Here is a 111,983-nt window from a genome sequence, read left to right as displayed (position 1 = left end):
GCAGCATGGCATTCGGCAAGGCTGTCCCAGGCATTGGCCGAGGTGGGATACAGGGCCGTATTGAGGGCGAAGACCTTGAGCGCGGGCCGGTTGCCCAGATTGTTGCGGATCGCGTAGCCGGTTGCATTGATGGCCCGCTCCAGTTCGTTGGATGCAATGCCACTGTTCTCGCTCAGCCACGCACGCAGGCTGCTTTCACTGCCGCTGTCACCGGTCAAGGCATAGCCGATCAAACGTTCGGAGAGTGCTGCATGCGGAAAATCTCCTGGCGCAGCCACTGCCATCGTGCTTTCCACCAGCGTGCTCGACCAGGCATTGCGGGCGCTGCCATTGGTCAGGTACACGAACACCCAGTAGCCGCTGGCCAGCGTGCCCTTGTAGGCCAGCCGCGCACGCACGCGGGTGCCACCGTCGTGGCCGACCTGTGTGTAGCCATCGCTGCGGGTCGTATCCCAGCCGGTGGAGAAGAAGTTGCTGCCGCCGCCGGTCAGTGTCTGTGGCTGCCACAGCGCTTCCAGCGTGGCCGTGCGCACCAGCTTGCCGGTCGCCAGCGCCTGCAGGAAACGGTTCATGTCGCCCACGGTGGTCTGCAGATCGGCATGGCCCCAACCGTAGTGCGGCCATGGATCTTCATTGGCCGGCTGCAGCTGGCCGTCCTTGCCGATGTACGGCACTGCCGCGCGCTGTGCCGGCACGCTGGCTGCTCCCCACGAGGTGCTGGTCATCCTCAGCGGCTGCAGGATGCGTTCGCGTGCAATGGCCGGATAGGGCTTGCCGTAATGGGTTTCCAGCAATGCGGTGAGCACCAGGTAGTTCGCCTGCGTGTACTGCACGCGGCTACCGGTGGCGAACTGCATCGGTGCCGAACCAGCGACCTTCAGTGCGGCGGCAAGGTCCGGTGCTACGCCGGTGTAGCCCTTGCTCACCCAGCGGTTGTCCACGCGGTCGTAGTATTCGCCGATGCCAGAGCTGTGGTTGAGGAAGTCACGCACGTGGATGGCGTGCCACGTGGACGGCAGCGCCGGCACATAACGACTGGCGGGGGCATCCAGATCCACCTTGCCTTGGTCCACCAGCTGCATCACCAGCGTGCTGGTCAGCAGCTTGGCCATCGACTGCGCGGCGAAGATGGTATCGACGGTGGCGGGCGCGTGGGTGGCCGGGTCGCGTTCACCACTGGCGCCCTCGTACAGCACGTTGCCGTTGTGTGCGACCAATACCACCTGGCCGGCGATGCCGTAGCGTTCGCGGTTGCTCTGCAATTGGGTGTCGAGCCGGGAAGAAAGGCCGGCAGGGACGTCACGCGCCGAGGCGAACGGGGTGGCAAACAGGGCGCAGAGCAATGCAGCAGCGAGCGTGCGGTACATCGCGGTGATCCGTCAGCGGCGATGGCGCATCTTGGTCACGGCGGGGGATAGGGTCAAGCCAGGAGGGTTGTGCCGACCAAGGTCGGCATCTACCAGAGCCAAAGCGCATCGGGCGGTGCCGGCCAGCGGCCGGCACTACCCGGGTGCTGGGTCAGCCGAGGATTCCCGGCAGATCCAGACCCTTCTCCTTCGCGCACTCAATCGCGATCTCATACCCCGCATCGGCATGGCGCATCACGCCGGTGGCCGGGTCGTTCCACAGCACGCGTGCAATGCGCTTGGCCGCCGCTTCAGTGCCATCGCAGACGATCACCATGCCTGCGTGCTGCGAGAAGCCCATACCCACGCCGCCGCCATGGTGCAGCGACACCCACGTCGCGCCACTGGCGGTGTTGAGCAGGGCATTCAGCAGCGGCCAGTCGGACACAGCATCGGAGCCGTCGGCCATCGCTTCGGTTTCGCGGTTCGGCGAGGCCACGCTGCCGCTGTCCAGATGGTCGCGGCCGATCACCACCGGCGCCTTCAGTTCACCGTTGGCGACCATCTCGTTGAAGGCCAGGCCCAGTCGATCACGATCGCCCAGGCCGACCCAGCAGATGCGTGCCGGCAAGCCCTGGAACTTGATCTTCTCGGCGGCCATGTCCAGCCAGCGGTGCAGGTGCGGGTTGTCCGGAATCAGCTCCTTCACCTTGGCATCGGTCTTGGCGATGTCTTCCGGGTCGCCGCTCAGCGCCGCCCAACGGAACGGGCCGATGCCACGGCAGAACAGCGGCCGGATGTAGGCCGGCACGAACCCCGGGAAATCGAACGCATCCTCGACACCCTCTTCCAGCGCCATCTGCCGCAGGTTGTTGCCGTAATCCACGGTAGGCACGCCCAGCGAGTGGAAACCGAGCATGGCGCGGATGTGGTTGGCCATCGACGCACGCGCGGCCTTTTCCACTTCCTTCGGGGCGGTCACGCGCTTGGCATCCCATTCTTCCACCGTCCAGCCCTGCGGCAGGTAGCCGTTCACCGGGTCGTGGGCGGAGGTCTGGTCGGTCAGCAGGTCCGGCTTCACGCCGCGGATCAGCAGTTCGTCCAGCACGTCGGCAACGTTACCGAGCAGGCCCACCGACAGCGGCTTTTTGGCGGTGCACGATGCTTCGATCAGGCGCAGGGCCTCGTCCAGATCGTCGGTCCAGGTATCCAGGTAGCCGGTGCGCAGGCGCATCTCGATGCAGCTCTTGCGGCATTCCACCGCCAGGCAGGAGGCGCCGGCCATCACCGCGGCCAGCGGCTGCGCGCCACCCATGCCGCCCAGCCCGCCGGTGAACAGCCACTTGCCGGCCAGGCTGCCGTTGTAATGCTGGCGGCCCATTTCCACGAAGGTTTCGTAGGTGCCCTGGACGATGCCCTGTGCGCCGATGTAGATCCAGCTGCCGGCGGTCATCTGGCCATACATCGCCAGGCCTTTCTTATCCAGCTCGTTGAAGTGATCCCAGTTGGCCCAGCGCGGCACCAGGTTGGAGTTGGCGATCAGCACGCGCGGTGCATCGGCATGGGTGCGGAACACGCCCACCGGCTTGCCCGACTGCACCAGCAGGGTCTGGTCGTCGTCCAGGCGCTTGAGGGTTTCGACGATGGCGTCGAAGCTCTCCCAATCGCGTGCGGCACGGCCGATGCCGCCGTAGACCACCAGCTCCTGCGGCCGCTCGGCCACGTCCGGGTGCAGGTTGTTCATCAGCATGCGCAGCGGCGCTTCGGTGAGCCAACTCTTGGCGGTGAGCGTGGTGCCGGTCGGTGCGGCAATGGTGCGGGACGGGTCGTTGCGGGTCATGCGGCGCTCCGGTTCGTAGCGAATTCAAGGCAGGCATTGAGCACCTGCGCCAGGGTGTGGCGCAGCGGTGCGGCGTGTTCGGGGTCGAGCGGGGTGGGCCAGCTGTGCTCGTCCACCTGGTCGGGTAGTGGTTCGTGCATGTAGCCGCGGCAGGCCAGTTCCATCTGCAGGCTGTGCACACCACCGGCAATGCTGCTGTAGTGGCGGGTGATCCAGCCGCCCTTGAAGCGGCCGTTGCGCACCTGGCTCATGCCGCTGAGCGCCAGCAGGTTCTCCACCACATCGCTCAGTGCGTTGTCGCAGGAGGTGTCCGGTGCACCGGACGGCCCGGCGGTGCCGAGATTGAACTGCGGCAACTCGCCCTCGAACAGGTGCGGGATGTGCGAACGGATCGAATGCGCGTCGTACACCACCACGGTGCCGTGACGTGCACGCAGGCGTGCGATCTGCGTGGCCAGTGCGTTGTGGTACGGCGCGAAATACGTGTCGCGGCGCCGGGCAATCTCGGCGTCATCCGGCTCGCGGCCGGCGTGGTACAGCGGCTGGTTGTCGAAGGTGGTCAGCGGGCACAGGCCGGTGGTGTTTTGCCCCGGGTACAGCGACACGCCGCTGGGATCACGGTTGAGGTCGATCACCGAACGCGAGATTGCCGAGCGCACGGTGGTCGCGCCCATGCCGCGTGCGAAGTCGTACAGCTCATGCACCCACCAGTCGGCATCGCGGCGCGCCAGCCACGGCGAGTGGAAATCGCCGATCAGGTCATGCGGCAGCTCGCTGCCGGTGTGCGGGAAGCTGACGATCAGCGGCGCGTCGCCTTCGTGCACGGTCAGCCATTCGGGATGGCCGTTCATGCCTGCGGTTCCACCGTGGGCAACAGCTCGGCCAGGCCCTTGGTCAATGCGCCGCTGCGGACCAGATCGGTTGCGATCACCATGTCCGGGTGGAAATAGCGATCGTCCTGCAGCATCGGCACCTGTGCACGCAGCGTGGCGCGCACGTTTTCCAGTGCCTTGCTGGAGCGCAGCGGCGCATGGAAGTCGCAGCCCTGCGCAGCGGCCAGCAGCTCGACGCCGATCACGTTGGCCGCGTTCTCGGCCATCTGCATCAGGCGGCGTGCACCGTGCGCGGCCATCGACACGTGGTCTTCCTGGTTGGCCGAGGTGGGAATCGAATCGACGCTGGCGGGGTAGGCGCGCTGCTTGTTTTCCGAGACCAGTGCAGCGGCGGTCACCTGTGGAATCATGAAGCCGGAGTTCAAACCCGGACGCGGCGTCAGGAAGGCTGGCAGACCGGACAGCGCAGGGTCGACCAGCATCGCCAGGCGGCGCTCGCTGATCGAACCGATTTCGCACACGGCCATCGCCAGCATGTCGGCGGCGAAGGCCACCGGCTCGGCGTGGAAGTTGCCGCCGGACAGCGCCTCACCGGTATCGGTGAACACCAGCGGGTTGTCGGACACGCCGTTGGCTTCGATTTCCAGCGTGGTCGCAGCCTGGCGCAGGATGTCCAGCGCCGCGCCCATCACCTGTGGCTGGCAGCGCAGGCAGTACGGGTCCTGCACCCGCACGTCGTTGTCACGATGCGATTCGCGGATGCCCGAATCCTGCATCAGCGTGCGCAGGGTGGCGGCGGTGGCGATCTGCCCACGCTGGCCACGCAGCGCATGGATACGCGGATCGAACGGCGTATCCGAGCCCTTGGCCGCTTCCACAGACAGCGCGCCGGTGACCAGTGCGGCCTGGAACACGGTTTCGATCTCAAACAGGCCGGCCAGTGCGTACGCGGTGGAGAACTGGGTGCCGTTGAGCAGGGCCAGGCCTTCCTTCGCGCCCAGTTCCACCGGCTGCAGGCCGGCGCGTGCCAGTGCGTCCACGGCGGGCAGGCGTTCATCGCCGACGAAGGCCTCGCCGACGCCGATCATCACGCTGGCCAGATGCGAGAGCGGTGCCAGGTCGCCCGAGGCACCGACCGAGCCCTGCGCCGGCACCACCGGCAGTACGCCCTTCACCAGCATTGCTTCCAGCAGCAGCAGCGTTTCCTCGCGCACGCCGGAAGCACCCTGGGCCAGGCTGACCAGCTTCAACGCCATCATCAGCCGCACCACATTCGCCGGCATCGGCTCGCCCACGCCCGCGGCATGCGAGAGCACGATGTTCCGCTGCAGGGTGGCCAGGTCCTCGCGCTCGATGCGCACGCTGGCCAGCTTGCCGAAACCGGTGTTGATGCCATACACCGGTGCGCCCTTGGCGACGATGGCAGCCACCGTTGCGGCACTGGCACGCACCGCCGGCAACGCGGCCGGGTCAAGCGACAGCGGCGCACCGCGATACGCCTGCCGCCACTGGGCGAGGGTGACATGGCCGGGGCGAAGAACCAGGGTGTTGCTCATGTGTTGCTCCAGGAGGCAGGCAGGTCGGGCTGTCCGCGCACCACGCGCGCGTGCAGCGGGTTGAATCCAATGCGATAGACCAGGTCGGCGGGGGCGTCGATGTCCCAGATCGCCAGGTCGCAGTCCATGCCGACGGCCAGGCGGCCGATGCGCTCGCCATGGCCCAGCGCACGCGCCGCTTCACGGGTGAAGCCGGCGATGCACTCGTCCACGGTCAGGCGGAACAGGGTGGCGCCCATGTTCATTGCCAGCAGCGGGCTGGTCAGCGGCGAGGTGCCGGGGTTGCTGTCGGTGGCCAGTGCCAGCGGCACGCCGGCCGCACGCAGCGCGGCGATTGGCGGCAGGGTGGTATCGCGGGTGAAGTAGAACGCGCCCGGCAGCAGCACGGCGACGGTACCGGCGGCGGCCATCGCGGCGATGCCGGCGTCGTCCAGGTGTTCGATATGGTCCGCCGACAGCGCGCCGAAACCGGCCGCCAGTTCGGCGCCATGCTGGTTGCTCAGTTGTTCGGCGTGGATCTTGATCGCCAGACCATGCGCACGCGCAGCGTCGAATACCTGGCGGGCCTGCGCCGGCGAGAACGCGATGTTCTCGCAGAAGATGTCCACGGCCTCGGCCAGGCCTTCTGCAGCGATGGCCGGAATCATCACCTCGCACACCTCATCGGTGTATTCCTGCGCCTCGCGACCGGGCGGCACCGCGTGCGCACCGAGGAAGGTCGGCACCACGTTCACCCGGCATTCCTCGCCCAGCGCTCGTGCCACCTGCAACTGCTTGCGCTCGTCCTGCAGGGTCAGGCCGTAGCCGGACTTGATCTCGATGGTGGTTACGCCTTCGGCGCGCATCGCCAGCAGGCGCGGGCGGCTCTCGCGTGCCAACTGCTCTGGCGAGGCAGCACGGGTGGCGCGCACCGTAGAGACGATACCGCCACCGGCACGGGCGATCTCGGCATAGCTCACGCCCTGCAGGCGCTGCTCGAATTCGTTGGCGCGGTTGCCGGCGTAGACCAGGTGGGTGTGGCAATCGATCAGACCAGGCGAGATCCATCGGCCTTCGCCGTCGATGCGGGTGGTCGGCTGCAGGTCGGCATCGCTGCCGGCGGGGCCGACGTGCACGATGCGGCCATCGGTGGCGGCCAGTACTCCATCGCGCAGGACACCCAGGCCCTCGCCATCGAGGGTCATCAGGTGGACGTTGGACCAGAGGGTATCGACGTGCATGGCATCCAGAACGCGGCTGTGCTTATATGTCTATACAATATAGGCGTCCAATTCGGGTTGTCCAGCCATGTCCGATTCGCGTTCCGCGCACTCCTTCCATGCCACCCATGCCCTGCTGTCCGACGGCTGGGCCGCCGACGTCCGCCTGCAGGTGCAGGACGGGCGCATCGCCGAGGTCACGCGTGGGCAGGCTGCGCAGCAGGGCGATACCCGCGTGGGCATCCTGGTACCGGGCCTGCCGAACCTGCACAGCCACGCCTTCCAGCGCGGCATGGCCGGCCTGACCGAGATCGGTGGCGGCGACGGCGACAGTTTCTGGAGCTGGCGCGAACTGATGTACCGCTTCCTGGCCCGTCTGCGCCCGGACGCAGTGCAGGCCATCGCCGCCCAGGCCTACATGGAAATGCTGGAAAGCGGCTTCACCCGTGTCGGCGAATTCCACTACCTGCACCACGATGCCGATGGCCGCCCCTACGCCGATCGCGCCGAGATGAGCGCGCAGATTGCAGCTGCAGCCGCGCAGACCGGCATCGGCCTGACCCTGCTGCCGGTGTTCTACGCCCACGCCGATTTCGGTGGGGCGCCGCCGAACCCGGCACAGCGCCGCCTCATCCATGATGTAGACGGGTTCGCGCAGCTGCTTGATGGCGCCCGCACCGCGCTGGCCACGCTGCCCGATGCGGTGCTCGGCATCGCCCCGCACAGCCTGCGCGCGGTGACGGGCGAGGAGCTGAGCGCACTGCTGCCGCTTACCGATGGCCCGATACACATCCATATCGCCGAGCAGGTGCGCGAGGTCGAGGCCTGCCTGGCGTGGAGTGGCCGGCGACCGGTGCAGTGGCTGTACGAGCATGCCCCGGTCGATGCGCGCTGGTGCCTGGTGCACGCCACCCACATCACCGACGACGAGCGCGCGCAGATGGTCGCCAGCAACGCCGTGGCCGGGCTGTGCCCGATCACCGAGGCCAACCTGGGCGACGGCCTGTTCCCGATGCAGGCCTTCGCGCGCGAGGGCGGGCGCTTCGGCGTGGGCTCCGATTCCAACGTGCTGATCGATGCCGCAGAAGAGTTGCGCCTGCTGGAATACGGCCAGCGCCTGACCCTGCGGGGTCGCAATGTGTTGGCTCCGGATGCCGGCCGCAGCACTGGGCGTTTCCTGTTCGAGGGTGCGCTGCAGGGCGGTGCCCAGGCGCTGGGTGTGGCCGCCGGCCTGCAGGTGGGTGCCAGCGCAGACATGGTTGAACTGGATGTCGCGCACCCGGCGTTGCAGGCGCGACACGGTGACGCATGGCTTGACAGCTGGGTGTTCGCCGCACGTAATGGCGCGCTGCGATCGGTCTGGCGCCATGGCCGCCAGTGCGTGGCCGAGGGCCGCCACCTGCAGCGCGAGGCCATCACCAGCGCCTTCGCCGCTGCCCTGCGTGGCGTGCTGGGCTGATCGCCTCCCACCATCGAGACTCCACCCCGTGAAGGCCAGCAAGTCCGCCACGCTCAACCAGCGCATCCGCAGCGACCTGGAAAGCCGCATCCTCAGCGGAGAGTGGGCGCCGGGCTTCCGTATTCCGTACGAGCACGAACTGATGGAGCAGTACGGTTGCTCGCGGATGACGGTGAACAAGGTGCTGACGGCGCTGGCCGAGAGCGGCATGATCGAGCGCCGCCGCCGAGCGGGCTCCTTCGTGGCTCGACAGCCACCGCATCTGGAGCAGGTGGCGCTGGAGATCCCTGACATCGCAATGGAGGTCGGATCGCGCGGACATCAGTACGGCTACCGGCTGCTGCAGCGTGAACTGCGCCTGGCCGAGGCAGCCAATGCCGGCGAAGTGGAACTGGCCGGCAGTGAGCAGTTGCTGGCGATGCGCTGCCTGCATCTGGCCGATGGCCGGCCGCTGGCGCTGGAGCATCGCCTGATCAGCCCGGTCGGCGTGCCCGAGGTGCTGGAGGTGGATTTCAGCACCACCGCACCGGGCAGCTGGCTGCTGCAGAACGTGTCGTGGACGCGCGCCCAGCACCGCATCAGCGCCTGGGGCGCCGATGCGTCCACCGCCAGGCTGCTGGACGTGAAGCCCGGTACCGCCTGCCTGGTGATCGAGCGCCTGACCTGGCGCGGCGAACAGCCGATCACCCGCGTGCGCCAGATGTTCCTGGGCGATGCTTGGGATCTGGTCGCCCGTTTCGCACCCGGTGCGCGATAGCGGCGGACATTCCCTTCGCCGTGGCGTTGCCGGCTCTGTCGTCTTGCGCTCTGTCGGTGCGTGTGTACGATGTGTATGGTTCCTGCATGAAAAGCAGGGACCTCATCCGGGAGCTGGAAGCGGCGGGCTGGTACTGCAACCGGATCCGCGGATCCCATCATGTATTCGTGCATCCGTACCGGCCTCACATCATCACCGTTCCTCATCCCAAAAAGGATCTGGGAAAAGGGTTGGTGCAGGCACTGCGGAAGCTTGCGGGACTGACGTAGGAGGCCCTCATGCGATATCCAGTCTTGATCGAGGCCGGTGATGAACGCACCGCGTGGAGCGTGATCGCGCCGGACCTGCCTGGCTGCTTCTCGGCTGCCGACACACTCGACGATGCATTGACGTCTGCCGAAGAGGCGGCACTGGCATGGATCGACGCCGCGCTGGATGCCGGCCGCTCGATTCCACGCCCTTCATCGCCACAGAAGGTGGTAGCCGAGGCCGGAGCTGCAGCAGGATGGATCCTCGCTTACATCTGCATCGACCCTTCGTTGCTGGATGACACCATTGAGCGCGTCAACATCAGCTTGCCGCGCCGTGTCCTTGCGCGCCTGGATGCGCAGGCCAAGGCGGCCGGCGAGTCGCGCTCCAGTTACATCGCGCACCTGGCGTCACGGGGCTGACGATACGGCGACCGGGCACGCGCCTGGCGCTACACCCGGCAGCCCATCAATACGTCGCGCACTGCCGCCAGCGCACCGGCTCATCCACGCCGGGGCGGGCGTTGAGCTGCACGCGCACGTTGCGCAGGGCGGGGTAGCGCAGCACTTCCTGGCACACGCGTGGCCACACCGTTTCCAGTTCACCGGTGCGGTTGATGGCCAGCGTCTGCCGGGTCAGCCAGACGCCGCTGGCGATACCGGATTGCCCCGCCAGCGCGCGGGCCAGTTCGGCCTGGTAGCGGTCCAGCGTGGCAGCGTCCGGGTTGGGATTGCTGCGCGTGTCGTCGCCATTCTGCGCCGCGGCTGCGGCGACCATGGGAGCGGGCGCATTCGCGGCGCTTTCCGGCGCGGCGGGCGTCGGCACAGGACGTGCAGTCGGCGGCGCTACAGGTGCAACGGCCGGTGCTGGGACCGAGTCCGCCTGTTCCGGGCGCAGGCCCTGCAGGCCAAGCCCGACCAGCAGGCCCAGCGTCACTGAGGCCAGTGCGGCAATGGCGATGCGGCGCAGCGCCTCATGGCGGGCGATCGCGCGCACGCGGGTCTCAACATCGGCCGGCAGGTAGGGCTGCAGCAGTGGCCACAGGCGCGGACCATCGATTACTTCCACTGCCTGCTTTTCCGCCGCGCCCAGGCCATCGCGTTCAACCCGGCCTTCGGTGATCAGCATGCCGCCCTTGGCGCCTGCCAGTCGCGCGGCAGCACCCAGTTCGTTCACCGCAGCGGTGCCGATGCGATAGGCCAGGCCGTGCTTGCACGACACCCGCCAGGTGTTCGGTCCATCGCTGAGCAGGAAATCGCTGCTCGGCTCGCGGCTTTCCTCGCTCGGATCCTGCAGTTCACGCAGGCCGCGCTGCTCGCGCAGCATGCGCTTGATCAGCGTGGAGAACTCACGCCAGTGCATGCCCGCCAGGGCCTGCAGGCCCAGTTGCATTTCGGTACGTCGACGCTTGAACCACCACAGGTACACGGTGGCCAGGGTGCAGGTAAGCAGGGCCGACAGCAGGGCCAGAATCCAGGGAAGCATGCAGGGCGACGACGGAAGGGGCGAAAACGGAAGCCCACAGTGTAAAGGGCCGACCGGTTGATTGCGTCAGGGTGTTCCCGACAACAACCGTGATGCAGCCCGCAGATCCGCACGCGCCAGACACGAAAAAACCCGCCAATCCTGAAGCCGTGAGGGGAGGGAACAAACGGCAGCCGAAGCGATTGGCGGGTTCTACGCGATTGTCAACGAAAATTTATTGCGTTGCAACAAGGGCGGTTCAGGGCGTGCTGCCCGGCGACTGATGGCTGCCCGGCGAGGGGGCGTCCACGTCGGTGGAGGCACGGTGTTCGAGCTTGGCCAGGCGCGCGGTCAGGGCATCGATGCGGGCTTCCAGCGCGGTCACCTGATCGGCGGTCGGCACGTGCAGTCGCTTGAGTACGCCCTGCACCTGGTCATCGAAGGCCTTGTTGACCTTGTCCCAGGTTCCGGACGCCTTCTCGCGGGCTTCGTCCAGCGAGTGCTCGACGTTGTCGCGCCAGCCCGGTTCCTGCTCGCCGCTGCGTTCACGGCGGCGGGCTTCCCAGGCTTCGCCTTCCTTCACCAGGCCATCGAAGAAACGGCCTCCCTCTGCCTGCGCGCGCCCCAGGGCGCCCAGACCGGCCAGCCAGACCTGCTGTGCCGAATCGCTCAGCTTGCGCGAAAAGCGCTCTGCCTGGTCGCCGAAGCCGGCATCGTCGTCGCGGCGATCGTCATTCTCGTAACGGTTCATTGCATTCCCCGTGGGAGTTGGGCCTATCCCCGAGAGTAGCGCGGCGCGCCGTTGCTGGGCCGTGATGGCCGCAGCGCAGGTTCAGCCCAGCTTTTCCTTCAACACGCGCTGGATCTCGCTTTCGACCATGCCCTTCATTGCCGACAGCAGGAAGCCCAGCTTGGCCGTGACCCGCACCGCGCCCGGCTGCAGTTCGATCGCACCGTCCACGCCACTGCCGGAGAAATTCAGCACGTCGGCGGCCCACGACGACTTCAGGCCGAAGCGTTCGCCCAGCTTGGCGGCAACCTGCTCGATCGCTTCACGTGCCTGGGTGTCGGGCAGGGTGTGGGCGTGGCGGACATCGATGGTGGACATGCAGGCTCCTGGCGCAGGGCGGGGATCAATTGAGAGGGCGAGCATTGTGCGCATCGACGGCGCCCACGCCAAGCGCTCATCGCAGGTTCTTCTTCGTGGGCGGCCAACCTGCTAGTCTGCGCCGCGTGCAGAACCTGCTAGTTCACTTCAGTCAACAACAACAGCCCGACCAGCCGCTGCGGCCCGGGGTGCAGCGCATCGTGCGCCAGGCAAACGGCAGCGTGCGCCTCGGTGATGCCGGCAACGGCGCGCTGCTGCTTGCGCAGTTCTGCATGGACGACCGCGGCCTCTGGCTGCAGGTCGGCAACGGTATCCGTGGCATCCATGTGAATGGTCGCCCGGTGCGGCGCATGGCCCTGCTGAGGGCGGGCGACGCGGTCTACGTCGATGGCGTGGAAATGGTCCTGCAGGGCGAGGTCGACACCCTGCTGCAGGCACCGGCGCCGGCAGCCAGCGTCGAAGGCAGCGGTGACGAGCAGCGCCTGCTGCGCGGTGTGGGCGGCCTGCACCACGGCCGCAGCTACCCCCTGTCGCGCGCGCGGGTGATCGGCCGTGGCAGCGATGTCGACATCGAGATCGATGAGCCCGCCTTTGCCGAACAGCACGCGCGGGTGGAAGTCCATGGCGAGCGGGTACTGCTGCGCGACCTGGGCAGTGCCGATGGCACCCGGGTCAACGGCCTTGCCGTACGCCACTGCTGGCTGCAGGCCGGCGACCAGGTGGTGTTCGACGGCCAGCACCGGTTCGTGCTGGAAGTGCCGCACGACCCGCGCCGGCGGCCGCCACTGGCCGATGACGAAGGCAGCGACGAAGCCGAACAGGCACCGGTGGTACCGGTCGCTCCGCGTCGGGTGCGGCGCTGGCCGTGGCTGCTGGGCAGTGCGTTGCTGCTGGCAGCCGTGCTCAGCCTGCTGCTCTGGTTCGGCGCGCGCTGAATTCGTTCCGCCGGGCATGGCCCGGCGCTACCGCCCGGACCAACCCGCTTTGGGTAGTGCCGCCGCGGCAATGGATACGGATGCAACCAAATTTCCCTTGCGCCACAAGGCCGCAAGGCTGGTGCAGTGCGGCATACTAGGGGTCTTGCCCCACAGGTGTGCCATGACGCGCGCGTTCAACTTCAGTGCCGGCCCTGCAACGTTGCCGGAATCGGTCCTGCGCCAGGCGCAGGCGGAAATGCTGGACTGGCACGGTAGCGGTGCCTCCATCGTGGAAATGAGCCATCGCGGTCCGGAGTTCATGTCCGTGGCCGCCGAGGCCGAGGCCGACCTGCGTCGCCTGCTCGACATTCCCGAGGACTATGCGGTGCTGTTCCTGCCTGGTGGCGCCACTACCCAGCAGGCGTTGATCCCGCTCAACTTCGCCAGCCCCGGCCAGCGTGCCGACTACGTGGTCACCGGCCACTGGGGCAAGACCGCAGTCAAGCAGGCCAGCCCCTACGTGGACGTCAACATCGCCGCCAGCAGCGAGGCCGAAGGGTATCGCCAGCTACCCGAGCGCGCCGGTTGGCAGCTCTCTCCCGATGCCGCGTACGTGCACATCACTGCCAACGAGACCATCCACGGCGTCGAGTTCCGTGATGTGCCCGAGACCGGCAACGTGCCGCTGGTGGCCGACTTCAGTTCGTCCATCGCCAGCGAGCCGCTGGATGTGCGCCGCTACGGTGTCATCTATGCCGGTGCGCAGAAGAACCTGGGCCCGGTCGGCATCGCGGTGATGATCATCCGTCGCGACCTGCTGGAGCGTAGTGGCCAGCCACGCGCGGACATCTTCGATTACCGCTCGCACGTCGCCCGCGATTCCATGCTCAACACCCCGCCCACCTGGAACTGGTACCTGGCCGGTCTGGTGTTCAAGTGGATGCTGGCCGAAGGTGGCGTGGTCGAGTTCGCCAAACGCAACGCCGCCAAGGCCGCGCTGGTGTACGGCGCCATCGATGCCTCCGGCGGCTTCTATCGCAACGAGGTCGCCCATTCGGCGCGCTCGCGGATGAACATCCCGTTCTTCCTGCCGAACACCGACCTCGATGCCCGTTTCGTCGCCGATGCCAAGGCCGCCGGCCTGCTGGCGCTGAAGGGTCACAAGGTGGTCGGTGGCATCCGCGCCTCGCTTTACAACGCCATGCCGCTGGCCGGGGCGGAGGCGCTGGTCGCCTTCATGGCCGATTTCCAGCAGCGTCACGGCTGAGCAATGAACGGCGCGCATCGTCGGGTGCGCGCCCCGCAACAAGGAATTCCGATGGCAAGCAAACCCAGCAAGAAGGCGTCGAAGAAGGCCGAGCCGGCCAAGGACAGCGCCACTTCCAAGCCCAAGGGCAAGTCGAAGGCAACCGCGGTGCCGACCCTGGCGCCACTGGCATTGGCCGATGTGCGTTCGAAGATCGACCAGATCGACCGTGACATCCAGAGCCTGATCGCCGAACGCGCACAGTTCGCCCACCAGGTCGGCAAGGCCAAGGGCAAGCTCGCCGCTGCCGTCGACTACTACCGCCCCGAGCGCGAGGCGCAGGTGCTGCGCATGGTGGTGGATCGCAACGAAGGCCCGCTCAGCGATGAGCTGCTGGTGCACGTCTACCGCGAAATCATGTCGGCCTGCCTGGCCCAGCAGGAGCCGTTGAAGATCGGCTACCTCGGCCCGGAAGGTACCTTCAGCCAGCAGGCCGTGCTCAAGCACTTCGGCCGCTCGGCGCTGGGCCTGCCGATGGCCAGCATCGAAGAAGTGTTCCAGGAAGTGGAAGCGGGCAACGCCGATTTCGGCGTGGTGCCGGTGGAAAACTCGGGGCAGGGCACCATCCAGATCACCCTGGACATGTTCCTTACCTCCAACCTGAAGATCTGCGGCGAAGTGGAACTGCGCGTGCAGCAGTACCTGATGTCGCGCAGTGGCCGCATCGAGGACATCGAGCGCGTCTACGGCCATCCGCAGTCGTTCATGCAGACCTCGGCATGGATGCGCGCCAACCTGCCCAAGGCCGAGAAGATCCCGGTGGCCAGCAACGCCGAAGGTGCGCGCCGTGCGCGCAACGCCGACGATGCCGCGGCCATTGGCGGCGAGAGCGCCGGCCATGTGTACGGCCTGAAGAAGGTCGTCACCAAGCCGATCCAGAACGATGCCGACAACACCACCCGTTTCCTGGTGGTGGGGCGCAACATCTTCCCGACCTCCGGCCATGACCGCACCTCGGTGCTGGTGTTCATCCATGACAAGCCCGGCGCGCTGTTCGATGTGCTCAGCCCGTTCGCGCGGCATGGCATCAGCATGAACCGCATCGAATCGCGTCCCTCGCACCATGGCAAGTGGGAATACGGCTTCTTCATCGACCTGGCCGGTCACATCGACGATGCGCCGATGCAGGCCGCACTGGCCGAACTGGAAGCGCACTCGGCGCAGATCAAGGTGCTTGGCTCCTATCCGGTAGCCGTGCCCTGATCCCTGCTGCGGCGGCTGCGGCCGCCGCTCCTGATGCACCGCCGGCGAGCCGGCGTTTACGGAACCATTCAACGATGAGCAACGCGCAGCACTGGATCGCCCGCAAGGGCCAGCCCCTGCAGGGCAGCCTGACCATTCCCGGCGACAAGTCGGTCTCGCACCGCTCGGTGATGTTCGCCGCACTGGCCGATGGCACCTCGCATATCGAAGGCTTCCTGGAAGGCGAAGACACCCGCGCCACCGCGCGCATCTTCAGCCAGCTGGGCGTGCGCATCGAAACCCCCAGTGCGTCGCAGCGCGTCGTGCACGGCGTCGGCATCGATGGCCTGCAGGCACCCAGCGCACCGCTCGACTGTGGCAATGCCGGCACCGGCATGCGCCTGCTGGCCGGCCTGCTGGCCGGTCAGGCATTCGACTGCACGCTGGTCGGGGACGAATCGCTGTCCGGCCGTCCGATGCGCCGCGTCACCGGTCCGCTGTCGCAGATGGGCGCGAAGATCGACACCGAGGAAGACGGCACGCCGCCGCTGCACGTGCATGGCGGGCAGACGCTGCACGGCATCGACTTTGCCTCGCCGGTGGCCAGTGCGCAGATCAAGTCCGCGGTGCTGCTGGCCGGCCTGTACGCGCACGGCGAAACCAGCGTGACCGAACCGCACCCGACCCGCGACTACACCGAGCGCATGCTGTCCGCGTTCGGCGTGGACATCGCGTTCTCGCCAGGCAAGGCCCGCCTGCGTGGTGGCCAGCGCCTGCGCGCGACCGATATCGTGGTGCCGGCCGACTTCTCCTCGGCCGCGTTTTTCCTGGTCGCGGCCAGCATCATTCCCGGCTCCGAACTGCGCCTGAAGCAGGTCGGCCTCAATCCGCGCCGTACCGGCCTGCTGCACGCGCTGCGCCTGATGGGCGCGGACATCACCGAACAGAACCCGGCAGAGCAGGGCGGCGAACCGGTGGCCGATCTGCTGGTGCGCTACGCGCCGCTGAAGGGTGCGCGCATTCCCGAGGAGCTGGTGCCGGACATGATCGACGAGTTCCCGGCATTGTTCGTGGCCGCTGCTGCCGCCGAAGGCCAGACCGTGGTGACCGGCGCCGCCGAGCTGCGGGTGAAGGAATCCGATCGCCTGGCCGCGATGGCGACCGGCCTGCGCGCGCTGGGCATGCAGGTGGACGAAACCGAAGATGGCGCCACCCTGCACGGCGGCGTATCGCTGGGCAGTGGCACCATTGAAAGCCACGGTGATCATCGCATCGCGATGGCCTTCGCCATTGCCGGCCAGATCAGCCACGGCGAAGTGCGCATCAACGACATCGCCAACGTCGCAACGTCCTTCCCGGACTTCGACGGACTGGCTCGCAGCGCCGGCTTCAACCTGGCCTGAGGTAGTCCCGGCGCCGCTGCGCTGGCCGGGCATGGCCCGGCGCTACCCTTCGGCGCCTGTTCCGGTAGCGCCGGGCCATGCCCGGCGGAATCCCAACGCGCGCGCAAAAAAAACGGAGGCCGAGGCCTCCGTTTTCATTTCAGGCGTCAGCCGGTGATCAACGCTGTTCGGTACGGAAATCCACCGGCACGCGAACCACGCTGGCCACCGCACGGCCCTGATGCATGGCCGGCTCGAACTTCCAGCCCTGCACCGTGTTCAGCACGGCACGGTCCAGATCGCGGCTGCGCTCACCACTGCGCGACACGATCGCAGCGTCGGTCACGTTGCCACGCGTATCCACGTTCAAGCTGGCAACCACGCTGCCCTGCACGCCACTGCGCAGCGCAGCAGCCGGATAACTGGGCTTGCTGTTGCTGGCCAGCGGACGCGCCTCACGGTTGCGTACGGCCGGGGCTGCCTTGCGCTCGCTCTGCGCGGGCACGGCCTGTCGCGCAGCCGGGGCGGGCGTGGCGGCAACCGGCGTTTCCGTGGCCGGCAGCATGCGCTCGCTTACCGGCGCAGGCGCAACATCGTCATGGCTGGAGAAACGCAGCCAGACCAGTGCCGCGGCGAACATCGCCACGATCAGGGCCAACCACAGCCAAGGGGAGGTCGAGCGCGGCTCGAGCGCGCCGTCCTGCTGCAGTTGCGGCGAATGAAGGTTCTCGTGGGTGGTGGCAGTCATCGCAAACTCCTCACGTCAGTAACGACGCCCAGAGTGTTGCCCGAGGCGGCGTCGCAGCGTGTCAGCATTGCGTCAACGCAACCTGCAAGGTTCAGCTTTTCTGCGGGGAAGCGTTCAGTTACTGCGGCTTGAAGTCGAACGGCACTTCAATGCTGCCCGGCACCGGCTGCCCATTGCTGACTGCCGGGCTGAAGCGCCAGCGACGCACCGCGTCCGTTGCCGCACGGTCCAACTCGCGCGAACCGCTGCGCTGGATCACCGTCACGTTGTTCGGGTAGCCGGTGGCGTCCACCTCCACCCGCACCACAACGCTGCCCGCTTCACCGCGTCGCAGGGCGGCGGCCGGGTAGGCCGGCGGCGGCGACTGGCCGGCAATCGGCATCGGCTGCGCATTGGCGGTTGCCGGTGCCGCAGTGCCCGGCGCGGCCGGAGCGGGTTCAACCGTGGCCGGTGGCGGGGGCGGGGCGGTTTCCACCAGCTTCGGGGCATCTTCCTCGTCCGGCACCGGGGCCGGCTTGGCGTCTGGCATGTCGCTGGAACCTGCGGCCGCGGCCAGCGGCTCGGGCAGCGGTTCCACCTGGGCGGTTTCCTGCGGCGTCTGCGCGGCCGGGTCGGCACGGAAGAATTCCTTGTCGCGTCCGGTCAGCCAGACCAGCACGAACAGCAGGATGCCCACGCCGAAGGCGATGCCGGCGATCTTCAGGGCGTTGCGCGGGATATGCACGGTGAACGACTTGGCAGGCGACGGACGGGGAGCAGACATGGACCAGACCAGTACGGAATGCCTCGATTCTGCCACGGCCGGAATGAACCGGGCGGCAGAATTCCGTATAACAGGCGATAATCCCGTTCCTGTTACCCACCACGACGCCTGCCATGCTTGATCCAGCCCTGCTCCGCCACCAGCCCGCCGACCTCGCCGAACGCCTGCGCACCAGCCGCGGCTTCGAGCTCGACGTGTCTGCCCTGGAGTCACTGGAGGCCGATCGCAAGCGCATCCAGGTGCGTACCCAGGAGCTGCAGAGCCTGCGCAACAGCCGTTCCAAGGCCATCGGCCAGGCCAAGGCCAAGGGCGAGGACGTTTCGGCCATCATGGCCGAGGTCGCCGCGTTCGCCGACGAGCTGAAGGCCTCGGAAGTGGCTCTGGACGAGCTGCGCGAGAAGATCGACACGATCTCCATGGGCATCCCGAACATTCCCGCCGATGACGTGCCGGCCGGCGCCGACGAGAGCGAGAACGTCGAGCAGTCGCGCTGGGGTACCCCGCGCCAGTTCGATTTCAAGGTGCTCGACCACGTCGAACTGGGCGCCCGCAACAAGTGGCTGGACGGCGAGACCGCCGCCAAGCTGTCCGGTTCGCGCTTCACCGTGCTGCGTGGCCCGATCGCCCGCCTGCATCGCGCCCTGGCCCAGTTCATGCTCGACCTGCACAGCGGCGAGCATGAGTATCAGGAAACCAACGTGCCGGTGATCGTCAACGCCGACAGCCTGTACGGCACCGGCCAGCTGCCCAAGTTCGAAGAGGACATGTTCATCACCCAGCTGGGTGAGCAGAAGCGTTACCTCATCTCGACCTCGGAAATCTCGCTGACCAACATCGCCCGCGACGAGATCCTCGACGCCGAGCGCCTGCCGCTGCGCATGACCGCCCATTCGCTGTGCTTCCGTTCCGAAGCCGGCAGCGGTGGCCGCGATGTGCGCGGCATGATCCGCCAGCATCAGTTCGAGAAGGTCGAGCTGGTTTCGATCTGCCGCCCGGAAGACAGCGACGCCGAACACCAGCGCATGACCCGCTGCGCCGAAGTGGTGCTGGAGAAGCTGGGCCTGCCGTACCGCAAGGTGCTGCTGTGCACCGGCGACATGGGCTTCTCGGCCATCAAGACCTACGACCTGGAAGTCTGGCTGCCGTCGCAGGAGACCTACCGCGAGATTTCCTCGTGCTCGAACTGTGGTGACTTCCAGGCCCGCCGCATGCAGGCCCGCTGGCGCAACCCGGCCACCGGCAAGCCGGAGCTGGCGCACACCCTGAACGGCTCGGGCGTGGCCGTAGGCCGCGCGATGATCGCAGTGATGGAGAACTACCAGAACGCCGACGGCAGCATCACCGTGCCCGAAGCCTTGCGGCCGTACATGGGCGGCATCGAAACCATCGGCTGATCAGCCGGTAGCGCCGGGCCATGCCCGGCGGCCTTTTGATGAGTGCCGGCCATGTCGGCACCGCATCCACGCATGGCGTGGATCTACTGATGCGGTGTGGCATCCACGCATGGCGTGGATCTACTGACGCGATGCTGCATCCACGCATGGCGTGGATCTACTGACGCGATGCTGCATCCACGCATGGCGTGGATCTACTGACGCGGTGTGGCATCCACGCGCTGGAGGTTTGGGCTTTGCAGTAGATCCACGCCATGCGTGGATGACGCAATCCATCAACCTGCTACGCGCAACTTCTCCAGCGGTACCCAACCGGCCTCGCCAGCCGCCGGCACACACCACGCCCACCCATTGAGCGTGCGCACGCCGCGCAGGTGCTGCCCCGGGTCCACATCAAGCTCCCGCGCGCAGTAATCCTCCGTGGCAAACGCGCCACCCTGCGAATCGCGACCGATCACCGGCGCCGGTACGAACCCCGGCTGCTGTCCCTCGGCCTCGCACAGAAACCAGTCCTCCCAACCCTCGGGCCCCTCATAACGTTCGCCCACCACCAATGCCTGGCCACGGTGCAGGGTGATCGGGTGCGGAAATTCGCTGCGGTGCGCAGCCATCACGATGTAGTCCATCGCCCCATGGTGGCAAAAAAAAGCGGCCCCGCAAAAGCAGGACCGCCAGGGTGGGCCGGGATGGGGGAGGGAATCCCGGCCCGCGTTCAGCGCCCAGACGAGGGAGAGAGGCGCCGAACGCTGGAACGCGTTACGCCGCTGCCACTTCCGCCGCCTCATGCGACGGCAGCGCTGCCAGCGCACCGGCAATCGCGTCTTCGCGGTGCTGCGGCGAATAGGCAATGCCCTCGGCACGCACGAACTCGATGTCGTTGATGCCCCAGAAGGCGAACGTCTGGCGCAGGAAGGGTTCCTGGAAGTCCGCCGGCGAATCGGTATAGATGCCGCCACGGCTGCTGACCACGATCACCCGCTTGCCACCGGCCAGGCCCACCGGGCCGTTCTCGGTGTACTTGAACGTGCGCCCGGCAACCGCCACGCGGTCGATCCAGGCCTTCAGGGTGGAGGGCACGCTGAAGTTGTACATCGGCGCACCGATCACCACGATGTCTGCGGCCAGGAACTGCTCGAGCACCTGTTCAGCATCAGCGGCCTCGGCCGGGTCGGTCTTGGCCAGCGAGCCGCTGCGCAGATGCGGTACCGGATTGGCGTCAAGATCGCGATAATCAACCTGCAGGCCGTCGATCTGCTGCTTGAACTGGGCCACCACGGCGGCGGTCAGGTGGCGGGAGACGGAGTTGTCGCCAAGCACGCTGGCGTCGATGTGCAGAAGCTTCATGGCAGTACCTATGTTCGGGAGAGGTGGCGGGCTTGCCGCCGACGGAGAGAACGATAGGTTGTTGCATCGACGGGATAAAGGTGGTTGAATGCCACGTATTGTTCTATCAATGGAACTCGGGTATGCATGACCTGAATGATCTGTACTACTTCGCGATGGTGGTCGACCACGGCGGTTTCGCCGCCGCCGAGCGCGCACTGGGCATCCCCAAGTCGCGCCTGAGCCGCCGTATCAGCCAGCTGGAAACCGACCTGGGCGTGCGCCTGCTGCAGCGCTCCACGCGCCGCTTCGCCGTCACCGACGTCGGTACCAGCGTGCACCGCCACGCCCAGACCATGCTGGCCGAGGCGCAGGCCGCGCGCGAGGTGGTGGATCGCCTCAGCGCCGAGCCTCGCGGCCTGGTACGCGCCAGCGTGCCGGTGTCGCTGGCGCAGATGCAGCTGCCCAAGCTGCTGCCCAAGTTCCTCGAGCAGTATCCGAAGGTGCGGCTGCAGCTGAACATCAGCAACCGCCGCGTGGACATCATCAACGAAGGCTACGACGTGGCCCTGCGCGTGCGTTCGCGGCTGGATGACGATGGCAGTCTGGTGATGCGCAGCTTCGGCCAGGTGCAGGAACTGCTGGTGGCCAGCCCGAAATACCTGGACCGTGCGGGTCGCCCGAAGGACCCGGAAGAGCTGGCGAACCATGTCACCTTGAGCATCAGCGAGGACGAAGCGCGCCAGCGCTGGGAACTGCATGGGCCGGAAGGCGCGGTGCGCCGGGTGGACCTGCAGCCGCGCGTGGCCGGTTTCGACTTCCCGCTGCTGCAGAGCATGGTGAAGGACGGCTTCGGCATTACCATGCTGCCGGAAACCGTCTGCGCCGACGCCGTGCGCAACGGCGAGCTGGAAGTGGTGCTGCCGGACTGGTCGCTGCCCCAGGGCGTGTGCCATGCCGTGTTCGCCTCGCGTCGCGGCCTGCTGCCGGCGGTGCGGGTATTCATCGACTTCCTGGCCGAGCACCTGCCACCGCAGCTGGAGGCCTCGCGCTTGGATTGCGGTGGCGCCTGCGAGAAGGCCAAGGAGCGGATCAAGGCCAGTGCACTGGGTGCGTTGGCGGTGGACGCGGGCTGAGGCCAGCCTCCGATGGAACAACGGTCTTGGGCAAATCGCCCGGCCGTGCGAGAATACGTGCCCGGCCAGCAGGCTGGGCCGATACGGAGAGATGGCCGAGCGGTTTAAGGCACCGGTCTTGAAAACCGGCGAAGGGTTAAACCTTCCGTGGGTTCGAATCCCACTCTCTCCGCCAAAAGACCCTAACTCGTTGATTTTTAATTGAAATCATCGATTAGGTCGGATTGGAAAGCAGGAAGCATGCAGAGGAAACACTCGCATGCGCATCCCCCATCATTTGAGCCGGTCATCCACCGGCCGCTGGTCGTTCGTCCAGCGCGTTCCTACTGATTTGCAAGCCGTGCTCGATTGCCGGCTCATCAAGCGCACCCTCAAGACCCACGATCTCGCCCAGGCGCACGTGCGTGCAGTCGTGCTTGGAGCGGGCTATGCTCGGCTCTTCGCACAGTTGAAGGATCAACGCGTGGACAAGCTCAGCAAGCAGGAAGCCGATCTGCTCATCGCTCGCCTGACGAGCGCCGAGAACCTCCGTGAACTGACGTTGGACCGCACGCGTCAACCGGATGGGACGGTGACGGAGCGGTGGCAAATCGACAGCCCCAAGGACCTCAAGCTGTATCGGCAATTGATGGAGCTTGAAGCAACTGCGGGAGGGTTTTCCCAATCCCTCGCTAGAGCCGTGCCGTCTTTGTTCGGCTCTGCAGACGCCGGCAGCCACAAAAGTCAGGCCTCCACGCCTGCCATTGAGACGATGACGCTGGGCAAGGCTCGGGATGCATTCTTGGCGACGCTCAAGGGTTCGACCCTGCCCAAGACCTACACGATCAAGAAGACGGCTATTGAGGCATTGGTGGCCTACCTGGGGCCGAAGGCAAAGGTTCACGCCATCACCAGGTCCGATCTGGCGCGGTGGTATCAGGACATGCGCGAGAAGGGCGCTTCCACGCCAACGCTCACTAACAAGCAGAGCTACATCGGCGGGCGGGGAGGCTTTTTCGAGTGGGCCATGGCGTCTGGCCACTACCCGAAGGGCGACAATCCTGCCTCTGGCCATGTCAGCTACTCCCAGCGCGAGAAGCGGGCGCGGAAGAAGCTGGGGTTCAAGGCCTACGACAGAGCCCAGATCCAAGCCCTGTTTGCCCCCGAGGCGCTCGCCAAGCTGTCCGAGGCGGCCCGCTGGGCCTCCCTCCTTGGGCTCTATACGGGGGCGAGGGCGTCAGAGGTCGGCCAGTTGCTGGTCCGAGACGTGTTCGAGGAGGACGGCATTCCGTGCCTCCGTATCTCCGACGAAGGCGAGCACCAGAAAGTGAAAACCGAGGTCAGCCTTCGGACGGTCCCGCTCCATCCTGAGCTCCTCAAGATGGGCTTCCTGGATTGGGTCGATGTCAAGCGTAAAGCCGGTGAAACCAGGCTGTTCCCGGCGGCCAAAGCCACCGCCGTGAACGGACAGGGCAACTGGATCACCAAAGCGTTTAGTCGACACTTGGCTGAGGTCGGGAAGAATTGGGAGCCAGCCAAGCGCGGGTTCCATTCGCTCAGGAAGACGTTTATCCAGGAGCTGCAGGGGGCTGGAGTGGTCTCTGAGCTCAGGGCGCAGATCGTGGGGCATGAGCTCGATGACGAGCATCACGCGACTTACAGCCGGTTATTCAGTGTCTGCGAAAAACTGTCGGGGGTAGGGCAGCACAGCCCCGGACTGAGTGTTGTAGATTATCGACTTTAAACCGCTTGGTGAAGTTCGCTGCCACTTCGAAGGCGTCTTTGAGGATTTCTTGCGGGTTTATAGCGCCCCCCGAAGAGGTTGGCTGAATACTCCAGAAAGGAAAAGGTAAATGCCAAAACTAATTTTCAAGTTTGCAAATGCCGGTGCGAAGAGAGCATACGAAGACCTGCCCCAAGCAATTAAGGTCCAATTTGGTGCGGACCTGACGGCAGTGCAGAATGGCCAAAAGCCGTTTTCGGCAATAAAAGATGTGAGTGCCAGTGTAGGGGTAGGTGCCATCGAACTTATCGAGAATGGTAGTCCCGCCTATAGGGTCATCTACTGCGCCAAGTATCTCAATACCGTTTATATCCTTCACGCCTTTACAAAAACTACAAACCAATCAGACAAAGCAAACATGGAAACGGCCGAGCTACGTCATAAGGGGATGATGGCCGAAGTTCGTGAGGCGCAGAAAGAGGAAAAGAAAAAGCGTCGTGGGGGCTAAGCCCCCACGTGGTAGTCACTTATTTTAAGCGATCTCTAACTCGTCCAACTCAACATCGATCTTGATTGTGCCGCTCTTGGATCCCGATGGCTTCTTATACGACGCATGCAAAGCAAATCCAAGTTTTGAAGCGTAAGATATCAATCTGTCAGTTGAAACCAGATGGAGCTTTCCCGTCATCATCTCGCTGACACGCGATTGGGGAACGGCCAGCAGACCCGCGATATCCTTTCTCGTCCAGCCACGACCATCACAATACGCCCGCAAAGCCAGTATGAGTTCAGCCCTGAACTTCAAGTCGGCCGACTCCGCTTCGTCATCGACTGCTACGTCAAAGATGTTGTCGTAAACGAGCTGTGTCATCTTGAAGGCTCCAAGGTTTTTACAAGTTTGTGTATATTGGAGCTGCTCGATTGGGATGTCAAGCGCTCTCTCCGATGATCAAGAGGTAAGCTGGGACCACAATACGAGTAGCACCATCGGCAGCCAATTCAGCAGCCCAAAGACCCATAACGCGCCCATCAGGCTGAGCACCGTCAGGGCCCTCCACTGCTACCACGCAAATCCCTTGTCCCACGCCTGAGCCACACGGGCCTCGGCCGGATGCCGCGGTGCCGCCTTCCGGCTTGCGCGTCGGACCATAAATGGCCCGACGACGCATCCGAAAGGTCCGATGGGAAGCCGGAGCAGCCCGAAACCAGGCTACGGCGACGACGTCGATCGGACCAGGGTGTAGACCACTCCACCCAAGGCCGGCACCACCACGTGTGCCGGCGCCAACGCCAGGACGAGCAGGCTGAAGATCGCCCGGGCTTGCTCAGGATGTGGCAGCAGGTCAGCGAAGCCCATGCCCAGAAAAGAGGCCAGATGGGCAGCCGCCACGATGACCCAGGTCACGAAGAACCCTTTCCAGAACCCGCCGCGCTGGGGTGCGGAGGGGGCGTACGATTGGCCTTGGGCCTCCTCTTGGCGCCGGTAAGCCCGGGCGTTGATCCAGTAGAGAAGGCCTAGGATGGCCCAGATGGCCAAGCCGCCCGCGATGGCGAGCCAGCCCAGCGGGGCCCCCTGCTGCTCCAGGGCCTCAAGCCCACCGGCTACGAGCAACAGGCCGGCGCCTCCCAGCAGGACCGTCGCGCAACCGACATGAGCGTAAGAATGCGTGGTCATAGTGGCCTCAGAGCTTGTGGGCGGTCCACTCGCCGGAGGCCTTTGAAAAGCGCACCGGCTGAACGAACGGCCTGGCTTGGGCGACGCCGCCGAAGTCGAGGACGACCGAGCCTCCCACGTCGCAAATCACTCCCTCGGCCGTTTCTGATTTCTTGCAGCCCCTGAGGCTGAAATCTCGGTATTCCTTCACCCAGACCTGGCTTCCCAGCACCCGTTCAAACTCGGCAGTGATGGCCTTCTTCGCCTGCTCGTCGGAGGGTTTGCTGCCGCAGGCCGTCAGCGCCAAAGCAGCGGTCAAGCTGAAAGCGATGTTCCTGATCGTGTTCATGAGGGTCTCTTCCTTGTTGAGGATTGGCGTCTTACTTGTCGCGATTGCCGGCCGGATCAAACCCGGCGATCCACATGCGGGTGTCGCGGAATGGCGTGAGCATTCCCGAGGGGCCGGGATACAGGTCATCAGCTCGCAAGAAGCCGGACACCCAAGCGGCGCTCAGGGCCACTTTTCGGGCTTGCCACGCCACACCGTCGCGGGTCGTGCGCACGTTGAAGGGCTCGCGGGGTGGGGTGGGGCCAGTGGTCCGGTCGTCGCCCGTGTTCGGCTTTCCTGCCCTCACCCTCAGGCCGACCATCACGTCGGTGGTGGCCTTGCCTCGAGCATTGCTGTTGAGCTCCGCTTCTTCGCCCAGGTCGTCCCGGATGGTCAACGGGGCGTCCGCGCATGCCCGGAAGTTCTCGGTGGTGGAGGCGGTGGCGCTGGTCCAGATCCGGGCTTCGACGGTCCAGCAAGGCAGAGAGGCGCCCCATTCGCGGAAGGTCAGCGCGACCCGCGGCCAATCGAGACGGCCCTGCTGGGCGGCCTGGTGGTTCTCGTTCTTGAACAGCCCGGTGATGCGGCCAGCACCACTGATCGGGGTGTAAAGCGGACCGGAGGTGGACGCGCTGCTGGCTGCTGGCCTGGCTCCAAGCGCTTGCTGACCGGCGTCTTTCAGACTCTTTCCCAACTGCCGGAAGAAGCCGGGCTTCGTCTCAGCGGGTGCTTGGGCCAAGGCGGGGAAGCTGGCGATGGCCAGTGCGAGGAGCGCGACGGCTCCTTGTCGTGCGTGCTGCATGGGTAAGCCCCCTGTAGACCACCGGCGTGGTGGCATTTACGATAATCGCAGATGTGCAATCCGGTTCCAACCGTCAGACTTGGAGGGAGTTCAGCTGTGGTGCAAGATCCCGGATGCCGCAACCCAAGACGCCCGCGACGGTCTATGGCAAGCGCCTGCGCAGTGCGCGGGTCGCGAAGGGCTGGACGCAAGCGCAGCTCGCCGAGCGAATTGGGATGGTCGACTCCGTCTCGGGAGCGACGAGGGTGAGCCGCTACGAAACAGGACAGCACGATCCTGACCCGGCCACTTCAGAGGCTCTGGCGAAAGCGCTCGGTCTTCCTGTGGCCTACTTTCACGCCACATCTGACCTCATTGCAGAGGTGATCCTGTTGGTATCAAAGCTACCCGTGTCCAAGCAGAAGGAAGCTCTTAAGCGCCTGCGTGAGATCGCCGATCCGAGCGATAGGTAGTCCAAGCTGGCTTCGTCTCAAGGCGTGATACACGTGGCTGACAAAGTCAGCCCCATTCGGTGGCTTGTAGACCCAGACCCGTCTCTAGACTCAATTCAAACAGGAGTAGGCGATGTCGGTAGATCTGCGACGGCGCTCAGTGGAGGTGGTGCAAAAGACCATTGCGCGGCTACAAACTGAGAAGTCGCGCGAAGTAGGCAAAGCGGCGGCTGAGCGAAAGAAGGCTCTGGATGCCTCGGCCGCGGCGGCACGGACGAAGTCGTTGCCTACGAAGATGGCCAAGCTTAAAGAGGCCCAGCGGTATGAGGCGAGCGCGGTAGCCCTTGAAAAGAAAGTCGCTGACCTGGAATCCAAACTGGCGCGGGAGCAAGTGAAGCTTAGTGATGCTAATAGGCAGCTCACGACCGTGCTGCAGCAGGACGAGAGAAAGCGGGCGGCTATGCAAAAGCGTGAACGTGCGTCCCAAGTCGCAGAGCTCTCGCGAGTTCAAGGTCGTCTAACTCAGCACGACCAGCTCCATCGAACCACGGCGGACACGTTAAGGCGTTTGCAGGAGCTTCCCGAGCGTCTTACGGTGCTTTTCCTTGCCTCCAATCCCATCGATCAACAGCCGCTCCGGCTAGACGAGGAGGCTAGGTCCATCCACGAGATGGTGCGGAAGTCTGAGCACCGCGACGTCGTGAGGCTGGAATCTAGGTGGGCGGTTCAACCGCTGGATGTGCTTCAGGCCATCAATGAATGCAAGCCGGGTGTTGTGCACTTCAGTGGTCACGGGTCTGAAGATGATGAAATTTTGTTCCAAGACAGCGCCGGCCGAACGAAGCTGATTAGTAAAGAAGCCATCGTGCAGACCATGATGGCTGCATCCGGCGACATTCAGCTCGTGTTCTTCAATACCTGTTTTTCCCACAGCCAAGCGGCCGCAATCGTAGAGCACGTGCCCTGCGCGATTGGAATGAACACAGCCATCGGCGATCAGGCGGCTCGCGTCTTTGCCGCGCAGTTCTATTCCGCAGTAGGATTTGGGCTTTCTGTAGCGATGGCCTTTAACCAAGCCAAGGCGGCCCTCATGCTGGAGGGAATCAATGAAGCGCGGACGCCTGAGCTGTTCGCTGCGCCAGGGGTTGATCTTTCAGGCGTATTTCTTGTCCGGCCAGAAGGATAGAGCGAGGTTACCCGCTATTTTGTCCGTGCCAGTTTTAGGAATTCTCCTTGGCCGCCTGGGGGATAGTCAGCGCTGTTCTTCAACTTTGGGCAGTGCCGCGTGGGCGCATGGCTTAAGAACCCAACTCCCAGGCCGATAGGGGCATGACCTGCTGCTACGTGAGGACAAGGACGTGAGGAAGACACTGATTTTTGGAAACGGGCTGGGAATGGCACTCGATCCCAATCTGTTCTCGCTTGATGGCGCGATTGGACGGGCATGGGAGGGTGAGGGCATCTTTGATCCGGAGACCCGGGCGCTGGTGCGCTGTTGTCTAGTAGACGATGGCGACACGGAGCGGCCCCATGGGGAGGACGACTTGGATGCGCTTCAGTTGGTCGTGTCGTCGTGTGATTTTCTGGATAGGATGAGCCAAGGCGGAGCGCATTGGCTTAGTTTGCACGGACAGCAGTTCCCTGCCGCTGTGCGTAAGTTTCTTTATCAGACGGCCCTCCAGTTCCATCAACGTGAAGTCGTTCTTCCGATGGAGTTCGCGCAGCCGCTGGCCGCTTTCCTTCACGATACGCATTCTCACGTCGCGACCCTCAACTACGACAATCTGCTATATCAGCGAATGATCGAAGCCTACGTCCTGAGAGGCTACGGTGGCGCATTGGTAGATGGGATGCTGACCGCTGGCTTCGCTTGCGAGAACTTGGAACGTAGACAGGGGAGAACTTTCGGATACTACCTTCATCTTCACGGCTCGCCGCTTTTCGTAGACCAGGGTGGCGTTACCCGAAAGCTGGCGCAGGCAGAGTTGAGAGAGGCTGGGGATGTTGTGGGCTCGCATATCGTGCTTACGCACGTCAAGCATAAACCCACCGTGATTGCGGCCTCTCCCTTATTGCAGAGCTATTGGAACCACTTGGAGCTGGCCCTGGCTGAATCTGAAGAGGTCATCTTGTTCGGCTATTCAGGGCTGGACACTCACCTCAACGAACTGCTTGAGCGGCGCTCCCCGGAAAGAATTCGCGTTGTTGAGTGGCAGGGTGCAGGGGAGCAGGCTGAGCGCGAGCTATTCTGGGGGAAGTCCTTAGGCAAAAATGCCACGGTTCTTCGCTTGGCTAACGTGTTGGATTTCACAGAGTGGGTCTGATGCCGGGGCGGGGGACAGGCTGTAGTTCTGGCCTTGCCAGAAGCGTTGATCGGTCGGCAGCATTGCATTAGGACACTTTTCGATGAAAGGGGCTTTCTTATGCAACAACTGGACAACTACCTGCGAGCGCCTCAGCCAGGCTACGCTGTGCTGATTTCCGGGGACTGGGGGGTTGGGAAGTCTTACCAATGGGAACGCTACGCCTTGCGACTGTCAGAGCGTTCGCCGATCACCATTTCCGCGGCGGGGCTCGAGACGCTGGAGGATCTCGAACGGACTTTGCTCCAGGCATCAATAACCCTGGCAGTCCCCGGTGTCGTTGCAGAAGTGGGATCTGTGCTCGGAAAAGCATTGCTTCGCGTGGCAAAAATTGAGCCAAAAGACATTACTTGGCGCGCGGAGCTGACCCGTGAAAAGACTGTGGTTTGCATCGACGATATCGAACGTTTTGCAGGTCCCTTCAGCATCATCTTCGGCTTTGTCGTCAATCTCATTGACCGCAGTGGTGTTCATTGTGTCCTCATCGCTGACGAAGTTCGCGCTGGAGAGAGTTTCGATGATTTTGGGAAGTATAAGGAGCGAATTGTTGGAGCTACCATCCATATGGAGCCTGATCTGCCGGAGTTTTGTAAACTGACCATTAATGGCTTTTCGGACGACAGGTCGCGTCAGGTTCTTGGAGGAGGAGTCGAGCACATCACTAGCCTCATCGAGAGTGCTCGTGTCACCAACTTGCGAACAGTCAGGACGGTGATCGGCGAGATGAAAAGATTGGCCGAAGCGCTTCCGCAGGACTCAATAGATCAATTTTTCAAGAGTTCCCTGCCCAGCGCAGTGTTCTTCTGGACAGTTGCCCTCGCCCGTGATGCCAATGGCCGCGAGTTGGTCAGGAAGGTCTTCTCGACCGATCAGGTGGGCATCATGCTTGCCCTTCACGACGTGATGAAGGAGAAGGGGCAGGCCACGGAAGATGAGACATCCTCCCTCTCATCCACGTTGGAGCAACTTGGACTAAGCGCGGCTGTCCACAGTTGGCCAGCGTCGCAAGAGTTCATCGATCACATGCGTGGATCGGCGGCCGTCGACTACCAAATTCTCGCAGCTCAGTTTGGGTTGCTCCCGGAGGTTCGGCCTTATGATCCCCTCGCGATCATCGGAGACTACGCCTCTGCTACGGACGAAGAAGTGCAGGCGGCCATCAGTTCCGCCCAGGCCGAACTGGTAACGGGCGGTCAGAATGGTCAAATGGTCAAGCTGTCTCGGATCTTCAGCATCTATCGAAGCCTCTATTTTCTCAGCTTCAAAGGGGTGTTCGTCGAGACGCAAGAAGAGTGGACCCAAGCGGTGCTGCGGCGCCTGGATTACTATCTGAACGCACCTGACCTCATCGATTGCGATGGTTATGAAGTTTGGCCGGCCGACTACAATGCCGAAGAAAAGGAAGTTATCGCTAAGTGTGACGAGATCGTAGAGGTCGCCCGACAACATGCAAAGGAAGTGGCGAGCACAGGTGCACTTTCCTGGATTCTCAGCGGGAAAGGCGTGGCGCCCGATACAGACACCACGCCTGTGTTCAGTTCCGCACCGCCACCGGAGGACTTCCTGGCAAAGCTTCGAGGAAGCGGCATAGCGGCTGTCATCCGCTTGACTAAAGCTCTCAGGAAGCGGCTCAGTGTCATCAATTCGCCTGATTACGTGGGTGGGGACAGGGACTACGCCCAGCAGCTCATGATCTGCATCGAGCGGGGTGTTCCCTCCAAGCGCCCAATGACGTTGCTTGATGCGGAACTCAGGCAAGCGATGACCTACCTTCGCTCCTTCGTTCAAAAAGTTGATAGGTATAAGCGCTAATGCGCATGGCCTCCCTGGGCTCCGGAGAATGCCTGAGCACTAGCTCGTCGCCTTCCCTGGCACTGGTGCTCAATCGGGTTCGCGCGGTCACGTAACTCTAGTCTATCGAGCAAGGGCTCATTCGATGAGAAAATCGCTGGGCGACTTGCCCTTCTGGATCAGCGCAGCAAGCCACCTCGGTTGGCGGCCACGGCCGGACCAGGTTTCGCTAGGGTTGGCCGGATTGCGGTATTTAGGAGCCACCTTACTGCCGGCCGTCTTCGCGGGCTTGCGGCCGGTCCGCTTCTTGGAGGTATCGGAAGAGGCCGTTGAAACCGCTCCATAGAGCTCCTCAATCGTGTAACCGTGGTCTTTGACGTATTGGTTGATCTTGGCTCGCATAGCCGCAGCCTTGGGTCGGGTTAGCACCTTGGTTTGCTGCTTTTCTGCCTGAGCGATCAGGGTCTTGAGTTCTTTGGCCGACAAGCCGCTGACATCGATGGTCATCTTTTTTGATCCGAGCGTTGAGGTCTTTAGCGTAATTCCAAATGGAATTCGATGCGAACGCTCCCTGACGAGCCCAGGCCGACCTTCACAACTTGGTTGGGGCCTGGGCAACACCTTCTGGCCTCATGGATAGAACTTGCTCGGATCACCCAATTGTTCCGCGAACTGCTCACGCTGGTAACGTGGCAATTCCACGTTGGGCCGATACAGCTCCAAGGCGCTGATCTGCTTACTCCGGGTCACCTGTGGTTTCTTGTGGAGGTAGTGCTTGCGCAGCACCTGGACCCGATCGCGGGGATCGGTGCTGTGGCCGGTGACCAGCGCAATCTCCCTCTCCGGAACATCGTTCACATCAAGCTCGGTCGCCAGGGTGTGGCGGAAGGCATGGAACCCGATCCCTTTGGCGAACCCAAGGCTCTTCAAGTAGCGGCCGAAATCCACCACGAATTGCTGGCTGTAGCGGGCGTTGGTCTCTCCGGTCTTCCGGTTCACGCCGGCAGAGAGGAGGGGGAACAGCCGCGGGTGGCCAGTGGCCTTCATGTCTTCGACGAACTCGAGGAAACCGGCGTCCAATAGGGGCTTGGCGATGGGGACGATGCGCATGCACCCGGCTCCCTTCATGCTTTGCCGGCTACGCCGTTGGCGCTTCGGATCCGCGGCGAGGTCTTCATCGATGGTCTTTTGGAAGGCGATGCACCAGATGCCGCGCTCCTGGAGGATGTCGGTCAGCTTCAGCTGGCACACTTCGTTGACGCGAGCGCCCGTGTAGAGGCCAATCATCGGTGCCCACCAGTGCTGCGGCTTTCTCGCCCAAGGGATGAAGGCTGCCGGGTCGAAGATGGCCTGCAGGTCTCCGTCCTCGAACAGGCGGATGGCCTTGTCGGGATCGATGGCGTGATCTTCTTTTGGTTTGCGGAAGGCCTTCATGGGCGAGGACGCGATGGCTTGCCCGTTGACCAGGTGGTTGAAGAAGGCGACCAAGAAGCGCCGATGGCGCTCTTCGGTGGCCGGAGCCAAGGGCGGCACGTCTTGCTCTTTGCCCAAGGTGATCGCGTCTTCGAAGCTGAGGCGTTTCAGCAAGGGATCCGACAACAGGTTTTTCGGAGCCCAGCGCAGCAGCTGCCACAACTCTTGGATGTGTTTGTAATCTACGCGGCAGGCCGAAATGTTGCCGCAGGTCAGCAGGAGAAGCTTCAGGGTGCGCTCGGTGGCGAGCACGGTCTTGGGATCCAGCTGCCGGCGGCGCATGTCCGCGAGGTGATCATCGATCTCTTTGGCCAAGGGACGAGCTGGTGTCCCCATCGGCAGTTGCTGGGGATAGCGGGTGCCGCTTTTTAGGGTGTTCCTGCGGCCGGTCTCGTCCAAGGCAGCCAAGATGCATTCCTGGAGATTGATAGCCGCCTCGCGGCCTTGGATGGTGGCTCGGTCGATGCGGAAGCGACCGATGTGGATGCCTTCCAAATGCAGGGTGCCGAAGGGCGATGCGATGTAGTCGGTGAGTGCTGCGGAGGGTAGAGCGGTCATTGGTTCACTTCCATCTGGGGGATGGAAGTACGGATAAAACAGGCCGCAAATTCGTCAACCGGGTTGATACAAAAATTTGCACGCCGCGTAACCACCCTAGGCGTTGCGTTGCTGACGAGGTTGGCTCAGGGAAATGATTGGATCCGTTATCCGTGCCAAACCCTTTAAAATAAGGGTTTCCCTCTAAATTCTCTTCGATTCATCGCAGTCAATTCCGTACTGTTTGCAGTTAATTGCCTAGCAATCGGTGCTTCAAAGCTGTTATGCCATGCTGAACGAATGGTAAATGGCATGCGGACATGTTAGTTTGAATGGGTGGCCTGTCAGCAGGTTTGTTCTTGAGGACAGCTTCTTGTTGCCAGTAGACCCTGGCCAAACCTAAGGGCTCGGTTAGGGATGCCTGACCTTTGGTCCCATCATTAGAATCAGTGTGGGCTTCGTCTGTGAGCGAGCTGCCAAGGGGGCACCTTGATTACCGGTCTGTCGATTCATCGATACAAGAGCTTCCATCCTACTGTTGCTCTACCCATCAGTTTTGAGCCTGGAACGCCTCCAAAGCCAGTGTTCCTGTATGGAACTAACGGGGCAGGAAAGAGTGCCATCGGCGAGGTCATTCAGGGGGTGAGCGGCGGCGATGAGAAGTTCTCTCACTGCCAGATGCACACCTCCAACGACGCTGCATATCGAGTGCTTGTCTACAACCAGCGGTTCGTAGACAAGGTGATCCGGACGGCAGAAGGGGTTCCTGGCATCTTTACCATAGGTGCCTTGGACGCTGAAGCCCAGGCTGAGATCGAAGGAAGGAAGGTCGAGGCTGAAGCCCTTGAGTCTCAGCTTGAAGCGGTCAAGAAGAAGATCGAGCAGTCGATTGAGGCCGGCAAGAAAGTCCAGGAAGCAGCCATAACAGGGGCGTGGAAGGCCCACAGTGACTACAATAAGCCCCCGTTTCGCGACCTGTTGAACGGGTGGCACAGCGACCGGAAGAAGTTCTTCGAAGAACTCGACAAGTACGCTGTGGCCGACGATGTCGAGCTCGATGGCTTGGATCGTCTACAAGAGCGCCTGGCCGACGCAACCAGCATCGAAACTGCTCAGGCAAGGGTTTCGGTTGACCTTTCAGGTCTGGCGGTAATCGAGTCGCATTCGATCTGGGCCGAGAGGATTGTGGTCTCTTCCGCTAGTAGGCTGGCCCCTTTGATCGAGAAGTGGGGGAACAGCGACTGGGTCGGGCAGGGGCGCGACATTCCACACGGAGAGGACTGCCCCTTCTGCCAGCAGAAGTTGCCGGAGAATTTCGCGGAGGATCTGGCCAAGCTTCTTGATGGGGACAGGCAAGCCCGCGTCGACCAGGTAAAGTTGCTTGCTGAACGCTATGAAGCGACTGTCGGACAGATAGAGGTGTCTGTGGCCCAGGCCTTTAAGCACCCTTTTGCCCAGAAAGATGCGGCCATGTCTCAGGCCTGGGAACTGTTGCTGGCACGGCTCAAGGCGAACAGTGCTTTGATGAAATCCAAGGTCGACAAGCCAGCAGAGCCTTATGACGTTGCGACAAGCGACATTGAGCCGATGACGGGCGCCATTGGCGCCATCAACAAGCGAATCACCGAATTCAACGCGAGAATCGCTGATCGCGCAGCTGAAAAAGGGCGTGTCCGAACGATGTTTTGGCAGGTGATGCGTCGCGAGCGAGCTCCTGTCTACGAAGCGTATAAAGCGAGCAAGGCCCCATTGGTGGAGGCCCTGACGGCAGAACGTGCCGAGAAGACCGCCATTGAAAAGAGCTTGGGCGACATCACCGAGCGCCTTAAGGAGCTGGGTCAGCTCCAAACAGGTGTGGGGGCAGCAGTCGAAAAGATCAATGCGCGTCTTGCGGGCATGGGTGTCACCTCCTACTCCATCTCAAGTAAAGGAGAGGGGCACCTATATTGCTTGAGCCGTCCTGGGCAGGCAGAGGGCGACATGACTTCGCTCAGTGAGGGCGAGAAGACACTCATCTCGTTCCTCTACTTCCTCGAGCGCCTGAAGGGCTCTGACGAGGCAGGTTCAGGTCCGGTGGACCTAGGTAGAACGATTGCCGTCATCGATGACCCGATTTCCAGTCTGTCGCACAACTTCGTGTTCGACATTGCTTCCATCATCCAAGAAGAACTCATCAAGCCGCCCGAGGGCGTGCCGCGATTGCGTCAGGTGATGGTGCTGACCCACAACCTCTTCTTCCTACATGAAATGCTCCGGCAGACAGTGGGTCCAGAGTTGGCGAACCAGGATAAGCGCTGCCAACTGCTCCGTGTGGTGAAGTCAGAACATACGAAGGTGGTCCCAATGAGGGCGTCGGAGATGATGAACGACTACCAGGCATTGTGGCAGGTTCTTCGAGATGCACGCGATTCCAATACGCCGGCGATCATGGTTCCCAATGCCATGCGATGCATCCTCGAGCACTTTTTCTGGTTCACCCACCAAGAAGGGAAGTTCAAAGAAGCTCTGAAGAAGGTTGCTGCCGCCGATGGGTCCTTTACGCCGTTGGCGCGCTTCCTGGACAGGGGTTCTCACAGGGATGGCATCAACATCACCGTGATGGATTTCAATCACTACGACTTGAACTACTACTTCGATAAGTTCAAGGCCGTCTTTGGTGCTGCGGGCTTCCCAGAACACTACGCTGCCAACATGGGAGCTGATGCGGTCCAAGGGCTTGCACAGGAGGCCTAAGCATATGGAAGACGAGGTCCTAGTGTTTCAAGGCCGTCTTGCACTTAGTGGCAGGACGTTTGATGTAACGTTCCAGGCGGTCCTCGGCCTGGACCTTCGGCTGAAAATTGAGCTTCTGTCGCCTCCACTCGAGTTGGCACTGGATCTTCATTCGGCTATGGGGGAGCCTGGATCGGCTGGCGAAAGCTTGACGCTTGAGGGAAATGGTCATTCGGGAGAGGTGTTCTTTTCAGATTCGGTAGACGTGAGTGGGATTCACACCGGTTCAGGTGGCTGCCAAGTATCAATCTCTGCCCGTTCCGCCAAGCTCTCTCGCAAAGCGAAAAGACCTTCAAATTTTCCCGCCACAAGACTATGGTTTCGCGGTTTCAAGTCAATGCCAGTTCGGCCCGTCGAAAGCAGTTTGGGTAAGATCGAGGTGCGTGGAGGTGTAAAAGGCGTAGGTCGGGATGACGCATCTGGATTCGCGGCGATATACGCGGACCAAGCAACCAACCTTGCCGATTGGTCTCAGCGAGCCGACGAAATGTTGACCTTCTTACACCAAGGGTTAGCTTTTGCTAGTGGAAAGCGGCTTCAAACGCCTCTGTTGGAGGTTTACCGTGGAGATCGCTGGGAGTGCACCTACTTTGAAGGGGAGGGCTTCGGTGGAAGTCTCTCGCCAATTCACTTCATGAATCGTGGCCCATTCGTGGAAGCCCTAGTGAAGAGGTTTGAACAGGGGGCGGCCTTCAAGGACGCATTGTGGACCGTGGTGGGCTGGCTTCACGTCGACACGCCTTTTCATGAGGCTCGATTCTTGATGTCGATGACCGCGGTAGAGACGCTCTGTGAGCGTGTAGTCCCTAAAGCAAAAACAACGCTGATGGAGAAGGAGAAATATCGCCCTGTTCGTAAAAGGCTTGTCTCGATCATTGATGAGGCTGGTTTCGATCCAGCAGAGAAAGCCGTTTTGACGCAGCGGATTGAATTGGCAAATGGACGGCCTCTTTCCTATAAGCTGTCTTCCCTGCGCGATCATTATCAGCTTCCACCAACCGTATTCACAGACGAAGCGTTCGTGGATCTATGCAGGCTCCGAAATGCTCTTGTCCACAGTGGGGGTGGCAAAGGACAAGATGCTTGGCCCAGAATATTGTTTGTCCGTGAGCTGTTGTCGCAGGTGGTCTTTAGGGAGATTGGTTACACCGGTCCCTACGAAAGATACCTCAACGGCTATGCCAGCATGCCGGGCGCCATAGAGAATTTTGATGATGAGAGCAGTGAGGCTCCCGTCAGTCAGGAAAGCATCTAAAGCAGGGTTGCCTTCGTCAGGCCCCAGCGTTCGAGCCCGTCACATTCATTTGGGTGGCTCTGGTCAATGCTTGGTTGCGCGTCCCTCCATCGCGGCCGAGAGCATCGCGAGTCGCGCGGTGCCGCGCGAACATGCTTGGTTGCATAGATCCTGGTTGCTGCGGTTTTCCACATAACTCAATAGGGCACCAAGAAGTTCCCTATCGTCCAGCGTTTCTGCGCCGGCCATGAACACGAGGTCTGCCAGTCGCAATCGTCGCTTGGCCTCTTCCCGTCGCTGAGTTGCTTTTGCCCTTGCAGCTTGTCGCTGACTCGACAGAAGCTCCCTGGCTTGCAGCTGCGCCAACCGCTCTGTGGCTCTTTGGATTCTAAGATGATAGTGCGTTGGCTCGGTCATTGCATTTCTCCTGGGCGTGTTTACGAGTCAAACAAAGAAATGGCTCGCGTCAAGTTCTTGAGCACTTGTAAATGATCTGCTTCTTCAAGATCGACACGGTCTGAAAATCAGAGCTTGAAAGAAAGGAGCAAGAGCGCACCTAGGCGTTCCTGCGGAACGCGTGCGCAAAGGGCTTCGCCCCTTGAACCCCAATCGCCTCCAGCGCTTGCGAAAATCCAAAGCCACGGCATAAACAAAGCCACATCCACTGCTTTGGAGCTGCATGGCCATCTACCACGCCAACGTCAAAACTTTCAGTCGAGCCAAAGGCCACTCATCCATTGCCGCTGCCGCTTACCGCGCTGGGCTTCTTCTCGAAGACACGCGCACCGGGCAACGTCACGACTACCGCCGGCGAGATGGCGTGGTCGAAACACGCTGCATCATCCCTGACCATGCGCCCGACTGGGCCCTGGTGCCTGCCGCACTCTGGACGGAAGCAGAGGCGGCGGAGCGTCGCAAGGACTCTACTATCGCGAGGGAGTTCGAGTTCGCGCTGCCCCACGAGCTTGACGATGACCAGCGATCGTCTCTTGCCCTCGCCGTGGCGCGGGCGTTGGTAGATCGTTACGGTTTTGCCGCACAAGCCAGCATCCACAGTCCCGGCAGCAAAGGCGGCATGAACTGGCATGTCCACATCCTCGCAACCACCCGTCGGCTTGGCCCTGACGGCTTCCTGGACAAAACCCGAGAGCTCGACGGAGGCCCTGCGGGCCGGGCCGAGGTCGAGTGGATCCGGGAACTGGTGGCCGCGACGACGAATGCGCATCTGGAAGCTGCGAACCTGGACGTTCGCGTGGATCACCGCAGTCTGAAGGCCCAGGCAGACGACGCGCTGGCACGCGGCGACCTCGTGGCCGCTGCGGTGCTATCGAGGGCTCCCACGCGACACTTGGGGAAGGACGCGTCGGCCATCGAACGCCGAGGGGAGCACTCAGAGCTAGGGGAGAGGAACAGGTCCATTCAAAAGGCCAACGGGGATGCCTCGGATGAACTGCTAGCAACGTTTGAACAGGAAGGCCGGGCCATGCAGGTTCCAGAGGGGCACGATGAAGCGCGGGCCCAACAGGAGGCGAAGCGATCGAGCATCAATCAGTCGCTTGCCTTCTCCGATGGCCAGATCGTCGTCTCAAAGGGATTGGGTAAAGCCATTGACCAGAGGCGCTTAGACGGCAGCGACGAGGATGTGACAAGCGAAGGCCCGTCTGTTGAGGCAATTCGGATTGAGCTGGTCCGCCAAGGTGAACTGCTCAGGGATCAATTGGTCGTCCATGCGCTCCATTCCACGCTGAGGTTGGTCAATGCACTGGCGAGCGGAGAAGTGGTTCCCGAAGAGTGCAAGGAGCATCGTTCTGCGCTCAACGGGCTGCTAATCGGCTTGAAGAGGTTCGCCGCAGCGTTGGTCCGTTTCCCGAAGCGCCTTAAGGCTGTGCGTCGTTCAATCCGGTTGCGCCACATGGCCGAGCAGGCGTGGGACGACTTCGTGGCGAACCACCCGGAGCCCGGTGTGTCTTGGACGGCTCGTGAGTGGGCCAGACGCCGCGGCCGCCGGTTGGCAGCTCTGGAGCAGCGGTCTGCTGAGTTGGCCGCAGCCCAAGCTGCCGCAACCCCGGAGCAAGAGGCGATCGTGGCCGAAGAGCTGCGGTTACGGGCTGAGTGCCTGGAAGCTGCGAGCCGGGCGGTCTTGGCGCGTTGCTCTGGTCCCGCCGAGCCAGCAACAGAAGCGTTGCAGACTATCCAGGAGGCGACGGTCGCGGTCCACGCGCCCCAGCTGGGCCTGCGCCTGCGGCGCCCCCGGTTGCACTAAACGCAATGAGCCCCGCTTAGCGGGGCTCCTCTCGTTTCAGGTGGCATCCTTCAGTGAACAGAAGGCCCCGAGTGCCGCGACACCGAAGGTGCGGTGCTCTTCTTGGCGCGATTGCGCCGCCACTCCTCTGTGGGGATGAACGTGCGGTCTACCACGGCTTCACGTGTGCGCGTTTGGGGGACCGGCGTTGGGGGTGTGAACTTGCCACGCCGTGGCTTGTCCTCCTCCCACTGTCGAATCAGTTCGGCGGACACGTCCAAGGCATGTCTCACGTCGTCGACGCGATCGCTCAATTGGCGAGAGGGGCTCTGGGACATGAGCCCGATAAGCAGTTGGCTGGCGATTTGGAACTGTGGGTGGGACAGCATAGTTGGTCCTCTTAGCGTTGATGGTGCAATCATCAAAGCGTGGATCGCCTCAAAAGCAAGGGTAGAGACCGAGGCCCTACTCACAGAAATGAATCTTAGTTTCTTCATGCAATCGGTAACTCCTGCGAAAGCTTAGGAATATGCGAAGAGGGGCGAGTCTGCACTCTGCTGTCAGCGACGGCCGTAGTCTGGATCTCCCCACGCTCCGAAAGCGCTGAGGACTGCCATTTCAGGGAGGAGCTGAGAGAGGGGGAAGGCCAGATTTGCCTACCATGATCGGTCTCCAGAAGGCTATCCGGCACCGCGTCTTCCGTTTGGCTGCCGCGTCCTGACCTGGATGTCGGAGTGTCTGGGCACATGGGCGAGATCTAGCGCGCTTCGGTCTCTTGTCCCCTGAGTGGAGGGGCTGTCGGAATTGTTAGGTTGATTTTCTGAGTAATCGCAAATATGTTAAGCGTGTGTGAGTGCAGGGGGCGCCCATGTCCACGGAAAGCGATTCAGGTCAATCGGGTTTACACTCAGCTGAGGCATCTGCGCTGGGCTTCTATTACCAATCGTTGTTTGCTCTAAAGACATTGCTCGAGTTGGACTCGGACAATGCCGCTGTAGCTATCGAGCGACTGGACGATGTAGAGGTAGTTGCGGATAAGCAGACGCTGCTTCTTCAGTTGAAGCACTCGTTGAGCGCCACACCTGCCCCAATCACTCTGGCTTCACGAGCGCTTTGGAAGACGCTCAAGGCGTGGATCGATACGCTGCCGAAGCTATCCATTGCGGAAACAGTTCTGCATCTTGTCGCAGTTGGGCATGTCCCAGCAGGAAGCCCTCTCCTAGCACTTTTACAGGAAGGATCTGACCGGGGGGAGCTCATCGACGCGCTGGTCGCCGAGGCCACTCGTGTTGTTGAAAAGCGTGCAGAAGCCAAGGCTGCGAAGAAGGATTTGCCATACGCTGACCGTGCTGACGGGTGTGAGGCCCTCTTAAATCTGCCCGCGCTTGGTCGCGAAGCGCTAGTGAGAAGGATAAGAATTCACCCTAATTCGCCCAATATCGCGCTGATTGAGAGTGAAATTGCTAAGAGTTTGAAGTTGTTGCCATCCGAGCAGCGGGCGCTCGTGGCGTCCAGGCTCGTCGCATGGTGGGACAGAGAAGTCATTTATTCGCTGTGCGGTCAGCGCGATAGAGCCATTGCCAAGTTGGAAGTCCAAGCTCAAATCTCGTCGATCATCGGGGAGATTGAGTCTGGTTTGCTTCATGCAGACTTCTCAGGAGCCAAGCCTCCGCCTTCGCACGAGCCTGATTCGATGCTTCTTCGACAGATCCGCCTTGTGTGCGGCAGTAAGACAGACGAGAACAAGGCGACCGTGGAAGAATGGCGTGCCCGCGCTCAACGCTCCAAGTGGGTTGAGGATAATCCCGCTATGGCTTCCACTATCAATCGACACGATGAACACCTTTGCGAAGAGTGGTCGAATCGACACGAACAAATGACTGAGGACTGTCAGTTTTCTGGTGAGTCTGAAAAATGCACAAAAGGCTTGGCCTTGCTGCGTTGGACGCATGAGGATGCCCCGGGAGCCGTTGAGGCAATTGCGGCAAAGTGGAGCGCTGTGTTCTACGTGAGGGGCAGCTACCAGGTGCTAGCGGTGGATAAGAGGGTAGGGTGGCATCCAGACTACATCCACCGTCTGGAGGATGACGTGTGAGAGGCACTTATGACGTGTTCGCTGAGTCGAATCCCGCATTCTGTGCCTATGCATTGAATCGGTTTATCGAAGCTTTTGAATCTTTCAATGCCGATGGGCCAGAACTTCCCCTTTGTTACCTCGCACTTCCCATCGCGTTATCAGGTGACTTGTCTCAGACATTTGAAGGGACAAACAAAAATACTGGCCTGCTCGAGTGGTTGACGAGGCGGCCCGAGGTGCAGATTGAATTGGTTGATCGACTAAACGGATCAATCGCAGTCGTTACGGAAGCGGTCCGTTTCAGTTGTTTCATGAAGGTTCTGACTTTGCAAGATGGGCGATTGAAGTTAGGTCCAAAGAAGCTAAAAAAAAGCGCTGTAAATGGACTGAGCGCAGGGCCTGCTTCGGTGATCAGGAGTTCAGAGCGACTTGGCTACTGGTTCGCAATGGCAGGTTCGGCACGGACGACATTTGATATGATGGGGCTTACTGTATGAAGCGCTGGAATGTGCTTGACATCTTCTTCCTGGGCGTCGAAGGTCAGCGCCGCATAGTGACTCTAAAGCCGGACCAAGTGAACATCATTACGGGTGCTTCTGGGACCGGAAAGTCGGCTCTTATCAAGGCCATCGATTACTGCCTAGGATCCAGCAAGTGCGAACTGCCGGCGCATGTGCGTCGCAGAGCGCTCGCGGTAGGCGTGCGATGGGCAAAGGGTGATGAGCAAATCATCGTCGGACGAATCATTCCGCCGGTTGGACAACAAACCAGCGGAAGGATGTTTGTTTCCAAAGGGCGAGATTTGGAAATTCCCTCGAGCGTAGATCGCTTTGAGGGCAGTAGCACGGTCTCCGCAGCTAAGGCTTTTTTAGAGCGAGCTTTTGGCATCGGCGACACAGATAGTCCGGCTACTGATTTTGTGTCGAAGGGGCGCGCGAGTGTTCGTCAAGTCACGCCCTATCTTTTCCTAACCAAAGAGGTCATCGACAGCGAGACGGTGTTGCTCCACGGCTTGGAAAAACTGGAGAAAGCTAAAGACATTGTTGCAACCTTGCCTTACTTTCTGCGAGCAACCGACGAGGAGAGCATTCTCGCGGAGCGTCGTTTGCGTCAGTTGCAAAGAGGTCTGGAGATTGCAGAGGCAAGGGAGCAGGCGAAGGCATCCTCCGATAGCTTAATGATGAATCGTGCGCTCGGACTACTAACAGAGGCTAGACAGATTGGACTCGTGCGCGCCGGTGCGTCCTTCTCCGAAGAGCAGGAGGTCTTGCAAGCCCTGCGGGAAATTCTGAGCGGGCGTATGATCGAAGGAGAGCAGCCTTCCGACGACGAGCTTTCCGTGCTGCATGCATCTCGTCGTCAAGTTCTTGCACAGCTAGAAGTTGTGAGAAGAAGATCCAGAGCGACCAAGTCGGCGATCAGAGAGTCTTCCGGCTACCAGGGGGCGGTGAAGCAGCAACATGAGAAGTTAATGCTTGTTGATCACTTAAAGTTGAGCGATGTTTCACATGTCTGCCCAGTGTGTGATAGCCCGTCGGATCGAGGTCGGGAAGTGGCAGCTGCATTGCAATCAGCTTTGTTCAAGGTGCGCAATGAGAGCATGGTTGCCGACCGTGTCAAGCCTCAGTTGCTTGAGGTCGATACTGAGTTGGATAGCGAAGCGCAGCGCTTAAACAATGAGCTTCGGCGCATAGATAGCCGCATTGAAGGTTGGCTAGGTCAAAGTGAAAGAGCGCGCGAGCTCACCAGCCTGGCGCAGCTTCACAGCCATCTAAAGGGGCGAATCTCTTACTTTGTCGAGAATATTGTTGATGAGTCGCCAAGGTTGGGGGTGGACTTAGAGGCTTTAAGAGCAGAGATTGATGAGCTTGAGGCACTTGCGAACAGGGACGCTAGGAACGTTCGACTGCAGATCGCGGAACGCAAGGTATCCGGGTTTGCATCAGAAGCGCTAAAACAGTTGCCTACCGTCGCCCCGTGTGTTGGAGCTGAACTAGAGTTTCTATCGCGAGGTCCAGATGTAGTGATGATCGAGGGTGGTAGCAACGCGGTCCTCCGTATGTCTGATGTGGGATCTGATCAGAATTACTTGGCTATTCACATCGCACTGTGCTTCGCTCTTCATCGCTACTTTGAACTGGTAAATTCACCCGTGCCGGGATTGTTAGTTCTGGATCAGGTTAGCCGCCCCTATTTCCCTGCCAAAGGTGATGATTATGACGTCAGTGAAATCGGGGCTGGCGTAGAAGATGAGGATACTCAGGCGATGAGGCAGCATATCGATTTCCTTTTTCGAGAGACGAAACTCCGCAGCGGTCTCCAAGTGCTCCTGATCGAGCATGCCTATTTTGCTGATGACGCGAGGTATAGGGAGGCTACTCGGGAGCGTTGGACCAGGAAGTCAAAGGAGGCGCTGATCCCTCTCGATTGGCCTGTGCGCAAGGATGCCTGACAGCCCTGGCAGAAGGTGTCCTGTTCAGGCACTGGATGTGGGGATACTTGACCAGCTATGATCAAGGAAACTTCGAAAGGAAACCTGCCCGGCAGGCTTTCTGCAACGGTTTGAAGGGGTTGGGTCGAAGGTGATCCGATCCCACTCTCTCCGCCAGCCCCCGCCGATTGCCCTCTACAGCGCAATATTGCCGCCGATCACCTCCGATGGCCGCAACGTCACCAAGTAGAATACGCACCGTCGATCACCGCCGTTTTTGTGCTACAGCCCGACACATCAGCGTCTACAGCGATGATGATCTCGATGGACTGTTCGTGATTCGAAGCGCTCGATGTTAGACCAGAGGTCGACGACCTTGAAGAATATGGAGTGGATCAGGCGACGGCCTGCGATCTGAAACTCCTCATCGACCCGAGGAACATCACATTGACGCCTCGGACGGATACCCCTGAAAAGCCGACACCGTCCTCCAGCACTAGGAATGAGAGGCGATAGCGGCCGTCTGAGGAACGGACACGCTCGGTGCCGACCAATATGGCGCCGAGCTGGCCTATTTTCAGCAGCGCTATTACGTCAACGGCGGCTTCACGCACCACTTTCCGCACCTCCATCTGCGCCCCGCAGACCAGCCCGGTATCGTCCAGTCGGTCCTCGATGGAAGCAACGCCGATCAGCGCGATCGGCTCCTCACGGTGATGATGATTGTCTGGCGATTCCGAAACAATCTTTTCCATGGCGAGAAGTGGGCGTACCAGCTTCAGGGTCAGCTCTCGAACTTTACGCATACCAATGCTGTCCTAATGCGGCTTCTTGAGCAACATGGGCAGTTGGCAAACTGACGGCACAAATTCCACGCGGCTTCCGCTAGAACGGATCGGTCGCATAGACCCGTCGCTTGTCTGCCTACCGATGACTACATCCTAAGTAATGCCGTCAAGCTAAGCTGAACGTGCTGCCCAGAAACCGCTTAGGGTTTTTGCTTGTTAGGGCTGGGACGGCTTCAGTACGATATGGTGCCGCACTTGCTTCTGACTTAGCCTAATCTGTGGATATGAATTTGAGGGACACTCGTTGACGGTTACGCTCGAAGAGGAGCTCCTCACCCATCTCGATTCCGCCATCCCGGAAGGCGAGACCAAGACCCGCAACATCGACGTCGTGGCCTTCTTCAACGGCTTCGGCTCGTCGACCTGGCCGACGCTCGAGGAGACCGGTCAGCATTTCGGCGGCATCACCCGCGAACGCACCCGTCAGATTATCGCTGCGAACTACCGCGATCGTGTCGGTGCCGAGGACCTGCCTGAGCTGCGCGCCTGCGCCGAACGGATCTCGGCCTTCGGCATCTGGTTCGCCTCCGATCTCGCGAAACTTCTGGTCGACGAAGGCTGGGCCGACGAGGACGCTAACATCCTGGGCGTGCTGAACATGATGCAGGGCCTTGGCCTGTGCACCGAGTACGGCCTCTACGACGGCCGCATCACTTCCCTGACCCGTTCCAAGCTCGACGAGGTCGAGGACTATCTGATCCTCGACGGCGAGAGCGTCAAGCTCCTCAAGGCCGCGGTCAAGGAGACGCGGCGCATCCCGGGCCTCGTCGGCTTGGCGGACGTCGCGCATCTCTCGCAAATCGATGTCGAGCTCAAGACGCTGCTTGCAGTCATCCGCCTCCATCCCGAGGCTTGGGTCGGCGAATCGGGCGGCATCACGCGCTACTGCTTCGAGGATCGCGAGAACGTCCTCGTCAACATGTCCGAGAAGGTCTTCTCCGTCTTCGACAAGGTCGAGATCTCCCGCCTCGCAGCGACACTCGCCAATGCGCTGCGCCGTCGTTCGACAAACCTGTCCTATCCGGACCAAGCAGCCATCGAGCAATACATCCGCGGCTCAAAATTCTTCCAGTGCGGCAAGCGCATGGCCAGATTCGAGGGCGAGACCACCGAGCTGACAGATATCGAGACCGACATCGTCGACTTCCTCGACGAGAACGGCCCGTCCGATTTCGTCACGGTACGCGCGCATCTTGTGTCGCTCGGATACGGCATCCCTCTGTTCACGAAGACGATCGGCGCGAACGCGTTGGTGAACGTCGACCGGTCCGCCGGACGCAAGCAGTTCGTCTACAGCCTCGTTGGCCGACCCCGGCCGTTGGAGCGCCAGCCCGTGGACGACGCGCTCACCGACGACGACCGCTATTCCCGCTTCGCGGCGCGCCTCCAGAGAATCGGCGCAATCGGCAGCACGGATGCCGACGTGCAGAGCACGCACCGCCGCGAACAATCGATCCTGTCCAAATACCTCTTCGAAGGCCGCAAGACGCACCTCTGCGCCATCTGCGGTGAGGAGCACGACGTCGCCTCCCTCGTCACGGCGCACAAGAAGAAGCGATCCCTCTGCAACGAGCGCGAACGTCTCGACCCGCATATCGTCATGCCGCTCTGCGTGTTCGGCTGCGACCATCTCTACGAACGCGGCTTGCTTCAAATCTTTGGCGGGCGAGTGACCGGCGATGCGTCGAAGGCAACAGGTGCGGCGACCAAGGCATTCATCGACAGGATTGCCGGGAAGTGTGTTTCGAAGGAATGGCTCCAAGGCGGCGACAGCTACTTCCAGCGGTAGGGCTCTATTCCAGACCGGGCACTTAGCCGTGCTGCCATAGCACTTCGGGCTCGCCGAATTCGCCCTCGTCCGGGTTGGCCGGCATCTTCCATGCGATGACGCCGGCATAGCCCCGCGACATCAGCTTTGCCCGGGCGACGGCATCATCCTTGCTCGGCATCTGCTGCGCTTCGAATGCTGGCCTCAGGTCGCCGTCCTCGCCCCGCTTGAACGCGGCGAGAACGATGAGCGTGGTGTTCTTGCTCCGTTGCTGCTGCTCCATCGGCTGTTGAACGCGGCGCATCGTGATCGCTCCAATCAGGACTCCTGTGTGATCCTGGGATCAGAACACAGAGGGAACGCTGAGCAATGTCTATGCCCCGCGTTGACCCAAAGACCATCACGCTAGGCTTATTTTGGAGGGTTATAGAGGGCTATGGAGTAGATATAGTTCTCATCGCTATCCCGCATGGCCCGCCAGAACCATGAAAGGCCCCTGTCTTTGAAGGGACTTTTCTTATGGCGGGGATGCCGCGGGCAGGGCCCAGGCAGAATCTCGATCTCGATGGCACTTTCGCACCTGCTCGTGTCATTCAACTCCGGCAGACTGGGTGCTCTTGAATGGACACCCATGGCCTGCAATACGCCTAACCTTGAGGGCGTGGATCAGGTACTTGGTCGCCTGCGAATCCCTTCTAAAGCAGGCCGTTTCCCCAGTACCGCGGCTGCAGTGGTGTCACCCGCAGACGCCTTCAGTTGCAGTACGTCGAGCGACTCTGAACGCAGGTGCTCGAGCTCAGCTTGTGAAGGATACTTGTGGCGGATCAGCCACTCAGCTTCTTCTTGTGATCCTGCTTGCAAGGGGGGCGGCTTCATTGCAGTCTCCGGTGCATATCCGCTGTGCAACTGCATTCGCCTTGAAGCCCGATGGACTGCCGGCAATTGAGCGTTGCGGCGTGTTCTCGGCCGGGGTTTGGCCCGATTGACTGGGCGACGACGCAGGTCCTTCTGCCGCCGATGATGCTGCGCTCCGGCTTGTGGAAGGTTGTCCCGAGCAGGCAGTGGCAGTGGCAGTGGCAGTGGCAGTCGCCGCCAGGATGGCCGTAAACAGGATCGATCTCATGTGCATCACTGTACTCCACACATATTGTTCTGGACCTGAGTCCGCCACGCAGAGCATGACGCATGCATGCAGCATCCCAGAGGGTGGACTCAATATCGGAAAGCGGCGTCATTTCTGGCCAAAACGGGTGCCAGGCCGAGGCCATCATCGGCGCACTGCTTCGGCGCCGAAAAGTAGGGGGCGCCGTGCTGATACGCATCTGCGTTAGATGTGACAAGAGGTGGCGAATATTCCACCGAATGGCGCAATCTACCTGTAAGAAGCTTCGTAAGTGGGCCCCGGGCCCGGCTGCGGTGACAGGCCAAGAGTGACAAGGCCAACTGCTTCAGGAAGTACTCTTGATGCCTCGGTAGGCTTCGCCCCGCGCGCTCAGCGATGGCGGTGCCGCAACCAAAAGTTCCCGCGAGTCTTCTTCTCTCGCAGATCCGCATTGAACCAGGGAGTACTCTGTGGGCTCTTCCTCGCTTCTGGTAAGCCAATGAAGATCGCTGCACTCATCTCGTGCCTTGTGCTCTGTGCTTCCTTCGCATCTCCAGCATCAGCCCGGCCGCTGGCAGAGAAACTTGAAGCAGACATGGAAATGGCCGAGCACTCCATTCTCGCCTCCTTGGCCGTACACAAGAGTTCTGGAAGCATGTCACTGTGCTCCCAGGTCCCCTATGCCTGTGCAGGGGCTGATGGTGCCGAGCTGGGTCTTGCCTTGATCGGCGGCAGTAGAAGTCCAGCCGCGCCCCGGCACCTTGCAGGATTGACACGTTTTCGCATGGACGGAGCATTTTCTGAGGACTACAAGTGCTACGTCGCCGCGCAGGGATATTCAATCGTTCAGGCTGCGGCGAAGCTGGATGCCAAGCGTCTGGCAGGGCAATGCCTGTCCGAATTTTCTGCCTTCAAGCGACGGGCTGGCGGTGTGAGCTTCGACGTGGCGCCTGAGAACATCTGCAGTTCAGTCGCGGACATCCAGAAATCGCTGCGTGAAGTCGCCGGACTGGCCAAGGCCGGTGCTGGCTGTGACGGCGTCTGATCCGCCCATGCGTTCCATGGAGAATTGAAGCAGGGCGTCCGCGCTTTTCCAAAGGCTGTTGCCATGAAGATTCTTAGTAGCGTCGCCCATCCTTCGGTTTGTTATGGCACAACGGATAACTAGAGCACGACCGGAACGCCCCGTGCGGCCCATTCCGCTCCACAAACACGCCCAACTTGCACACCGGGCAGCGCTCCTCATTGATGGCCGCGCCTGAAATCCCGGACACCTCCACAACCCCTTCCGCCACCAGCTCGTCCAGGAACGGTGAGTGCTTCCCCTGCAGAGTGAACATCGCAACCGACCGTCGCGCACGCGTCAGCGCGACATAGAACAACCGTCGTTCTTCGCTCAGTGGATAGGTATCACCATCCGGCATTGCCAGCGAAAGCACCGGGTCATCCGAGCGTAGGCTCGGGAAGCTGCGATTGATCATGCCCGGCAGGATCACGTAGTCCGCCTCGCGCCCCTTCGATCGATGTGCTGTGAGGAACTCGACATCCATCGTGCTGCCAAAGGTCGTCTTCCAATCCGAAGGCACTACACCGCGATCCGCGCGGTAGCGCCCCAGAACAAACACGCTAACGCGCCCGTCGCGTCCCTGCGGAACCGCACCTGACAACAGCTGCTGGTGCAGCTTGGCAAGGTACTGGCGAACACCATCCTGCACCTCCTCACGCCGGTTCATCTGGAACGCCTGCAGCACCGGACCCCTTGCCGGCGTAGCAGAACGAACCGTCTTGGCAATCTGCGCCGGATTGCGGCTGATGAAGCGGCTGGAAACATCACACAGTGCCTGTGGGCAGCGGAACGTCTGCTCCAGTTTCAGCACCTGGCCGTGCCCCATCCATTCGCGGAAACCGGTCATCACTGAAACATCGGCGCCGGCGAAGCGGTTGATCGACTGCCAGTCGTCGCCTACGGCAAACAGATAGCGGCCCGGGCGGTTGACCAGAGCGCGGCACAAGCGGGCGCGGGCGCGCGAGGCGTCTTGGAATTCGTCGGCCATCACCAGCTCGTAGGGCGATTCATAGTGGCCCTGTTCCAGCAGCCCGGCGGCCATGTTCAACATGTCTTCGAAGTCGATGCTGCGTTCGTCCGCCAGCGCGTCATCCCACGCCTGGAACACAGGCCCCGCGATTTCAAGGAAGCGCCGGTAACGTTCCTTGAACTGATCCTCGGGCATCTGCCGCAGACGCTCGGCCATGTCTTCCAGGCTCAGGCAGTTGCTCTTGGCGTGTGCAATGAAAGTGCGCATCAGCCCGATCAGATCGGCATCGGGCATGGGCTTGGCGCCGCGATCGGGCAGCTCGCGATCCGGGTTGGGGTCGAGCTCGACGCGCGATTCGCCCAGCCGTTCCGACAGGTGGTGCAGGGCCTCGCCACTGCGTAGCCCGAACGAGGTGGTCTCGACCAGCGCGGTACCGCGTGCGGTATGCTGCTCGCGTTTCCAGCGCACGCCATCGGCGTAGTTGTCGAAATGCTTCGGCGGCTGGCCGTCGGCATCCAGCGCGAAGTGCTCGTGATACAGCTCGGCGTCCGGGTAATAGAAGTCCGGGCGATACTGGCGATGGGTATCCGTGGCGGTATCGAATTCGTAGCGCCGCTCGTAGTTGTAGGCCACGCCGTTGTAGAACAGCCAATCGGCAATCACGCACTCTTCCAGGCTCTTCACCCGCTCACCTTGCAGGGTGCGGATGTAGGGGGTGCCATCGCGGTCGTAGCCATCGGCCAGCATCTGCGTGCCCAGCGGCGGCAGGTCGCGCCCGAATACCAGCCGGAACATGTCCCACTGGGTGCGGAAGTGGGTCGAGCGGTCCTTCAGGTCGTCTACCAGCTCGGCCAGCTTGTTGAAGCCCAGCGTTGCTTCGACGGCCCATTCGGGAATATCGGGCTTGCGCCCCGTCGCCTTGGCGATGATGGACAGGCCAAGTGCATGGAAAGTGCGCGCCTCCACCACGGTATCGCCCATGCCTAGCCGCTCGAAGGATCGCTGTGCCCGTTCTTCCAGCTCTTTGGCGGCATCCTTGTTGAAGGCCAGCATCACGATGCGCTCGGGGGCCACAAAGCCACGGTCGATAGCGTAAGCAGCCTTGGCCACCATAGTGGAGGTCTTGCCGGAGCCGGCTGAGGCGACCACCTGCACGCGGTTGTCGAAACAGATGACCGCGCGGGCTTGTTCTTCGGTAAGCGGCTTGCTCTCCACCCGTTGCAGGAAGTTCCTGGCCAGCACCAGCTCGCGCGTTGCCATGGACGCGTTGGCCTCGGCCCAGACGGATGGCCAATCCAGTTCCCAGTCGCGCAGGGCGTCCAGCGCGGCACGGTGGCTGTGCGCGTGCAGGTCTTCGTGTACGGCGTCGTCGAGGAACAGCTGCTGCAGCTCGGACGGCTGCAGGGGCAGGGCGGGGCGCTCGGCCAGCAGTGCTTGCTGCTGTTCGTGGGTGATCCATCGGCGGTCGGCGCTGGCGCGGTCGGTCAGGGCGTCTGCCTCGGCCAGCCAGCAGTAGATCTGCGCGAGGATGTCTGCAAAGAGCGCTTTGCGACTGCGGGTCGTGCAGGTAAACAGGACCTGCTGCACGGCGGCCGAAAGCTGGGATGCTTGGCGGTTGGGCAGGCCATCGACGGACACCGTGTGATGGTCTTCAGTCTGCAGCTCGACCCGGGCCCAGAACAGGCCTGGAATGATCCGCACGCGCGCATCATCGTCCACGTGCTGGCGGTAGTGCTTGCCACCCATGCGAATCTCGACGTATTCGCCTTCCAGCCGCAGCAACCAGTGTGCTGAACGGGTCAAACGCTGGCCCCAGCCCGAGGGGCGCCATTCCATAGACATCCAGAAACTGCCTTGCATACGTCAATGGGCGTAAAGTGCCCTTACGAGCCAATGATAAGCGGGCTTGGTGTCGCTTGCGGCTTGTACCGCCTCCGTCTGGGCGAACGCAGGCTTGCACCGGGTTACCATGGGGCCCGCAACCCGAGCTCGCCGTCGTTCAATGGTTGCAATCCAGGAAGGATTCCCATGTCGAAGCTGATGCAGCATTTCCCGCGCCGAATCCGTGTGTTGGCCGTCGCGCTGTTGGCCGCAGCACTGCCCGCCGCTGCGCAAGCAGCCGTCCAATCATTGGCGTGTGGTCTCTGGTCGGAAGAGGCTGACGGGACCTGGGACGCCCTGCGCTATGTGGATGGAGCCACCGGCGCTACGGAATCGCGCGACACCTATCAATGGACATCGAAGCAGGTCTCCTTAGGGACCGGTGCCACGTTCAGCTGGAACCTGACCTACCACTGGCCGCGTGATGCGACCCGTCAGAAGGCCGTTCCCGAGCGCGACGTGGTTGTGGGCATGGATTTCCGGTTCAACGCAAAGGAGATCGGCCAGCCACTGAAAGACCCGGGGCATACGTGGATTCATCTGTACCGTTCCGCCGATCCGGCCAGACGGTTCTCCGTTCACTCCACCAGCCTGACCAACACCATGGACTGGACGCGCCTGCAGGATGGAAGCCTGTATGGACGAGCGTTGTTGTCGCTGGACACGGTGCTGGCATTTGGCACGGACTTGGATGCACTTGTCTGGAACATCCGTCGTGGTCCCGATCCGCTGGGTGTGACCGAGTCCGAGTTTGCGGGCGCGCTGCCCGTGTCAGCGATGCGCGGCAAGATGGCGCGGGTTCCGCAACTGCGCGTAGCGCTGGACCGCAAGGCGGCGAACTTCCGCAGTGAATGCAAGGCGCCCATCATGATGGGGCAGTAGTGACCGTGGCCATGCCCCATGCGCGCCCGTAGCAGTCTGTGGCGGAACGCGTCGAACCTGTAGGCGGGTCGTGATCTGCATGATGGCGGCGCTTTGGGTAATCCGATCGTCGTAATCGGCCATGCCGTGGGCGACGGTCGACTGCTCCGGTGCGTGCGCTTCGTCACGGCTCCACTTCGCAGACGGCCCCGGCTGTCGCAGGCTGCACATAATGCTGTTTCTGCCTCTTTTCAGCGCCGGACGGCGCGCGAATCATGGCCTCGCCAAGGCACCTGCCTAGGCCGGGATTGGCGTCCCGAACTTACGTATCACTACGGATCGTGTTGCAGCCGCAACTGTAATCACGACAATGCACCGTCTGCCAGTCCATGGTGGGCGGTGCGTGGGGATCTCTCGATCCGCCGGCTTTAGTGGTACGTATCCGGCACGCCAACCCGCACCGTCCGCCACCTTGCATCTGCAGGTGGCCACACCGCGAGGTTGCCACCATGTCTGACCTGCTTCCCGACTATCCCTGTCTGCACACGCTGCTCGGCGATGCCGTGCGCGATCTTCCCAATGCTCTCGCCGAAAAGATGGAATACGCACTCAGCGATGCAGCCGAGTCCGCGCCTCCGTCGGCGTTCTTCACGTTCCTGCAAGGCCACGGCAAAGGCCATCGTGCGGACGGCACACCGTGGTCCGAAAATCGCCTCACGCCCGGTCGCGCTTTCGACTTGGCCTTGGCTACCCGCAGTGCCTCTGGCATCACCGCGCTCACTGCCATGTTGCACGCCGCACACGTAGCGCGGGAGAACGACGATCCGGGCTCCTATCCGTCTGCAGCGCTGGTCGATGGTCTGTTTGATGCCTGCGAAGCACTGTCGCTGCAGGTAGAGCGCTGTCTTGACCCTTGATTCACAGGTGCGCCGCAACGGGAAGGGTGGGGACTTCCAACGTGGTCCCCATGCCTGCGGTTCAAGCGCCGTGCTAGTCGCTGTCGCTTTCTGCTTGCTCTGCGCCGCTCGACCGCTTCGCGCGCTCTTTCAATTCAGTCGCCAATCGTCGCTGTTCTGCGTGCGGCATCCTGGCGGCGGCGAGAATGACATTGGCCAGCACATCGCTATCGGCCAATAGATAGGCGAGAGGAACGCCCAGTTCGGCAGCCATCTTGCCGGCAGTGGCAAAGTCCGGCTCCGACGTGCCCTGTTCGTAGCGTGTCACCCGGCTGGACACCACATCCTCAGACAAGCCAATGCGCCGGCCCAGCTCGCGCTGGGAAATGCCCATCGCCAAGCGCGCTTCTTTGAGGCGCTTGGTGAACTGGTCGCGGAGAGATGTGGGGGACATTACCCGCCTGGGCGCATCCTGTAACGGTCTACAGGATGGCAATCGCCCCACAATTCGTATGCTACATTATTTGTAGCTACGTAGGTCGGAGTAGCGTATGAAGCCGTCTTCGCGGCCAGCGCCGCGTGGCAGCACAACATCGGCAATCTGCCTTGCCTGCGGATACCGCGGCCCGATGGCCATCCGCAATGGCCGCGGGCATTGGTCTAGCTCCGGGTGGGCATTCACGCTTCTCGCGCTGCTTGGCGGTGCAGTTGGTTTCCTATTGATGGGCATCACCGGGATGCTGGCCATGTCGATACTGATCGGCATTGTGGGCGCACTCGTGGTCCGTCCGTCCTCTGCTTACCACTCCTGCCCTAGATGTCGCGTCGATCTGCAGTGGCGTTGAAGGTGCCAACTGGCACGGCGATGGAGGTGCGTAGGAAAATTCTGATCGTGGACGGGTAGTGATGACGTTCCTGTCCCGTTGATCGGCCTTTGCCTATAGTGGCTCCAAACCCCGCAATGGAATGGCCCGATGCACCCGATGTCCTCCGGCCGGTGCCTGGCACTCGCAATCGCCGTCGCTGTGAGCGCCAGTGCCTGCGCACGACCGACATCCACCGAACACGAAAGGAATCCCGCCATGCCTGGCGCAACGCAGACCGGCCGCACCCTCAACGGCCACACCTACACCGACGCGCCCGTGGACGTGAAGCTGGGGCCGAATACCTTCCGCATCCCTGCCAATTATCTGGACAGCCAGATTGCGCCTTGGCCGGGGGAGGGGGTGACGCTGGTTATCGAATGGCCTGACATGAAGCCGACCGCGCCGGGCGCACGGGCGAATCCGAGGACCAATGATTTCCGCAAGGAGATCGCGGTGGCGGTGAACTACATCGACAGGATTCCAATCGAAACGTCGCTTGCGCGACTGTCGTCCAACGAGGCCATCACCGAGGAGGGATCGGTGGAACGTGGTGATCCACGGGCACGCCTGGACCTGCGGATTGCCCGGCCAGCGACGCTGGGGCTGGTCCCTTATGCCATCGATGAAGAGAAGATGGCCCGCTATTCAAAGGACTACGAGGCCCGCTACGGCAAGCCTCCTGTTCGAAACCCGACCTATGAAGATGACTGGTATGTTGCGCGCAACGAAGATGGTCAGCTCACCACATTCATAAAGTGCGAGACCACCTCGTTCCGGGGTGATGGCGTGCGCCTGGAAGGCGATCAGGTCATCGACCTCGACGACCCGGTGGCGGCAGGATGTACGCACTATTTCGTGGATGTCGAGAACAAACTCTCGATCACCTTGAACTACAAGCGGGCATTCCTGAAGGACTGGAAGCGCATGGAAGACGCGGTACGGGATGTCTTGGCACGCACCAAGGCCAGGTGATCCGAAGACAATTCAAGGAGTAAGTCATGGGTGGACTGACCCAGAAGGACATCAGGATCCTCACTGCCTATGCGGATTCGGGCAACCGGGAGCTCTACTGGAACTATCTCTCGCAACTTCCCGGTGCAGACGGTTATGGAACGCTGGCGTTGGGTGTTGTGCGCAACGACAGCCTGCCCGGGCGGGTGGCAAACAGTTACGCTCAGGAACATGCGAGAACCCAGCACGACGATGGTTCACGCTTCCCCAATGCGGTGTTGAGTGAACGGCAATGGGAAGCCTTCGGACAGAGTCTGCTCAAGCAGGACCTCGTGTTGCGGCAGTACTGGTCGCAGCAGCAGCGCCCGGATCTTGCCTTGAACCTGCCCGGCAAGGATGTGATGACCGCGCACGACCGTGCGTTCGAGCAGCATCGCCTGGATCCCAATTGCTGGACACCCCGCGTGCTGCTTCAGGCCGCACTGGAAAAGAGTGGCCCGCAGAAGCTGGAGCAGATCTGGACCAACATGCTCGACAACGATGGGGCCGGACTCCCGCGGGTGGGAAGTACCAGCCGCGATGCGATCACCCAGATGGGATTGAGCAAGGGGAGCCAGTACCTCGGCACGCTGACGTTCCATGAAGTCACCCAGGCCCTGGGTGGCCGCTCCTCGGTAGACCCCAACGTCATCGGCGGCCTCAATTCCTACGCGTTGTACTTTGAAGAGGACAGCAAGTGGGTCAGTGTGACCTCCGGCGGTGGGCACAGTTCGCTGCGCGAGATCACCGATCCGGCCCGCATCGCCGAACTCAACGACGCGCGCGAAGTCCGCCTGGAGCGGCAGCAGAAGGCCACCCACTTCCACCCGGAAGATCCCTACCGCTCCATCACCCGCAGCCCGCTCACTGCATCGGTCGATGGCATGCCAGGCCCCCAGCGTTCGCCAACGCGTTTGGCGGACATTGGCCCGGGCCACGCCGAGTACAGTCTGCTGCAGCAGGTCAGCGGGCATGTCGCCGGCATCGACGCCAGAGCAGGACGCACGCCGGATGAAAGCAGTGAACGTCTGACCGCCAGCGTGATGGTCCTGGCCCGGCAGAACAACCTGGACCGTGCCGACCATGTGCTGCTCAGCGCGCAGACGGCGGACAGCCCAGCTGGCCGCAACGTGTTCGTGGTGCAGGGCGAGATGAACGACCCGGCACACCTGAGGGCTTCCATGCCCACCGATGTGGCCGTGCAGACGCCGGTAGAGCAGTCGTTGCAGCGTCTGGAGCTGGCCAGCGCGGAACGGCAACAGGCCCTGTCCCAGCGTCAGCAGCAGGAATTGGACAACCAAGTGCGCGAGCATCCGGCAATGCGGCAGGCATAGTGCGCAGCAAGGGGGCAGTGGGGTATTCCCATTGCCCCCGCACCCGTCACTTGCCCGGTGCGTCGGCTGTCTGGGCAGCCACCATCGCCTGCTGCATTTCCTTCAGCGACAGGTAGCCATCGCCGTCGGTATCCAGTCCCGTGAAGTACTTCGCAATCTCCGGCACCACGGCCGCTTCTTCCTTGCTGATCTTTCCGTCCTTGTTCTTGTCCATCGCAGCGAACGCGGCATCGATCGAGTCAGCCTGCTTGCTGAAGCGTGCCTGCTGATACGTAGCAAACTCGGCCTTGTCGACGCGACCGTCCTTGTTGCTGTCCATCGCGGTGAAGGTGGAATCGATATAGGCCTGTTTCGGGTCGGCTGGCGCGGCCTGTGCAAGCAGCGGGGCGGCGCACAGCGCAATCAGCAGGGCGGTCTTGTTCATATGCATTGCATGTAGTCCTTGAGTGAGGGAGTCAGCGGCAGGGGTAGGTGTAGCCATCGCGGTCGCGATAGCTGTCGGTACGACGGTCGTAGTTGCCGTAGCGGTTCATGCAGTAATCGGCGCGCTCACGTGTTTCCCGCTCGCGCTTCGCTGCTGCCGCAATCACGCCCGCCACCACAGCCGCGCCCACGACGCCCACCACCACGCCCGCAGTCTTGGCGTCATGCCGGCGCTCGCGTTCGCGGTCACGCTCCCGCTCGCGGCGCTGCCAGTCATCGCGCTCGCGGTCACGATAGTCCTGGTTCCACTGCGGGTTGTGGCGGTCGCCACGCTGCGCATGGGCATCGCCCGAGTAGGGCAGCAGCACCAGCAGTTGTGCGGCCGCTACAAGCAGCAGCACAGTCCTTCCTGTTTTCAGAAACATCGTCCAGCTCCTGTGCGGACATCGTCGGTAGCTGCAGTACACACCGCAGACATTGCGCGAACCTGCCGTCACCGCAGGCAATTGCAGCGCCTACCGGACCAGCGCCTCCACCGGGTCCAGCTGCGCCGCGCGACGTGCCGGCAGGAAGCCGAAGCCGATGCCGATCAGGCTGGAACACGCGAACGCCGCGATGATTGAATTCGCTGAAAACACCAGGCTGAAGCCCACGTCGGCCAGTGCCAGCACTGCGCCCAGCAGCAACGCCACACCAATGCCCAGCACACCACCAAGCAGGCACACCAGTACCGACTCGATCAGGAACTGCTGCAGGATGTCGCTGCGGCGCGCGCCCACGGCCATGCGTACGCCGATCTCACGGGTGCGCTCGGTCACTGATACCAGCATGATGTTCATCACTCCTATACCACCCACCACCAGCGCGATGGCGGCAATGGAGCTGATCATCATGGTGAGGATGCCGGTGGTCTGTTCAATCGAGTGGCGGATCTGCGCGTTGTTGCTCATGTAGAAGTCGGTACTGCCGTGGCGGCGGGTCAGCAATCGTGCAATGGCCTGCTCGGCCGCTTCCATGCTGGTCGCATCGGATACGCGCACGGTGATGCTGGATACATGGCTCTGGCCCAACACCCGCGCCATGGCCGTGGTGTAGGGCATCCACACCCGTAGCAGCGAGGCGTCGCCGGCGGCGCCGGCATCTTTCTTCACCACACCCACCACGCGCACCGGCACGGTGCCCAGCAGCAGGGTCTGCCCGATGGGGTTCTCGGCTGCGGCGAAGAAGCGCGCGCGGGTGTTGGCGTCGATGATCGCCACCTGCTGGTAGCCAGCCACACCCTGCGCGCCGAAGAAGGCGCCTTCGCCCAGCTTCAATCCATGCACGCGGAAGTACTGTTCGCTGACGCCCTGCACCTGCACGCTGGCGGAGCGGTTGCCGCGCATCGCGGTACCCGTGGTGGCTACGCCAGGGGTGGCACTGTCCACGAACGGTTGCCCGGCCAAGGCCACGCTGTCACCCGGGGTAAGGGTCTCCACCCGCGCCGCGTGCAGGTCGCCAAAGCCGGAGCCTGGATAGATCTCGATGGTGCTGGTACCCAGCGAAGAGATGTTGGACAGGATGGCCTGACGCGCACCCGTACCCAGCGCGACCACCGACACCACCGAGGCGATGCCGATGATGATGCCGAGCATGGTCAGGAAGGTACGCATGCGGTGTGCGTTCATGGCGCGCAGGGCCATGCGGAAGGCCTCGGAGAAGCGATCACGCACGGCCTGCCAGCCGATGCCATCGTTGCGTTGCGGCATCGCGGTCGGCGCCATGCCCGCTGCCGAGCCAGCACCCGTGGCACGATCATCGACAATCCGACCATCGCGGATCTCGATGATGCGCTGGGCGTGCTCGGCCACCGCCATGTCATGGGTCACCAGCACCACGGTGTGGCCTTCGGCATGCAGCTCGCCGAGGATCTTCATCACTTCCTTGCCCGACTGTGTATCCAGGGCGCCGGTCGGTTCGTCGGCGAAAATCACCGCACCGCCATTCATCAGTGCGCGGGCAATCGACACGCGTTGCTGCTGGCCCCCCGACAGCTCGCCGGGCAGATGTTGCATGCGTTCCCCCAGGCCCAGCCGCGCCAGCAGTTCGGCGGCCCGCGCGTGGCGCGCGGGGGAGGGCATGCCGGCATAGATCGCCGGCACTTCCACGTTGCCCAGCGCGGTCAGGTCGGCCAGCAGGTGGTAACGCTGGAAGATGAAGCCGAAGTGTTCGCGGCGTAGTTCGGCCAGTTCATCGGGCGACATCTGCGCGGTCTGGCGTCCTGCAATCTGGTATTCGCCGGCAGAGGGCCGATCGAGGCAGCCGAGGATGTTCATCAGCGTCGACTTGCCCGAGCCGGACTGGCCGACAATGGCCACCAGTTCACCGGCATGAATGTCCAGGTCCACACCGTCCAGTACCACCAGCGTCTGCTCGCCGGCGGCGAATTCACGGCGCAGCCCACGTACGCTCAGCAGAGGCTCGCTCATGGGGGCGCTCATCCGCGCTGCGCGGGTGCGGCGGCGTCTTCGTCGCCGGCTTGAGCAAGAACGACCTGCTCGCCTTGCTTCAAGCCGCTGCGTACTTCCACCTGGATCTGGTCATCCAGTCCGATGGCGATGCGCCGCGCCACGGCGCGCCCGTCTGCACCGAGAACCTGCACGCTGTAGCTGCCATCGCCGGCCCGCGCACCCAGCGCGGCGGAGGGGATGGTCAGGACGTTGTGGGCACGGCCGAGCACGATGCGTACCTGGGCGGTCATGTAGCTGCGCAGGCGCCCATCACTGTTGTCCACGTCGAACTGGCCGTTGTAGTACATGGCGGTGCGGCTGCCGGCGGACAACGCCGGTGACGTGAGGCTGGATGCATCTTCGTTGGTGATCGATTCGGGCGCTGGCGCAATGTCGCGCAGCGTGCTGCTGTACCGGCGGCCCGCATCGCCAAGGATGGTGAAGAAGGCTTCCTGGCCGACCGTGGTGTGCACAACGTCGGCCTCGGAGATTTCGGCATAGACAGTCATCACGTCCTGGTTGCCCAGCATGACGATGGTGGGTGCGCTCTGTACCGCGTTCACCGTCTGCCCCTGACGGGCGACCACCGCCAGCACCGTGCCATCGGTAGGCGCGGTGATGCGGGTGTAGTCCAGATTGGTCTGCGCGATGTCCACCTCGGTCTGCCGCTGCACGATCTCCCCATCCAGCGCTTTGATCTGTTCGCGGGTTGCCTCCACCTTGGCGTTGGCCGCGTCGAAGTCGGCGCGGGCAACCAGCTGCGATGCGACCAGTCGTTGCTGCCGCCGCAGGGTCAGTTCGAACTGGCGTAGATCGGTGGCCAGTGCATCACGGTTGGCGCGTGCGGTGCGCTGTGCTGCCTGCGCACTCAGCAGTGCATTGCGCTGGGTACGGGAGTCGATGTCGGCAATCGGGTCACCTGCCTTCACCTTGTCGCCCAGCTTCACGTACAGGGTTTCGATGCGTCCGGAAACCTGCGCGCCCACGCTCACTAGTCGCGATGGCTTCAGGGTGCCGGTGGCTTCCACCACCTGCTCGATGTTCCCACGCACCACGGGCGCGAGCTGCAGTGGTGGTGGCGGTGCCGGTCGGAGCCAGAACCAGGCGGCAATGGCAGTGCACAGTACGGCACCGGCGGTCATCAGCAGTCGGCGGTGTTTACGCGGTGCCGTGCTCATTCGCACAGCGTCCAGAACGGGCAGGTCATCGGTGGTCCTCGCGGCAGGAGAGATGCACGCGCCGGGTGCCGGGCGTGGATGGCCGTCGAGTCTCAAGGTGATGGATTGCGTGAACCTTGCGGCGCTGTCGTGGTTGTCAGGTCACTTCCATGGCGATGACCAGCGCCACGGCGACGAACTGCAAGGCACTGCCCAGCACCAGCAACGCGCTGCGCAGACGGTCGGATGTCATGCGCAGGCTGCAGAGCTGGCACAGCGTGCCGATCACCAGCCCTGCGGCAGCGAGTGTGCTGGACGGCTGCGCGTGCACGCGATGTATCACCAGCGGGACCCAAGCGCTGGCCAGCATCATCCACGCTGCATGCGTGTCCATGTTGCGCAGAGCAGCAGGGAGGGTTCGCGCTGTAGTTGATCGCCATGCGGACAGCGCGTGCAGCACGGCATGTGCGACGACGAAGAGCAGCACTGCGCTGGTCAGTGCTGCGTGTGCATGGCGGTGCGTTGAAACCACCAGTGCACTGCCGGGCAGCAACAGGAACAGCGCGGCAAAAAGGCGCATCAGCACGTTCGGACGCTTCGCAGCAGGTATCGCGCGCAGCCACTGTGGCCAATGCGGCAGTCCGCGCGCGCGATCGGCATGCGAGCGTCTATTCCACGCAGCCGCGGTCAAACCAGATGTGGCTGGTGTCGCGCGGGATCGGCTAGAGGAGGAGGGTGGAGGAACTCCTTCGGTCACGTGCAGGCTTCCTGTCAGGATGGAACGCGATGGCAGCGCAGATGCCATCGATTCGATGCTGCGCAGCGAACATTGCCGCAACCTTGCGTGTCATCGCTGTCTGCAGCGCACGGACAGGCGGCAGTCACCGATGTGCGGACGTCCTCACTGCTCTACCGATGGCGCAGAGACAACGCCCGGGTGCTGCGGAAATTCGACGCGGATCAGCGCGCCGCCACCGGGGGCATCCAGAATAGTGACACGGCCACCGTGACGGTCGATCACCTGCCGCACCAGGTTCAGTCCCAGGCCCGCACCGGTCTGCCGTGGGCGCAGTCGCTGGAACGGCTCGAACACACGTTCGCGCTGGTCCACCGGAATGCCGGGGCCATCGTCTTCCACTTCCAGGCAGCTGCCCTGCACCCGCACGATGATCTGGCGGCCACCGTGCTCGGCGGCATTCAACACCAGGTTGGAGATCACCCGTTCGACCGCGCCAGCCTCACCCAGCACCGGGAAGTGTGGTTCCACCGCCACCGCCACCGTCTTGTCCGACTGGATCAGCAGGGGCGCAAGATCGGCGGCCACCCGTTTGGCCGCCCGGGCCAGGTTGAGGGTTTCCTTTGGACCGTCCTCTTCCATGCGGTGAAGGTCCAGCAGCTGCTCGGCCAGGGTCGCCAGACGCGCGACTTCCACGGCAAGGCTGCGCGAAGTCGAATCATCAGCGGCATCGATCTTTACCCGCAGGATCGCGATCGGCGTGCGCAACTCATGCGCCGCTGCGGCGATGAAACGGCGTTGCCGCTCGTGTCCTTCATCCAACCGGTCCAATGCATCGTTGACGGCGGTTACCAGCGGCGCGATCTCCACCGGCACCGCAGTTTCGGTCAGGCGGATGCCACGACGGCTGGCCGAGATGTTGCGGGCTTCCTGCGCGATGCGCTCGACACCGGCCAGTGCCCGCCGCACGATGATCGGCGTCAGGATGATGGTGGCCAGCGCCAGCAGCAGGAAGATCGGCAGGGTGATGATGTGCGCGGCCAACGCCATCTGCATGGTCAGCGAATCGGTTTCGCCATGGGCCATGATGGTCAGCTTGCCGGCCGGTCCGCTGTGCTGGCGTACCACCACGGCCAGGCCATCGCTGCGATCACGCCCGCGCAGGTCGCCATAGGGGATGCCATCGAGGGCGCCGACCAGCGAGGCATAGGCCGGTGGCACATGACCGAAGGTGACGTGGTGCCCATGCTCGTCCTCGGCGATGAACCATGCGCCAGGGACGATCTTCAGCAGTTCGGACAGCTCCGGCGTGTGCTGCACGTACAGTTCGCCGTTGCGGTCGCGGTGCACCGCCTCGGCCGCCACCGGTGCGAAGGTCTGGATGGTGTAGTAGCCACCGCTGTCGGCACGCACCAGCACCATCAGCAGGGCGAAGAAGGCCACCAGCAGTGCGAGCAACTGGTAGATCAGCGTCTTGACGATCAGTGGGCGCTTCAACGACGGGCGACGCGCCATCACTTGCTTTCCCGCATCAGATAGCCAACCCCGCGAATGGCGTGGATCTCCACGCCCGCATCGGCGTCAGCGAGTTTTCGGCGCAGGCGCGAGACGTGCGAATCCAGGGTGTTGGAATGGATGCCGTCGTCGAAGCCATACACCGCCATCTCGATGGATTCGCGCAGCACGGTGCGGCCCAGGCGCCGTGCGAGGGCGGCCAGCACCCGGATCTCGCGCCGCGGCAGCTCCAGCCGCTGGCCGCCCACACTGGCCTCGCCCGAGGCGGGGTCGAACACCAATCGGCCGATGCTGATGGACTCCACCTGCAATCCGCTTGGGCGACGGCCCGCAGCACGGATCCGCGCGAACAGCTCCTCCAGCGCGAAGGGCTTGGTCAGGTAGTCATCGGCGCCTTCATCCAGGCCGGCAATCCGGTCCGGCAACTGGCCCAGCGCGCTCAGCACGATGATCGGCACCCCGGGGTTGCGCTCGCGCAGCAGGGAAATCAACGCCAGGCCATCGCCATCGGGCAGGGTGCGGTCCAGCAGCACCAGATCGTGCAGGCCGCACAGGGCCGCCTCCCGCGCCAGTGCCAGGGTATTGGCCACGTCCACCACATAGCGCTCGCGCTGCAGGGCGGACTTGAGGGTGGCGGCCAGTTCGGCTTCGTCTTCGATCAGCAGGATGTGCATCAGCAGGGCTTGGGCAGGGAGAGGCCGCAGAAGGGCGGTTCGGCACGCGCCGGCACCGTATTACAGGAACATTGCGTGAACATGGCGTGCCTGCACAGCCGCCGGGAGGTCATGCAGGGATGCGATGACGCCGCGGGGACGGCGCAAGGTTCACGCAATCCAGGCGCTGCAGCCTTGGCGCCCATTCGCAGTTCCCATCCCTGGAGTCACCATGAAGTTGTTCGTTCCGCTGCTGTTGCTCGCCACGCTGACCGGCTGCACCACCGCCAAGATGACCGTCACCCCGGATGGCCGCCGCGGCGTTTCCATCGACTGCAGCGGCTCCAGTTCCTGGAGCGGTTGCTACGAGAAGGCCGGGCAGATGTGCCCCGGTGGCTACGTGGTCTTCAGCAAGGATGGCGATGAGGGCAATGCCATCGCGGTCGGCAACAAGAACGGCTTCACCTCCACCCAGATGGCCACCCGCTCGATGCTGGTGTCCTGCTCGGGCTGACGCCGGTCGGGGAAGTGGCCATGCCACTTCCCCGTCGCGTTGCTCTGCAGCGCTGGCCTAGAAGCTGTAACCGGCCTGCACATACACCCGGCGCGGCTCGCCCGGGAAATGGCCGTTGCGCTCGATGAATCCGCTGGCGGCATACACCTTGTCGAACAGGTTCTTGACGTTGGCCTGGAACTGCCACTGCTTCCACGTGGTTTTCCAGCTCATGTCGAACACGGTGTACGGCTTCACGCGCTGGCCATCCAGGCTGATGCGCTCATCCACGTAGTCGGCACCGAAGCCAATGGCCGAGTTGATCGCCGGCAGGTCGCAGCGCGTCCACAGGCCCAGCTTGTTGCGCGGTGCATTGGCGAAGCGATCGCCGGAGGCATTGGTGATGCCATTGGAGCCCGCGTCCTTCACCCGCGCGTCGTTGTAGGCGTAGGTCAGGTTCAGCACCCAGCGCTCGGTCACGTCGGCCAGAAGATCCAGTTCCATGCCGGTGCTGCGCATCAGGCCCAGCGCCGCCAGCTGGTTCACTCCATTGATGACCTCGCCAGTGGCCTGCACGATGTTGCTGCGGTCGATACGGTAGGCCGCCAGGTTCAGGCTCAGGCGCTCGGCCAGCAGCGATTTCATGCCCACTTCCCACTGCCTGCTGCGCTCGGCATCGAACGGGCCGCCTGCGGCGGAATTCTGGTTGGCCGCCGACTGCGGCACGAAGCCGCTGGCCACGTTGGCATACAGGTTCAGTCCATCGCGAACGGTGAACGTACTGCCCAGGCGCCAGCTGATGTCGTTGCCATCCACGCTGCTGCCGGCAAGGCGGTCATCGTCCTTGAACCCATCCCAGCGCAGGCCGGCCAGCACGTGCCAGCGCGGGGTCAGGGCCAGCTCGTCCTGCAGATAACCGCCATAGCGCCTGCTGCGCGTGCTGGTGCTGCGCCAGGGCAGGCTGGACAGGTTGTAAGCGTGCCAGCTGCTGGCGCCATACACCGGATTGAACAGGTCGATGCCACGCACCGGGCCGGCGCCGCGCGCGAGGTCGGCGCTGTTGGCGGTCTGCGCGGTGAAGTCCGCATCCAGCTGGTACACGTCCGCACCGAACAGCACCTTGTGGTCCACCGGACCGGTGCTTACCCGCCACACCGCATTGGCGTTGGCGGTGAACGCCTCGTTGTCGCGGATCTGGTTGCGCAGCTGCCGGGTCATCCATTCGGCCACGCCATCGCGGTCGCGGTCGATCAGGCCCATCGGCTCGTGGTACATCTGGTGTTCGTTGTTGCTGAACCAGCGCGCGGCAATATCCACGTCCAGGTTGTCGCGCGGCGCGAAACGGTACTGTGCCAGCGCCACCTTGGCCCGCATGTCCAGGAAGTCGCTGGCCTCGTTGTGGTTCCAGCGGCGGTCGGTCAGGAAATTGCCCCTGTCATCGACCGGAACACCGCGCAGGCGATTGCCGCCCAGGTTCTGGGCAATGTCGGTGAACTGCAGCACCAGCTCGCCGGTGTCGCCCACGTCGAAGGCCAGCGAGGCATCGCCGATCACGCTTTCACTGTCGGTGTTCCAGCGCACGCCCTGCTCGTTGTCGCCATACAGGCCGGCGCGGTAGCGCACCGTGCCGGCTGCATTCAACGGCCCGGTACCTTCGATCGAGCCGGCGCGGAAATCCCTGTTTCCCATCTGCAGTTCAACGCGGCGTTCGGCAGTGGCTTTCGGCTTGCGGGTCACATAGTTGATCACGCCACCAGCGTCGCCGCCCCCGTACAGCGCGCCGGCCGGTCCCTTCAGCACCTCCACCCGCTCGATGTTGAACAACTGCGGTACCGAGAATCCCGCATAGGGGTCGCCCCGCAGGCCGTCATACAGCACGTTCTCCTGGCGGAAGCCACGCAGGGTCACCCCGGCATAGCTGAAGTAGCTGATGCCGCTGATGCTGCGATAGAGATCGGTCACCTGGCGTGCAGCCTGGTCGTCGATCAGCTCGCGCGGCAGTACCTGGATGGACTGCGGCACCAGTTCCAGCGGTGTATCGGTGCGGGTGCCGACAGCCGCGTCATCCACCCGGTACAACGTCTGTGCGCGGCCACGCACCTCCACCTTGTCCAGCTCCTGCACGCGGCTGGGCGGGGCGTCGGCGGCGTATCCGGGGGTGGCAAAAGGCAGCGTCGTCGCCAGGCACAGAATGCTGCGGCGGGGCAGGAAGTGGGGCATGGGCGTATCAGGCTTGTCTGCAAATGAGAAAGATTAGCATTTGCAATGAGCGGGTGCCCATCCCCCGATTGCGTCATGGACGCGCGGACGGATCCGTATACGGCGTACCGGCCAATGCCACCAGCGTCCCCGTCGCGCCGCGCACGATCAGCGGCACCATCGCCTGCCGCGGATCTCCGCCGAACGACAGGGCGCGCAGCCCCTGTTCGTAGGCGGCCACCATCGACGCCATCAGCATCGAGGCGCCCAGTCGTGCGTCGGCGTCGCCGACGGGTCGCCCCGCTGACTCAGCCATCAACTGCGCCAGGTCATCGGTCAGCAGCGCCTGCAGCTGCCGCGCATGGGCCACCAGTACGGCGCTTTGGGCCACGGTTTTCCAGAACGACGCCGCACCGGCGTTGATCCGCAGCAGCGGATGGCCGGTGTCCAGCAGTTCCCGCACCAGTCCTTGGAAGGCGGCCAGCGGCGTCATCGACGTGCGCGCGGCCATGCCCTCGCGCAGCAACTGACGCGCTTCCTCGTCACGGTCGAACACCAGCTGTTCCTTGCTGGCGAAGTAGTTGAACACCGTCTTGCGCGAAACCCCGGCGGCGTCGGCGATCTCGCTCATCGACACCGCTTCGAAGCCGCGCTCGATGATCAACCGGGTGGCGACGTCGGAAATCGCCTGTCGGGTCTCGGCTTTGCGCTGCTCACGGCGACCGGGTGGCGGGGGCATGGGCGGGTCACTTGTGGAAAAGTACACCGAGTGTAACATTGCGACCGCCAGAGCGCCGACCCGGTGCTCACGAGGATTTCCAATGCGGTACGACGTCGTCATTGCCGGGGCTGGCCCGGTGGGACTGCTGCTGGCCTGTGAACTGTGTCAGGCAGGAAGCGCGGTGCTGGTACTGGAGCAGGCGGCCTCGCCGGATTCGCCGCTCAAGCGCCTGCCGTTCGGGCTGCGCGGTTTGAATGCCCCGACGCTGGAGGCGCTCGACCGGCGCGGTCTGCTGGACGCGGTGGCAGCCGGCCAGGTGCTGAAGCCGGAGAAGGGCCCGCCGCCGCCGGGAACCGCGCACTGGCTCTCGCAGCCACGCAAGCTGGGTGGTCACTTTGCGGGTATTCCGTTTGCACTGGACAATGTCGACAGCGGTCGCTGGCCGTGGCGCCTGCGCAGCCCGGTCGGCACGCAGATGGCGGTGGAACTGCAGGCGCTGGAGGCCGTGCTGGCCGAGCGCGCGCAGGCGCTGGGCGCAGTGATCCTGCGTGGTGCGGGCGTGCAGAGCGTGCGGATGGGGGCCGACGAGGTCCAGGTCGAGGCGGGCGGACAGGCCTTCCGCGGGCGCTGGCTGGTCGGCTGCGATGGAGGCCGCAGCACCGTGCGCAAGCAGTGTGGTTTCAGCTTTGCTGGTACCGATCCAGAGTTCACCGGCCACTCGCTCAGTGTTGAACTGGAAGATCCGACGGTACTCAGCCCGGGGCGTCACACCACCGCGCAGGGCATGTGCAACTTCAATCCGCCGGGCACGATCGCCCTGGCCGACTTCGACGGCGGCGCGGGCCACCGCCAGCCACTTGATCGCGAATCGGCACAGGCGCTGCTGCGCCGCATCTCCGGCCGCGAAGCAACGATCACCGCACTGCATCTGGCCACCACCTGGACCGACGGCGCACGGCAGGCCACCGCCTATCGTCGTGGCCGCGTGCTGCTGGCCGGCGATGCCGCACATGTGCATTCGCCGCTGGGTGGGCAGGGTCTGAATCTGGGCCTGGGCGATGCGATGAACCTTGGCTGGAAGCTCGTCGCCGTCGTGCGCGGCGAGGCAGCTGATGCGCTGTTGGATACCTATCAGGCCGAACGCCATCCGATCGGCGCGCGCGTGCTGGAATGGTCGCGCGCGCAGGTCGCATTGATGCGCCCAAGCGCGGGCTCACGTGCACTGGCTGCCATCGTCGCCGATCTGGCAGAAACACGTGATGGCGCCACGTATCTCGCCGAGCGCGTGTGGGGTGTGGGCCAGCAGCTGGACCTCGGCCATACCCATCCGCTGGTGGGCCGCAGCACGCCGGATTTCCTGCTGGTCGATGGTCGCCGCATGGGTGAACTGCTGCGGGCAGGGCAGGCGGTGCTGCTGGTGTTCGATGCTGCTGCCTCGTTGTGCGAGGCGGTTGATGTTGAACGGGCCCGCATCCTGTCCATCGCGCAGCCCGCTGTCGATTCGCTGGGCCTGTCGGCGCTGCTGGTTCGTCCGGACGGCATTGTCGCCTGGGCCAGTGATGGCGCCGATGCGGCAGGACTGGCGCGGGCGGTACAGGAATGGACGGGCTCAGCTGGCAGGGAAGCGATTGCCTGAGTTCCGGCGCAGCCCGCGCAGGGCTGCGCCGCCATCTTTCAGAGATCCTTCTTCTTGCCGCTCAGGTCCAGCGGCTGGTCATTGCCTTTGCGCTCGCTCGACCAGACCTCAACGCTCTTGCTGCATCGGCTTTCGCGGGCGGCAACCTCAGGCGGCAGGTCCTTCACATGCGGCGACTCCTGGCAGGCTGCGTGCATGGCCGAATCGTCATAAGTGGCACAGGCGCTGATGGAAGCGAGAGCAAGGAAACAGAGAGCGGAGCGGAGCAGGGGCTGCGGCAGGCGCATGGGGGGGATCTCAAGAGGGCCGGTCTGGCCATCGAATTCAATCCGTGACCTGGCTCACGCGCAATCCGACTGGCAGCACTTGTTATTAAGTAACAATTGTGGGAGTGCTCAGAGGCGGGCGATTGCCAATCAGGCAATGCAGATCAGGAACACCGTCGACAGCGCGAGCATCAGCACGAACACGCGCCGGCTCAAGGCCAGGCAGGTCAGGCAGGCCGCCAACGCCCAGGCCGCCAGCAATGCACATCCCAGCAGCCACAGCCCGACCGTCATCATCGAGCCGGCCGCTGCGGCAGACAGCGCAAAGACCTTGAACAGCGCCACGCCCAGGACGCTGCCCAGCGCGCCGGCCCGCAGGGCAATCGCATCGTGGCAGGTGGGGGAAAGCTGGCGGTGCATGAGGGCTGTGTCGCGCTTTGGGAGCTGGCGTGCGCAACTCTGCAGCAAGGCGGATCTACACCGCGTGTTCGTCGCACCGCCAGCGCGCAAATGCCGTGATGAGCTCACCACGGCATGTGCATGCTGCATGCCAGTGCTGCCCGGTCAGCGTGCCGGTTGGGAGGCCAGCATGTCGCGCCCGTGTGGGGTCAGATCGATATCCGCATCTTCCGCCTGCACGGCCAGGCCTTCCTTCACGGCCCACGTCGCCGCATCGCTTCCTACAGGGCGCGCATCGGCAATGGCGCGCAGGATGGTGAACTGTTCTTCAGTCAACGGCATGGTACGTCCTCATACGCCCAGCAGGGGCGGCAGTTGCCAGTCCGAAAGGCGCGCATTGCTGATGGCCTGATGGCAGCCACAGGCATCACAACGGAACAGCGTACCGCCCGGCAGGTGCAACAGGTTTGCATCCTGGGCGCAGGTGATTTCCGCACAATGACGGCATGACACGGTGAGCGAAATGATGCGCTCCACGTCGCCGGAAATATTGAACGCGGCCTCGAAGGCATGGATGGCGAAGTGGCCGGTGTCCGGCATGGTGTTCTCGGTTGCAGACAGGTGTCTCCATCCTCGTTTTCCCACCGTGATGAGGCTGTCAGGCCAGCGCGGTGGCGAAGTCAACGAGGTCCGCTGCTACGCTTCAGGACTGCGCATGCGGCTGGGATAGCATGCAGGTTGAATTTCCACTCGCCGCTGGCAACGGAGTAGCTCGCAATGGACATCGAACTGGACGGCAACCGCATCCACAGCGAGCGGGCATTCCACGAGACGCTGGCGCTCGCACTGGGTGTCGAGCGCGGTTATGGGAACAATCTCGACGCCCTCTGGGATCTGCTGAGTGCCAGCGTCGAGCGCCCGCTGCAGCTGACCTGGAGCGGCCATCAGGTTTCCAGAGAGGCGCTGGGGCGTCGCTTCCAGCAGATCGTCGACGTGCTTGAGCGGGTGCAGCGCCAGGATGAGGCCATGGCACTGGACGAACGCTTCAGCTATTGCCTGCGGTAGGTGCGGTGTGCAGCCGCTACCAGCGTGGTGCTGCCTGTTGCCTCCTGGGCAACACCGTCGCCTGGGCGACGGCTGACGAACCGTGCGCAGTTCAGCGGCTGCCGGCGATGGCAACCCTGCGCTTCTCCAGCATCACCGACACGCACCACAGCAGCAGGCCGCCGACCGCCGTCGCCGCACCGACGTAACCGGTGGTGGCCGGGCTGAAGCCGGCGCTGATCGCCATGCCGCCCAGCCACGGGCCGAGTGCATTGGCGGTGTTGAACGCCGCATGGTTGGAGGCGGCGGCCAGGGTCTGCGCTTCGCCCGCCACGTCCATCAGGCGCGTCTGCAACACCGCAGCCAGGGCGCCCATCGTGCCCACGGTGATGATCATCGGGCCGATGGTCCACACCGATTCTGCAGCAAGCGGGTACAGCAGCAGCATCACGATCGACCACGCCAGCACCACGGCGGCGGCCTTGAAGTGGAATTTGTCGACCAGCCAGCCGCCGGCGATGTTGCCGATGATCGCGCCGATGCCGAATACGCCCACCGCCAGCGGCATCCACGACTCGGCCACGCCGGTCACCTGCACCAGGGTCGGTGCCAGGTAGGTGAACACGCAGAACATGCCGGCAAAGCCCACCGCGCCGATCGACAGCGCAAGCCATACCTGGGTGGTGTTGAATGCGCGCAGCTCGCGCATCGGCGAGGTCCGCACCTCATCCGGATCGGGCAGCAGGAAGCGCGCGATCATCGCCACCGTGGCGATGGCCAGCACGCTGACCAGGGCGAAGGCGGTGCGCCAGCTCAGCTGCTGGCCCAGCCAGGTTGTCAGCGGATTGCCGATCAGGATCGCCACCGACAGCCCCAACAGCACACGCGACATCGCTTGCCCGCGCTGGCCGGCCGGGCTGATCGCTGCGGCCACCAGCATCGCCACGCCGAAGTAGGCACCATGCGGCAGGCCAGCGACGAAGCGCGCCACCAGCATCGTGCCGTAGTTCGGGGCCAATGCGCTGGCCAGATTGCCGACGGCATAGAACCCCATCAACGCCAGCAGCAGCTTGCGGCGCGGGAAGCTGGCGCCGACGAAGGCCAGGATCGGTGCGCCCACCACCACGCCGATGGCGTATGCGCTGATCAGGTGGCCGACCTGCGTCTCGCTGATCGACAGGCCGCGGCTGATCTCCAGCATCAGGCCCATGCTGGCGAATTCACTGGTGCCGATGGCGAAGCCGCCCAACGACAGGGCGAGGATGATCAGGGTGCGCTGGCGCGGCGTCAGCCGAGCGGCCAGGGGGGAGTTGGGGCTCATTCGGGGGCGCAAAGGGGCGGGGGAAGCGCCCCATTGTACTGCTGCACCGCAACAGGCATCAGCCGGGCTGGGGGGTAAATCAGTGTTCGATGGGTGGTGCTGCCGGCGTGGCCGGCTGGCCAAGCGCCGCCAAGGCCCGTCGGTATTTGTCACGCAGGCGCTCAGCGGTGGCGGCATCCAGCGATGCCAGCCGCGCTTCATCGGCATTGTCGGCGATGTCGGCCAGCTTGACCTTCAGTGCCAGCGGATCCGCCGAAATTCGTGCGTAGTACGTGTTGGCATCCGCCGCAGACGTCCGGCTCAGCAGCCGGACCGCGTCCTGCAACGGGGCGGGAAAGGCCTGCACCTGCCCAGCGAAGGCCGGGCAGTCCTCGATCACATCATGCAGCCAGGCCACCGCCTCGGCTTCATCATCGCCGCGCACGGCAGCGGCCACCCGGCCAACGTGGCCGATGTAGGGGTGTCCCGCCTTGTCGACCTGGCCGGCATGGGCCTCCAGCGCCAGCGTGCGTGCACGTGCTACCCAGTCCATTGCGATCTCCCCGGTGCAAGCGTGTATTGTCGTACGGACTGTCTGCATGCCGCCACCACGGCCGTGCAGGCATCATCGGACGCTGCAGGAATGGCATCTGGATTCCATCAGGGAGATGAGACATGCAGGAATACACCCATCAGCTGGAACTACGCGGCCGCTTCCGTCTGGTAGCGGTGACCCACGAGCCGGTGTACGCTCCCGGCGATGTGGTCGGCCATGCGGTCATCGTCGACGGTGGGGAACGTCTGACCGACCTGATGTCGTTGGCCGATGCGCGCCGGTACCTTGAGGAACTGGTGCGGGAAGAGGGCGTGGAGCCCGGGCTGGAGAATGAAGTCAACCTGCGGAGGAAGGCGTCGCAGCGACGCCGCCGCTAAGCCGTCGCGCCCTCGGGCGCATCATGGAGGATTCGGGTGTTGTCCAGTAAGAAGTATCTGCTCATCGCCATCATCACGCTGGCGACCCTGCTGCTTGGGTTCGTGCTTTCCGGTTACCTGACGCTGCTGCTGCTTGGTCTGGATACCAAGCTGCTCACCTGGAATACCTATTACCAGTATTTCCACGCCATCGGCCAGCCGCAGGTTGCCCCGTTCGTGGGCAAGATCAAATGGGCCGGCTACCTCGGCTTCGGCCTGCCGCTGCTGGTGCTGGCCATCGTCGGCCTGGTCGTGCTGCTGAAGAAGGACAAGCGCTCGCTGCACGGTGACGCGCGCTTTGCCACCAGCGCGGATCTGGCCAAGCACGGCATGTTCAAGAAGAGCGGCCAGAGCATCGTGGTCGGCAGCCATGGCGGCAAGCTGGTGCGGCTGGACGGCCAGCAATTCGTGATCCTGGCGGCCCCGACCCGTTCGGGCAAGGGCGTCGGCGTGGTCATCCCGAACCTGCTGGAGTACGGCGAATCGCTGGTGGTGCTGGACATCAAGCAGGAAAACTTCGACCTGACCAGTGGTTGGCGCGCCAGCCAGGGGCAGGAGATCTACCTGTTCAACCCCTTCGCCGAAGATCGCCGCACCCATCGCTGGAACCCGCTCAGCTATGTCTCCGACGACCCGGCGTTCCGTGTCTCGGACCTGATGAGCATCGGCGCGATGCTGTATCCCGATGGCTCGGAAGACCAGAAGTTCTGGATCAGCCAGGCGCGCAATGCCTTCATCGCCTTCACCCTGTACCTGTTCGAGAACTGGGATGACGAGCGCAGCAGCGGCTTCCCGGGCGGGCAGGGCACACCGACCCTGGGTGCGGTCTACCGCCTGTCCTCCGGCGATGGCAGCGACCTGAAGAAGTTCCTCAAGGGCCTGTCCGAGCGTCCATTCCTCAGCAGCAACGCGCGCTCGGCGTTTGCCAACATGCTGTCCCAGGCCGACGAGACCTTCGCCTCGATCCTGGGTACCTTCAAGGAACCGCTGAACCCCTGGATCAACCCGGTCCTGGACAAGGCCACCAGCACCAACGACTTCCTGCTCACCGACGTGCGCAAGAAGAAGATGACCATCTACATCGGCATCCAGCCCAACAAGCTGGCCGAAAGCCGATTGATCATCAACCTGTTCTTCAGCCAGCTGATCAACCTCAACACCAAGGAACTGCCCAAGTCCAATCCGGACCTGAAGTACCAGTGCCTGCTGTTGATGGACGAATTCACCTCGATCGGCAAGGTCGAAATCATCGCCTCGGCGGTGTCCTACATGGCCGGTTACAACGTGCGCCTGCTGCCGATCATCCAGAGCATGTCGCAGCTGGATGCCACCTATGGCCGCGAAGTCTCGCGCACGATCATCACCAACCACGCGCTGCAGATCCTGTACGCACCACGCGAGCAGCAGGACGCCAACGACTATTCGGACATGCTGGGTTACACCACCATCCGCAAGAAGAACGTCACCCACGCACGTGAAAAGACCCATAGTTTCACCGAGGAGCGTCGCGCGCTGATGCTGCCGCAGGAGCTCAAGGCGATGGGGCCGGACAAGGAAGTCTTCCTGTACGAAGGCATCCCGCATCCGGTCAAGTGCGACAAGATTCGCTATTACAAGGACCGCTATTTCACGTCACGTCTACTGCCAAAGGTTGACGTGCCGATGCTTGATGTCTAAGTTGCAGACTTGAAAGTGTGATGGGTGCACGCATTCATTGATGTGAATTAGTGAGGCGCGTCAAAGAAACGCCATACGTTGGTCAAAATTCAGATTTGTCTGACATCGAATTGACGCGTAGTTGTGCGACTCTATGCGTGGCTTGCGAATCTGTGTGATTCGTCATGCTTTCAGAGTGGCCAGGAGTTTCAGCCATGGGAACAGGGATGGTTCCGACGTTGGTGAGGGTGCGTGAGAGGGGCCTCGGATGAGGTTGCTTCACGCGACTTGGTTGGCAGCTTTCGAGCTGCAGGGGAACCGTGCCCATGTGCTGTTAAGCAGTGCATTCGTTACGTTTTCGGCGTGCATCGCGCAGTGCCGGACGACCAAGGGACCAACATCGGGACTGCTTTTTCGTACGTCAAAGTGAAGCCCGTATGAATCAGGCGTTTATTGCAAAAATGTCCATCGCCGCAGTGGCGGCGTTGATGGTGGCCAGTTGTGCCACCAAGCCCGCCCCCGACTTCGGAGGACGCTGGAAGCCGGTCAACCGTTTCGCGACGGCTCCGACCGAGATTCCGCTGTACTCCAGCTACGTCTATCAGGCGTCGCCGATGGATCGCACGCTGAAGGCCATGCTCGAGCGCTGGGCCAAGGATTCCGGCCGCACGCTGGACTATCGCCTCAGTTCGGATTTCACCCTGTATGGCGCGGTGTCGGAGATCGACACCACCAACGCACAGCAGGCCGTGATCGATCTCACGGCGGCCTATGCGGCGCAGGGCGTTTCCGTCTCCATCGTCGGCAACCAGATCGTCGTGCAGAGCGCTGGATCGACGCCGACCGCGTCGGCCCAGGATCCCGAAGCCAGCAGCGGCAGCTGAGACCGCGTCGAAATCATCGAACGTGCCGCACCCCGCGCCTGGCGCAGGGGCGTCGCGCCCATTGATGTTTCAGCAGTACGGAAGAACCCATGTTCCGCAAGAAGGATGCAGGCAACAGCCCCAAGGTCGAGCAGTCGGTCGCCAAGGCAGTCAGCTACGAGATCACCGTGGCCGACATGGCCCGGCGCAGCGAGCGTCGTGCCTGGTGGGTCGCCACCGGTTCGTTGCTGATGTCGCTGGCGCTGGCCGGTGGCTACTACTACATGCTGCCGTTGAAGGAGAAGGTGCCGTTCCTGGTGATGGCTGATGCCTATACGGGCACGGCGACGGTTGCGCGCCTGCGCGGCACGTTCCAGGGTGAAACCATTACCACCAACGAAGCGGTCAATCGCAGCAACGTCGCCCAGTATGTGTTGGCGCGTGAGTCGTATGACTCGGCGGTGATGGGCCTGCGCGACTGGGAGCTGGTATTTGTGATGTCCAGCGATCCCGTCGGCGCGAGCATGAAGCAGCGCTATGCCGGTAATAATCCGCAGAACCCGTTCGTTATGTACGGTCGCGGCAAGGCGATCCGGGTCAAGATCCTGAGCATCACGCCGCTGGCCCCGCAGCCCAACGGTGGCTTCCGTGGCGCATCGGTACGCATCCAGCGCAGCCTGCTGGACAAGCGCACGGGCGCCTCTACCTATCTGGATAACCAGCTGGTAACGATGCGCTTCGAGTACAACCAGAACCTGGCTCTGTCCGAGCAGGATCGCGTGCTCAACCCGCTGGCCTTCCAGGTCACCGAGTATCGCGTCGACAACGATTACGCCCGTGGCGTGCCGGTGCCGGACGACAGTGCCATGCAGGACCAGGCACAGCAGGCCGCACAGCAGGCGCAGCTGGCCGCGCAGCAGGCACAAGGCATCTACGACCCGAACAATCCGGCCGCGGCGACGATGATCGATCCGGCTACCGGGCAGCCTGTGGCGGCACCGGTCAATGGTCAGATGCAACAGATGCAGGGGCAGCCGATCCAAGGGCAACCGATGCAGGGCCAGCCGGTCCAGGGACAACCCATGCAGGGGCAAACAGTGCCGGGGCAGGCAATGCCCGGTCAGCCGGCCATGAGGCCGGTACAGAACAATTCCACCGGAAATGCTGATGGAGCAAGCAACCGATGAGTAGTCGAAAAGTCAGGGGGAGCGCATTGGCGCTGCTGTCGTTGCTGTCGCTGGTGTTTTCCACCGCGGCGATGGCACAGGCAGTGGACCATTACGAGTACGAGAAGGATCGCATCTATCCGGTTCGCACCGGCCTGGGCCTGACCACCCAGATCGAACTGAGCCCGAACGAGAAAATCCTCGACTACAGCACTGGTTTCAGCAATGGCTGGGAGCTGACCCGTCGCGAAAACGTGTTCTACATCAAGCCGAAGAACGTCGACGTCGACACCAACATGATGGTGCGCACCGAGACTCATTCCTACATCTTCGAATTGAAGGTCGTGGCAACGGACTGGCGTCAGCTGGAACAGGCCCGTCGCGCCGGTGTGCAGTACAAGATCGCCTTCACCTATCCGAGCGACACCGAATTCGGATTGGCACAGGAGGCGGTCGAGGAGGAGGCCAAGCCGCTGCTGAGCACCGAGCTGGCCAAGGATCGTCAATACAACTTCAACTACTCCTATTCGACCAGCAAGGCGAAGAAGATGGGGTGGCTGATCCCGGTCAATGCCTACGACGACGGTAGCTTCACCTACCTGAAACTGCCGAATTCGCCCGAGTACAAGACGGGCATCTTCCCGGCCGTGTTCGGTCGCGAGAAGGAGTACGGTGAGGACTTCGTAGTCAACACCACCGTTGAAGGCAACACCTTGATCGTCCACGGGACCTACCCGTACCTGGTCATCCGCCACGGCGATTACGTCGTTGGTCTGCGAAGGAACGTGAAGAAATGAGCCAGCAGAACACTCCCGGAAACGATCCGAACAACGGGCAGGGCGAGAGCAATAGTCCGTATGGCAGCACTCCCGGCGCTGCACCTGAAGCACCTGCCAACCCCTATTTCGGCAACGCCCAGTCCGGCGCCGCGCCGGATCTGGACGCCAGTGCGCCGCAACTGCGCTCTGCTGAAGAGCAGCGTCTGAACCGCAAGGCGTTGCTGTTCCTGGGCGGCATCGTGGTGTTGCTGGTGGCAATGGGTATGCTGCTGTTCCGCAAGGGACAGAATGACGACGCTGCGCCCAAGGTGAAGGAAGTCGCTCGTGCGACGACGCCTCAGTTGCCGAACGTCGCTCCGGCACCGACGCCGGAAGTCGCAACCGCAGCGGAGCCGATTGAAATGCTGCCGGCGCTGCCGCCGCCGCCTGCGCCTCGCAACAACGCCAGCTTCATGCCGCAGCGGGAGGATCGCGACGAACGGCCCATCGAGCGTGGCCCGTCGCTGCTGGATCGTCGCATCGGATCATCCGGCGGTACCAGTGCAGGTGATGCCCAGGGACAGGGGGGCGCTGGCGGCGGCATGAGCGAGTACCAACGCGCCATGATCGCCAATCTACAAGGGCAGAATGGCGGAGGTGCGCCGGCGCGGGTACGTCGTGGTCCCGATGTCGACGATGTGTCCAGTGCAACCCACATCAACAGCCCTGACGCATTGCTGGTGCGTGGCACCTACCTGCGCTGCGTGCTCGAAACCCGCATCATCACCGATCTGGCCGGCTATACGTCCTGCCTGCTGACCGAGCCGGTCTATTCGATCAATGGCCGTAGCCTGCTGCTGCCGAAGGGCTCCAAGATCTATGGTGCGTATGGCGGTGGTCCTGCCGGCAAGCGCGTCGAGGTCATCTGGGACCGCATCACCACTCCGAATGGCATCGACGTGGCGATGTCCAGCCCTGGCGTTGACGGCCTGGGTGGCGCCGGTCATCCGGGTCAGTACAGCGCGCACTGGGGCAGCCGCATTGCTTCGGCGTTGATGATCAGCCTGATCGCGGACGCCTTCAAGTATGCCGCAGCCGAGCATGGGCCTGAGACAACGACGGTTGCCAATAACGGCATGACGATCCAGTCACCCTATGAAAGCTCGACCGCACGCACCATGGAGCGCCTGGCCAACGAAGCGCTCAGCAGCGGCCGTCGTCCGCCGACGGTCACCATCAACCAGGGCACCATCGTGAACGTTTACGTCGCCAAAGACGTGGACTTCACCAACGTGCTGAACGCCCGCCGGTAACCCAGAACGACCATGGACGCCGAAGTGTCACCCCTCGCCCTCGTCTCCAGCGATTTCCTGCGCTATCAGTACGAAGTACTGGGCATCGCCGAGTACATGACCTCGCCTGAAGTGACGGAAATCTGCATCAACCGTCCGGGCGAGCTGTATCTGGAGACGAGGGCAGGGTGGCAGCGCGTGGATGTGCCGGGCCTTACATTCGAACGCGCGCGGCAGTTCTGCACGGCAGTCGTCAACGAGAGCAACACGGGCCAGCGCATCACCGATGCCGATCCGGTGGTGTCGCTCACCTTCCCAACTGGACAGCGTGCGCAGTTCGTGATCCCGCCGGCATGCGACGCAGGCAAGGTGTCGATCACCATCCGTCTGCCATCCAAGCACACCAAGTCGCTCACCCAGTACCACGAGGATGGCTTCTTCAACCAGATCCTCGAACAGGACGGCAGTCTCGGCGAACACGACCGCGAATTGCTCGAGTTGCGGCAACAGCGTGAGTACGCGGAGTTCTTCCGGCGGGCGGTGATGTACCGCAAGAACATCGTCGTGTCGGGTGCTACCGGCAGCGGCAAGACCACCTTCATGAAAGCGTTGGTGAACCACATCCCGGACAGCGAGCGTCTGGTCACCATCGAGGACGCGCGCGAGCTGTTCCTGACCCAGCCCAACGTGGTGCACCTGCTGTATTCGAAAGGCGGGCAGAGCGCGAGCAACGTCACGGCCAAGAGTTGCATGGAAGCCTGTCTGCGCATGAAGCCCGAGCGGATCATCCTGGCTGAGTTGCGCGGCGATGAAGCGTTCTACTTCATCCGTAACTGTGCCTCGGGTCACCCCGGTTCAATCACCAGTTGCCACGCGGGCAGCCCGGAGCAGACCTGGGATCAGCTGGCGCTGATGGTGAAGGCCTCCAACGAAGGCTCGGGCCTTGAATTCAATGTCATCAAGCGTCTGTTGATGATGACCATCGATATAGTCGTGCACATCAAGGCGCATGCAGGCTCGCGCTATATCACCGGTATCGACTTCAATCCTGGGCGTGCCCAGGGGCAGGAGGCTTGAGCAATGTTGCCAGGATTGGAAATGATGGCGTGTCCGGAAATGGCCGTCTCGATGGACGTGATGCAGCACGTCATCAACGTTGAGTCCTCGCGTAACCCGTACGCCATTGGCGTAGTTGGCGGCGCACTGGTGCGCCAGCCCAAGGCGCTGGATGAGGCCTTGGCGACCGTACGCATGCTTGAGGAAAAGGGCTACAACTTCTCCATCGGCTTGGCCCAGGTCAATCGCTATAATCTGGCCAAGTACGGCTTGGACTCCTACGAAAAGGCCTTCCAACAGTGCCCGAACCTGCAGGCCGGGTCGCGCATCCTGGCCGAGTGCTACAAGCGTTCGGGCAAGGATTGGGGAAAGTCTTTCAGCTGCTACTACTCGGGCAATTTCGAGACCGGCTTTCGCCATGGTTACGTGCAGAAGGTCTATGACTCGATGCGGCGAGGGCAGCAGGTGGCGAGTAACGGCGTCGCGCCGATCGATGTGGTGAGCCGCGGCGAACGTCGTACCGTCAAGGTCGAGCACCATCCGCAGCTGGCCTCGCCAGCGCAGGCGCGCATCGTCGCCCAGGCCAATGGGCCAGTCTATGTGCCCTCCAATGATCCGGCGCGTGCTTACACCGTCTATCCGTCCACCGGAGCGATGGCGCGCGGCAGTCTGGTCAACCTCGCCGACCAGGCGCTGTCGCGGGTTGTGCTCGGCTCGGTTGACCGCATGATGCAGCCGCAGGCGCAGCCGGAGGGCGGCTACCCGCAGCAGCAGGGCTATCCGCAGCAGGCCGCTGCAGCACGGGCGGGCCAATCGCCGATGATGCCGCAGCAGCTGCCCGGCGCGACCGCCGGCGGGGGCGAAAGTCCGGTCATGCTGCAGCCATGGGGCGAGCAGGGCGCTCCGGCCGCAGCGACCGACAACATGTACAACGCGCCGGCGCAACAGATGCCAGTGCAACAGATTCCCGCAGGGGATGCGGCCTTCGTGTTCTGACGAAGTCGTGGTACGGCCAGTCCCCCGGCTGGTCGATTCAGGTGTGTTAGTCCATCAACAAGGAAATCAATCCATGAAGCGATCCAATCTCGACCTCGTCCAGGCCCAGCGCACGCTGAAGACCATGCTGATGGCCGTTGTGTTCGTGGGTGCCGTGTTCGCCCCGCAGGCCTTCGCTACCACCGGCGGCGGCGGCACCACCTACGGCGGTACCGACGGCAAGGTATGCGGCTTCTTCACCAACATCAATGGCCTGCTGAACATGGCCTCGATTGCTGTGGTGACCATTGCCGTGATCTTCGCCGGTTATCAGATCGCCTTCGCGCACAAGCGCATCGGCGACGTGGCTCCGATCCTGATCGGTGGCGTGCTGATCGGTGCCGCAGGCCAGATCGCCCGCATGCTGCTGGGTGACGAGTACGGCAACTGTGAGAACGCTGGCACCGGCGGTGGTGGTCCGGGTGGCATGGCGTTCCACATCCAGAACGCGATCTCCTACTACCGTGCATAAGAACGTACTGTTCCGGGGTTGCACTCGCCCAGCCATGTTTCTGGGCGTTCCCTACCTGCCATTTTTCATGGTGGCAGGTGGGTTGCTGCTCCTGAGCATGTACACCAACTTCTGGTTCCTGCTGACCATCCCGGTGGCCATCTTCATCATGCGTCAGATGGCCAAGCGTGACGAGATGATCTTCCGGCTGTTGGGCCTGCGGCTGCTGTTCAAGATGCGGGTCCGCAACGTCCGGGAACACGACGGCATGTGGGTGTTCAACCCGAATCATTACCGTGACAAGCCGGCCCGTATGGATTGAGGGCCGGTTATGGTCAGGCGGGCGCACTACGCCCGCCTGGCCTACTCCGAATTTTCGTCGGCAGTACCCTTTGGAAGCAGTCGTATGTTCAGCCCAGACACATCCATCAGCGAATTCATTCCCCTGTCGTCGCATGTAGCCCCGAACGTGGTGAAGACCACGGGCGGCGACTACCTGTTGACCTGGCACCTTGAAGGGTTGCCGTTCGTGGGGCGCGAGGAATGGGAGCTTGAGCATCGCCACAACACCTTCAACAGGTTGCTGCAGACGCTGCGCGCCCCGGACTTCGTCAATGTCGCCTTCTGGGTGCATGACATCCGGCGGCGCCGCACGCTCAAGGGCAAGAGTCACTACAAGCAGCGCTTCAACCAGGACGTGTCCGATCAGTACATGGGCATGTTGTCCTCGCAGCGCATCATGCAGAATGAGCTGTACCTGACGATGATCTATCGCCCGGTCGTGGCCGGTAAGCGCTTTGTGGAAAAGTCGGCCAACGTCGACAAGTTGCGCGCCGAACAGGAGCAAGCCGTCGACAAGCTGATGGAACTAGCAGGCAATGTCGAAGCGGTGATCCGCGACTACGCGCCGTATCGCCTCGGCATGTACGAAGCCAAGAATGGCGTGGTGTTCTCCGAGACGCTGGAGTTGTTCGGTTACCTGATCAACCGTATCGACGAGCCGGTGCCAGTGTTGTCTGCACCGGTGAAGGACTATCTGCCGGTCAGCCGGCACATGTTCTCGGCGAAGACCGGCGATTTCGTGATCAACACGCCGAACGGTGTCAACCACTTCGGTGCCATCCTGAACATCAAGGAATATGCCGAGGGGACCTATCCGGGCATCCTCAATGGGCTGAAGTACCTCGACTTCGAGTATGTCGTGACCCATTCGTTCAGCCCGATGGGACGGCAGGACGCACTGAAGGTGCTGGATCGCACCAAGGGCATGATGATTTCCTCCGGCGACAAGGCGGTCAGTCAGATCGTTGAACTCGACCAGGCCATGGACCAGCTGTCCTCAGGCAACTTCGTGCTGGGTGAATATCACTTCATCATGGCCGTTTACGGCGACAGCCAGGCCAAGCTGTCCCAGAACGTGGCCACGACCCGCGCAGAACTGTCCAATGCCGGTTTCGTATCCACCAAGGAAGACCTTGCGGTCACCTCGTCGTTCTATTCCCAGTTGCCGGCCAATTGGCGTTTCCGTACCCGTCTAGCGAACGTCAGCTCGCTGAACTTCCTCGGCCTGTCGCCGCTGCACAACTTCGCCACCGGCAAGCAGCACAACAATCCATGGGGCGATTGCGTCACCACGTTGCAGACGACCAACGGCCAGCCGTACTACTTCAACTTCCATGCCACCCACCCGTCAGAGAACTCGCTGGGTGAAAAGGCGATTGCCAACACCATGGTGATCGGTAAGTCGGGTACCGGTAAGACCGCCCTGATCAATTTCCTGCTCAGTCAGGTGCAGAAGTACGAGCCGTCGCCGACCATCTTCTTCTTCGACAAGGATCGCGGTGCTGAGATCTTCGTGCGCGCTTGTGGTGGCAACTACTTGGCCCTGGAGAACGGTGCGCCGACCGGCTTCAACCCCTTCCAGTGCGAGAACAACGAAGGCAACGTGCAGTTCCTCGCCGACCTGATCAAGGTGCTGGCCGGCAAGCGCGAGTACAGCGCACGCGAAGAAGAGGACATCTACCGCGCGGTGGAGAGCATGCTCGACACACCGATGCACCTGCGCAGCATGACCAATTTCCAGAAGAGCCTGCCCAACATGGGTGACGATGGGCTATACGCGCGTATGCGTCGCTGGACGTCCGGCAACTCGCTGGGCTGGGTATTCGACAACCCTGTCGATACCGTGGACCTGAGCAAGGCCAACATCATTGGTTTTGACTACACCGACATCATCGACAACCCTGAAGTGCGCGTGCCGGTGATCAACTACTTGCTCCACCGCCTGGAATCGCTGATCGATGGTCGCCCGCTGATCTACGTGATGGACGAGTTCTGGAAGATCCTGGACGGCGAAGGCGGCCTGAAGGAGTTCGCCAAGAACAAGCAGAAGACCATCCGTAAGCAGAACGGCATGGGTATCTTCGCAACGCAGAGCCCGGAGGATGCGCTGAAGAGCGACATCTCCGCCGCACTGATCGAACAGACCGCCACCTTGATCCTGCTGCCGAACCCGAACGCCAGCAAGAGTGATTATATGGAGGGCCTGAAGTTGACCGAGGCCGAGTTCAAGGTGGTCACTGCCCTGGATGAGCGTTCGCGCTGTTTCCTGGTCAAGCAGGGTCACGCTTCGAGCGTGTGTCAGCTCAACCTGCGCGGCATGGATGACATCCTATCGGTGATCTCGGCGTCGACCGACAACATCGACATCATGCATCGCGTGCTGCAGACCGCCGCCGTGCGTGCACGGGTGACGGTGGATGAGCTGACGCCGGAACAGTGGCTGGAAGATTTCTACAAGAATCGAAAGGGATCGGGCAAGGCTGCCGCCCAATCCGATGCGGCCTGAGCGCCAACGAACAGGGATGACGATGAAGACTTCCATTTCCGTGGAGAACGACATGAACAAGGCAAACGACAATCGCAAGTCTGGCCGCGGCCCGCGCCGCTCGCGTTTCGCTGCCCTGGTGCTGGGGTGCGCAGCGGTACTTTCGACCAATCCGGTGTCGGCAAGTGGTTGGCCGGTTTTCGACTTCGCGGGCCTGATGCAGGCCATCATGGACTACGAAGTTGGTGAAGGCATGAGCGCAGCTGACTTGGCTGAGTACAAGGAGACCGCGGACCGCTGGACAAAGACGGCCAAGCAGTATCAGCAGGCGCTGGTGCAGATTCAGGCACAGATGCGCGCAATTGGGCTGCCTGAGGGGCAACCCCTGGTCAAGGTTGATCCGAAATACATGGTTGCTGAAACCTGTGGCGGTCAAGGCATGGATTTTTCGCTGTCGGGGCTGCTCAGTACGGTCGGACTGACCGGTGACCAGGATCTCAAGAAGCGCCAGCAGCAGATCTGCGTGAACATCCGCATGATGGAGAACCGCAAGTACAACGAGTCGATTGATTTTCTGAACGACACCGTGCCGAGTATGGAGCAGGCGCTGGCTGACATATTCAAGGAACGTACCCGAAACAACGATCAGGGCACTGTGCAGGGAGCTGACAGCGAATCGCTGCGCACCGCCAACGACCTTGCTGTTGCCACCCAGAAGTGGGAGGGCCAAATGCAGTCGTACGACGCCTACATCGAGGTGCTGAAGGTCAATCAGAAGTTGATCGCCAAGACTGCGTTGAAGGGGGATCCATCAACGCGCTTTGTCCGGGATATCGCCAAGACCGCCATTCTTGCCGGCGCGTTGGACCAGTAAGGAAAGACGCCGTCTCGGCTATGCCGGAGCGGCCATCGGGTAAAGCGGGCAATTGGCCCAAGGAATGTGGACAATGATGAGATCGGTCGCCAACTTTGAATTTTCTGGTGGTCTGCATGAGTTGCTTGGATTCGCCACACGTGTCCAGTCAATCGGCGACTTCGTATTCTTTCGCCTGATTCTCAATTTCCTGCGGGAACGAATCAGCGATTTCGGGCTCCAGCTCATGGAAAACATGATGGCATGGGTGCTTGGTATTTCCCTCACGCTGATGACGCTCTGGGTGCTGATCCAGGGTTTCCGCATCGTGACCGGGCGCAGCCGCGATTCCATGATGATTCTGGTGACAAACATGGCGCGCGCGGCCCTGATCATCAGTGTTGCCTCGACCATGGGCATGTTGGGCACCAATCTCCATACGTTCCTGACGAAGACCGTGCGAGATGAAATCACCCATGTGGTGACCGACTCGAACAAGTCGCCGGAAGAGCAGATCGATGACAACCTGGCATACCTTCAGGTCGCGTTGGCGAGTATCGACGCTATCGACGTCATGGCGGATCCGGAACTGATCGAAGAGAAGTCGCGGGCGATGTTGTTCGTAGGACTTGGTACCGCTGGTCCGGCGATCACAGCAGGCTCGATGCTGCTGTTGTATGAGATAGCCATTGCATTGTTCATTGGCCTTGGCCCATTGTTCATCCTCTGCTTGTTGTTCGAGCAGACGAAGTCACTGTTCCAGCGATGGCTGTTCTATGGCATTGGTACGCTGTTCTCTATGGCAGTGCTGGCTGCAATGACAGGTATCGCCTTGGACATGGTGTTCCGCGTGGCCAAAGCCTTTTGGCTCGAATCTGCAGGTGCGAAGCTGATTCTTGGCCCGGCTTTCGAGAACGGCCTGTCCAGCCAGGCGATGCAGCAGGGCGGCATGGGGCTGATCCTGACGACCCTGATCCTGACTGCGCCCCCAATGGCTGCCGTGTTCTTCCAGGGCACCTTGGGCACCTTCATGGCATATTCGCAGATAGGCGGCGGTGCGGCGGCTACCCCAAGCGCTGATGGTCGTCCGCCGGGTAGTCATCCAGCACCTGCGCCCGCGATGACAGGTAGCAGTAGCCAAGATGCTTCGACCAGAGTGGCAGGGACTAGCATTCCCTCTGCCCCCCCATCCAACAACGGTCTGACCACTGGCAAGTATGGATCCGCGAGTTGAAGCTCAGCTTTCGTGTTAGCCGTCATGTTGACCTTGAGGTAAAGAATGTCCAGGCTTTCTCTGCGGTGCTCAGTTCTTTATGCAGTATTGGCGATGGTGACTTTGTCGTGCCCAACATTGGTAAAGGCAGAGGGCGGTTGTCCTCAGGGGCAGTATCCGATAGGCGGTCAAGGTGTTCAGGGCTGCGCGCCAATTCCAAGTGGCGGTGGGGTGGCCGCTCCGGCTCGCCCCAGTGGTAAATGGATAAAAACTTGGGGCGCCATCTCGCTTTCTCCTGATGGCGCTTCCGGTGCAGCCGCAGGGAGGTTGAGCAAGTCCGAAGCGGTACGGGACGCTATAGCAGTTTGTGCAAACAGTGGCGGCCGAGCTTGTGCAGCCTCCTTTACGTACAAGCACCAATGCGCGGCAGCGGCTGTACCAGGTGCCGGCGAAGGTGGGACGAGCTTCGCAGGTTCTCCGACAATTGAGCAGTCGAAGAAGATGGTATTGGAACGGTGTGAAGCTAAAGGTGGGCTCAACTGTCGGGTAGTTTATTCCGAATGCAGCGAGCCCATTTATCAGTCCTATTGAAGGTGGGTCAATGACGCAATGCATTTTTGCGAGGTTGGCCGTTACCGTGTAGGTGCCGACTTCGTGTTGCCTCCGTCATGGAGTTGGCATCTAATCTGGAAGTTTTTTGAAGCGCCGCCGTGGCCGGCATCGACGGGGCAGAAGGCGCGGGGCATGTGATGTATGGGGCTGGGTGCCGTAGGTCCGGCCGTCACAGCAGGCTCAATGCTGCTGTTGTATGAGATAGCAATCGCGCTTTTCATTGGCCTTGGCCCATTGTTCATCCTCGGTTTGTTGTTGGAGCAGACGAAGTAGCTGTTCCAGCGACGGCTGTTCCATGGCAAAGGTGCGCTGTTCTCCATGGCAGTCCTGGCTGCGTTGACAGGTATCGCCTTGGCCATGGTGTTCCGCGTGGCCAAAGCCTTCTGGCTGGAATCGGCAGGTGCGAAGCTGATTCTTGGCCCTGCGTCTGAGAGCGGCTTGTCCAGCCAGGCGATGCAGCAGGGTGGCATTGGTCTGATCTTGACGACCTTGGATCCTGATTGTGCCCCCAATGGCGGCGATGTTCTTCCAAGGCACGCTGGGCACCTTCATGGCATATTCGCAGATAGGTGGCGGCGCCAGCGCCTCGCCGAGTGCCGATGGTCGTCCGCCGGGTATGTCGGCTCCGCCGCCTGCGGCCCCAGAGGCGGCGTCGGGCCACAGCGCTGATAATCCTCAGAACAGTTTGGGCCGAGTGTTTGACGGCACGGGTGGTTCGACGGGAGCCACACCTGGTCAACTTGGTGCAGCGAACTCGAATCAAGGCAATTAGAGGCTAGACTGACGATGAGTGCCAACGGTTTTCTGAAGTGTCTTTGCTTGTCTTTCATGCTGATGGGCTCTGCATACATCAATTCTGCAGCAGCAGAAGGCCGCTGCCCGCCGGGCCAGTATCCGATCGGCGATCAGGGAGTAGGCGGCTGCGCTCCCATCCCCGGTGCGGGCCAGAGCGCACCTGAGGAGAATCCCGGGCACTGGGTAAAAACGTGGGGAGCCGTTGCGGGGTCCATGAATGGCGATGCGGGTGCATCCACTGGCCATCAGGCCAAGGCCTCGGCCGAGCGTCAGGCGATCGAGCGGTGCGGTCACTGGGGGGCGACTGACTGCAAGGTGTTGTACACCTATTACAATCAGTGCTATGCGTCCATCAGGACTGGCCGACCTGACAACGGAACGATGTTCAATGCGGGCGCTACTAAGGAACAAGCTCTAGAGAGGGCGACGCAGGATTGTCGGAAGTCGGGAAGCCAGGAGTGTACGTTTGTACACTCGGACTGCACCAAGCCCTTCTTTCAGGAGGGCTGATCTGGCGTATCGTCTTGCCTTCGGTTCTTTCGGTGTCGCTTGAAGCACTGCGGCGGGCTTCAAGGAGGATGGCGGACGCGGAGCATCAGGCCAGAGAGTGATCAACAGCGATGTTGCGAGAGTCTTGGCAATGGCGACTTCAAGCCTCTGAGCGGGACTTCAATCTTTTTGGCTTTAACGATGGTGTTTGCCGTGCTCGTGGTTATCGGTAATGTCAATGCCGAGGGCCGATGCCCCACGGGCCAGTATCCAATCGGCGATCAAGGGGGGGGCGGATGTGCTCCATTCCAGAGAGCTGGTGGTGCTGCCCGCGAGCCGGAGCCCGCTGGAAAATGGCATAAGACGTGGGGGGATTGCCTCTTCCAATGCAACCGCAGACGCGGGCGTTGCAAGTGGTCGACCAAGCAAGGAGAGCGCCGAGCAGATGGCCTTGGCGGATTGCAGCAGGCGCGGAGCTTCAGACTGCAGGGTTATCTTTACGTATCGGAATCAGTGCGTCGCATGGTTGGTTCCCAATAGTCAGGGTGGCGCTTCTCGCGCCGGTCTAGCCAGCGCCAAAGAGCCGGCCGAGGCTCGGAAACTGGCTCAGCAGTCGTGCGTTGATACCGATGGAAAGTCCTGTCAGGTGGCATACGAGGACTGTACCAAGCCAGTGTATGAGTCATTTTAGGCCGTCCAACGCAACACAGGCCTCAGGTCACTGCGTTTCTTTTGGAGAGTGCCAAGCCATTCTTCCAGCAGCGCCGGCGTCGTTTTGCGATCTACGGGTACTTCGGACACTTGCTCCGGGACGACTGCTTAGGAACAGGACTCAGTCAACGCAAGATCTTTCGCCATGGACATATCGTGATCACATCAGTCAAAGTGACACGGTTGGCTGTGCTGGGAAGCACCATCCGCGTTAGTCTCCACACCATTCGAAGGAACGAATCATGCAGAATCCCTTCCGTGTAGTGATGCTGTTCGGCGGACTGGTGCTCGGTTCGTCAGCACACGCCGCCGATAGCTGGGTCATTTTCGCCGGTGGCGACAAGCCCAATCGCGAGGCGTGGGTGGTGGATGCGCAAACGCTCAGCAGCCGCTCGGACCTGATGGCTTTCCTGCAGACCGCCACGCAGGAAGAGCAGAACGCGTACCTGAAGCAATTGCGCCGGAAGAAGCCGCCAAAGCCCGGCGAGCGCGTTGCTGGCCCGGATCCGGTATACGAGATCCAGGTCAATACGGTTTACGAGAACGCGACCAAGCCGAATCGACTGATCAGGAAGTACTCGGTGAACTGTGCGCGTAACACTGTGGCCATGAAGATGAGTCTGGTGCAATGGCGCGACCGTGCAATCGAGGATGTTCCACCGGAGAGATTCGATCCGACCAGCGAGGCGGTCGAGCCGTGGCAGGTGCAACTGGTGCGGTTTGCCTGTCTCGTTGGACCTGACCCCGAGGCCAAAGTGCCCGCGGAAATGATGAAGCGGGGCTTCCTGCCCATCGGTGACGTCGGCCAATCACCCGCGAATTTTGTCTGGGGGAACCTCTGGAAGGACGGCACGCGTCCGGCGTTCACCTATCGGCCGACCGACGCCGAGCTGGACCGTATTGAGCGTAACCTGGAAGCAAACCTGGCACGCGGCCAGCGGGAAACGACCCGCGTGCTGGATGAGTCGGTTCGTGCAGCCAACCGTGTGGGTCGCAACAACCTCATGGACATGTGGATCGGCAAGACCGAGCAGGAGTTCGTGCGGACATGGGGAACGCCGGACCGCGTGGAGAACGGGTCTGATGGATCGCGCACCTTGTACCTCCATCGTGGTGAGCGCGTTCAGGGGTTGAACGTATACGGGCATGTCGTCAGTGACGTGAACAATCGCTGCGATATCACGGTGCTGACGATGGACGGCTACATCCGTGACTACGCCACCCAAGGGGCTACCTGCGCGCAGCAATTGCGCTGACCGCGATTGTCGGCCACGGCCACGGCCACGGCCTGAGGCTGTCAGGAGGCAGGAAAGCCATGAGACGAATCCAACACGTTTCTAGCCGTGACTTCTGTGGATTGCAGGCCTGCTGCCTTTTCCTGTCTTGGCGGAAGGCAATCGCACGCCGGGCAGGTATCCAATAGGTGGCCAGGGCGTGCCGGGCTGCGCGGCCATCCGGCGAGCATCACGGACCCTGCGTGCAACATCCCGCGCGGGGCGGTTCAATGAAACCGCCAGCGTTGTCGCTGTCATTCCGGAGCAGCGCGCGGTCGTTGTCGCCCTGCTGCAATGCAGCGCGAAGGCGGCATGGAAGCAGATGTCACAGGATCAGTGCAGGATTGCCACCACGGTCTGCACGGCGCGTCTGTTCATCAGGTAAGGCACCGTTCACGCTTAGCCCATTTTTTTTGTGATCAATTCCGCTTTTCGCTTTTCCTGCTCTTCGACGCAATAGACCTCCTCGCGCTAAGCTCTCCCGGCGTCAGAAAAATGACGCTTCGGCGCTACCGATTGCAGGAGCTTTTCCGTCCATGAGGACCCTGTCTGCCCGTCCGACGGGTGACGCTTGCCACCATCGCTGCCACGGTGCTCCCGGAGCTATCATCCGCATCTGCAGGGTGACCGGCGCGGCCGGGCAACGCAACCGTGCCTGTCATCAACGCGGGCATCGGCAAGACGACATTGAAGGAGTGGGAGGGGATGGACGACAGGTTTGGCGCACACATGGACGATGCCCTGGCATTCGTTCCGTCCGGTGCGAACCTGCTGGAAGCCGTCAGGGGCGAGCTCAACGGCGATGGCATCGAGTACCAGCTGCTGGTCATCGACCAGCCGACGCCGGAAGGGCTGGTGCCCGGCCAGCACGGACCAAACCGGGTGCTGCTGTTGCTGCGCGGTGACGGGCGCGGGCGCTGGCAGCTGGCCGCGCGCAACGACAAGCTGGTGCCGTGTTCCACCCGCGGTGGCCTGGCTGGCGACCCTTTTGCGTATGCAATGGTTGAGGAAGATACCTTCAGCGTGATCACCAACGGCGGCAGCCGCGAGCGCTGGAGCAGCACGTATCGGTTCCGTTACGCATCGGCGGACAAGGCGTGCTGGGTGGATGGGGTGAGACGCAAGGTCGTGGATATCGAGACCGAGGCGACCAACATCCGGGATTTCTCGGTGGCGGAACTGGGCAGGGTGCGGTTCGAGGACTTCGATCCGTCCAGTGTCGCCGAGGTGTCGCTTCCATGAGCCAAGCTCCAACCGGCGGAAAGGAATCCGCGTTGATGAACATCCAGGAGTTGCACTGTGTCGACCGATAGAGAGTCGCAACTGCTGCGGCAGGCGACGAAAGCCGGCATCGACTCCCCCCTTGAACTGGCCAATTTCATGGCCCAGGCAGGGCACGAGTCGCGCGGCCTGAGCCGGCTCAACGAGAGTTTCAACTATACCCGGGGCATCTCGCAGATCCCGGTCGAAGCGGCGTGGCGCAATGGCACCGAGGCGCTGGAGTCCGCGCGCCAGGAAGCCCTGCGAGGGCGTCCGGAGGATCTGGCCGAGCTGATGTATGGCGGCCGGATGGGCAACGACGCGCCCGGAGATGCGCTCAAGTACCACGGGCGCGGTTATCTGCCGCTGACCGGCAAGGAAAGCTACGAGCGCGCCGGCACTGCGCTGGATCTGGACCTTGTCAACCAGCCCGAGCTGGCATCGCAGCCGGAACACGCAGGTCGCATCGCGGTGTGGCAGTGGCAGAACCGTGTGCCGGAACACGCGCGCGAGGACGTGCGCGAGGCGACGTACGCCATCAACGGTGCCGTCAACGGGGTGGAGGACCGGCTCAAGCGTTTCGAGGCGTGGCAGCAGAAGCTGACCCCGGACGTGATGGACCGGCTTGCCCGCGGCGAAGTGGGCGAACCTGCACAGTTGCCTGAGCGCGCGCGCGACATGTCCGATCCGGCCCATGCCGGCAACCGGCTGTTCACCGACGCGCGGGGCCATCTGCAGAAGATGGGGCCGCAGAGTGGCCTGCGCAGCCAGCAGGAACTGGACAATACGGCCGGAGCCTTGGCGTTGAGCGCACAGAAGGCAGGGATGAGCCGTATCGATCACGTGGTGGCCGGTACCGACGGCAGGGCGCTGTTTGCGGTGCAGGGCGTCATGGGGGACCCGGCGATGCAGCGCTCGATGGTGCAGCGTGAGGCCGCTGCCCAGCTGCCGCTCGAGCAGAGCAGCCAGCAGTTGGCGGCCGAAGCCTCTTCCCGCCAGGAACAGACCGTTTCGGTCACCCGCGAGCAGGAGCAGAACCGCCCGCGATCGCTGTAATCTGGGCACCGCCCGGCAGGTCGGAGACCGGCGGGCCCATCGCACGACACCGAGCACCCTCGGGTGCCTACATGGATCTCTTTGTAAGGACACAACATGCGAAACACTTTCCTGCGTTCCCAAGCGGCCCAGCGTGGTCGCGCTCCGGTACTGTGGCTGCTGCCGCTGGGACTGGCTGCCGCCATGGCCCACGCACAGCAGGCACCGGACGCCCCGGCGGCTCCCGCCGTCGAGGAGGCGGTGCCAGCACCGGTGGTGGCCGCGGCGGACGCGCAGACGCCCGCTAACACCGCAACTGATGCCGTAGCTGCACCGGCTCCCGTCGCCGCAGTTGATCCGGTGCCTGCCGTGGTTGCTGCACCTGTGCCGTCCATGCCGCCCGCACCCGAACCCGCACCGCAGCCGCAACCGGCGACGGGCGTCGCTCCGGAACCTGTCGCCGCTGAACCCGCGAGTGCACCGGCACCTGCGGCAGCACCGATGGCACCGCCGGCCGACGTTGCCTCCACCAATGCTGCCCCTGTCGCAACGGCCCCTGTCGCAGCTCCACCACCGGCTCCCGCGCAGGTGCGGGCCCCCGTTGCCGCCATCGCACCGGCGCCCGACACCGCACCAGCCTCTGTGCCGGTCCCGCCGTCCGCCCCGGCTCCCATCGCACCGCCGATCATCCCGTTGGCACCAGACCAGGCCGCCGAGCGCCAGCTCGGTGCGCGCTGCCCGGTCGATCTTGCCGGTCGCCTGGCGCCGCAGGGCGATCTGATGATCGGCGCCTGCCAGGGCGCGTTGCCGCCGCACCTGGCGGCGCTGCTGGTGGCCTTGCCTGAGCAGGACATCCACCTGCCGCGCAGCTGGCGCGAGCGCGAAGTGCGCCAGAAGGCGTGGTTCAAGGCCGTGGCCGGTATGGGCCAGCGCCCGGACTTCATCGCCCGCCTGGGAGACATCTGGGTCCGCTCGTTTGAAGGCGCGGATGCGTCGACGGCCACCTACCTGGTCTCGGCGCCGTTCGACTGTGCCGATGGCGCACTGCCAAACGAGAACACCGCAGAGCCCGTCCGACTCGCAGCCGGCAGTTGCGGGCAGGCCTACGTACGCCAGCGCGTGTACCAGGTGGGCAGCGATGGCGTCCCGCAGGACATCACTGCAATGGCAATGCCGGCGGCACCGTCGATCGCCGAGGCCGATCGTGCCCGTCACCGCACCCGCGAAGGCAAGATCAGCCTGGACCACAGCAAGTTGCAGTACGGGCCGGCCATGCGTTGGTTCGTGCAGTACCCGGAATCACCGCAGAAGACCGGCCCGCACAGCTTCAGTGACTGGAACCGCGAGCATCTGTCCTTCGTGGTCTGGAACGGCACCCGCTTCGAGCTGCGCGATACTGTGACGCGCGCGCAGTGGCCGTGTGATCCGGTGGCGCCGGGCGACAAGGCCTGTGGCGGCTTCCCGGACTCCGGCCCAGATGCGTATGTGCTGGCAGGGCCGGCGGCAAACTCGGCGGTTTCCAGCCCCTGATCGACCGCGGAAATGACGGGAGCCGGCAGTGCCGGCTCCCGTTTTCATTCCAGCAAGCGTCTCAGGCGTGCAGGCTGCGTTGGGTCGCCTGGGTCTGTTCCAGCTGCTGCTCGCGTGCCAGGGCTTGGCCGGCAGCCTGCTGCTCGATGCGCTGGCTGCTCTGCTCCAACGGCGTGTTCATCGCGCGGGTGGTGTCGACGGACACGCGCAGATGGCCGGGGTCGCCGCCCTCACCCTGCAGGGCGAAGCTGCGTGACGCGTCGGCACTCATCAGTACCTCGTCGATCCGCTGTCCGCCGGCGGCATGCATTTCCGCAGCCAGCGAGCCTGCCAGTTGCGCGCTCATGCCATCGGGTGTGCGGCCGACGCGGGTGTCCTGTGCGTGCACGCCGCGCAGGGCATCATTGAACAAGGGGTTGCCGACGTGGCCGGCGTCGTCGATGCGCAGCATGCCGATCGGGCGCCCCTGCCGTTCGGCTTCACGGCGCGCGGGTTCGCCCGGTTCCAGGGGGCCGCGCAGATGGTCGAAGAGATCCTTGACGCCGCCCGGCAGGCCGCGCGTACCGGTGGTGACGCCACTGCGCAGCAGTTCCATCTTGTCCCGGTACTCGTCGATCATCTTGATGTTGTCGCGTGCCAAGGCCTGCGTCTCCGGCCTGCCCAGCACCGAGTCTTCGCCGAGGAAATTGACCAGCTTGTGCGAACCGAAGGAGTTGGCGGCCGCGCCCAGCGCGCTGTCGGGAATCAGGATGCGCAGGCGGCTGTTGCTGAAGCCCCAGTCGCCCAGCGTGTCGATCTCCTGGGGCGTGGCGTACACGCGCACCTGGCCGAAGTGCGGCGAAGCGGCGCTGACCGGGTCGGCTGCCATGACGTGGTTGACAACGCTGGTGCCGCCTTCGGGAATGCGGTAGCCAAGACTGGCCGCGCCATAGGCGTTGAAGGTCTCGCCCTTCAAGTTGTAGTGGTGCGCACTGATCTGGGCCAGCGCGCCGCCCAGCGAATGCCCGGTGACGGTGACCTCAGGTGCCTGGCCGAGGTCGCGTCCTTCCTTGGCAGCGTAGGCGAGGGCGCGCTGGGTCAGTGCCAGCGCATCGGCGGCCTGCACGTTGTAGCGGGCGACCACCATGCCGCCATCGGCGAGGAGGCCATCGCGGGCGATCTGCTCGGTGCCGCGATGGGAGACCACGATCTCCTGCGTGTCCACGCGCTGGTAGATCGTGCCTTGATAGCCATTGAAGCGGTTGCTGACGTGCTCGAGCACCTTGTAGTCATGCCCGTTGAGGGAGACATGCTCTTCCTGTCCGGGGGCGCGGCGACCGACTTTCAGGTCGCGATAGGCATCGTTGGACAGCGCGGCGTAGTCCTGGCTGCCGAGGGTCACGGCTGCACCTCATCGGCCGTCAAGGTGGCAGAGAACAGCGTGTCCTGCAGTTCCGGGCGGAACCGGCTGGCGTCCTTCTGGCCGGTAGCGCCGTAGTCGGGCAGGTCCGCCACGCGTGGGTAGTCGCCCTGCGGATAATGGCGCGTCTCACTCTGGCCTTTGACGAACGGATCGGCCTCGATGAAGGACAGGAAGCGCGTCTCGCCATCGGCGCCGGTCGCCTTCAGCATCGCGCCGGCGCCACTGAAGGCCCAATGGCAGACGCCGCGGCCGTAGTAGTCCTCGTCGAGCATGCGGTCCAGGTAGACGGTGCCGCGGTACTCGTTATCGGTGACCCTGCGCAGCGTCACCGGCTCCTGGCTGGTGATGCGGGCGGGAGCGCCGGTGGCGGGCTCGATGTACCCGCACTGCGCTTCGTTGCTGACATCGTACTGGGCAACGCCTTCGACCACGGCAAAGCTGCCCGGCGGGTTGTGCAGGCGCAGTACCAGTTCATAGGCCTTGCGCGGTGAGGGGTTGAGCTTGGCCAGGCCACGTCCTCCCTGGGCGACGTCGGACTCGGCGGAAGCAAGTTCCTGGTTCATGGCGGTCTCCGGGCTGCAGGCAATCAATAGAAGCAAGGCAAGACACGGGAGGGATGTGCGGCGCACCGTCAGCCTCCCGTCGGAAAAGTGAGCGCGTTCGCGACGGGGCACGCTGCAGGCGACGAAGGTGCGCGCCGCACTGGCGAGGAAAGACGGGCAATCACGGCATGTCTCCTTTCCTTGGTGACCACGATCCCGGACCCGGGAAGGCTAGATTGCGCGATTCTCGCGGCAGAAAAGTGAAATAGTCGAAATTTTGACGCTATCAAACTGGCTTGGATGCAGCGAACTGTGATTCGTATCCGGATTTCACGCGTGGAGTACGGGCATCAGGCGCGGGCCGTTGCTTCCTCGATGCGGCATGATCAAGGTGCTTACTCCGTTCCGACGACGTGCCGACGATGCTCTCCATCCGCCCTGAACTGCCCGCAGACGCTGCTGGAATCCACTTCCTGACCGAGGCGGCCTTCCGCAACGCGCCGCACAGCAGCCACACCGAACACCACATCGTCGACGCATTGCGTGAGCGCGGCGAGTTGAGCATCTCGCTGGTGGCAGAGGATGCGGGCCAACTGGTGGGTCATGTCGCGCTGTCCCCGGTCAGCGTGCAGGACGGCAGCCAAGGCTGGTTCGGGCTCGGGCCGATTTCGGTTCTGCCGCAGCAGCAGGGGCGCGGCGTGGGCACGGCATTGATGCGGGCCGCGATCGAGGCTCTGCGCAAGAAGGGCGCGCGGGGCTGCGTGCTGTTGGGCGAGCCGGCCTACTACGGGCGCTTCGGCTTCCGTGCCGTGCCGGATCTGGTACTACCCGGCGTGCCGGCGGCGTATTTCCAGGCCCTGTGCCTGCAGCCACCGATGGCACAGGGGGAGGTGCGTTACTCGCCGGCGTTCGACGTGGTTACCTGATCGGGGAACGGCCGGCGTTCCAACCGCCGGTCAGCCTGGATGGCGCAGGTGGATGAGGGGATACGGACGACCCTGCGAATCCACCGGCGAGCGTCCGGTTTCGATGAAACCCATGCGCCGATAGAAGCCCACGGCCTGCGCATTCTGCGCGTTGACGTCGGTGGTCAGTTGCGGCTGCAGTGCCAGCGCATGCTGCAGCAGCTGGCGGCCGATACCGGTTCCGCGCACGTCGGGATCGATGAACAACGCTTCCATGTGCGAGCCGTCGATCAGCATGAAACCCTGCGGCTGGTCCTGGTCGCCGACGGCCACGACCATCGGGGCCTGTGGCAGGAAGCCGGCAACTTCAGCGTCGATAGCCTGACGGTCTTCGGTACTGAGGAAATCATGGGTGGCGTCGACGGCCCGGCGCCAGAGATCGACGAGAGCGTCGCCATCGGTGGTGCGGGAAGGGCGCAGGGTGGTCATGGGATCGGCCAAGGTGCTTTGCAGTACCCGGATTGTACCGATGCGACACCCGCAAACAGAAAGCCCCGCCGAAGCGGGGCCTTGGATGTCACCGTTCGCTGCGCCTTACTGCACGGTGCAGCCGGACAGTGCCGGGAAGCCGATGACTTCGCCATTGCCGGTGCAGGCCAGCGTGACCTTCTGGCCCTTCTTCAGGCTGGCAGCCACGTCCTTGGGCAGGTCGCTGGCCTGTACGAAGCCGAACGGCTTGGCGCTCAGCTGCACGACGGGCTTGTCCATGAAGTCCGAGCTGATCGAGTCGACCGTGCCGGAAACCAGCAGCGCCTTGCCCTTGTACTTGCCATCGGCAGCGATCTCGTTGTCCTGGTAGTCGCTGAACATCGTGGTGGCGGTCACTTCCACAGCCGAGGCGGAGGCCGCAGCGGCATCGTTGGTGACGGCGGTGGCTGCCGGTTCTGCAGCCTTGGCGGCAGCGTCTGCCTCCGCGGCGGCGGACGAGACGCTGGCTTCAGCAACGGCCGCATCGTACTGGCCCTTGCTCTGCGCGCTGATGCCGCTCACGGTGCCGGCAAAGATCGCCAGGCCGACGAAGTACACGATCGGCGAAACGATGATCGAGCCCAGCAGCTGGAACAGGCCCTTCATGGCGCCGCCCTTGGCCATCGCGACGATGGCGAGGATGAAGGCCACCAGGTTCAGCGGCCAGCCCAGGAACAGGCCCAGGCCGGGGAACGGGACGAGGAAGCACAGCCAAGCGATCGCCAGCGTGATCCATGCGGCTTTTCCGGCAGGACTGGCCTGCACGGTGGTTTCTGCAACTGCGTTCAAAACTACCCCCTGTAGAGATCGAAAGGTGAAATCGCTGCCAGCAAGCAGCAGTGCACAGTCGTCAGATGACGAAAACGCGGTCGTAGCGTGAAGGAGTCTTCACAGCAGATCAAGCGGCGATGCAGCGTTTGCCGGTGCGGCGCTTCGCATCCGCGCAGCGGAAGCGCCAAAAGGCCTGCGTTACACTACGCGCGCGCTCATTCCTTGAATCCGAGAAACGCCATGACTGATGCCTTGGGCGTGCCGGTGCACGACGTCGACGAGAACTGGATGCGCCACGCATTGGCATTGGCCGAACGTGCGCAACGCGAGTTTGACGAGATCCCGGTCGGTGCGGTGCTGGTGGGTGCCGACGGTCAGCTGCTGGGCGAGGGCTGGAACCTCAACATTGCCTCGCACGATCCCAGCGCGCATGCCGAGATCGTGGCCATGCGCGAGGGTGGGCGGATGCTGGCCAATCACCGCCTGATCGGCAGCACGCTGTATGTCACCCTGGAGCCTTGCGCGATGTGTGCGATGGCGATCGTGCACGCACGCGTCGCGCGCCTGGTCTACGGTGCCAGCGACCCCAAGACCGGCGCCTGCGGCAGCGTGTTCGATCTGGTCGCTGATGCCCGCCACAATCACCGGGTGGAGGTCCATGCCGGCGTGCTGGCCAAGGAAGCGGGCAACCGGCTGACCAACTACTTCAGGGCCAAGCGTGGCAAGCCGCCGCTGCTGCTGGAGGACCACGCTGGCGAGGGCTGAGTGGCGAAAGGGTATGATGGCCGCCACTTTCCATTACCGGCCGGCCTCGTGCCTGCCCAGCAACGAGGCGACACGATGGCAGAGAACGGCGCGGCCAACGAGCGGCTGATCTGGATCGACCTGGAAATGACCGGGTTGGATACCGACAACGATTCGATCATCGAGATCGCCACCGTGGTCACCGATGCCCAGCTCAACGTGCTGGCCGAGGGCCCGGAGTTCGCCATCCATCATCCCCTGGAAACGCTGGAAGCGATGGACGAGTGGAACCGCAACCAGCATCGTCGTTCGGGCCTGTGGCAGCGCGTCATCGACAGCACCACCACGCTTGGCCAGGCCGAAGCGCAGACCGTGGCCTTCCTGGCGCAGTGGATTCCGGCCGGCGTGTCACCGATGTCGGGTAACTCCATCTGCCAGGACCGCCGCTTCCTGCACCGGCAGATGCCGCGGCTGGAAAAGTACTTCCACTACCGCAACCTCGACGTGTCCACGGTGAAGGAACTGGCCAAGCGCTGGGCGCCAAGCGTGGCTGCGGGCGTGGGCAAGAACAGCAACCACACCGCACTGAGCGATGTGCACGATTCGATCAACGAGCTGCGCCACTACCGCCAGTTCATGGGCGCGCTGTCGGGGCTGCCGAGCCCGTGAGGGGCAGTGCCGGCCGCTGGCCGGCAATCGCCTGATCCCCGCCGGCGGCGCAGGGTTGTCGTCCAGCGGCCGGCACCACCCTGCGTTCAACTCCCTGGCGCTAAGATCGGCCGCATGAACGAGCCCATCCTGCTGCCCCGCGATATCGCCCACGACGCTGGTGACTGGTCTGACCTGCAGCGGGCGGTAGCACTGCTGGAAGCCCCCACGATCACCGCGCGCATGGCCAACCTGGTCGGGACGCCGCTGGAGTTCGCGGTGAAGGTGCTTCCCACCTCGGTGTCCAACCGCATCCACGGTGCGGTGCAGGCGGCGTTGTCCAAATCGGTGCAGGCCGCGCTGTGGAGCATGGACAACACTCCTGGCAAGGGCGCCTCGACACGTTGGCACAAGCTGGCGGCGGCGACGTCCGGCGCGGTGGGTGGGGCGTTCGGTTTCGCTGCGCTGTTCATCGAGCTGCCGGTGTCGACCACGATCATGATGCGCGCGGTAGCCGACGTTGCCCGCAGCGAAGGCTTCGATCTATCGCAGTTCAGCACCCGCCAGGCCTGCCTGGAGGTATTCGCACTGGGCGGCAATTCGCCGCGCGACGATGCCAGCGAGACCGGCTACTACCTCGCCCGTGGTTTCACCACCGATGTCATGCGCCACCTCTCGGCCGAACTGGCCGGGCGCGTGGTGACCGGACGTGACCTGACCCTGGGCGTGGCGCCGAAGGAAGCCGGCAAGCTGCTGGCCAAGCTGGTGGAAAAGGTCGCCGCCCGTTTCGGCGTGGTGGTCACCGAGAAGTTTGCCGCGCAGGCGGTGCCGATCGTCGGTGCGGCAGCCGGCGCGACGCTCAACACCATGTTCACCGACTACTACCAGGACATGGCCCGTGGCCATTTCATCGTGCGCCGGCTGGAGCTGAAGTACGGCGAAGAGGTCGTGCGCACTTGCTACGACCGCATCGCACACGGCGGGGCGTTGATCGAGCCGACGTTGTAACGATGGGGTCGGAGCCCTTTCCTGCGGAAAGGGATCCGACCCCGACCGCCGCAGGGAAGGGCTCTGGCCCTTGCCTGCCAGGCACAACTGTTTTGCGTGGACGCACCTGTTGCGCGCGCAGCGCCATCCCCATCCTTGCCGGCAATCCCCCGCAAGAGAGTGCCGCCATGTTGTTCACCTCCCACCGCCTGGGCGCGCTGACGCTGCCCAACCGTATCGTGATGCCACCGATGACCCGCTCGCGTGCGGCGGCCGGCAATGTCGCCACCGTGCAGATGGCCGAGTACTACGCCCAGCGCGCTGGTGCCGGGCTGATCGTCAGCGAAGGCACCCAGATCAGCCCGCAGGGCCAGGGCTATGCATGGACCCCGGGCATCCACAGCGACGAACAGGTGCAGGGCTGGCGCAGGGTTACCAATGCTGTGCACGCGGCGGGTGGGCGCATCTACGCCCAGCTCTGGCATGTCGGCCGTGTCTCCCATGTGGCCCTGCAACCGGACGGCGCGGCGCCGGTCTCTTCCTCGGCACTGCTGGCCGAAGGGGTGAAGGTCTTCGTCGACCCGACCGGCGCCGGTCCGGAATCGGGCGTGGGCGAAATGATCCAGCACTCCATGCCGCGCGCGCTGGGCGAGGACGAGATTCCGGGCATCGTGGCCGACTATGCGCAGGCCACCCGCAATGCACTGGCTGCCGGATTCGATGGCGTCGAGCTGCACGGCGCGAACGGCTACCTGATCAACCAGTTCATCGACTCGCAGGCCAACCAGCGTACCGACGGCTATGGCGGCGCGCTGCGCAATCGCCTGCGCTTCCTGCGCGAGGTGGTGCAGGCGGTGGTCGATGTCGCTGGCGGCGAGCGAGTCGGCGTGCGTCTGGCGCCGCTGACCACGCTGCAGGGGGCGGTGGATGACACGCCGCAGGCGACCTATCTGGCTGCCGCGCACCTGCTGGGCGAGCTGGGTGTGGGTTACCTGCACATCGCCGAGGCCGACTGGGAGGATGCCCCGTTGATGCCGGTCGCGTTCAAGCAGGCGCTGCGGATGATCTATCCGGGCACGTTGATCTACGCCGGCAAGTACACCGCCGAGCGTGCCGCGCAGGCGCTGGAGGAAGGCTGGGCGGACCTGATCGGCTTCGGTCGGCCGTTCATCGCCAATCCCGATCTGCCCGAGCGCCTGCGCAGCGGCGCGGTGTTGAATTCGCCCGATCGCGCGACGTACTTCGGTGGTGGCGCGGCGGGATTCACCGACTATCCGGTGCTGGAAGAGGCAGTCGAGGCCTGAAGCAGCGCCCGCCGGGCATGGCCCGGCGCTACCGATGACGGCGGATGGGTGCCGACCGTTGTCCGCACTGCCGATCAGGGCTTGTCGCGCACCAGTGCGTCGGCCTCGACCACGCCGCCATCCTTGCCATGCAGGTACAGGTGCATGTCCTGCTGCGGATACGGGATGTTGATGCCGGCCTTGTCGTAGCCCAGCTTGATCTGTTCGAGCAGGGTGACCTTGGTGCCGAAGTGATCGGCCGACTTCACGTAGCAGCGGATGCCCAGATTGATCGCGTGCGCACCCAGCTCGTACACCACCACATCCGGTGCCGGCGTCTGCAGCACGCGCGGGTCGGCCTTCATCAGCGCCAGTGCGGTATCACGCGCCAACTGGATGTTGTCTTCGTAACCGATGCCCACCACCAGCTCGACGCGGCGGGTGGGCTCTGCGGTGAGGTTGATGATCGGTGCGGCGGTGATCAGCGTGTTCGGAATGGTGGTGTGCTGGTTGTCCGCGCCGGTGATCACGGTCTGGAAAATGCGTACCTCGCGTACCGTGCCGGTCTGCCCGGCGATGGTGACCACATCACCCACGCGGAACGGACGCAGGGTCACCAGCATCACGCCCGAAGCAATGTTCGACAGCGAATCCTTCAGCGCCAGGCCAACGGCGAGGCCGGCGGTACCGAGCACGGCCAGCAGCGGAGTGATCTGCACGCCCAGCGTGCCGATGGCCAGGATCACCACGATCACCAGCGAGGCCGCGTAGACCACGTTGCGCAGGAAGCTGCCCAGCATCGGGTCCACGCCCATGCGCGAGGTGGCGCGAGGCATGGCATTGGACAGCCGTCGTGCCAGCCACATGCCGACCAGCAGCACCACGATCGCGGCCAGCAACGGCACGCCGTAGGTCTCCAGCAGGCGTTCCCAGTCGAGTGAGCGGAACCAGGAGGTCGTGGCGGGGGAGGGTGGGGCAGCGGCGATCATGCGGACTCCTTTGCAACGGGAACAGGTGCGACGGGAACATGGCGTACGCGGACGCCAGAAACAGCAAGCCCCGCAGAGGCGGGGCTTGCGTGCAGCTTCAGTATGGGCAGGCGTCGATGAAAGCGACGTCAGCCATCACACGTCAACAGGTCAACCTTTGGCCTTCAACTTGGCCAAGCGCAACCAGGTATCGACCACGGTATCCGGATTCAACGACACCGACTCGATGCCTTCCTGCATCAGCCATTCGGCCAGATCCGGATGATCGGACGGGCCCTGGCCGCAGATGCCGACGTACTTGCCCTTGGCACGTGCCGACTTGATCGCCATCGACAGCAGCTTCTTCACCGCCGGGTTCCGCTCATCGAACAGGTGCGCCACGATCGACGAATCGCGGTCCAGGCCGAGGGTCAGCTGGGTCAGGTCGTTGGACCCGATCGAGAAGCCATCGAAGATCTCCAGGAACTCATCGGCGAGCAGTGCGTTGGACGGCACTTCGCACATCATGATGATCTTCAGGCCGTTCTCGCCCTGCTTGAGGCCATTCTGTTCGAGCACCTGGACGACCTTGCGGCCTTCTTCCAGGGTGCGCACGAACGGGATCATGACCCACAGGTTGTCCAGGCCCATCTCGTTGCGCACGCGCAGCACCGCCTTGCACTCCAGCGCGAAGGCGGCCGAGAAGCTCGGATCGACGTAACGGCTGGCGCCGCGGAAGCCGATCATCGGATTCTCTTCGTGCGGCTCGTAGTTGCTGCCGCCGATCAGGTTGGCGTACTCGTTGGACTTGAAGTCCGACAGTCGCACGATCACCGGGTTTGGCGCGACCGAGGCGGTCAGGGTGGCGATGCCTTCGGCCAGACGGTCCACGTAGAAGCCGACCGGGTCGGAATAACCGGCGATCTTCTCGTCGATCTTCTTCTTCGTCGCCGCATCCTGGCGGTCGTATTCCAGCAGCGCGTTGGGGTGGATGCCGATGTGGCTGGCGATGATCATTTCCAGACGCGCCAGGCCGATGCCCGCGTTCGGCAGCTGGCCGAAGTCGAAGGCACGTTCCGGGTTGGCCACGTTCATCATGATCTTCAACGGTGCCGGCGGCATGTTGCCCAGATCGGTGGTGGTGCGCTCGAAGCCGAGCTTGCCTTCGTAGATGAAGCCGGTATCGCCTTCAGCGCAGCTGACGGTGACCAGCTGGCCATCCTCGATGACCTTGGTGGCGTTGCCCGAACCGACCACGGCCGGCACGCCCAGCTCGCGCGCGATGATCGCCGCGTGGCAGGTACGGCCGCCGCGGTTGGTGACGATCGCCGAGGCACGCTTCATCACCGGCTCCCAATCGGGATCGGTCATGTCGGCGATCAGCACGTCGCCCGGCTGTACGCGGTTCATGTCTTCAAGCGTTTTCACCACACGCGCCACGCCGGCACCGATCTTGGCGCCCACGGCACGGCCTTCGGCGAGAACGTTGCCGCCCTTCTCGGTCAGCGCGAAACGCTCGATCTGGGTGGCATGGCTGCGCGACTTCACGGTCTCCGGGCGCGCCTGCACGATGAACAGCTTGCCGCTGACACCATCCTTGGCCCACTCGATGTCCATCGGGCGGCCGTAGTGCTTTTCGATGGTCAGCGCCTGGCGCGACAGTTCGGCTACGTCTTCATCGTTGATCGAGAAGGTGGTGCGCAGTTCGGCCGGGGTGTCCTCGATCCTGACGCGCTCGCCGGGGACATCCGAGTACACCATGCGGATCGCCTTGCTGCCGAGCGAGCGGCGCAGGATCGCCGGCTTGCCGGCCTGCAGGGTGGGCTTGTAGACGTAGAACTCGTCGGGGTTGACCGCGCCCTGCACGACCATTTCGCCCAGGCCGAACGAGGAGGTGACGAACACCACGTCGCGGAAGCCGGACTCGGTGTCCAGGGTGAACAGCACGCCGGACGCGCCCACGCCCGAACGCACCATCAGCTGCACGCCTGCGGACAGGAACACGTCCTCGTGCTTGAAGCCGTGGTGCACGCGGTAAGCGATGGCACGGTCGTTGTACAGCGAGGCGAACACTTCCTTGACCTTGTGCACGACATCGTCGGCACCGGTGACGTTGAGGAAGGTTTCCTGCTGTCCGGCGAAGGAGGCATCGGGCAGATCTTCGGCGGTGGCCGAGGAACGCACGGCCACGGCCACGTCGCCGCCGCCGTTGTCGGCGCTCAGCTTGGCGTAGGCAGTGCGGATGTCCTGGTCCAGCTGCGGCTGCAGCGGTGCATCGATCACCCAGCCGCGGATTTCCTTGCCGGCTGCGGTCAACGCGTTGACGTCCTCGACGTCCAGCGTGGCCAGCTTGTCGAAGATACGCTTGGACAGGTCGTTGTGCGCGATGAAGTCCTTGAAGGCTTCAGACGTGGTCGCGTAGCCCCCTGGAACGGAGACGCCCAGACCGGCAAGGTTGCCGATCATCTCGCCCAGCGAGGAATTCTTGCCGCCTACGCGGGCCAGGTCGGCCAGACGCAGTTCGTGCAACCACAGGATGTTCTCGTTCAAGCGCGATGCTCCGTTTGGCCATCGCCCGAGGCGGGCTTTGATGGCCGCGTCCGTAGGAAGAAGCCGATATGATGCCGGGCAGACCACCGTCGGCACAAGCTTGTGTTGGCGGCCCTTTTAGGCTTCGTAGGGGGTAAATGCGCGCATGTCGACCATCCGTCCGGTGTTCTACGTTTCCGATGGAACCGGTATCACCGCTGAAACCATTGGGCATAGCCTGCTGACCCAGTTCTCCGGGTTCAGCTTCATTACCGACCGGATGTCATTTGTCGATGACCCCGAAAAAGCCCGCGAAGCCTGTGCCCGGATCCAGGCGGCGGGGGAGCGCTACCAAGTCCGGCCGATCGTGGTGAACTCCTGCGTGGACCAGAGCCTGAGCCTGATCCTGGCCGAAAGCGGGGCGCTGATGCTGGATGTGTTCGCCCCGTTCATCGAGCCGCTGGAGCGCGAACTGTCCAGTTCGCGCCTGAACCGGGTCGGCCAGGCCCACGGCATGGTCGACTTCGACACCTACCACCGGCGCATCAACGCGATGAACTTCGCGCTGACCCACGACGATGGCATCGCGGTGAACTACGACGATGCCGACGTGATCCTGGTGGCGGTGTCGCGGGCGGGCAAGACGCCTACCTGCATCTACCTGGCCCTGCATTACGGGGTGCGCGCGGCCAACTACCCGTTGACCGACGAGGATCTGGAGAGCGACCGCCTGCCGCCCCGCCTGCGCAACTACCGGCGCAAGCTGTTCGGCCTGACCATCGACCCGGACCGCCTGCAGCAGATCCGCCAGGAGCGCCGGCCCAATTCGCGCTACGCCAACCTGGACACCTGCAAGCGCGAGGTGGCTGCGGCGGAGGTCATGTTCCAGATGGAACGCATCCCGACCCTCAGCACCACCCATACCTCGATCGAGGAGATCTCCAGCAAGGTGCTCGGCACGCTGGGGCTGCAGCGCGAGCTGTATTGACGGGGCGCCACGACCAACGGTCGTGGCCCACCTGCGCGGTTGACGGGTGCGCTACGACCCACAGTCGTGGCCCACCTGCGCGGTTGACGGGTGCGCTACGACCCACGGTCGTGGTCTACCTGCGCGGTGGGTATCGACCGTTGGTCGATACAGGGCCCCTTTGGCCGGGGCCGATCAGTCCCCACGTTGAAGGGCCAACGTGTAGGATCAACCCATGGCCCGAGCATTGCCCCGTACCGAGCGCATTCCCCGCCTGAGCCGGCTGAGCTGGCTCATGGGGCTGTACGCAGAGAACTACCGTCACCTGGTGCGCCTGTTCGCGCCAGCCGAGTTGGTGGCGGGAAGCTATGTCTCTTCGGTGGGCGATGGCCTGGACGTGCGCCTGGACGTGATCGAGTGCCACCGCTACACGGTCGAGCTGCGCCTGACCTATGACCTGGCCGACCCGGTGACCGGTGAACCGGACCCATCGGCCTTCGTCCGCCTGTACCGGGACGCGCGCCAGGCCGAGACCACCCACTGCTACGTCGGCCGCCGCTGGCAGGACACGATGGGCCTGTACCCACCGCCGGCCGAGCTGATCAGCCATCGCATGCGGATGAACACCTTCCTCGGCAAATGGCTGGAATACCTGGCCGAACGCGGCCATGGCGTGGCCACCCTGCGCCGTGATCCAGACGGCAACACCGTGGGTGAGGGCTACCGTCGCCTGTCGCTGGTGCGTTGATCGGCCATAATCCACGGCTGACCCGCCGCCGGACCCGCACATGCCGTATACCCCGATCGTCGCCACCCTGGGCTATGTGCTCTCGCCCGATGGCCGCCAGGTGCTGATGATCCACCGCAATACCCGGCCGGGCGACCACCATCTGGGCAAGTACAACGGCCTGGGCGGCAAGGTCGAGCCGACCGAGGACATCGCCGCCGGCATGCGCCGCGAAATCTCCGAGGAAGCCGGTATCGACTGCACGGCCATGCGCCTGCGCGGCACCATCAGCTGGCCGGGTTTCGGCAAGCACGGTGAAGACTGGTTCGGTTTCGTGTTCGTCATCGACAGCTTCGAGGGTGCCCCGCACGGCGGCAATCACGAGGGCACCCTGGAGTGGGTGGACGTGGACAAGCTCGACCAGCTGCCGATGTGGGAGGGCGACCGCAACTTCCTGCCGCTGGTGTTCGATGCCGATCCGCGGCCGTTCCACGGAGTGATGCCATACCGGGATGGACGCATGCAGAGCTGGTCCTTCAGCCGGCTTTGAGGCATTCCGGGGGCCGCTGCGCTCGCCGGACATGGTCCGGCGCTACCATCCGGCGCAGCCTCGGTAGCGCCGGGCCATGCCCGGCGGGGAGAGCTTCAGCGCCGGCGCGCCAGCAGCAGGTGGAAGTGCTTTTCCCGCTGCTGGCCGTCATTGCCGGCCGTGCATTCGCGATGCGAGCGCCATGCCGTGACGGTGAAGCCGGACACCCGCAGCGCCAGCTCCACTGCGTCCAGCTCATGCAGCTCAAAGTCGGCGGCAAAGGGCAGGCTGCGCATGAATCCGGCATCGCCGAAGGCCAGGCATAGCCGGCCGCTGCGATGCAGCACCCGTGCCAGTTCATCCAGTACCGGGGCCAGGTTCGGCCAGAAGTACAGGGTGTTGACCGCCAGCGCAGCATCGACGCTGGCATCAGCCAGGGGCAGGGCATGGGCATCACCCTCGCGCAGCGCGGCACGGCCAGCCAGGCCGCTGGCGGCAAGGTGCTGGTTGCCGGCGGCGACCATGGCACTGGACAGCTCGACACCCACGTAGCGACTGCCACTGGCCTGCAGCAGCAGCGGCGCAAAGGCGGCGTTGCCTGGACCGATTTCCAGCACCTGCTCTCCGGCAGCGACGGCCAGCAATGCGATAGCCGCCTGGTTGAGGGCGCCGTTGCTGCGGTTCATCGATTCGCCCACGGCCAGCGCGGCCTCGCCATGGGGCTGCCGCAACTGCGCGGCCAGGGTGCGTGCATCCAGCATCAACATCGTCCGTCGGTAAGGAGTCGGACGTGGCGGCGGCGGGTCCGCCGCAGACCATAGCGCTGGCGGATCGGCTTGGGAAGTAGGGAAACCCCGGCTTGTGGTGATGAGGAAATGTCCAGCGTCGCAGTCGGTGAGAACCAGTTGTCCACAGGGGGTGTGGATTACGCGTGGGCAACTTTGTGGATAAGCGCTGACAGGCGCCACCCCCCTAGGCTGTCAAGATGGGTGGCGAAAAATTCACCGCCGGTGAGGATCGGTGAGTGACGGGTGAAGGACAGGGGCAGCCCACGCTGTTGCCGGTGGCGGCGCTCGCGGTACCCTGTGGGCCTTGATGCCCCGTGAGACTTCATGAAACGTCACTTCTCGATGCTGCGCGAGTTCCATCTGGCGGACTGGTTCACCCTCGCCAACGCTTTCTGCGGCACCGGCGCGGTGTTTGCCGCAATGCGTTTCCTGCAGGATGGCGAGCGCGGCTACCTGCTGTTCGGCATGGCGCTGATCCCGCTGGCTTTCATTTTTGACGCACTGGACGGCCGCATCGCGCGCTGGCGCAAATCCAGTTCGACCCTGGGCCGCGAGCTCGACTCGCTGTCGGACGTCATTTCCTTCGGGGTCGCACCCGCAGCGCTGGCCTATGCCTGTGGCATGCAGGGGGGCTGGGACTGGCTGGTGCTGAGCTACTTCGTCTGCTGCGGCGTCAGCCGCCTGGCCCGTTACAACGTAACCGCCGAAGCGATGAGCGGTGACGAAGGCAAGGTGAAGTACTTCGAGGGAACGCCGATTCCCACCAGCCTGGCGCTGGTGATCGTGCTGGCGATCGCCGCCGGCACCGATGCCATCGGCCACGACCTGTGGCTGGGCCAGTGGCAGATTGGCCCTTGGCAGCTGCATCCGTTGGTGCTGCTGTTCGCGTTGTCCGGGTCGCTGATGATCAGCAAGACCCTGCGCATTCCCAAGCCATGACCCAGCCCTGCGGAGGAGCGCGATGACCAGCTCGGCCAACGACGCCGGCAGCAGCGATTTCGAAAATCTGGCCCGCCAGTACTTCGGCGCCTGGGGTGATGCCTTGCGCCATGCAGCAGTGCCGGGAACCCCGGCTGGCGACGACCCGGGCAGCTGGAAGCGCCTGTTCGACTGGTGGGGCCAACTGCTGCCCGGGACCGGTGCTGCCGCGCCCGAAGAGGCAGTGCGGCGGTTCCGCGAGCAGGCTGGCAGCTGGTACGGCACCATGCAGGAAGTCGCTGCACGCTTTGCCGGCCGCGATGCCAGCAGTGCCGAGGTCGCCCAGGCTTGGCGTGAAGCGGTGAAGGGGCAGGGCGACGGCATGCTGCAGTGGATGCTGCAGGGGGCCCGCGGCAGCACCCATGTGGACGCTGCTCCGCCCGAGTTCACGGCGTGGTTCCAGCAGTTGCAGACGCTGGCTGGCCCTTGGCTGCAGAGCCCGGCGTTCGGGCCCGGCCGCGAGCACCAGGCGCGGTGGCAGGCCCTGCTGCGCGCGCAGGAGGAGTACCAGCAGCATTCGCAGGCCTATGTCGAGCAGATCAAGCAGGCACTGGAAGAGGCGTTCGACCTGTTCGAGCAGCGCCTGGCCGAACACGAGCAGCCCGGCAGCCAGCTGACCAGCGCCCGGGCGATGTTCGATCTGTGGATTGAAGTGGCCGAGGAGGCCTACGCCAAGGTCGCCATGTCCGAGCCGTTCCAGCAGGTGTATGCCTCGCTGGGCAACGCACAGATGCGCCTGCGCGCAGGCCTGCAGCGCGAGGTTGAACAGATGAGTGAACGCATCGGCCTGCCCACCCGCAGCGAGATGGATGCCGCCCACCGTCGCATTGCCGAGCTCGAGCGCAGCCTGCGCCGGGTGCAGGCACAGGTGGCGGCGCTTGCCGGTACCGGTACCGATGCCGTCGATCCGGTTGCCCAGCCAGCGCCTGCCAGGGTCAAGCCCGTCGCGCGCAAGCCTGCAGCGAAGAAGGCTGCAGCGAAGAAGCCTGCTGCGAAGAAAGCGCCAGCGAAGAAGGCCGCCACCCGCGCGACCACGCGGAAGTCGTAAGCCATGAAAGGACCGCTGGGCTTCAATGCCGATGACCTGATGCAGGAGACCCTGGCCATGCAGCGCAAGCTGATGGAAGGGTTGAAGCTGCTGCCGCAGGTGGAGGATGTCGACTATGGCGCCACCGCCCGCGAAGAAGTCTGGCGCGATGGCAAAGTGGTGCTGTATCGCTTCGTCGGCGAGAACGCGCCGGTGCGGCGCACACCGCTGCTGATCGTGTACGCACTGGTCAACCGCCCGTACATGGTGGACCTGCAGGCCGATCGGTCGCTGGTGCAGAAGCTGCTGGCCTTGGGCCAGGACGTATATGTGCTGGACTGGGGTTATCCGGACCGTTCCGAACGCTACCAGACGCTTGAGGACTATCTGCTGCGCTACATCGATGGCGCGGTGGATGCGCTGCGCGCACGCAGTGGAGGCCGGGTCGACATGCTGGGAATCTGCCAGGGCGGCGTGTTCGCCCTGTGCTACGCCGCACTGCGGCGGCAGAAGCTGGGCAACCTGATCACCATGGTCACCCCGGTCGACTTCCAGACCGCCGACAACATGTTGTCGCACTGGGCCCAACAGGTGGATGTGGATCTGCTGGTGGATACGCTGGGCAACATCCCGGCCGATCTGATGAATGCCAGCTACCTGATGCTCAAGCCATTCCGCCTGAACGTGCAGAAGTACGTGGGCCTGCTCGACATCCTCGATGACAAGGCGGCGCTGGAGGATTTCCTGCGCATGGAAAAGTGGATCTTCGACTCGCCGGACCTCGCGGGTGAAGCCTTCCGCGAGTTCATCAAGCAGTTCTACCAGGGCAACGGCCTGGTCAATGGCACCGTGCGCATCGGCGAAGAGGCGGTGGATCTGTCGCAGGTGACCCTGCCGGTGCTGAACATCTACGCCGAACAGGATCATCTGGTGCCACCGGATGCATCGCGCGCGATGCGTGGCCGGCTGGGCACGCAGGACTACACCGAATCCAGTTTCCGCGGTGGGCATATCGGCATCTACGTCTCCGGCCGCGCGCAGCGCGAAGTGCCGGCGACCATCGACAACTGGCTGAAGGAACGCACGCCATGAAACATTCCCCTCTGCTCGCGCTTGCTCTGGCCCTTGCGCCCGGCGTCGCCAGCGCTGCGCCGAGCGCCGATGCGCGCCGCGAGATCGCGCAGTTGATCGGAAGCCTGGATGGCTCCCAGTGCCAGTTCCAGCGCAATGGCAGCTGGTACGGTCCCGCCGATGCGCGTTCGCACCTTCAGCGCAAGTACGACTACCTGCTGAAGAAGAACATGGTCGACACTGCCGAGCAGTTCATCGAACGTGCGGCGAGCCAGAGCAGCATGAGTGGCAAGGCGTACCGGATCCGCTGCCCCGGCCAGCCCGAACAGACCTCCGCGGCGTGGTTCGGCGCCCGCCTGCAGGCCTTGCGCCAACGCACGCCGTAGACATTGCAGGCGCTACAGTGGCAACAGCCAGTCAGCCGGGAGACCTCGCCATGAACGCTGTGCCGCGCACCCTGTCGCGCTCGCTGAACGACCGCATGATTGCCGGGGTGATGGGCGGCATCGCCCATCGTTTCGGCTGGAACCCGACCCTGGTACGGGTGCTGTACGTGGTGGTCTCGCTGGCGTCGGCCGCCTTCCCCGGCATCCTGGTCTACCTGCTGCTGTGGCTGCTGATCCCCAACGAGGCGGATTGAACACCGCGTCCCGTCCCTGGCCGATCTGGCTGCGCGCGTTGCAGGTGCTGGGCGCGCTGTGGACCGTGCCCAATACCCTGATCGGCCTGCTTGGCGGTCTGGCCGGGTTGCTGGGTGGTGCGAAGATGCGCTGGAGCGGTCGTGATTGCGCGGTGGTTTTCGATCACTGGCCCTGGGGCCCGGGCGGAGCGATCACCCTGGGCAACGTGATCCTGCACACCGGCCACGATCTGGGCATGTGCTGCCGTACCTACGCGCATCAGGCGGGGTGGGGCGTGGAGCCGTTGATCCGGCTGGATGACCATGAACGTGCGCACGTGTACCAGTATCTGGTGCTGGGGCCGCTGTACCTGCCGGTGTATCTGCTGTGTGGAGGTGTCAGTGCGCGTAATCCGTTCGAGCGTGCGGCCGATCATTACGCGCGGTTCGGGCACGGCTGGTGGCCGTAGATTCCGGCCAACGGCGCAGCCCCTCGTGGGTGGGGCGCGAAATGCGATTCATGTGATTGGGCCGGGCAGGTGGGTTGCGCAGGGGCCGCTGCAAGTACGTCCCTGTAAGCTCGGTCGCCGCATCCATGCGGCTCACGCCCCTGCGCAACCCACCTGCCCGGCCCCTGACAGTTTCCGGGCGCGTCCAGCCACGGAGAAGAAAAAGAACAGCAACAGCGGGTCGCGCGCTGCGCTTGCTCG

At 63.2% G+C, this 111,983-nt stretch carries 112 protein-coding genes and 1 tRNA gene (1 of these 113 running past the window's edge); 66 read left to right on the top strand and 47 right to left on the bottom strand.

The features are described from left to right. The 5 genes from CR918_RS11350 to hutI form a co-directional block, all read right to left on the bottom strand. A protein-coding gene (locus CR918_RS11350; protein ID WP_099842965.1) for a serine hydrolase domain-containing protein crosses the window boundary here: on the bottom strand, positions 1–1,367 show its 5' portion. Its footprint begins 70 nt before the window's first position; only the first 1,367 of its 1,437 coding nucleotides appear in the window; the start codon lies at positions 1,365–1,367; its stop codon lies beyond the left edge, outside the window. A gap of 151 nt (positions 1,368–1,518) precedes the next feature. Continuing rightward, positions 1,519–3,186 (bottom strand): urocanate hydratase, encoded by a 1,668-nt coding sequence (gene hutU, locus CR918_RS11345; RefSeq protein WP_099842963.1) that lies wholly within the window; start codon positions 3,184–3,186, stop codon positions 1,519–1,521. Continuing rightward, on the bottom strand, positions 3,183–4,037 hold the full coding sequence (gene hutG, locus CR918_RS11340) for an N-formylglutamate deformylase (protein ID WP_032976262.1): 855 nt from the start codon (positions 4,035–4,037) through the stop codon (positions 3,183–3,185). Before hutG ends, hutU begins: the two co-directional genes overlap by 4 nt. Continuing rightward, entirely contained in the window at positions 4,034–5,575 is a 1,542-nt protein-coding gene (hutH, locus tag CR918_RS11335; protein ID WP_099842961.1) for a histidine ammonia-lyase, read from the bottom strand. The genes hutG and hutH overlap by 4 nt, the downstream gene beginning before the upstream one ends. Further along, positions 5,572–6,795: an imidazolonepropionase gene (gene hutI / locus CR918_RS11330; protein WP_080148874.1), complete on the bottom strand. Its 1,224-nt coding sequence runs from the start codon at positions 6,793–6,795 to the stop codon at positions 5,572–5,574. Before hutI ends, hutH begins: the two co-directional genes overlap by 4 nt. 67 nt (positions 6,796–6,862) lie before the next feature. Between hutI and CR918_RS11325 the strand changes: the two genes are divergently transcribed. From CR918_RS11325 to CR918_RS11310, 4 genes are all read left to right on the top strand, one after another. Beyond that, complete coding sequence (locus CR918_RS11325) at positions 6,863–8,233, top strand: formimidoylglutamate deiminase (RefSeq protein WP_099784685.1); 1,371 nt, start codon at positions 6,863–6,865, stop codon at positions 8,231–8,233. 28 nt (positions 8,234–8,261) lie between these two features. Further along, a complete protein-coding gene (hutC, locus tag CR918_RS11320; protein ID WP_099842959.1) occupies positions 8,262–8,990 on the top strand; it encodes a histidine utilization transcriptional repressor HutC in 729 nt (242 codons plus the stop codon). A gap of 86 nt (positions 8,991–9,076) precedes the next feature. Next, positions 9,077–9,259, top strand: coding sequence for a type II toxin-antitoxin system HicA family toxin (locus CR918_RS11315; RefSeq protein ID WP_099784683.1), 183 nt, complete (start codon positions 9,077–9,079; stop codon positions 9,257–9,259). 9 nt (positions 9,260–9,268) lie between these two features. Next, positions 9,269–9,661, top strand: coding sequence for a type II toxin-antitoxin system HicB family antitoxin (locus CR918_RS11310; RefSeq protein WP_099842957.1), 393 nt, complete (start codon positions 9,269–9,271; stop codon positions 9,659–9,661). A gap of 46 nt (positions 9,662–9,707) precedes the next feature. Here CR918_RS11310 and CR918_RS11305 read toward each other — a convergent pair whose 3' ends face one another. From CR918_RS11305 to CR918_RS11295, 3 genes are all read right to left on the bottom strand, one after another. Then, on the bottom strand, positions 9,708–10,724 hold the full coding sequence (locus tag CR918_RS11305; protein WP_099842955.1) for a restriction endonuclease: 1,017 nt from the start codon (positions 10,722–10,724) through the stop codon (positions 9,708–9,710). A gap of 238 nt (positions 10,725–10,962) precedes the next feature. Continuing rightward, entirely contained in the window at positions 10,963–11,454 is a 492-nt protein-coding gene (locus tag CR918_RS11300) for a phasin family protein (protein WP_025876984.1), read from the bottom strand. Between the two features lie 81 nt (positions 11,455–11,535). Then, the gene (locus CR918_RS11295) at positions 11,536–11,811 is read right to left on the bottom strand and encodes a polyhydroxyalkanoic acid system family protein (protein ID WP_025876985.1); all 276 of its coding nucleotides are present in this window, start codon (positions 11,809–11,811) and stop codon (positions 11,536–11,538) included. Positions 11,812–11,936: 125 nt separating this feature from the next. Here CR918_RS11295 and CR918_RS11290 point away from each other — a divergent pair, with 125 nt between their 5' ends. The 4 genes from CR918_RS11290 to aroA all read left to right on the top strand — a co-directional run bounded on the left by CR918_RS11290 (position 11,937) and on the right by aroA (position 16,619). Beyond that, entirely contained in the window at positions 11,937–12,746 is an 810-nt protein-coding gene (locus CR918_RS11290; protein ID WP_099842953.1) for an FHA domain-containing protein, read from the top strand. 163 nt (positions 12,747–12,909) lie between these two features. After that, positions 12,910–13,995, top strand: coding sequence for a 3-phosphoserine/phosphohydroxythreonine transaminase (serC, locus tag CR918_RS11285; RefSeq protein WP_025878758.1), 1,086 nt, complete (start codon positions 12,910–12,912; stop codon positions 13,993–13,995). Positions 13,996–14,046: 51 nt separating this feature from the next. Beyond that, positions 14,047–15,237, top strand: coding sequence for a prephenate dehydratase (gene pheA / locus CR918_RS11280; protein ID WP_025878757.1), 1,191 nt, complete (start codon positions 14,047–14,049; stop codon positions 15,235–15,237). Positions 15,238–15,311: 74 nt separating this feature from the next. Further along, on the top strand, positions 15,312–16,619 hold the full coding sequence (gene aroA / locus CR918_RS11275) for a 3-phosphoshikimate 1-carboxyvinyltransferase (protein ID WP_088100318.1): 1,308 nt from the start codon (positions 15,312–15,314) through the stop codon (positions 16,617–16,619). 157 nt (positions 16,620–16,776) lie between these two features. Here aroA and CR918_RS11270 read toward each other — a convergent pair whose 3' ends face one another. Together CR918_RS11270 and CR918_RS11265 are read right to left on the bottom strand one after the other, a co-directional pair. After that, positions 16,777–17,346 (bottom strand): energy transducer TonB, encoded by a 570-nt coding sequence (locus CR918_RS11270; RefSeq protein ID WP_025878755.1) that lies wholly within the window; start codon positions 17,344–17,346, stop codon positions 16,777–16,779. Between the two features lie 118 nt (positions 17,347–17,464). Beyond that, positions 17,465–18,109, bottom strand: a complete 645-nt coding sequence (locus CR918_RS11265) for an energy transducer TonB (protein ID WP_025878754.1) — start codon at positions 18,107–18,109, stop codon at positions 17,465–17,467. Between the two features lie 113 nt (positions 18,110–18,222). Between CR918_RS11265 and serS the strand changes: the two genes are divergently transcribed. Then, positions 18,223–19,503: a serine--tRNA ligase gene (gene serS, locus CR918_RS11260; protein WP_025878753.1), complete on the top strand. Its 1,281-nt coding sequence runs from the start codon at positions 18,223–18,225 to the stop codon at positions 19,501–19,503. Between the two features lie 275 nt (positions 19,504–19,778). On the opposite strand, the gene CR918_RS11255 is transcribed toward serS, so the two are convergent. Together CR918_RS11255 and CR918_RS11250 are read right to left on the bottom strand one after the other, a co-directional pair. Further along, the gene (locus CR918_RS11255; protein WP_033831455.1) at positions 19,779–20,129 is read right to left on the bottom strand and encodes an SH3 domain-containing protein; all 351 of its coding nucleotides are present in this window, start codon (positions 20,127–20,129) and stop codon (positions 19,779–19,781) included. Positions 20,130–20,259: 130 nt separating this feature from the next. After that, positions 20,260–20,847, bottom strand: coding sequence for an FMN-dependent NADH-azoreductase (locus tag CR918_RS11250; protein WP_033831454.1), 588 nt, complete (start codon positions 20,845–20,847; stop codon positions 20,260–20,262). Positions 20,848–20,969: 122 nt separating this feature from the next. Between CR918_RS11250 and CR918_RS11245 the strand changes: the two genes are divergently transcribed. The 4 genes from CR918_RS11245 to CR918_RS11230 all read left to right on the top strand — a co-directional run bounded on the left by CR918_RS11245 (position 20,970) and on the right by CR918_RS11230 (position 24,172). Continuing rightward, positions 20,970–21,962, top strand: a complete 993-nt coding sequence (locus tag CR918_RS11245) for a LysR family transcriptional regulator (RefSeq protein ID WP_025878750.1) — start codon at positions 20,970–20,972, stop codon at positions 21,960–21,962. An 85-nt stretch (positions 21,963–22,047) separates the two neighbouring features. Then, positions 22,048–22,137: transfer RNA gene (locus CR918_RS11240), tRNA-Ser, on the top strand. An 84-nt stretch (positions 22,138–22,221) separates the two neighbouring features. After that, positions 22,222–23,685 carry a site-specific integrase gene (locus CR918_RS11235; protein WP_165780901.1) on the top strand — a complete coding sequence of 488 codons (1,464 nt, stop codon included), beginning with the start codon at positions 22,222–22,224 and terminating at the stop codon, positions 23,683–23,685. Positions 23,686–23,794: 109 nt separating this feature from the next. After that, entirely contained in the window at positions 23,795–24,172 is a 378-nt protein-coding gene (locus CR918_RS11230; protein ID WP_099842951.1) for a type II toxin-antitoxin system RelE/ParE family toxin, read from the top strand. 24 nt (positions 24,173–24,196) lie between these two features. On the opposite strand, the gene CR918_RS11225 is transcribed toward CR918_RS11230, so the two are convergent. From CR918_RS11225 to CR918_RS11205, 4 genes are all read right to left on the bottom strand, one after another. Beyond that, positions 24,197–24,535 (bottom strand): helix-turn-helix domain-containing protein, encoded by a 339-nt coding sequence (locus tag CR918_RS11225; RefSeq protein ID WP_099842949.1) that lies wholly within the window; start codon positions 24,533–24,535, stop codon positions 24,197–24,199. A 339-nt stretch (positions 24,536–24,874) separates the two neighbouring features. Continuing rightward, positions 24,875–25,339, bottom strand: coding sequence for an ABC transporter permease (locus CR918_RS11215; RefSeq protein ID WP_099842947.1), 465 nt, complete (start codon positions 25,337–25,339; stop codon positions 24,875–24,877). A 7-nt stretch (positions 25,340–25,346) separates the two neighbouring features. Continuing rightward, positions 25,347–25,667 (bottom strand): hypothetical protein, encoded by a 321-nt coding sequence (locus tag CR918_RS11210; protein WP_099842945.1) that lies wholly within the window; start codon positions 25,665–25,667, stop codon positions 25,347–25,349. 31 nt (positions 25,668–25,698) lie between these two features. Further along, positions 25,699–26,448, bottom strand: coding sequence for a hypothetical protein (locus CR918_RS11205; RefSeq protein ID WP_099842943.1), 750 nt, complete (start codon positions 26,446–26,448; stop codon positions 25,699–25,701). Positions 26,449–26,561: 113 nt separating this feature from the next. Between CR918_RS11205 and CR918_RS11200 the strand changes: the two genes are divergently transcribed. The 4 genes from CR918_RS11200 to CR918_RS11185 all read left to right on the top strand — a co-directional run bounded on the left by CR918_RS11200 (position 26,562) and on the right by CR918_RS11185 (position 31,054). After that, entirely contained in the window at positions 26,562–26,900 is a 339-nt protein-coding gene (locus CR918_RS11200; protein ID WP_099560350.1) for a helix-turn-helix domain-containing protein, read from the top strand. Positions 26,901–27,012: 112 nt separating this feature from the next. Then, a complete protein-coding gene (locus tag CR918_RS11195) occupies positions 27,013–28,065 on the top strand; it encodes a CHAT domain-containing protein (RefSeq protein WP_099842941.1) in 1,053 nt (350 codons plus the stop codon). A gap of 172 nt (positions 28,066–28,237) precedes the next feature. Beyond that, positions 28,238–29,203, top strand: coding sequence for a hypothetical protein (locus CR918_RS11190; protein WP_241900409.1), 966 nt, complete (start codon positions 28,238–28,240; stop codon positions 29,201–29,203). Positions 29,204–29,302: 99 nt separating this feature from the next. Next, on the top strand, positions 29,303–31,054 hold the full coding sequence (locus tag CR918_RS11185; RefSeq protein ID WP_099842939.1) for a hypothetical protein: 1,752 nt from the start codon (positions 29,303–29,305) through the stop codon (positions 31,052–31,054). A gap of 117 nt (positions 31,055–31,171) precedes the next feature. On the opposite strand, the gene CR918_RS11180 is transcribed toward CR918_RS11185, so the two are convergent. Then, positions 31,172–31,540 carry an H-NS histone family protein gene (locus CR918_RS11180; protein WP_099486571.1) on the bottom strand — a complete coding sequence of 123 codons (369 nt, stop codon included), beginning with the start codon at positions 31,538–31,540 and terminating at the stop codon, positions 31,172–31,174. Between the two features lie 123 nt (positions 31,541–31,663). Next, positions 31,664–33,064 (bottom strand): site-specific integrase, encoded by a 1,401-nt coding sequence (locus CR918_RS11175; RefSeq protein ID WP_099842937.1) that lies wholly within the window; start codon positions 33,062–33,064, stop codon positions 31,664–31,666. 468 nt (positions 33,065–33,532) lie between these two features. On the opposite strand from CR918_RS11175, the gene CR918_RS11170 reads away from it, so the two are divergent. Beyond that, positions 33,533–35,776 (top strand): AAA family ATPase, encoded by a 2,244-nt coding sequence (locus CR918_RS11170; RefSeq protein WP_099842935.1) that lies wholly within the window; start codon positions 33,533–33,535, stop codon positions 35,774–35,776. Between the two features lie 4 nt (positions 35,777–35,780). Beyond that, on the top strand, positions 35,781–37,070 hold the full coding sequence (locus CR918_RS21060; protein WP_133119688.1) for a hypothetical protein: 1,290 nt from the start codon (positions 35,781–35,783) through the stop codon (positions 37,068–37,070). A 63-nt stretch (positions 37,071–37,133) separates the two neighbouring features. Here the strand turns inward: CR918_RS21060 and traD are convergent, their stop codons facing one another. Continuing rightward, positions 37,134–37,466 carry a conjugal transfer protein TraD gene (gene traD / locus CR918_RS11155; protein ID WP_099560358.1) on the bottom strand — a complete coding sequence of 111 codons (333 nt, stop codon included), beginning with the start codon at positions 37,464–37,466 and terminating at the stop codon, positions 37,134–37,136. A 262-nt stretch (positions 37,467–37,728) separates the two neighbouring features. On the opposite strand from traD, the gene mobQ reads away from it, so the two are divergent. The 4 genes from mobQ to CR918_RS11130 all read left to right on the top strand — a co-directional run bounded on the left by mobQ (position 37,729) and on the right by CR918_RS11130 (position 43,820). Then, positions 37,729–39,312 (top strand): MobQ family relaxase, encoded by a 1,584-nt coding sequence (mobQ, locus tag CR918_RS11150; protein WP_099842931.1) that lies wholly within the window; start codon positions 37,729–37,731, stop codon positions 39,310–39,312. Between the two features lie 847 nt (positions 39,313–40,159). Beyond that, positions 40,160–41,386 carry an ABC-three component system protein gene (locus tag CR918_RS11140; protein ID WP_099842927.1) on the top strand — a complete coding sequence of 409 codons (1,227 nt, stop codon included), beginning with the start codon at positions 40,160–40,162 and terminating at the stop codon, positions 41,384–41,386. Then, positions 41,383–41,865, top strand: coding sequence for a three component ABC system middle component (locus tag CR918_RS11135; protein ID WP_080347496.1), 483 nt, complete (start codon positions 41,383–41,385; stop codon positions 41,863–41,865). The genes CR918_RS11140 and CR918_RS11135 overlap by 4 nt, the downstream gene beginning before the upstream one ends. After that, a complete protein-coding gene (locus tag CR918_RS11130; protein ID WP_099842925.1) occupies positions 41,862–43,820 on the top strand; it encodes a DUF3732 domain-containing protein in 1,959 nt (652 codons plus the stop codon). Before CR918_RS11135 ends, CR918_RS11130 begins: the two co-directional genes overlap by 4 nt. 374 nt (positions 43,821–44,194) lie before the next feature. Here CR918_RS11130 and CR918_RS11125 read toward each other — a convergent pair whose 3' ends face one another. Next, positions 44,195–44,605 (bottom strand): hypothetical protein, encoded by a 411-nt coding sequence (locus CR918_RS11125; protein WP_162292033.1) that lies wholly within the window; start codon positions 44,603–44,605, stop codon positions 44,195–44,197. Positions 44,606–44,891: 286 nt separating this feature from the next. Between CR918_RS11125 and CR918_RS11120 the strand changes: the two genes are divergently transcribed. Beyond that, on the top strand, positions 44,892–46,436 hold the full coding sequence (locus tag CR918_RS11120; RefSeq protein ID WP_099784662.1) for a hypothetical protein: 1,545 nt from the start codon (positions 44,892–44,894) through the stop codon (positions 46,434–46,436). A gap of 22 nt (positions 46,437–46,458) precedes the next feature. On the opposite strand, the gene CR918_RS11115 is transcribed toward CR918_RS11120, so the two are convergent. Further along, entirely contained in the window at positions 46,459–46,719 is a 261-nt protein-coding gene (locus CR918_RS11115; protein WP_202908367.1) for a hypothetical protein, read from the bottom strand. Positions 46,720–47,081: 362 nt separating this feature from the next. Then, positions 47,082–47,291: a hypothetical protein gene (locus CR918_RS21055; protein WP_133119346.1), complete on the bottom strand. Its 210-nt coding sequence runs from the start codon at positions 47,289–47,291 to the stop codon at positions 47,082–47,084. 725 nt (positions 47,292–48,016) lie between these two features. Between CR918_RS21055 and CR918_RS20990 the strand changes: the two genes are divergently transcribed. After that, the gene (locus tag CR918_RS20990; protein ID WP_108723611.1) at positions 48,017–48,562 is read left to right on the top strand and encodes an Imm57 family immunity protein; all 546 of its coding nucleotides are present in this window, start codon (positions 48,017–48,019) and stop codon (positions 48,560–48,562) included. A 73-nt stretch (positions 48,563–48,635) separates the two neighbouring features. Here CR918_RS20990 and CR918_RS11100 read toward each other — a convergent pair whose 3' ends face one another. Then, on the bottom strand, positions 48,636–51,389 hold the full coding sequence (locus tag CR918_RS11100; protein ID WP_099842921.1) for a UvrD-helicase domain-containing protein: 2,754 nt from the start codon (positions 51,387–51,389) through the stop codon (positions 48,636–48,638). A 192-nt stretch (positions 51,390–51,581) separates the two neighbouring features. On the opposite strand from CR918_RS11100, the gene CR918_RS11095 reads away from it, so the two are divergent. Continuing rightward, a complete protein-coding gene (locus tag CR918_RS11095; RefSeq protein ID WP_238492656.1) occupies positions 51,582–52,316 on the top strand; it encodes a hypothetical protein in 735 nt (244 codons plus the stop codon). Positions 52,317–52,804: 488 nt separating this feature from the next. Next, positions 52,805–53,212: a hypothetical protein gene (locus CR918_RS11090; RefSeq protein WP_099842919.1), complete on the top strand. Its 408-nt coding sequence runs from the start codon at positions 52,805–52,807 to the stop codon at positions 53,210–53,212. Positions 53,213–53,285: 73 nt separating this feature from the next. Here CR918_RS11090 and CR918_RS11085 read toward each other — a convergent pair whose 3' ends face one another. Then, complete coding sequence (locus CR918_RS11085; protein ID WP_099842917.1) at positions 53,286–53,645, bottom strand: helix-turn-helix domain-containing protein; 360 nt, start codon at positions 53,643–53,645, stop codon at positions 53,286–53,288. A gap of 520 nt (positions 53,646–54,165) precedes the next feature. Between CR918_RS11085 and CR918_RS11080 the strand changes: the two genes are divergently transcribed. Then, positions 54,166–55,029, top strand: coding sequence for a Smlt3025 familytype IV secretion system inhibitor (locus CR918_RS11080; RefSeq protein WP_099842915.1), 864 nt, complete (start codon positions 54,166–54,168; stop codon positions 55,027–55,029). A gap of 26 nt (positions 55,030–55,055) precedes the next feature. Continuing rightward, positions 55,056–56,381: a Smlt3024 family type IV secretion system effector gene (locus CR918_RS11075; protein ID WP_099842913.1), complete on the top strand. Its 1,326-nt coding sequence runs from the start codon at positions 55,056–55,058 to the stop codon at positions 56,379–56,381. Between the two features lie 46 nt (positions 56,382–56,427). Here the strand turns inward: CR918_RS11075 and CR918_RS11070 are convergent, their stop codons facing one another. From CR918_RS11070 to CR918_RS11040, 7 genes are all read right to left on the bottom strand, one after another. After that, entirely contained in the window at positions 56,428–56,805 is a 378-nt protein-coding gene (locus CR918_RS11070; RefSeq protein ID WP_099842911.1) for an EF-hand domain-containing protein, read from the bottom strand. 31 nt (positions 56,806–56,836) lie between these two features. Next, a complete protein-coding gene (locus CR918_RS11065) occupies positions 56,837–57,229 on the bottom strand; it encodes a hypothetical protein (RefSeq protein WP_099842909.1) in 393 nt (130 codons plus the stop codon). Positions 57,230–57,319: 90 nt separating this feature from the next. Next, complete coding sequence (locus CR918_RS11060; RefSeq protein ID WP_099842907.1) at positions 57,320–59,284, bottom strand: MacB family efflux pump subunit; 1,965 nt, start codon at positions 59,282–59,284, stop codon at positions 57,320–57,322. After that, complete coding sequence (locus tag CR918_RS11055) at positions 59,281–60,471, bottom strand: efflux RND transporter periplasmic adaptor subunit (RefSeq protein WP_099842905.1); 1,191 nt, start codon at positions 60,469–60,471, stop codon at positions 59,281–59,283. The genes CR918_RS11060 and CR918_RS11055 overlap by 4 nt, the downstream gene beginning before the upstream one ends. Positions 60,472–60,607: 136 nt before the next feature. Then, positions 60,608–61,030 carry a hypothetical protein gene (locus tag CR918_RS11050; protein ID WP_099842903.1) on the bottom strand — a complete coding sequence of 141 codons (423 nt, stop codon included), beginning with the start codon at positions 61,028–61,030 and terminating at the stop codon, positions 60,608–60,610. Positions 61,031–61,351: 321 nt separating this feature from the next. Then, positions 61,352–62,701: a sensor histidine kinase gene (locus tag CR918_RS11045; protein ID WP_099842901.1), complete on the bottom strand. Its 1,350-nt coding sequence runs from the start codon at positions 62,699–62,701 to the stop codon at positions 61,352–61,354. After that, on the bottom strand, positions 62,701–63,375 hold the full coding sequence (locus CR918_RS11040) for a response regulator transcription factor (protein WP_099842899.1): 675 nt from the start codon (positions 63,373–63,375) through the stop codon (positions 62,701–62,703). The genes CR918_RS11045 and CR918_RS11040 overlap by 1 nt, the downstream gene beginning before the upstream one ends. A gap of 211 nt (positions 63,376–63,586) precedes the next feature. Between CR918_RS11040 and CR918_RS11035 the strand changes: the two genes are divergently transcribed. Beyond that, positions 63,587–63,868: a hypothetical protein gene (locus CR918_RS11035; RefSeq protein ID WP_059064492.1), complete on the top strand. Its 282-nt coding sequence runs from the start codon at positions 63,587–63,589 to the stop codon at positions 63,866–63,868. A 57-nt stretch (positions 63,869–63,925) separates the two neighbouring features. Here CR918_RS11035 and CR918_RS11030 read toward each other — a convergent pair whose 3' ends face one another. Both CR918_RS11030 and CR918_RS11025 read right to left on the bottom strand, forming a co-directional pair. Further along, positions 63,926–66,067 (bottom strand): TonB-dependent siderophore receptor, encoded by a 2,142-nt coding sequence (locus CR918_RS11030; protein WP_099842897.1) that lies wholly within the window; start codon positions 66,065–66,067, stop codon positions 63,926–63,928. 73 nt (positions 66,068–66,140) lie between these two features. Beyond that, positions 66,141–66,785 (bottom strand): TetR/AcrR family transcriptional regulator, encoded by a 645-nt coding sequence (locus tag CR918_RS11025; protein ID WP_099842895.1) that lies wholly within the window; start codon positions 66,783–66,785, stop codon positions 66,141–66,143. 82 nt (positions 66,786–66,867) lie between these two features. Here CR918_RS11025 and CR918_RS11020 point away from each other — a divergent pair, with 82 nt between their 5' ends. After that, the gene (locus CR918_RS11020) at positions 66,868–68,403 is read left to right on the top strand and encodes an FAD-dependent monooxygenase (protein WP_099842893.1); all 1,536 of its coding nucleotides are present in this window, start codon (positions 66,868–66,870) and stop codon (positions 68,401–68,403) included. A gap of 38 nt (positions 68,404–68,441) precedes the next feature. Here CR918_RS11020 and CR918_RS11015 read toward each other — a convergent pair whose 3' ends face one another. The 4 genes from CR918_RS11015 to CR918_RS11005 form a co-directional block, all read right to left on the bottom strand. Beyond that, entirely contained in the window at positions 68,442–68,690 is a 249-nt protein-coding gene (locus CR918_RS11015; protein ID WP_080148510.1) for a hypothetical protein, read from the bottom strand. A 129-nt stretch (positions 68,691–68,819) separates the two neighbouring features. Next, complete coding sequence (locus tag CR918_RS11010; RefSeq protein WP_025878728.1) at positions 68,820–69,089, bottom strand: hypothetical protein; 270 nt, start codon at positions 69,087–69,089, stop codon at positions 68,820–68,822. A 144-nt stretch (positions 69,090–69,233) separates the two neighbouring features. Further along, complete coding sequence (locus CR918_RS21160; protein WP_165780900.1) at positions 69,234–69,410, bottom strand: hypothetical protein; 177 nt, start codon at positions 69,408–69,410, stop codon at positions 69,234–69,236. A gap of 9 nt (positions 69,411–69,419) precedes the next feature. Next, the gene (locus CR918_RS11005; protein WP_025878727.1) at positions 69,420–69,668 is read right to left on the bottom strand and encodes a hypothetical protein; all 249 of its coding nucleotides are present in this window, start codon (positions 69,666–69,668) and stop codon (positions 69,420–69,422) included. A 177-nt stretch (positions 69,669–69,845) separates the two neighbouring features. Here CR918_RS11005 and CR918_RS11000 point away from each other — a divergent pair, with 177 nt between their 5' ends. Beyond that, on the top strand, positions 69,846–70,133 hold the full coding sequence (locus CR918_RS11000; RefSeq protein ID WP_099842891.1) for a barstar family protein: 288 nt from the start codon (positions 69,846–69,848) through the stop codon (positions 70,131–70,133). A 91-nt stretch (positions 70,134–70,224) separates the two neighbouring features. On the opposite strand, the gene CR918_RS10995 is transcribed toward CR918_RS11000, so the two are convergent. Together CR918_RS10995 and CR918_RS10990 are read right to left on the bottom strand one after the other, a co-directional pair. Beyond that, positions 70,225–71,433 (bottom strand): MFS transporter, encoded by a 1,209-nt coding sequence (locus CR918_RS10995; RefSeq protein ID WP_099842889.1) that lies wholly within the window; start codon positions 71,431–71,433, stop codon positions 70,225–70,227. A gap of 79 nt (positions 71,434–71,512) precedes the next feature. Continuing rightward, positions 71,513–71,965 (bottom strand): phosphohydrolase, encoded by a 453-nt coding sequence (locus CR918_RS10990; protein ID WP_099842887.1) that lies wholly within the window; start codon positions 71,963–71,965, stop codon positions 71,513–71,515. 122 nt (positions 71,966–72,087) lie between these two features. On the opposite strand from CR918_RS10990, the gene CR918_RS10985 reads away from it, so the two are divergent. From CR918_RS10985 to CR918_RS10920, 14 genes are all read left to right on the top strand, one after another. Further along, the gene (locus CR918_RS10985; RefSeq protein ID WP_025878723.1) at positions 72,088–72,345 is read left to right on the top strand and encodes a hypothetical protein; all 258 of its coding nucleotides are present in this window, start codon (positions 72,088–72,090) and stop codon (positions 72,343–72,345) included. Between the two features lie 36 nt (positions 72,346–72,381). Then, positions 72,382–74,061, top strand: coding sequence for a type IV secretory system conjugative DNA transfer family protein (locus tag CR918_RS10980; protein WP_025878722.1), 1,680 nt, complete (start codon positions 72,382–72,384; stop codon positions 74,059–74,061). 416 nt (positions 74,062–74,477) lie between these two features. Then, positions 74,478–74,924, top strand: a complete 447-nt coding sequence (locus CR918_RS10975) for a hypothetical protein (RefSeq protein WP_099842885.1) — start codon at positions 74,478–74,480, stop codon at positions 74,922–74,924. Positions 74,925–75,013: 89 nt separating this feature from the next. After that, a complete protein-coding gene (locus CR918_RS10970; RefSeq protein ID WP_099842883.1) occupies positions 75,014–76,090 on the top strand; it encodes a VirB8 family type IV secretion system protein in 1,077 nt (358 codons plus the stop codon). Next, positions 76,087–76,866, top strand: coding sequence for a TrbG/VirB9 family P-type conjugative transfer protein (locus CR918_RS10965; RefSeq protein ID WP_033831428.1), 780 nt, complete (start codon positions 76,087–76,089; stop codon positions 76,864–76,866). Before CR918_RS10970 ends, CR918_RS10965 begins: the two co-directional genes overlap by 4 nt. Next, entirely contained in the window at positions 76,863–78,140 is a 1,278-nt protein-coding gene (locus tag CR918_RS10960; RefSeq protein WP_088100226.1) for a TrbI/VirB10 family protein, read from the top strand. The genes CR918_RS10965 and CR918_RS10960 overlap by 4 nt, the downstream gene beginning before the upstream one ends. A gap of 12 nt (positions 78,141–78,152) precedes the next feature. Continuing rightward, on the top strand, positions 78,153–79,196 hold the full coding sequence (gene virB11, locus CR918_RS10955) for a P-type DNA transfer ATPase VirB11 (RefSeq protein ID WP_099842880.1): 1,044 nt from the start codon (positions 78,153–78,155) through the stop codon (positions 79,194–79,196). Between the two features lie 3 nt (positions 79,197–79,199). Then, entirely contained in the window at positions 79,200–80,171 is a 972-nt protein-coding gene (locus CR918_RS21430; protein ID WP_099842878.1) for a lytic transglycosylase domain-containing protein, read from the top strand. A 73-nt stretch (positions 80,172–80,244) separates the two neighbouring features. Then, positions 80,245–80,682 (top strand): TrbC/VirB2 family protein, encoded by a 438-nt coding sequence (locus tag CR918_RS10945; protein ID WP_088100223.1) that lies wholly within the window; start codon positions 80,245–80,247, stop codon positions 80,680–80,682. Beyond that, entirely contained in the window at positions 80,675–80,983 is a 309-nt protein-coding gene (locus CR918_RS10940) for a VirB3 family type IV secretion system protein (protein WP_088100222.1), read from the top strand. The genes CR918_RS10945 and CR918_RS10940 overlap by 8 nt, the downstream gene beginning before the upstream one ends. Positions 80,984–81,067: 84 nt before the next feature. After that, positions 81,068–83,509, top strand: a complete 2,442-nt coding sequence (locus CR918_RS10935; RefSeq protein WP_088100221.1) for a VirB4 family type IV secretion/conjugal transfer ATPase — start codon at positions 81,068–81,070, stop codon at positions 83,507–83,509. A gap of 22 nt (positions 83,510–83,531) precedes the next feature. Further along, entirely contained in the window at positions 83,532–84,362 is an 831-nt protein-coding gene (locus CR918_RS10930) for a hypothetical protein (protein WP_133119686.1), read from the top strand. A gap of 76 nt (positions 84,363–84,438) precedes the next feature. Next, positions 84,439–85,575 carry a TrbL/VirB6 family protein gene (locus tag CR918_RS10925; RefSeq protein ID WP_415847028.1) on the top strand — a complete coding sequence of 379 codons (1,137 nt, stop codon included), beginning with the start codon at positions 84,439–84,441 and terminating at the stop codon, positions 85,573–85,575. Between the two features lie 45 nt (positions 85,576–85,620). Further along, positions 85,621–86,145: a DUF4189 domain-containing protein gene (locus tag CR918_RS10920; protein WP_341476890.1), complete on the top strand. Its 525-nt coding sequence runs from the start codon at positions 85,621–85,623 to the stop codon at positions 86,143–86,145. Between the two features lie 201 nt (positions 86,146–86,346). Here the strand turns inward: CR918_RS10920 and CR918_RS21425 are convergent, their stop codons facing one another. Next, a complete protein-coding gene (locus CR918_RS21425) occupies positions 86,347–86,718 on the bottom strand; it encodes a hypothetical protein (protein ID WP_165780899.1) in 372 nt (123 codons plus the stop codon). A gap of 234 nt (positions 86,719–86,952) precedes the next feature. On the opposite strand from CR918_RS21425, the gene CR918_RS21420 reads away from it, so the two are divergent. The 6 genes from CR918_RS21420 to CR918_RS10880 all read left to right on the top strand — a co-directional run bounded on the left by CR918_RS21420 (position 86,953) and on the right by CR918_RS10880 (position 93,260). Beyond that, positions 86,953–87,471, top strand: coding sequence for a DUF4189 domain-containing protein (locus tag CR918_RS21420; protein WP_099842870.1), 519 nt, complete (start codon positions 86,953–86,955; stop codon positions 87,469–87,471). A 211-nt stretch (positions 87,472–87,682) separates the two neighbouring features. Further along, positions 87,683–88,141, top strand: coding sequence for a DUF4189 domain-containing protein (locus tag CR918_RS21415; RefSeq protein WP_099842868.1), 459 nt, complete (start codon positions 87,683–87,685; stop codon positions 88,139–88,141). Between the two features lie 262 nt (positions 88,142–88,403). Next, the gene (locus CR918_RS10900) at positions 88,404–89,417 is read left to right on the top strand and encodes a hypothetical protein (protein ID WP_099842866.1); all 1,014 of its coding nucleotides are present in this window, start codon (positions 88,404–88,406) and stop codon (positions 89,415–89,417) included. Positions 89,418–90,140: 723 nt separating this feature from the next. Beyond that, positions 90,141–90,677, top strand: a complete 537-nt coding sequence (locus CR918_RS10890) for a hypothetical protein (RefSeq protein ID WP_032952144.1) — start codon at positions 90,141–90,143, stop codon at positions 90,675–90,677. Between the two features lie 57 nt (positions 90,678–90,734). Continuing rightward, positions 90,735–91,751 (top strand): XVIPCD domain-containing protein, encoded by a 1,017-nt coding sequence (locus CR918_RS10885; RefSeq protein WP_099842862.1) that lies wholly within the window; start codon positions 90,735–90,737, stop codon positions 91,749–91,751. Positions 91,752–92,423: 672 nt separating this feature from the next. After that, the gene (locus CR918_RS10880; protein ID WP_243379071.1) at positions 92,424–93,260 is read left to right on the top strand and encodes a hypothetical protein; all 837 of its coding nucleotides are present in this window, start codon (positions 92,424–92,426) and stop codon (positions 93,258–93,260) included. 61 nt (positions 93,261–93,321) lie between these two features. Here CR918_RS10880 and CR918_RS10875 read toward each other — a convergent pair whose 3' ends face one another. Both CR918_RS10875 and CR918_RS10870 read right to left on the bottom strand, forming a co-directional pair. After that, positions 93,322–94,641, bottom strand: coding sequence for an XVIPCD domain-containing protein (locus CR918_RS10875; RefSeq protein WP_099842860.1), 1,320 nt, complete (start codon positions 94,639–94,641; stop codon positions 93,322–93,324). Further along, the gene (locus CR918_RS10870; RefSeq protein WP_080148522.1) at positions 94,638–95,291 is read right to left on the bottom strand and encodes a hypothetical protein; all 654 of its coding nucleotides are present in this window, start codon (positions 95,289–95,291) and stop codon (positions 94,638–94,640) included. Before CR918_RS10870 ends, CR918_RS10875 begins: the two co-directional genes overlap by 4 nt. Before the next feature lie 335 nt (positions 95,292–95,626). Here CR918_RS10870 and CR918_RS10865 point away from each other — a divergent pair, with 335 nt between their 5' ends. Beyond that, positions 95,627–96,130 (top strand): GNAT family N-acetyltransferase, encoded by a 504-nt coding sequence (locus CR918_RS10865; RefSeq protein ID WP_099844342.1) that lies wholly within the window; start codon positions 95,627–95,629, stop codon positions 96,128–96,130. Positions 96,131–96,160: 30 nt separating this feature from the next. Here CR918_RS10865 and CR918_RS10860 read toward each other — a convergent pair whose 3' ends face one another. Both CR918_RS10860 and CR918_RS10855 read right to left on the bottom strand, forming a co-directional pair. After that, complete coding sequence (locus tag CR918_RS10860; RefSeq protein WP_033831414.1) at positions 96,161–96,598, bottom strand: acetyltransferase; 438 nt, start codon at positions 96,596–96,598, stop codon at positions 96,161–96,163. A 105-nt stretch (positions 96,599–96,703) separates the two neighbouring features. After that, positions 96,704–97,426 (bottom strand): OB-fold protein, encoded by a 723-nt coding sequence (locus CR918_RS10855; RefSeq protein ID WP_025879269.1) that lies wholly within the window; start codon positions 97,424–97,426, stop codon positions 96,704–96,706. Between the two features lie 222 nt (positions 97,427–97,648). Between CR918_RS10855 and tadA the strand changes: the two genes are divergently transcribed. The 4 genes from tadA to CR918_RS10835 all read left to right on the top strand — a co-directional run bounded on the left by tadA (position 97,649) and on the right by CR918_RS10835 (position 101,091). Further along, the gene (tadA, locus tag CR918_RS10850; protein ID WP_059064472.1) at positions 97,649–98,173 is read left to right on the top strand and encodes a tRNA adenosine(34) deaminase TadA; all 525 of its coding nucleotides are present in this window, start codon (positions 97,649–97,651) and stop codon (positions 98,171–98,173) included. Positions 98,174–98,248: 75 nt separating this feature from the next. After that, the gene (orn, locus tag CR918_RS10845) at positions 98,249–98,821 is read left to right on the top strand and encodes an oligoribonuclease (protein WP_025879267.1); all 573 of its coding nucleotides are present in this window, start codon (positions 98,249–98,251) and stop codon (positions 98,819–98,821) included. A 114-nt stretch (positions 98,822–98,935) separates the two neighbouring features. Further along, positions 98,936–99,808 (top strand): EcsC family protein, encoded by an 873-nt coding sequence (locus CR918_RS10840; protein WP_099842858.1) that lies wholly within the window; start codon positions 98,936–98,938, stop codon positions 99,806–99,808. 167 nt (positions 99,809–99,975) lie between these two features. After that, complete coding sequence (locus CR918_RS10835) at positions 99,976–101,091, top strand: alkene reductase (RefSeq protein WP_099842856.1); 1,116 nt, start codon at positions 99,976–99,978, stop codon at positions 101,089–101,091. Between the two features lie 74 nt (positions 101,092–101,165). Here CR918_RS10835 and CR918_RS10830 read toward each other — a convergent pair whose 3' ends face one another. Together CR918_RS10830 and ppsA are read right to left on the bottom strand one after the other, a co-directional pair. Next, positions 101,166–102,059 (bottom strand): mechanosensitive ion channel family protein, encoded by an 894-nt coding sequence (locus CR918_RS10830; protein WP_025879264.1) that lies wholly within the window; start codon positions 102,057–102,059, stop codon positions 101,166–101,168. 150 nt (positions 102,060–102,209) lie between these two features. Next, positions 102,210–104,588, bottom strand: a complete 2,379-nt coding sequence (ppsA, locus tag CR918_RS10825) for a phosphoenolpyruvate synthase (RefSeq protein ID WP_025879263.1) — start codon at positions 104,586–104,588, stop codon at positions 102,210–102,212. A gap of 145 nt (positions 104,589–104,733) precedes the next feature. Here ppsA and ppsR point away from each other — a divergent pair, with 145 nt between their 5' ends. The 3 genes from ppsR (at position 104,734) to CR918_RS10810 (ending at position 106,811) form a co-directional block, all read left to right on the top strand. After that, a complete protein-coding gene (gene ppsR, locus CR918_RS10820) occupies positions 104,734–105,555 on the top strand; it encodes a posphoenolpyruvate synthetase regulatory kinase/phosphorylase PpsR (RefSeq protein WP_025879262.1) in 822 nt (273 codons plus the stop codon). A 214-nt stretch (positions 105,556–105,769) separates the two neighbouring features. Further along, a complete protein-coding gene (locus CR918_RS10815; protein ID WP_099842854.1) occupies positions 105,770–106,282 on the top strand; it encodes a DUF1249 domain-containing protein in 513 nt (170 codons plus the stop codon). 40 nt (positions 106,283–106,322) lie between these two features. Further along, positions 106,323–106,811 (top strand): NUDIX hydrolase, encoded by a 489-nt coding sequence (locus CR918_RS10810; protein ID WP_099842852.1) that lies wholly within the window; start codon positions 106,323–106,325, stop codon positions 106,809–106,811. 95 nt (positions 106,812–106,906) lie between these two features. Here the strand turns inward: CR918_RS10810 and CR918_RS10805 are convergent, their stop codons facing one another. After that, entirely contained in the window at positions 106,907–107,557 is a 651-nt protein-coding gene (locus CR918_RS10805; RefSeq protein WP_099784601.1) for a class I SAM-dependent methyltransferase, read from the bottom strand. 345 nt (positions 107,558–107,902) lie between these two features. On the opposite strand from CR918_RS10805, the gene CR918_RS10800 reads away from it, so the two are divergent. The 6 genes from CR918_RS10800 to CR918_RS10775 are packed head-to-tail and all read left to right on the top strand — an operon-like array spanning position 107,903 to position 111,743. Further along, positions 107,903–108,517 (top strand): CDP-alcohol phosphatidyltransferase family protein, encoded by a 615-nt coding sequence (locus tag CR918_RS10800; protein WP_025879258.1) that lies wholly within the window; start codon positions 107,903–107,905, stop codon positions 108,515–108,517. Positions 108,518–108,539: 22 nt separating this feature from the next. Further along, entirely contained in the window at positions 108,540–109,604 is a 1,065-nt protein-coding gene (gene phaE, locus CR918_RS10795) for a class III poly(R)-hydroxyalkanoic acid synthase subunit PhaE (protein ID WP_099842850.1), read from the top strand. Positions 109,605–109,607: 3 nt separating this feature from the next. After that, the gene (locus tag CR918_RS10790) at positions 109,608–110,675 is read left to right on the top strand and encodes a class III poly(R)-hydroxyalkanoic acid synthase subunit PhaC (RefSeq protein WP_099842848.1); all 1,068 of its coding nucleotides are present in this window, start codon (positions 109,608–109,610) and stop codon (positions 110,673–110,675) included. Continuing rightward, positions 110,672–111,040 (top strand): YfeK family protein, encoded by a 369-nt coding sequence (locus CR918_RS10785; protein ID WP_080148531.1) that lies wholly within the window; start codon positions 110,672–110,674, stop codon positions 111,038–111,040. The genes CR918_RS10790 and CR918_RS10785 overlap by 4 nt, the downstream gene beginning before the upstream one ends. 50 nt (positions 111,041–111,090) lie before the next feature. Beyond that, complete coding sequence (locus tag CR918_RS10780; RefSeq protein WP_025879254.1) at positions 111,091–111,294, top strand: PspC domain-containing protein; 204 nt, start codon at positions 111,091–111,093, stop codon at positions 111,292–111,294. Continuing rightward, a complete protein-coding gene (locus tag CR918_RS10775) occupies positions 111,291–111,743 on the top strand; it encodes a hypothetical protein (protein WP_025879253.1) in 453 nt (150 codons plus the stop codon). Before CR918_RS10780 ends, CR918_RS10775 begins: the two co-directional genes overlap by 4 nt. Positions 111,744–111,983 lie beyond the last annotated feature (240 nt).

This window comes from Stenotrophomonas indicatrix (genome assembly GCF_002750975.1).
In the GTDB taxonomy this organism is placed as follows: domain Bacteria; phylum Pseudomonadota; class Gammaproteobacteria; order Xanthomonadales; family Xanthomonadaceae; genus Stenotrophomonas; species Stenotrophomonas indicatrix.
Note: the sequence above shows the minus strand (reverse complement) of the source record. Positions and strands in the feature narration are given on the sequence as shown.

Excerpts from the sequence above, each read along its gene's own strand:
- CR918_RS10890 (WP_032952144.1), top strand. The coding sequence starts at position 90,141 with ATGGACGACAGGTTTGGCGCACACATGGACGATGCCCTGGCATTCGTT.
- CR918_RS11095 (WP_238492656.1), top strand. The coding sequence starts at position 51,582 with ATGTCGAAGCTGATGCAGCATTTCCCGCGCCGAATCCGTGTGTTGGCC.
- CR918_RS11025 (WP_099842895.1), bottom strand. The coding sequence starts at position 66,785 with ATGCCCCCGCCACCCGGTCGCCGTGAGCAGCGCAAAGCCGAGACCCGA.
- CR918_RS11230 (WP_099842951.1), top strand. The coding sequence starts at position 23,795 with ATGCCAAAACTAATTTTCAAGTTTGCAAATGCCGGTGCGAAGAGAGCA.
- CR918_RS20990 (WP_108723611.1), top strand. The coding sequence starts at position 48,017 with ATGAAGATCGCTGCACTCATCTCGTGCCTTGTGCTCTGTGCTTCCTTC.
- CR918_RS10860 (WP_033831414.1), bottom strand. The coding sequence starts at position 96,598 with ATGACCACCCTGCGCCCTTCCCGCACCACCGATGGCGACGCTCTCGTC.
- mobQ (WP_099842931.1), top strand. The coding sequence starts at position 37,729 with ATGGCCATCTACCACGCCAACGTCAAAACTTTCAGTCGAGCCAAAGGC.
- CR918_RS11300 (WP_025876984.1), bottom strand. The coding sequence starts at position 11,454 with ATGAACCGTTACGAGAATGACGATCGCCGCGACGACGATGCCGGCTTC.
- CR918_RS11005 (WP_025878727.1), bottom strand. The coding sequence starts at position 69,668 with ATGCCGGACACCGGCCACTTCGCCATCCATGCCTTCGAGGCCGCGTTC.
- CR918_RS11100 (WP_099842921.1), bottom strand. The coding sequence starts at position 51,389 with ATGGAATGGCGCCCCTCGGGCTGGGGCCAGCGTTTGACCCGTTCAGCA.
- CR918_RS11010 (WP_025878728.1), bottom strand. The coding sequence starts at position 69,089 with ATGCACCGCCAGCTTTCCCCCACCTGCCACGATGCGATTGCCCTGCGG.
- aroA (WP_088100318.1), top strand. The coding sequence starts at position 15,312 with ATGAGCAACGCGCAGCACTGGATCGCCCGCAAGGGCCAGCCCCTGCAG.
- CR918_RS11265 (WP_025878754.1), bottom strand. The coding sequence starts at position 18,109 with ATGTCTGCTCCCCGTCCGTCGCCTGCCAAGTCGTTCACCGTGCATATC.
- CR918_RS11225 (WP_099842949.1), bottom strand. The coding sequence starts at position 24,535 with ATGACACAGCTCGTTTACGACAACATCTTTGACGTAGCAGTCGATGAC.
- CR918_RS10815 (WP_099842854.1), top strand. The coding sequence starts at position 105,770 with ATGGCCCGAGCATTGCCCCGTACCGAGCGCATTCCCCGCCTGAGCCGG.
- CR918_RS10985 (WP_025878723.1), top strand. The coding sequence starts at position 72,088 with ATGCAGGAATACACCCATCAGCTGGAACTACGCGGCCGCTTCCGTCTG.
- CR918_RS11000 (WP_099842891.1), top strand. The coding sequence starts at position 69,846 with ATGGACATCGAACTGGACGGCAACCGCATCCACAGCGAGCGGGCATTC.
- CR918_RS11200 (WP_099560350.1), top strand. The coding sequence starts at position 26,562 with ATGCCGCAACCCAAGACGCCCGCGACGGTCTATGGCAAGCGCCTGCGC.
- CR918_RS11185 (WP_099842939.1), top strand. The coding sequence starts at position 29,303 with ATGCAACAACTGGACAACTACCTGCGAGCGCCTCAGCCAGGCTACGCT.
- CR918_RS21430 (WP_099842878.1), top strand. The coding sequence starts at position 79,200 with ATGTTGCCAGGATTGGAAATGATGGCGTGTCCGGAAATGGCCGTCTCG.
- CR918_RS11055 (WP_099842905.1), bottom strand. The coding sequence starts at position 60,471 with ATGAGCACGGCACCGCGTAAACACCGCCGACTGCTGATGACCGCCGGT.
- CR918_RS11140 (WP_099842927.1), top strand. The coding sequence starts at position 40,160 with ATGTCCACGGAAAGCGATTCAGGTCAATCGGGTTTACACTCAGCTGAG.
- CR918_RS11040 (WP_099842899.1), bottom strand. The coding sequence starts at position 63,375 with ATGCACATCCTGCTGATCGAAGACGAAGCCGAACTGGCCGCCACCCTC.
- CR918_RS11050 (WP_099842903.1), bottom strand. The coding sequence starts at position 61,030 with ATGCGCCTTTTTGCCGCGCTGTTCCTGTTGCTGCCCGGCAGTGCACTG.
- CR918_RS11075 (WP_099842913.1), top strand. The coding sequence starts at position 55,056 with ATGGGTGGACTGACCCAGAAGGACATCAGGATCCTCACTGCCTATGCG.
- CR918_RS11215 (WP_099842947.1), bottom strand. The coding sequence starts at position 25,339 with ATGACCACGCATTCTTACGCTCATGTCGGTTGCGCGACGGTCCTGCTG.
- CR918_RS11245 (WP_025878750.1), top strand. The coding sequence starts at position 20,970 with ATGCATGACCTGAATGATCTGTACTACTTCGCGATGGTGGTCGACCAC.
- serS (WP_025878753.1), top strand. The coding sequence starts at position 18,223 with ATGCTTGATCCAGCCCTGCTCCGCCACCAGCCCGCCGACCTCGCCGAA.
- CR918_RS11065 (WP_099842909.1), bottom strand. The coding sequence starts at position 57,229 with ATGTTTCTGAAAACAGGAAGGACTGTGCTGCTGCTTGTAGCGGCCGCA.
- hutG (WP_032976262.1), bottom strand. The coding sequence starts at position 4,037 with ATGAACGGCCATCCCGAATGGCTGACCGTGCACGAAGGCGACGCGCCG.
- CR918_RS11250 (WP_033831454.1), bottom strand. The coding sequence starts at position 20,847 with ATGAAGCTTCTGCACATCGACGCCAGCGTGCTTGGCGACAACTCCGTC.
- virB11 (WP_099842880.1), top strand. The coding sequence starts at position 78,153 with ATGGACGCCGAAGTGTCACCCCTCGCCCTCGTCTCCAGCGATTTCCTG.
- CR918_RS10920 (WP_341476890.1), top strand. The coding sequence starts at position 85,621 with ATGTCCAGGCTTTCTCTGCGGTGCTCAGTTCTTTATGCAGTATTGGCG.
- CR918_RS10865 (WP_099844342.1), top strand. The coding sequence starts at position 95,627 with ATGCTCTCCATCCGCCCTGAACTGCCCGCAGACGCTGCTGGAATCCAC.
- CR918_RS11020 (WP_099842893.1), top strand. The coding sequence starts at position 66,868 with ATGCGGTACGACGTCGTCATTGCCGGGGCTGGCCCGGTGGGACTGCTG.
- tadA (WP_059064472.1), top strand. The coding sequence starts at position 97,649 with ATGACTGATGCCTTGGGCGTGCCGGTGCACGACGTCGACGAGAACTGG.
- pheA (WP_025878757.1), top strand. The coding sequence starts at position 14,047 with ATGGCAAGCAAACCCAGCAAGAAGGCGTCGAAGAAGGCCGAGCCGGCC.
- CR918_RS11180 (WP_099486571.1), bottom strand. The coding sequence starts at position 31,540 with ATGACCATCGATGTCAGCGGCTTGTCGGCCAAAGAACTCAAGACCCTG.
- CR918_RS11035 (WP_059064492.1), top strand. The coding sequence starts at position 63,587 with ATGAAGTTGTTCGTTCCGCTGCTGTTGCTCGCCACGCTGACCGGCTGC.
- CR918_RS21160 (WP_165780900.1), bottom strand. The coding sequence starts at position 69,410 with ATGCCGTTGACTGAAGAACAGTTCACCATCCTGCGCGCCATTGCCGAT.
- CR918_RS21420 (WP_099842870.1), top strand. The coding sequence starts at position 86,953 with ATGAGTGCCAACGGTTTTCTGAAGTGTCTTTGCTTGTCTTTCATGCTG.
- serC (WP_025878758.1), top strand. The coding sequence starts at position 12,910 with ATGACGCGCGCGTTCAACTTCAGTGCCGGCCCTGCAACGTTGCCGGAA.
- CR918_RS11270 (WP_025878755.1), bottom strand. The coding sequence starts at position 17,346 with ATGACTGCCACCACCCACGAGAACCTTCATTCGCCGCAACTGCAGCAG.
- CR918_RS11210 (WP_099842945.1), bottom strand. The coding sequence starts at position 25,667 with ATGAACACGATCAGGAACATCGCTTTCAGCTTGACCGCTGCTTTGGCG.
- CR918_RS11015 (WP_080148510.1), bottom strand. The coding sequence starts at position 68,690 with ATGCGCCTGCCGCAGCCCCTGCTCCGCTCCGCTCTCTGTTTCCTTGCT.
- CR918_RS11295 (WP_025876985.1), bottom strand. The coding sequence starts at position 11,811 with ATGTCCACCATCGATGTCCGCCACGCCCACACCCTGCCCGACACCCAG.
- CR918_RS10805 (WP_099784601.1), bottom strand. The coding sequence starts at position 107,557 with ATGTTGATGCTGGATGCACGCACCCTGGCCGCGCAGTTGCGGCAGCCC.
- traD (WP_099560358.1), bottom strand. The coding sequence starts at position 37,466 with ATGACCGAGCCAACGCACTATCATCTTAGAATCCAAAGAGCCACAGAG.
- CR918_RS10785 (WP_080148531.1), top strand. The coding sequence starts at position 110,672 with ATGAAACATTCCCCTCTGCTCGCGCTTGCTCTGGCCCTTGCGCCCGGC.
- CR918_RS10790 (WP_099842848.1), top strand. The coding sequence starts at position 109,608 with ATGAAAGGACCGCTGGGCTTCAATGCCGATGACCTGATGCAGGAGACC.
- CR918_RS11045 (WP_099842901.1), bottom strand. The coding sequence starts at position 62,701 with ATGGCGCGTCGCCCGTCGTTGAAGCGCCCACTGATCGTCAAGACGCTG.
- CR918_RS10960 (WP_088100226.1), top strand. The coding sequence starts at position 76,863 with ATGAGCCAGCAGAACACTCCCGGAAACGATCCGAACAACGGGCAGGGC.
- CR918_RS10780 (WP_025879254.1), top strand. The coding sequence starts at position 111,091 with ATGAACGCTGTGCCGCGCACCCTGTCGCGCTCGCTGAACGACCGCATG.
- CR918_RS11125 (WP_162292033.1), bottom strand. The coding sequence starts at position 44,605 with ATGCGTAAAGTTCGAGAGCTGACCCTGAAGCTGGTACGCCCACTTCTC.
- CR918_RS10970 (WP_099842883.1), top strand. The coding sequence starts at position 75,014 with ATGTTCCGCAAGAAGGATGCAGGCAACAGCCCCAAGGTCGAGCAGTCG.
- CR918_RS21055 (WP_133119346.1), bottom strand. The coding sequence starts at position 47,291 with ATGAAGCCGCCCCCCTTGCAAGCAGGATCACAAGAAGAAGCTGAGTGG.
- CR918_RS10840 (WP_099842858.1), top strand. The coding sequence starts at position 98,936 with ATGAACGAGCCCATCCTGCTGCCCCGCGATATCGCCCACGACGCTGGT.
- CR918_RS21060 (WP_133119688.1), top strand. The coding sequence starts at position 35,781 with ATGGAAGACGAGGTCCTAGTGTTTCAAGGCCGTCTTGCACTTAGTGGC.
- orn (WP_025879267.1), top strand. The coding sequence starts at position 98,249 with ATGGCAGAGAACGGCGCGGCCAACGAGCGGCTGATCTGGATCGACCTG.
- CR918_RS11255 (WP_033831455.1), bottom strand. The coding sequence starts at position 20,129 with ATGGACTACATCGTGATGGCTGCGCACCGCAGCGAATTTCCGCACCCG.
- CR918_RS10810 (WP_099842852.1), top strand. The coding sequence starts at position 106,323 with ATGCCGTATACCCCGATCGTCGCCACCCTGGGCTATGTGCTCTCGCCC.
- CR918_RS10835 (WP_099842856.1), top strand. The coding sequence starts at position 99,976 with ATGTTGTTCACCTCCCACCGCCTGGGCGCGCTGACGCTGCCCAACCGT.
- CR918_RS11205 (WP_099842943.1), bottom strand. The coding sequence starts at position 26,448 with ATGCAGCACGCACGACAAGGAGCCGTCGCGCTCCTCGCACTGGCCATC.
- CR918_RS11325 (WP_099784685.1), top strand. The coding sequence starts at position 6,863 with ATGTCCGATTCGCGTTCCGCGCACTCCTTCCATGCCACCCATGCCCTG.
- CR918_RS11130 (WP_099842925.1), top strand. The coding sequence starts at position 41,862 with ATGAAGCGCTGGAATGTGCTTGACATCTTCTTCCTGGGCGTCGAAGGT.
- CR918_RS21415 (WP_099842868.1), top strand. The coding sequence starts at position 87,683 with ATGTCAATGCCGAGGGCCGATGCCCCACGGGCCAGTATCCAATCGGCG.
- hutI (WP_080148874.1), bottom strand. The coding sequence starts at position 6,795 with ATGCACGTCGATACCCTCTGGTCCAACGTCCACCTGATGACCCTCGAT.
- CR918_RS10995 (WP_099842889.1), bottom strand. The coding sequence starts at position 71,433 with ATGAGCCCCAACTCCCCCCTGGCCGCTCGGCTGACGCCGCGCCAGCGC.
- CR918_RS10830 (WP_025879264.1), bottom strand. The coding sequence starts at position 102,059 with ATGATCGCCGCTGCCCCACCCTCCCCCGCCACGACCTCCTGGTTCCGC.
- CR918_RS10900 (WP_099842866.1), top strand. The coding sequence starts at position 88,404 with ATGCAGAATCCCTTCCGTGTAGTGATGCTGTTCGGCGGACTGGTGCTC.
- CR918_RS11195 (WP_099842941.1), top strand. The coding sequence starts at position 27,013 with ATGTCGGTAGATCTGCGACGGCGCTCAGTGGAGGTGGTGCAAAAGACC.
- CR918_RS10800 (WP_025879258.1), top strand. The coding sequence starts at position 107,903 with ATGAAACGTCACTTCTCGATGCTGCGCGAGTTCCATCTGGCGGACTGG.
- CR918_RS11090 (WP_099842919.1), top strand. The coding sequence starts at position 52,805 with ATGTCTGACCTGCTTCCCGACTATCCCTGTCTGCACACGCTGCTCGGC.
- CR918_RS11085 (WP_099842917.1), bottom strand. The coding sequence starts at position 53,645 with ATGTCCCCCACATCTCTCCGCGACCAGTTCACCAAGCGCCTCAAAGAA.
- CR918_RS11080 (WP_099842915.1), top strand. The coding sequence starts at position 54,166 with ATGCACCCGATGTCCTCCGGCCGGTGCCTGGCACTCGCAATCGCCGTC.
- CR918_RS11235 (WP_165780901.1), top strand. The coding sequence starts at position 22,222 with ATGCGCATCCCCCATCATTTGAGCCGGTCATCCACCGGCCGCTGGTCG.
- CR918_RS10935 (WP_088100221.1), top strand. The coding sequence starts at position 81,068 with ATGTTCAGCCCAGACACATCCATCAGCGAATTCATTCCCCTGTCGTCG.
- CR918_RS11070 (WP_099842911.1), bottom strand. The coding sequence starts at position 56,805 with ATGAACAAGACCGCCCTGCTGATTGCGCTGTGCGCCGCCCCGCTGCTT.
- CR918_RS10925 (WP_415847028.1), top strand. The coding sequence starts at position 84,439 with ATGAGATCGGTCGCCAACTTTGAATTTTCTGGTGGTCTGCATGAGTTG.
- CR918_RS11315 (WP_099784683.1), top strand. The coding sequence starts at position 9,077 with ATGAAAAGCAGGGACCTCATCCGGGAGCTGGAAGCGGCGGGCTGGTAC.
- CR918_RS11305 (WP_099842955.1), bottom strand. The coding sequence starts at position 10,724 with ATGCTTCCCTGGATTCTGGCCCTGCTGTCGGCCCTGCTTACCTGCACC.
- CR918_RS11175 (WP_099842937.1), bottom strand. The coding sequence starts at position 33,064 with ATGACCGCTCTACCCTCCGCAGCACTCACCGACTACATCGCATCGCCC.
- ppsR (WP_025879262.1), top strand. The coding sequence starts at position 104,734 with ATGTCGACCATCCGTCCGGTGTTCTACGTTTCCGATGGAACCGGTATC.
- CR918_RS10975 (WP_099842885.1), top strand. The coding sequence starts at position 74,478 with ATGAATCAGGCGTTTATTGCAAAAATGTCCATCGCCGCAGTGGCGGCG.
- CR918_RS11060 (WP_099842907.1), bottom strand. The coding sequence starts at position 59,284 with ATGAGCGCCCCCATGAGCGAGCCTCTGCTGAGCGTACGTGGGCTGCGC.
- hutH (WP_099842961.1), bottom strand. The coding sequence starts at position 5,575 with ATGAGCAACACCCTGGTTCTTCGCCCCGGCCATGTCACCCTCGCCCAG.
- CR918_RS11310 (WP_099842957.1), top strand. The coding sequence starts at position 9,269 with ATGCGATATCCAGTCTTGATCGAGGCCGGTGATGAACGCACCGCGTGG.
- phaE (WP_099842850.1), top strand. The coding sequence starts at position 108,540 with ATGACCAGCTCGGCCAACGACGCCGGCAGCAGCGATTTCGAAAATCTG.
- CR918_RS10965 (WP_033831428.1), top strand. The coding sequence starts at position 76,087 with ATGAGTAGTCGAAAAGTCAGGGGGAGCGCATTGGCGCTGCTGTCGTTG.
- CR918_RS11115 (WP_202908367.1), bottom strand. The coding sequence starts at position 46,719 with ATGCGCCGCGTTCAACAGCCGATGGAGCAGCAGCAACGGAGCAAGAAC.
- CR918_RS21425 (WP_165780899.1), bottom strand. The coding sequence starts at position 86,718 with ATGAAGGTGCCCAGCGTGCCTTGGAAGAACATCGCCGCCATTGGGGGC.
- hutU (WP_099842963.1), bottom strand. The coding sequence starts at position 3,186 with ATGACCCGCAACGACCCGTCCCGCACCATTGCCGCACCGACCGGCACC.
- CR918_RS10945 (WP_088100223.1), top strand. The coding sequence starts at position 80,245 with ATGAAGCGATCCAATCTCGACCTCGTCCAGGCCCAGCGCACGCTGAAG.
- CR918_RS10930 (WP_133119686.1), top strand. The coding sequence starts at position 83,532 with ATGAAGACTTCCATTTCCGTGGAGAACGACATGAACAAGGCAAACGAC.
- CR918_RS10990 (WP_099842887.1), bottom strand. The coding sequence starts at position 71,965 with ATGGACTGGGTAGCACGTGCACGCACGCTGGCGCTGGAGGCCCATGCC.
- CR918_RS11030 (WP_099842897.1), bottom strand. The coding sequence starts at position 66,067 with ATGCCCCACTTCCTGCCCCGCCGCAGCATTCTGTGCCTGGCGACGACG.